Raw genomic sequence first — 115343 nt, forward strand, 5'->3', positions numbered from 1 at the left:
GTACATCAGCCCGTTCTCAATGTAGAACCTGTCAACCGAAAGCGGCTTTCCAGGGTAACATGATATGACAGGTGTGCCCAGTAGGGCCGCCTCCCTGTTCATGGTACCCCCAGCCCCGATTACAAGGTCGCACCTCTTCATGAGGCTGAATGTATCAACCGGCGGCTTGATTATGGTAACATTATCATATCCCCTGAAGATCTCTTCCTGTTCCCTGAACCGTGGGATGATGAGGATGTTGGCGTAATCCTTTAGAACCTCCACTATCGGTGTGAGTACAGATTCATGGCAGTCAGCATCCAGGTAGGAGGCCAGCGATGGTTCTGGCCTCATGAGTATGGTCTTCTCCCTTTCAAGTTTCAGGTTCAGGTCCTCGAAGATGTTCTCATTGTACTCAAAGTTCTGGAAGTGGATTATCTCAGATGACCCCCTGTACCTTGTTATCCTGTTGGGGTCAGCCCCTGTCTTCATTATATCCCAGAGGTCAATGACCTCAGGCATGATTATATGATCACAGAGTGGGAGTGTAAGCTTGTTGGCTGCAAGGGCATGTTCATTGTCCAGCACATAGACACTGGGGATTCCAAGACCAAATGTGACCCTTGGAAGCTCTATTGAATGTTTTGAAAGGCCAACATCAGGTTTCTCTTCGGCTATAAATTTTGAGAGCTTGTAGGCTCTCTTGGTACTCTCAAGGAGCTTTTCAGCGAGTGTCACACCGTGTTTACCTATCGAGGTGAATTCAAAGCCAAAGAGGTTCATGAGCCTGTGTATATCCCCGAACTTCCTTGCTGTTATGATCACATCCTCCCCCTCATCCTGGAGGTGGGTGATGATGTCCCTGAAAAACCTCACATGAGGCGAATTTGTAATATCAATCCATACCTTCAAGGGGACCACCATAAAATTTTAATCAACCATGGCATCCTCAATGGCATCAATTATCTCCTGGACGCCTTCACCGGTTTTGAGACTGGTTTTAAGAACCCTTACATCAGGGTTGATATGTTTAACATCCTCAACCATCTTATCAAGATCTGCACCAACGGCATCTGCAAGGTCGGCCTTGTTTATAACCACGAGGTCGGCCTCCCTGAATATGAGGGGGTGCTTCTCCACCGTATCATCGCCCTCTGTGGAGCTCACAACGACGACCCTCATATGTGATCCAAGGTCAAAGTCCACTGGACATATGAGGTTACCAACGTTTTCAATGAAAAGGATGTCCACATCCTCAAGTGGAAGATCCTCAAGTGCGTGTTCAACTAGATGAGCGTCAAGGTGGCATTCCTTACCGGTATTCAGCCCGACAACCGGCACACCATACCTTTCGAACCTCCCTGCGTCAAATTTACTTATAACATCCCCTGCAATGACCGCAACCTTCCTGTCCATGTTCTCAATGAGCCTCTCTATTAGTGTGGTCTTTCCTGACCCTATTGCACCCAAAAAGTCAACTGCAAAGACGTTGGACCTGTCAAGGCGCCTCTGGTTTTTCTTGGCAAGTTTTCTGTTTGCAAGGAGAATATCATTCTGAATTTCAACCTCTGCTATCTTATGCATGGAATTCCTCCTCTATTCCCTCTTCTCAATTTTTATGTTCCTGACGTTGCATTCCCTGCCAGTCTTCACCTGGAATTCATTTCCCCCGCATTCAGGGCAGCTTATGACTGGGGCGAAGTGATCAAGCTCATCAGCCTCAACCACGCCCTCATATCCACATTTGCATTCTATTTCAACCGGGACAACCTCAAGGTTAAAATCTGCCCCCTCAAGTATTGTGCCCTCGCTGAGGACCTCCAGCATGAATCTGATCTGTTCAGGGTTAAGTAGAGTGAGCTGGCCGATCTCAACTGTGACCTCCAGGACCTCCACTGCATCGTTCTTCTCTGCAGCATCGATGACTGTCCTTACAATTGCATCGGCCATGGATAGTTCATGCAACCATTTCACCTCTCTGGTCTGACAAAATTTTATAATTAGAATTAATAGAGTTATCTATATAAAAATTGTTAATCATGTATGGTGATTTTTCATGATAATAGGTTGTTCAGCATCACAGAAACTGGCTGCAATCGTTGCAGATTTGCTTGATGATAGGCTGTGCCCGGTTGAAACCCGTAAATTCCCTGATGGGGAGCGTTACATCCGTGTTAAGGGCGGGGTTGATGGTGAGGTCACCGTTGTCCAGTCGACAGGTTACCCGCAGGATGAGAACCTCATGGAACTCCTCTTCATGATGGAGAACCTTAAGGATCTTGGGGCGGATTATGTGCGGGCTGTGATACCCTATTTCGGTTACGGGAGGCAGGAGCGGCGCTTCAAGAGTGGAGAGGCTGTTTCAGCCAGGATAGTTGCCCGCCTCCTTGAGGCCGCTGGTGCAGATGAGATCATAACCGTGAACCTCCATGAGAACTGCCTCAGCGAATTCTTCACCGTACCTGTAACTGAACTCTCTGCCATGCCCCTCATAGCCAGGCACATCTCATTCCTGGATGACCCTGTGATCATCGCACCCGATAAGGGTGCCATGGGCCATGCCAGGGAGGTCAGCAGCATACTTGGATGTGAATGCGATTACATGGAGAAGGTGAGGCTTTCCCCTGAAACCGTTGAGACCAGGGTGCGGGACCTGGATGTTGAGGGGATGGACGCGGTGGTGGTGGATGACATCATAAGTACCGGGGGTACGATTGTAAACGCCGCTGGAATTTTAAGAAACTGCGGGGCCTCAAGTATAACCGTGTGCTGCGTCCACCCTGTCCTGGTGGAGGACGCCCTGCTCAGGATATTCTCTGCAGGTGTTGAGAGGGTGATTGCAACGGACACCCTGAAATCAGAGGTGAGTGAGATCTCGGTGGCCCCTCTGATTGCAGAGGCAATAAAATAAATTTTTTATTTTGACACTAACGTGGACCCTCTATAAGAGTAAAAAACAATCAGCTACTTCGAAATCCCTTCAAAATTCAAAAAATGGAAAATAAGCCCAGCCCTGAAAAATCAGTGCATGGCTGGCTTCTTCATGATTGATGGTACTATATCACTTATTTTCTGCATCCTCTCAAGGAGGCTCTCCTTGCCCTTACCAATGAGGGCGTGTTCCAGGACGTCACCGAGGGTCTCAACGGGTATTATCTCAACCTTATCCTCATACCTCTTCTCAATCATGACGTCCCCCATGTTGGAGGCAGGTATGAGTACCTTCTTTATCCCTGCCTCTGCAGCCGCCTCTATCTTCCCTGTAACTCCACCCACCGGGAGCACATCTCCACGTATGCTCAGTGAGCCTGTTAGGGCGACTGACTGGTCCACGGGTATCTCCTCGAGGGCCGATATGACGGCTGTTGCCACTGAGACGCTTGCACTGTCACCCTCCACACCATCGTATGCCTGGAGGAACTGGATGTGTATGTCATAGTTTGATATGTCTGTACCCGTGTATTTCTTGATGAGGGCGCTTACGTTCTGAACCGCTTCACGGGCAATCTCACCCAGTTTACCTGTGGCGATTATCCTCCCCTCCTCCTTGCTCTGGGCGGGGGCCGCCTCTGCAGCTATCGGGAGGATGATGCCGCTCCTGTCACCGATTATTGCAAGTCCATTGACGCGTCCAACCTCGCCACCCTCTGATTTGAATACACTGTACTTCTTCTTCTGTACAATGTATCGGTCCGCGATCTGCTGTTCGAGGGTCCTTGAAAGTTTCTTTGCCTCCATCACATCCCTGGTCTCAACCAGTTCCGCGCCACGGCTCTTGGCAATGTCCCCTGCAGCCCTCACAAGACCTCCAAGTTCACGGAGTTTGAGTGTGAGTGAATCCTTCTTACCGGCCCTCCTCTGGGCCTCCCTTATTATCTCCTCTATGGCCTCCCTGCTGAAGTGGGGGATCCTTCCATCCTTTTCAACTTCCTGTGCAACGAACTGGACAAGTTTGTCCCTGTTTTCAGGTGTATCAGGCATTGTGTCCTTCATAAAAACCTCATAACCGTATCCCCTAATCCTTGAACGGAGGGCCGGGTGCATGCCCTCAAGCACCTGAAGGTTACCTGATGCCACGAGAACAAAGTCACAGGGGACGGCCTGTGAGCGCACCATTGCACCGCTGCTTGTCTCGCTCTGACCCGTGATGGAGTACTTCTTCTCCTGCATGGCTGTGAGGAGTTCCTGCTGGGTCTTCATCTTCATTGTCCCTATCTCGTCTATGTAGAGGACCCCCTTGTTGGCCCTGTGTATCATCCCGGCCTCGACCCTCTCATGTGCCGGTGTGCCAAGGCCCCCTGACTGGTAGGGGTCGTGCCTCACATCCCCCAGAAGCGCACCTGCATGGGCACCTGTTGCATCCACGAATGGGGCAACCTGCCTTCCCTCGTTGTTGACCAGGAGCTTGGGCACCATGACGGTGGTCCTTGGCCTGAACTGCTGGAGGGCCAGGAAGACTATACCCGCTGCTATTATAGCTGCAAGGAACTGGTTAACCATGAACCCGAGGACAAGGATGAATGATATTATGAGCATCATAAAGAGGTTCTTCTTCTCATCCTGTGCCCTTGCCCTGTTCTTGTGGTTCATGACGATTTTTCTACCCTCCCCTGCCGGTACAGTGCCTATGAGGGGGTTGTTCGGGTCGTCTATGTTGGGGTAGACCAGTATATCCTGGAGTTTCTCCCGGGGCAGGAGTTCCGCCATTGCCTTTGCCAGCATTGATTTGCCGACCCCGGGTTCACCTATCAATAATACATTACGCCTCTGCTCTGCAGCCTTTTTTATGGTCTCAACTGCCTCTTCCTGACCTATGATCTGATCTATGAGTCTTTCAGGGACATCTATATCCTTTGAGGTTTCATATGAAAGGCTCCTCCCTGATTCCTTCTTATCGTCAGTACCTTCATATGAAACAGATTCTTCAGTTCTGAAGTTTTTAATGGTGGTTTTCATTTCTATTCAAATGCCTCCATTAAGTGAAGTGGTTAAAATAAAATCACAGTTTATGGTTATTCCTTCTGCCTAAAATATTTTACTTACAAATTTTTATTTTAATATATGGTGATGTCACTTATAAAGGTATCTCCATGGGTCAGCGGTTTATCTCGGAGATGAGGGCAAGTGCATTCTGAATAAATTTCTCAACGATTTTACGGTACTTCTCCTCACTTGCCCTGAGGGCCTCCTGTGTCCTCTTCATCTCAGTTATGTCCCTTGCAATGGTGGATACACCTATAATCTCACCATTAACGTCCCTGAGTGGTGAGAGTGAAATAGAAAGCCATATCTCCTCCCCATCCTTCCTGAACCTTCTGGCCTCAAAGTTTGAAACAAGTTTACCGGCTCCCACCTCAGATATAAGGCCCTTGAGCCTTTCAAATTCCTCCTCATCCATGAGGATCGAGACGTTCTGTCCCCTGATCTCGTCTGCACTGTAACCGTATATCCTCTCAGCACCCCTGTTCCAGTCAATTATGGTCCCATCAAGGTCATAGCTTACGATGGCATCCCCCGAGGACTCCACGATGGAAGCCAGCCTTTCGAGTTCACGCTGAAACTTCAACCTCTCTGTCACATCCCTGAAGATTGCCCGGCTGTATTCAACCTCACCATCCCTCATGCGGACGTTGACGTTTCCCTCCACAAAGATCTTCTCACCATCCTTTGTTATGAATGCGGTTTGAACAAGGGGAATGCTCTCCCCGCTCATTACACGCCTGAAGATCTCATGACACTCATCCAGCTTGTCAGGGTGTATCACATCAAATATTGTGAGATTTTCAATGTCGTCCTCGGTGTAACCCAGGGTCTCCATCCAGGCCCTGTTAACATATACGAATCTTCCCTCGGGGTCAACCGCCTGTATCATGTCATTGGCGTTCTCAAAGAGGTCCCTGAACTGCTCCTCCCTTCTATGGACCTCATCCTCCATTCTCCTCCTCTCTGAGATATCCCTGATTATTGAGGTCAGAAAAAGGCCCCCTGCAGTCCGTGCAGGGTTCAGGCTCATTTCAACAGGAAACTCGGTCCCATCTGATCGGAGGGATGTGGTTTCAAAAACCTTTCCTGCGAGTTCGTGCTCTCCCTCCATCCGGTATTCCCTCATCTTGGCGTTGAGGTCATCCCTGAGGGATTCCGGGACAAGTAAATCGACCCTTTTACCCTCAAGAGATGTGTATCCAAACATCCTATCTGCCGCAGGGTTTGAGAATACGATAATGCCCTCAGAGTTAACTGTGATCACCCCATCGGGGCTGTTATGTATAACTGTCTCAAATACTGATTTAAGGTCCTCATCAGACAGTAAAGGGCTTTCAGGAGAAACACCGGACATCCAACCATCTCCACATAATAAATCAAATATACTCAGATAATATTTATGCCGGCAAGGTATTTAAGATTTTAGTGATCAATAGGATCTTAGGATCAGAGCAGCCCAGAAGTGGTGAAGAAATGAGTTCAAAATGTATAATGGTACAGGGGACATCATCAAGTGCCGGTAAGAGTGTCCTTGTGGCTGCACTCTGCCGCATATTCTCAAAGAGGGGTTACCGGGTTGCCCCCTTCAAATCCCAGAACATGTCACTGAATTCCTTCACAACCCATGAGAACAGGGAGATAGCGGTGGCCCAAGTCCTCCAGGCAGAGGCTGCAGGTATCAGGCCGTCATATCATATGAACCCCATACTCCTCAAACCCAAGGAGGACTTCACATCCCAGGTCATAGTCCACGGGAGACCCGCAGGGAACATGAACTTCCAGGAGTACCAGACAGGCTTCCGTAAAACCGCCCTTAAGGCCATAAGGGAGTCCCTCAATTACCTTAAGGAGCGATATGATATCATCGTGATTGAGGGGGCCGGGTCACCTGCCGAGATAAACATGAGGGACCGGGACCTTGCCAATATGGAGATAGCCCATCTTGCAGACGCTGATGTTATACTTGTTGCTGATATAGACCGTGGAGGTGTTTTTGCCTCAATTGCAGGCACCCTGATGCTTCTCGATGAGCGTGACAGGTCCCGGATAAGGGGTGTTGTCATAAACAAGTTCCGGGGAAACCTTGACATCCTCATGCCAGGTATAGAAAGGATTGAGGAGATCACAGGTGTGCCTGTGCTTGGTGTGCTACCCTACGATGAGAGCCTGAAGTTGCCTGAGGAGGATTCAGCCTCGCTTTCAGAACGCAAGTACCGTGGAAGGGGTGATGTGAAGATCGGTGTCATGAGGCTTCCCCGAATATCCAACTTCACAGACATAGACCCCCTTGAGTACGAGGAGGACGTTGCCGTGAGGCTCATAGAGGCCGGTGACAGTCTCGAGGGCCTTGACGCCATCATAATCCCCGGGACCAGGAACACCATAAGCGACCTCATGTATCTGAGGGAAAATGGCTTCGCCGATGAGATCAGGGATCTGAGTCGTGAGATACCGGTATTCGGTATATGCGGTGGTTTCCAGATGCTTGGGAGGAGGGTCGTGGATGAGGGCCTTCAGGAGTCAAAACTGGGAAGCGTGGATGGCCTCAACCTCCTTGACTGCAAAACCACCTTTACAGGCGATGGTAAGATAATATCCCAGAGTGCCGGGGATATCACCGGTGCCGGCCTGTTCTCAGGTATTGCAGGGGAAACCGTGGAGGGCTATGAGCTCCATGAGGGAACCACAGTCCTAGGTGATGTTAAACCCTTCCTGAAGGTTAGGAGGGGCTTTGGTAACACATACACCATGGGATTCGATGGGGCCGCTGAGGGGAACGTTGCTGGTACCTACTTCCACGGCATATTCCACAACTTCAGATTCAGGAGGTACTTCACCAACATTCTGAGGGAGAGTAAGGGCCTTGAAAAGCTTGACTATGTGGACGACCACTTCGATGCCTCAAGGAGGTTCTCAATTGACCGCCTGGCCGAGATAGTCGAGGAGAAAATGGACCTATCCATCATTGAGGACATCATAGAAGGGGATTAGAAAAAAAGGACCCTAATGCATATCCTCCACAAATCCCTTTTTCTTAAAACCTATCCAAAAATTAAGGAATTATCCTTAAAAAATTAGCTTTTTTTATTGGACAGAGTCCAAATCGTTGATTCTATGCTATGAACGGCACCGCGAGTGTTGTAATCACAAGGACCGTCAGGATGATGCCCACCACTATCACTGGAATCCCTGCCCTGGGTATGTCACGGAGCTTAACGTAGCCAGAACCATAGGCCATGGCAACGGTTGGATCAGCCATTGGTAGCATGAAGGACAGCGAACATGCTATGGCAACCGGAACCGCATATATCCCCACCGGCTGATGCTGTGCACCTGCAAGGGTCACTGAAAGCGGAACCAGGATCGCTGATAACGCTATATTTGACATCACCTGAGTTATAAGCACTGCAAGGACCATGAGGACCAGCATGACAAGAATCGTTGATGGATCAGAGCCCAGCATCCTGACAAGGTCATTTATCAGCCATGCGGCGGCACCAGTCTTGAGGAGGGCGCTTCCAAGGGAGAGTGCACCCCCAAAGAACACGATGAGGCCCCAGTCAATATTCTTCTGGGCGTCCTTCCAGGTTATAACGCCGGCGAAGATGAACATCACAGCGGCTATCAGTGAAACCGAGTAACTGTTGATGCCTGTCCAGCCAGCTGTCACCCAGAGCAGAATTGCAAATAGGAGTATCCCGGCGCTGATCTTCTCCTCCCTTTTAACCTCACCAAGTTCCATCAGTTTCTTCCCTATAACTGCGTCACCGTCACATAGGGCTGTGACCTCACTGGGGAATACCCTCATGAGGACAAACCATATTACAAAGAGCATTGCAACTGCAAGGGGGAACCCGAAGATCATCCAGTTGAGGAATGGTATCTGGGTGTAGGCAGCCGCCATGAGGTTGGGGGCTGTCCCTATCTCCGTCCCGAAGCCACCTGCAAGGGAACCGAATGACGCCCCCAGTATCATTGCCTTTGCATAGTTACTCCTCCCCCTCTCAGGCTCAGAACAGCCCATTATATCCACTATCTCCTTTATGATTGGAAGGAGCATGGCAAATGCCACCACGTTCTCAATCCACGCTGAGAGGAGCCCCGTGGAGAATATGCTCACAAAGAGGCCTCTCTCGGGTGATGTTCCAAGTCTCCTTAAAAGGTAGTAGGTGAATCTCTGTGCAAGGCCACTCTTCCTTATGGCCTCAGCCATTATGAACCCACCTATCATGAGGAAGAGTATGGGGTTTGCGAATCCTATAACAGCATTTTCAAAGCTCTCAACGCCTATAAGTGGCTGTGCAAAGAGTATTATGAGGGATGTGACTGCAAGTGGAACAGACTCCGTTGCCCACATTGAAACCGCGAAAACAAGTAAGGATATTGCTGCGTGTCCTGAAGCCTTAAGGCCGGGTAACGGTATCAGATACACTGCAAGTGCAAGAAGAAAACTCAGAATAAATCCTTTCTTTGCATCCGTAATATTACCTCCTCTGGTTGGTAACTGTAAGTTTCCAGTAGCTTATAATTTTTGCCTTATATAAAGAGATTGGCTAGTAATACCAAGCCCCCCAGTTTGCTGACCAAAATCAACCATAGAAGAATCAGCTACAACCTACATCAGAAAAAGATGTGCATGAACACTTAGATATTCATTAAAAGCCATATGACAGCCAGTATTACGGGTTGATGGATAAAGTAAATGGCCAGTGAGTTTTTTCCCAGAAATTCAAGTGTATGGTTTCTCCGTTGGAGCTCCCCCTTCCATCTCCTTCTGTATCCGGGATAGAGGGTATCTCCTGTGAAGATACCTAGAAGGACAACACCAATCCATGGAAGCAGGGGAAAGTAGTCGAGTGTGTAAAATCCAGGGGGCTTCAGTCCGAGCCAGACAAAAAATAAGGTGTCCGCCCTCAAGCCTGAAACCCACACCCCTGCCGCCAGTGCCAGGAGCGCCCCGATAACCGAGGGTAACCTTCTTCCCGCAAATGGGTATGTGATGATAACAGCAGCACCTATGAAGTGGAGCATCCCGAACACTATGAATCCCTCATGGGGGTATATCCATGTGACAGCAGTTATCAGAAGGCCGTAGAGAAATATCCTGATACCCCTCTTAATGTAATGTCCAGTGCACCCAGAACCCCTTCTGGAGTGGCTCAGGCTGAGTGATACACCCACAAGGAATATGAAGAGAAATGATGTCAGCCTTCCGGTTATCCAGATCAGCGGTGAGGTCATATCCAGTTTCACGGCTCCAAGGAAGTTGAGGTCAAAGATCACGTGGTATATGATCATCATCACAACAGCGATGCCCCTCATGGCATCCACCTCATGGAACCTCTCCCTTGACGATGCTACCCCCATGAATAACCTCCATTTATAAATTGTGTGGAGCCCGGTAAAAGCAGTTCCCACTGCAGGAGGACCTCCACAGGGAGTGTTAGGGATAAAAATAGAAAATTTTATATATGATGATTTCAAACCTTTTCTATGCCTACGAATTGCGGCGTTAGTCCAGCCTGGTTAAGACACTGGCCTGCCACGCCAGCGACCCGGGTTCAAATCCCGGACGCCGCATAGCGGTTGTAGTCTAGTCTGGTTAGGACTCGGGCCTTCCAAGCCCGCGACCCGGGTTCAAATCCCGGCAACCGCATAAAAACTGTTTCTGATGCCAGTAACCTGTTAATTCTAGTGTATATGATAAATACAGTGACCCATTAATTCTCAGTTTACACCATAAACCTGTTTCTGGCTGATCTTAACTGTTTATTCCAATTGAAACTCCATAGATGTAATCTGCACCTCCCTCCCAGGGAAAGTGGCCAGCCATATATCAGCTATATATATTAGAAACCCCGATAGTAGAGCAAAGGATAAGTACTTTAATTCTAGATAATAACAGGATCCAGACTAATATTAATGGTGTGATACTCATGGCTGGAATCGTTGGATATGGAGTTTACATTCCATCATACAGAATAAAGGTTGAAGAAATAGCAAGGGTCTGGGGAGACGACCCCCAGGCCATATCAAGGGGACTGGTGGTTGAAGAGAAATCAGTTCCAGGTCCAGATGAGGACACCGCAACAATCTCAGTGGAGGCTGCCCGAAACGCCCTCAAAAGGAGCCAGATAGACCCCTCAAGGATAGGGGCCGTCTATGTTGGTTCAGAATCCCACCCCTATGCAGTCAAACCAACAGCAACAATCGTCGCAGAGGCCGTGGAGGCAACTCCTGAAATGACAGCTGCTGACCTTGAATTCGCATGTAAAGCAGGGACCGCCGGTATACAGGCATGTATGGGACTTGTTGACTCAGGAATCATTGAATACGGCCTTGCCGTTGGCGCAGATACAGCCCAGGGGGCACCGGGGGACGCCCTTGAATACACAGCATCAGCAGGTGGGGCGGCCTACGTCATAGGAAATGAGAACTGTCTTGCAGAGATAAGGGAAACCTACAGTTTCACCACTGACACCCCCGACTTCTACAGGAGGGAGGGAATGCCTTACCCCAGACACGGTGGAAGGTTCACAGGTGAACCAGCCTACTTCAAACACGTTCTTGGAGCTGCAAGGGGTATGATGGAAAAGACGGGCCTCTCTGCAGGTGACTTTGACTATGCGGTTTTCCACCAGCCAAACGGAAAGTTCTACCTGAAGGCAGCGAAAAAACTTGGATTTGAAAGCGAGCAGGTGAAACCTGGGCTTTTAACACCGGTCATAGGTAACACATACTCCGGTGCAACACCAATAGGCCTTGCAGCGACACTTGACGTTGCAGAACCCGGGGCAAGGATACTTGCAGTCTCCTATGGTTCAGGGGCCGGGAGTGACGCATTCATAATAGAGGTCACGGACGAGATAGAGAAAAAGAGGGACCTCGCCCCAGCCGTTTCTGACATCATCAGCAAGAAGAAATACGTTGACTATGCACTCTATGCCAAGTTCAAGGGCAAACTCAGGATGGCTTAAGATGGTGATAACATGAGGGATGTAGCAATTATTGGAGTCTCACAGACAAAATTCGGAGAACTCTGGGACGTCTCATTCAGGGACATGATAACCGAGGCCGGCCTTGGTGCCATAGAGGATGCTGGAGTTGAAGGTGCAGACCTCGAGGCCATGTACGTTGGTAACATGTCAGCGGGTCTCTTCATAAAACAGGAGCACATTTCTTCACTCATCGCAGATCATGCCGGTTTAACACCAATACCCTCAACAAGGGTGGAGGCCGCCTGTGCATCAGGTGGACTTGCCCTGAGGAGCGGTATAATGGCCGTGGCATCAGGATACCATGATATTGTGATAGCAGCAGGTGTTGAAAAGATGACCGACGTTGTTGACCCCACACCTGCAATTGCAACGGCCTCTGACCAGGAATGGGAGGCCCAGCAGGGTGTAACCTTCCCATCACTATACGCCATGATGGCAAGGAGGCACATGTATGAGTACGGTACAACAAGGGAGCAGCTCGCCATGGTCTCCGTGATAAACCATGAAAACGCCTCAAACAACCCAAGGGCCCAGTTCCCAATGAAGGTCACAGTTGAACAGGTCATCAACTCAACCATGGTCGCGGATCCACTCAGACTCCTTGACTGTTCACCCATCTCTGATGGTGCAGCAGCAGTCATACTCTGCCCCGCAGAGATGGCCAGGGAATACACCGATACCCCCGTCTATGTGAAGGCATCTGCACAGGCATCAGGTACCATTGCACTGCACGATAGAAGGGATATAACCAGGATTGACGCCACCGTGAATGCAGCAAGATCCGCATTCAAGATGGCAGATCTTACACCGGGAGACATAGACCTTGTTGAGGTCCATGACTGCTTCAGCATAAATGGCATACTGGCTGTTGAGGACCTTGGATTTGTCGAGAAGGGTGAAGGTGGAAGGGCCTTTGAGGAGGGCATGACCCGAATCGATGGTGACATACCCGTAAACCCCTCAGGGGGTCTCAAGGCACGTGGTCATCCACTAGGGGCCACAGGTATCGCCCAGGCGGCTGAGGTGGTCTGGCAGCTACGTGGTGAAGCCGGTAAAAGGCAGGTTGAGGGTGCTGAGATAGGTATGACCCACAACATCGGTGGAACCGGTGGGACAGCAGCTGTTCACATATTCTCAAGGTAGCCACCACCACCCCTTTTTTCTGCACTAATAAGCTAAATGACTTTTTCAATTCTGTAATAACTCTTTTTATGCTTATATCCATAAAAAACTAAACTGCAATGCCCCTTTTTCTCTCTGAAGGTTCATTAATTCCTTAAACCATAGAATAAGTTCTTACACATAGAAATGAGAAGTAAATTCCATCTTTGAGATTGTCTTAACTGAGAGAGTCCGCAGACTTCCAGCACAGGTTTGTATTTAGAAAACTTAAAAATACTCGAGGTTCAAAAACCTGAAAGTACCTCTATTCTGAATTCACAAGCACATGAAAAGCCTTGTAAAAAAAGGAGTATATTATGGGGGTGCCTACATTGGAGGCATTCCGCCCATGTCGCCCATATCCATGTCCTCATCGGATCCAGAGGATGATGCGGCTATGACGTCGTCTATGCGGAGGATCATCTCAGCTGCCTCTGCAGCGGACTGGATGGCCTGTTTTTTGACTCTGTGGGGCTCTATTACGCCAGCCTCCTTCATGTCAACGATTTTGCCATCGAAGACGTCAAGTCCCATGTAGGGTGACTCCTCGTGGGCAGCCCTGAGGTCCACCAGGACGTCGATACTGTCAAGTCCAGCGTTCTCTGCAAGGGTCTTTGGAACGATCTCAAGGGCCTCTGCAAAGGCTGAAACCGCAAGCTGTTCCCTTCCGCTTATTGAATCAGCGTAGTCCTTGAGCCTCTTTGCAACCTCTATTTCAGGTGCTCCTCCACCTGCAACAACCTTGCCGTCCTCGACTGTTGCTGCAACGACTCCTATTGCGTCTTCGATTGCCCTTTCAACTTCGCTTACAACGTGTTCTGTTGAACCCCTCACGAGTATTGTGACTGCCTTTGGCTCCTTGCATTCCTCAACGAAGATCATTTCTTCGCCTGAGATCTTCTTCTCTGAGACAACGCCTGCTTCGCCTAGGTCGTCCTCACTGAGGTCCTCAATGTTTGTGACGATGTTTGCACCGGTTGCCTTGGAGAGTTTCTCCATGTCTGATTTTTTAACCCTCCTTACTGCAAGGACGCCTGCCTTGGCAAGGTAGTGCTGTGCAAGGTCATCGATACCCTTCTGACAGAAGAGCACGTTTGCTCCTGTCTCGACTATGGAGTTGACCATGTCGCGGATCATCTGCTCTTCCTGTTCAATGAAGGCCTGCATCTGTGATGGGTCTGTTATCCTGATTTCTGCGTCGACTTCTGTCTCTTTGACTTCTATTGGGCAGTTCAGGAGTGCTATTTTGGCGTTTTCAACCTTTTTGGGCATTCCCGGGTGAACCCTTTCCTTGTCGATGATGACACCCTGGACGAGTGTTGAGTCGTCCACGGCTGCGCCTTCCTTCTTCTCTATCTTTATGTGGTCCTTCTCGACTTCGCCGTCTTCCTCAACCTGCTGGACCGCGTCAACTATGAGTTCAGCCAGTGGTTCCCTTGCCTTTTCTGTTCCCTTACCGGTCATTGCGGTCATAGCGACCTTTATGAGTGTGTCCCTGTCGCTTGCGTCAATTGCAATTTCGTTGAGTATTTCCTGGGCCTTTTCAGCGGCCTGTCTGTAACCCATTGCGATTATTGTTGGGTGAATCTCCATTTCAAGGAGTGTTTCAGCTTTTTTGAGCAGTTCACCTGCTATTATAACGGCTGTTGTTGTACCGTCACCGACCTCGTCTTCCTGGGTCTTTGCCACCTCAACAAGCATCTTTGCTGCGGGGTGCTCTATGTCCATTTCCTTGAGTATTGTGACACCGTCGTTTGTCACCACAATGTCCCCAAGGGAGTCAACCAGCATCTTGTCCATTCCCTTTGGTCCAAGGGTTGTCCTGACGGTTTCTGCCAGTATTTTACCTGCAAGGATGTTCATTCTCTGTGCGTCCCTTCCAAGGTATCTGCTTGTACCTTCAGGCAGTACAAGAATTGGCTGCTGTCCCTGTGCCATTTAATCACCTCAATTTTTATTATCATTAGTGCATTTATCAATGGGTTAGAGGTTCTATAAATATTTTGCGGTTAATGTATTTATCTGCTGGAACACTTAAATATGACTGGTTAGAACCATGTTTCAAAGATTAGCTCCAGTCTGCATCTCAGCATTCATAATATTAATTCTATTAACAGAAGGCTCTTGCGCCATCGAAGAAGTTGAGGATCCCCTGAATAGCTCTGATGTTCTCGCGGCAAGCGTCATGGTTTCCAGTTTTATGGAAAAAAATAAGAAACTCCCTGAAAACGTCAGTGTGGGTAACAGGACACTTGACACCCCCTCCTATGCCTACGCCCTCAGCAGGGTACTTACCGGTTCAAAGGCGGTCGAAAACCAAACCGTTAATGGGCCCCAACTGGATATAAGGCGCATATCAGTGAAACTAACAAAAAATCAGTACATGGAGATAGCCTCAAAATTCCGTGACTTAACTGCCAGGACACAATGCTGTCCAGCAACCATCTCCTTCAGCGGTGGTAGGATCGACTTCTACAATATAGTCTATCTCCTATCAAAGATCGGCCGCTACAGACAATTTCATGGAAAACTTCCCTTAGCCATGCAGATCAACACCCCCATACCCATAAATGCATACCGCATCGACTCCAAAACCATCGATACAAGGATAAAAAACCTGAAATCCCAGATCAGAAAAACAATTAACCTCATGAACCTTATTAATAAACGAATCAGATATTCCGGGAACAAAAAAACCATCATGAGGCTTCAGGGTAAACTGAAATACCTTGAAAAAAGATACAGTTATCTGAATGGCCAGCTCAGATACTATGAGGGCCTCAGGAGCAGCCCATGGTACGTCCCAGCATCCCTCCGACGTTACATCAGGTCCACGGCCTACTGCAACATCACTGATCCCAATATAGTTTACCTTGCCAGGGAGCTCTCAGGGAACACCACCCATTCCACTGCACTGAATCTCTTTAGCTGGGTCAGGGACAATATTGAGTACTCCTTCTACTACAGCACCCGCTACGGTGCCTCAGGCACATTCAAGTACAGAACAGGAAACTGTGTGGACCAGGCCCACCTCATGGTTGCCCTTGCAAGGACCAGCGGTATACCGGCCCGTTATGTCCGTGGATACTGCAGGTTCATAAGCGGAAACTGGTATTCCCATGTTTGGGCCCAGGTATGGATAAGGGGTCGTGGCTGGGTGACAGCAGACACCACCCACACCATGAACAACCTCGGACATGTTTATAACTGGAACACCACTGTGTCAGAGGTCAGGGAAGTGCTTCTGGAATATGATCTGCACTGAAACCTTATATCTCCACATGAGATATTATGATCCATGAAAATCATTGACCTGACCCGCAGAATTGAGGATTCCATGCCTGTCTTTCCAGGTGATCCCCCTGTCAGAATAAGGACACTTGAAGATGGAGATTATATTAACTCAGAAATAAAGATAGGATTGCACGCTGGAACACACATAGATGCGCCGGCACACATAAATTACTGTAGTGAGACCGTTGATGGGATAGGCTTTGAAAGACTGACAGGACAGGGCTTCCTTATATCACCCAAAACGGTTAAAATTCCTGATGGAGACATTGCGGTTCTGAGAACCGGGTGGGACTCAAAGTGGGGTCTGGAGGAATACTTCAGAGACTACAAAGGCATTCCCATGGATCTTGCAGAGAAACTGGTTGATCATGGAGTGAAGGGGGTGTGCACAGACGGGCCCAGCGTTGACATGCCCGGGAAAACAGCTGTACACAGACTCCTCCTTGAAAACGGGATCTGGATAGTTGAAAACATGAAGAACACTGATATGGTTCCAGAAAAATTCAGAATGTTCGTTGTTCCACTGAATGTGAGGGCGGAGGCCTCACCAGTAAGGGTATTTGTCGTTACAGACTAACCATCATTGAAGCCCCCAACCATGATACTATTTGCCGTTACAGAGCGATCATCTCTCTATTTTCTCCCAGAGCACCCTTCCATCGTCTCTCACTGACCTGAAATAGCCCTTTCTCTCAAGGTTTCTCAGTATCTGAACCATGTTCTCAAGTTTCATGTCCCTGAACCCTATCTCATTTAAAAAGCCAAGCAGTTCCTCGGCTGTGGATCTTTCATCAGGCAGCAGGCGGTAGATCTGTGACTGGAAGGAGGTCAGATCCCTTTCAGGTTTCTGGGTGAGTGCATGGAAGTACTCCCTGTACCTTTTAAGGTCAGATATGCGGGATTCCTTCTCGGCTATGATTGCATTGAGGTCCTGTATTATTTTATCCTTCTCAGCCATGAGCCCCTCAAGTTCAGCTATTTTTCTTTCCCTGAGTCTAAGGGTCTCCTCAAGTTTCTTAACCCTTCCTGAGTTCTCTGAATTCTCCCTGCACTTCCTGAGATCCATCTTGAGCTTGCTTATCTCAAGCATGCATGCCTTGACAAGAAGCTTGAGCTGTTCCTTTTCTGAATCCCTCATGAACTTCATGGTACCCCTTTCCCTTTAATTAAATATCACTTGGAACCTTAAAAACCTTCCTGAATTCATCCTGGGATACCAGATAGAGTTATATAGCGAAAAAATCTCCATGTATTCCTTAAAATGGGAACGTGGAAAATAAAACAATAAGACCGCCATGAGCATCATTCAAGCCTTTCGAAATTGCAGAGACCAAAACACTTAACCCTTTCCTCCACCTTCAAAGCCGCAATGGCACATAGAACTCCAAGGAGTGCCCCCGCAATGACATCACTGGGGTAATGTAGACCAAGGCACACCCTTGAAACACCAACAAGGGAAGCAAGCAGCATGAAAAGCCATAACCTCCCAAATTTAAAGTAGAGTGCCAGAAAACCGCTGAAAGCGGCCACTGTGTGCCCTGATGGCATGGAGTAGCCGCCTGCTGTTGTGGTGTGCTTCACCCAGCTGAGAACCTCATAGGGCCTTGGCCTTGCAATAACGGCCTTCAGGAATTCACTGAGAAAGAAGCCCATGACAAGGGCTGTGAGTGCAATGAAAGCAGCCTCCTTCTCATCCTCCCCGCCAAAAATGTAGAGTGTGAGGCACAGCAGCACCCAGAAGATCTGGGTTCCTCCAAGGGTTATGATCTGCATCAGTGCATCAAGAATGGGCGAAGTGATTGCTGAATTAAAGAAATAGAGAATGTAGGTATCAATACCCGTAAATGAAAGAAACGGATGCATCAAAAAATAGAGAATGGATACATCGACACCGGTAAATGAAAAAAATGGATGCATCATTTACAGTATCTCATTTATAAGTTCTGCATTCAGGATCGATGCCCCTGCGGCTCCCCTCACAGTGTTGTGGCCTACAAGGACATATCTAAGGCTGTTACTGAATGCCGCATCCTTCCTGAGTCTTCCAACAGTGACTGACATTCCACCATCCCTGTCCCTGTCCATCCTTGGCTGGGGTCTGTTCTCCTCATCCAGGACCACAACAGGTTTTTCAGGTGCTGAGTGAAGGCCCAGTTTCTGTGGGAGCCCCTGGAACCCGTCCATGACCTCCTTTATATCCTCAATTTCAAATTCATCGTCCAGTTCCACAAAGACCGCTTCTGTGTGACCATCAACAACAGGAACACGGTGGCATGATGCGCTCACACCGAAACTTGCAGGTTTAACCACACCATCGTCAAGTTCACCGAGTAGGTGAAGGGTCTCGGTTTCAATCTTCTCCTCCTCGCCTCCAATATACGGGACGATGTTGTCAAGTATCGCCATGGATGGCACCCCACTGTACCCTGCACCTGAAACCGCCTGCATGGTGGAGACATAGACCCTCTTTATGGTGTAGCTGTCATAGATGGGCTTAAGAGTGAGGGTAAGTGCTATGGTGGAGCAGTTGGGATTGGTTATGATGAAGCCATCCCATCCCCTCCTCCTCTGCTGAACCTCTATGAGGTCCAGGAACTCAGGGTTGACCTCAGGGATTACCAGAGGAACATCGGGTTCCATTCGCATTGCACTGGCATTTGAAGCCACGATGTACTTCTCAGCAAATTTTGGCTCAACCTTCCGTGCCACATCTGCTGGAAGTGCAGAGAACAGTATGTCCACATCCCCCACACTTGCAGGGTCCGTTTCAACAACCTCTATATCCCTTACAGACTCAGGCATCTCACTGTCAAGGTACCAGTTTGCAACCTCCCCATAGGGTTTTCCAGCGGACCTTGAAGATGCCGCGAGGGTTGTAAGTTCAAATTCAGGATGATTCTCAAGCATCTCAATAAACCGCTGTCCAACCATCCCTGTTGCTCCAAGAACACCAACATTAACCATAATACCACCCTATCATTTTATTCCAAGCACATCCCCCATATCCATTATCTTTCCGGGTTCTGCGTGTTCAATGAACCTCAATGCCCTTATAACTCCACCTATAAATGCGTCCCTGCTGTGGGCCCTGTGGACTATTTCAAGGCGTTCACCATCACCTGCAAAGAGGACTATGTGGTCCCCCACTATGTCACCGCCCCTCACAGCATGGACACCTATCTCATCACGGGTCCTCTCACCTGTGAGACCGGACCTCCCATGAACCGCCACCTCATCGGGTTTCCTGGATGTGGCCTCTGCGATAACCTCCAGTGCACGCACAGCGGTACCTGAAGGGGCGTCCTTCTTGTGTCGGTGGTGGGCCTCTATGATCTCAACGTCATAATCAGAGAGTACCGGTGCCAGATCAGAAAGTACCTTGAAGAAGACGTTGACGCCCACCGCCATGTTTGGTGAGATAACAGCCCTCACACCTGTCCTCTCAATGGATTCCCTGATGGTTTGCATCTGCTCATCTGAAAATCCTGTTGTTCCAACCACAAGGTTAACCCCTGCTTTGGTCGCTGTCTTTATGGTTTCAACAGCTGCAGGTGCCACTGTGAAGTCAACTAGAACGTCGGGTTCTGTCTCTCTGAGTGTTTTGGCAAGGTCAGATGCGTCGCTTACCTTAACACCCACTTCGCCTGTGGCTGTAAATTCACCTATATCCCTTCCCTTAAGGGGTGTTCCCGGGGCCTCGATTGCAGCCACAAGCTCCATGTCATCCTCTTCAAGCACCCTCTTTATTATTCCAGATCCCATGCGCCCGCAGGCGCCGGTAACCGCAACCTTGATCATCATAACACCTCAGGGATTCAGATGAGTGCCAGTTCCTCAAGTACCAGCCTCAGTTTCTCACGGCTGCTGTCCTGTAGGGGTGCCAGCGGCATCCTGACATGACCTGCAGGCCTTCCCATCATGTTGAGGGCCTCCTTGACAGGGACGGGGTTGCTCTCGATGAAAAGGACCTTCATGAGGCTGTACAGTTCATAGTGGGTTTTCATTGCAGACTCAAAGTCCCCTGAGAGGGCCTCGTTGACGAGGCGGCTCATACGGGCCGGGTCGACGTTCGCCACAACAGATATGACACCCTCTGCACCCATTGAGATCATCGGGAGTGTGAGGTTATCGTTACCTGAGAGTATGATAAAATCATCAGTGCCCTGGTCCATGAGCCGTGATTTCAGCATGGAGATCTTATCCAGGTCGGGGCTAGCCTCCTTTATACCGGTTATACCGTCGAGCTTTGCAAGTTCAGATACCGTGTCAACGTCGATGTCCGTACCTGTCCTTGATGGCACATTGTAGATTATTAGGGGTATCTCCGATGCCTCCTCCAGCATCCGGTAATGTTCAATGAGCCCATGGGCCTGGGGTTTGTTGTAGTAGGGTGTTATCACCAGGGCCGCGTCTGCACCTGCATCCCCTGCATACCTTACAAGGCCAAGGGCCTCCCTTGAGGAGTTGCTCCCTGCCCCTGCAATGGTCTTAACACGCCCGTTAACCTCATCCACCAGTATGTCAATCATTCTCCTCTGTTCCTCATGGGTTATGGTTGCTGATTCACCTGTTGTGCCGGCAACCAGCAAACCGTCAACCCCATTCTCAATTAGGTAGTTTATGTTTTCCCGCAGCCCGGCCTCATCCACCCGGTCATCCTCTGTGAATGGAGTCACCATGGCCACTACTGTGCCTTCAATATTCATTCAAGAACACCCCTTACAAGTTCATACGCCTTTTTACCATCATTCCAGTCAACAAATATAACCACAGATGTCTGTGAGGATGAAATTTCAACTATGTTAAGGTCATTATCCCTGAGGGGCTTGGTGATCTCGGATATTATGCCCGGAGTGTCTATGAAGTCAGGGCTGGATATGGTTATCATGGCAATATCCCTTCCCAGGGAGAGTGAACTGAGGTTATCATCCGCAATGACCACATCATGGAGGAGCCTGTGCGCCTCATCGGCGTCCTTCTTATCAACGAATATTGTAACGGAGTTCTGGCCTGTTGAAATTCCTATGATGTTGATGGAGTTCTCTGCAAGCTTTGAGGTTAACTTTGCCAGTATACCTGGCTTGTTGAGTATCTTCTCCCCCACAACCGCAACCACAGATATTGGTTCAGGGTTGAGTGTTGTTGTCTTGACCATCTTATTCTTTGACGGGCCTATGATTTCAGTGCCCGGGGCTGAGAGATCCCCATGCTCGAAACCTATGATCTTTGCATTGATATCCGGGTCCTTGTATTTCAGGGCATGTGGGTGTAGTACCTGCGCCCCATGGGTTGCAAGATCCCTCATCTCCTCAACAGAGATCTTGTCAAGCTTCTTTGCGCCCTGTAGTTTATTTGGATCCGTTGACATGACACCCCCAACATCGGTTACTATTATAACCTCATCCGCCTTCAGGCAGTGTCCCAGGAGGAAGGCTGTGATGTCACTTCCACCCCTTCCCAGGGTTGTTATGTAACCATTGGGGTCCCTACCAAGGAACCCGCACACCACAGGTATTATTCCCTGGTCAAGGAGTTTGAGGAGTTCCTTTGACTTCTTCTCGGTTGCCTCAAAGTCCACCTTAGCATTTAAAAGGTTGCTGTCGGTTATTATTGGCCATTCATCCATAAAGGGGTCTATGTATTCAGATTTAACTCCAAGTGCCTCTATTGCAGAGGAGAATATCCTTACACTGGTCATTTCACCCATGGATACTATTTCAGCCAGCTGCTTTTCTGTAACAGCATCTTCCATTGCCTCATCAACTATCTGAAGGAGTTCATCTGTTGTCTTATTGATGGCAGATACAACAACAACGACCTTCTTGCCCTTCATGTACTCCTTCACGACAGAACGGGCCGCCTTTTTAATTCGTCTACCATTTCCTATAGATGTACCGCCAAATTTAGCAACTATTAACTCCATTAACCTTCACAACCTTTTAAATGTTGAAAATGGAAAAAAATCAAAATTATTTCTGCTGGCTGATTATCCTTGTAATGTAACCTGCGATCTTGTTCCTGAGGTGTTTTGTGCTGACTGTTGAGAACTCCTCCACAAGTTTCTTGTTTTTATCAAAATCAGATGTGAATTTACCTGGGTGAGTTTCTATCAGTTCTTTCGCGATTCTTTTTACAAAGGAAGTTCTTATGTTTCCCATTTCATTGCCTCCTTAACAGTTCTTTCTGTTCAGTTTTGCTTAGATCCATCAGAATCTTCATCAGCTGTATGAGCTTATCCTCATTGATACCATAGGCCCTGGCGATTCTTCGGGTCCTCTCTATGATCTCAAGCTCCCTCTCAGGGTCGAATATTTCCATTCCCAGGGCAACTTTGGCCTCAGCTATCTCACGTGCAAGGGATGTCCGTGAGGATATGAGGTCAAGGATCTCCCTGTCTATTCTATCTATTTCCCTTCTGGACCTTTTAAGGGTTTCCAGTGCTCTGGATTCGTCCATAAAACATTCCCCGAGCTTCAAAGCTTTAAGGGTCACCGGGATCAGTCAAGCACATGTGTACCCTGGTTATCCACTGATGTTACAGTAACATTGCCCTCAAGGTTCTCCCATGAATCAATGACCTTCCCTGCAGAATCCTCATCAGCCAGCGCCACAAATGCTGGTCCTGTGCCTGAAAGACCCGCTGAGAGGGCACCTGCCTCAAGGGCATCGAGGGCTATTCCCGGATCGAATCCCAGGGATGCACAATAGAGTATCCCGTTGAGTGTCAGTGCACTGTGCACCCTGCCCTCAAGGACCTCCCTGAAGGCTATGTCAACCCAGGGGGCCAGCAGCTTCATCCTCGGGACATCTGATTGTGCAGTCAGTGATTTTCTGTCCGGCATGTATATTAATACCTTTTGATTTTCCATTTCCTTCCTGCAGATTATACGCCTTGCCATGTTATCTGTCACGGTGAGGCCCCCATAGAATGATGCGCTTGCATCATCATAGGCACCAGTCACCGTCACCCCCGCCCTGAGGGATGCGTCAACTGCCATGTTGAGCATCTCACGTCCATCCATGGGTTCCAGCTGAAATTCCTCTGATATGAGTTCAGAAACCGCCATCACGGTGGCGTTGGATGCCGCGCTGCTGCTTGAGAGACCGCTCGCAACGGGTAAATCAGAGGCTGTGACCAACCTCACACCAGTATCAACGCCGTAATGCTCAAGGACCATCTCTGTGCATAGCTCTATGAGTGCTGTGTCTGCACCCTCAAGGGAGATGCACTCTATACCTGAATCTATGAGTTTGGCCTCTGCCCTGACATTGAGGCCTATACCGAATGCTGAGCCCCTTCCTGTTGCAATGGCATTTATAACTGTGGCTGATCCAGGTGCTCTTACTGCTTTTCTCAACCTATCACTCCAAACAGTTCATATACCTAAATTATATAAAACTATTTATATAATGGGTTGTAGTCTAATTAATACAAAACCAGAAAAATTTAGGATGGGAGGTAAATCTGAAGGTCTGATATCATGGACAGAAACGGTAAGATAGTTGCTGGTTTAATTGTGGCACTCTCAATTGCAGGGCTGGTCATGTCAATTTCAGGTCTCATGGGAGGACCTGAGGGTACTGTGGCAATCATACCTGTTCACGGGGCCATAGCCTATGATTCAGCGGGGTTTTCTGATACTGTAAGCCCTGATGACATAAAGAATCTTATCGAGGAGGCCAACAGTGATCCGTCAGTTAAGGCCATAGTCCTGGATATAAACAGTCCAGGAGGGACTCCAGTTGCGAGTGAGGAACTGATGGAAGCCATAAAAAAATCTGAAAAACCTGTTGTAAGCTGGATAAGCGATTCCGGAACCTCAGGGGCATACCTTGCAGCCTCGGCATCTGACAGGATAGTTGCAAGTCCATCTGCATGGGTCGGGAGCATAGGTGTCATACTTGACCTCACAGATCTCTCTGAGATGTACAGACAGATGGGTATAAACAAGTACGCCATAAAGGCCGGGGAGTACAAGGATATGGGTGCGGATTACCGTATGATAACCGATGAGGAGAGGCAGATGCTCCAGTCAATGGTGAATGAGGAGTATGACTACTTCATAAGGACCGTTGCTACCAACAGAAACCTCAGCGTATCATATGTACGTGGCCTTGCAGAGGGAAGGATATTCACCGGAAGGCAGGCCCTGAAGAACCGGCTTGTGGATTATACAGGTGGAAAGGACTATGCTGTTGATGTGGCGGCTAAAATTGCAGGTTTAAGGAACTATGACACCGTAACCCTTGAACCTCCAGGTGGATTCGTGAAGATCCTCTCAGGGATGTTATCAAAGCTTGGATTTGGAGGTTCAGCAAATACAACAGAACACCTCAAGATCTAGATAAGAATAAAAGGATAAGATTCACGGAGTTATTCATCAAATACAACAAAAAAGCAAAAGACCTAAGAAAGAATAAAAGGATAAGTATTTATCCTAAAAGGATTGAAGAATTATATATCATTCTCACGGAGGTTAGGAAATGGTTGTTAAGATAGAGGTTTTCACATCCCCAACCTGTCCCTACTGTCCAATGGCGATTGAGGTTGTTGATGAGGCCAAGAAAGAATTCGGGGACAAAATAGACGTTGAAAAAATTGACATAATGGTTGACCGGGAGAAGGCAATCGACTATGGCCTCATGGCAGTCCCTGCAATAGCGATAAACGGTGTTGTGAGGTTCGTTGGGGCCCCTGGCAGGGAGGAACTCTTCGAAGCCATAAGCGACGAAATTGAATAGATTACTTTTTCTTCATTAAATTTTAAAGGATTTTTCTGATGAAGGATGAGAGGGTATTCGGGATCACCACGGGGACAGCTGCCACTGCAGCGGCCCTCGCATCACTTCTATGTTTAAGGGGTTGTGTGGTCAAAAGGGTCTGTGTTGAAACACCATCAGGAAAAATCGATGTGGACGTTGATTCTGTTGAAAGGATCTCCCAGGACACGGCAAGGGCCAGTGTAATAAAGAGGCCCTATGGAGACCCTGATGTCACAGTGAACCTCAGCATCATGACAGAGGTTCAGATCACGGAAAGCTCTGGAGTTGTAATCAGGGGCGGTGAGGGTGTCGGTACCGTGACAAAACCAGGTCTCCAGGTCCCCCCGGGTGAGGCTGCAATAAACCCCGTCCCCAGGAGAATGATAGAGGATAATCTCCGGAAATACTTGAAGGAGTGGGAGGGGGCGATTGTCACGGTTTCGGTTCCTGATGGGGAGAAAATCGCATCAAAAACCATGAACCCCCGCCTCGGGATTGAGGGTGGAATCTCCATCCTGGGGACAAGTGGCATTGCAAGACCCATGTCCTCCTCAGCCTACAAAAGATCCCTTGCATGTCAAATTGACATTGCAGTCGCCCGTGGATTCAGGGAACTCGTATTCGTCCCCGGTAACATAGGGGAAAGGTTTGCCAGGGAATACTTCAACCGGATTGAAGAGGAGCGGATAATACAGATGGCCAACTTCCCGGGTTACATGCTGGGTGAGGCAGCCAAAAAGGGTGTGAAGAGGATTACACTGATGGGCCATGCAGGTAAACTCATAAAGCTCTCTGCAGGGATATTTCAGACAAAGAATTCCATTGCAGATGCCCGTCGTGAGATAATGACCGCACATGCGGCCCTCAGCGGTGCAGCGCCAGAGGTTATAGAAAGGATCTTCAACCTTGCAACCGTTGAGGAAATGATCAGTGAACTGAAAAAACATAGGCTGAGCGAAAGCGTATTCAACAGTATAAGTAAGTCTATAAAAGATAGATGCTACGAAAAATTCTCTTTGGATGTCGATGTATTAATCTTCAGCATGAGTGGAAGAATACTGAACTCCGACTTTAAAATTCAGCCGAATCATAGATTTGACAGAGGTGACCTATGAAGAAAATTTTGATGGTTGGAAAGTTCCCACCCCATATTGGGGGTGTTGCATCCCATGTACATAATCTCTCTGTTGAACTCAAAAAAAGGGGAAATGAAGTATACGTGCTCACCTATCCACATGATAAAATCAGAGATATTGATAATATAAAGGTCTTCAGTGCGCCAACATTAAATATTAAAGGTCTGAGGGGCCTGATTTTTATTTTTACATCAGCCGTGAAGATTATAAAGATAATAAGGAACTATGAAATAGATATAATCCACGCCCATTATATTATACCGCCTGCTCTGTCATCTTTTATTGCATCGAGACTAACTGGTAAACCATATTATGTAACTCTCCATGGCTCGGATGTCATGATACTATCTTCAAACCCCATTTTAAGACCATTATTCCGGAAAATCCTGAATAATGCTAAGAAGGTTATTGTGGTGACCGAGGCTCTTAGAGATAGGCTTCTTAGGGTTGGAATAGATAGGGACAGGATAGATGTAATATATAATTCAGTTGATACCACCAAATTCAACCCCAATGTTAAGAGTTCTTTCAGAGAGGAAGCTGGGATAGGAAAGAATGAAAAGCTAATTCTATTTGTGGGTAACCTTGTACCCCAAAAAGGTGTCGAGTATCTAATAAAGGCGAAATTCATCATGAAAAACCCTGCAAAGCTTGTAATCACCGGTGGTGGACCCCTATATGATAAACTGAAATCGATGGCAGGCGACGGGGAAGAGGATATCATCTTCACAGGCCCCCGCACAGACGTCAGTAACCTCATGAAAGCTGCTGATGTTGTGGTCCTTCCCTCCATCTCGGAGGGTCTTCCCATGGTTATCTTGGAGGCGATGGCAATGGGAAAACCCATCGTAGCAACGAAGGTTGGAGGAATACCTGCAGTGGTGGATGAAAATGTGGGAATTCTGGTGAATCCCGGATCACCATCTGAACTCGCCAGTGCACTGGATCATCTTCTGGAAGATGATATAAAGAGGAAAAAATTAGGTGAGAATGGACTGAAAAAGGCTCTTAAGTTCTCTAAAATTCAAATACCCTACTAATATTCTTTTATAAGGTTACATGAACGAATTATCTTGTCAGTGATAAAAATGAAGAAATTTAGCCATCTAAATGGAGAATCTGTGCAAATGGTTGATGTGGGTTCTAAGGCAATTGTCAGAAGGACGGCAACCGCTGAAGGTCACATATTCCTCACTAAGGACACCCTGAAATTAATCAATGAAAAAAGAATCGAAAAGGGAAATGTGCTTTCAACGGCCCAGATAGCAGCCATAGCAGCGGTTAAACGGACCTGGGACCTCATACCCCTCTGTCACCAGCTTCCTCTAACAGGGGTTGACGTTGAATTCGATGTTATGGATGACGGGATCACCGCCAGGGTGACTGTAAGGTGCGATGGAAAAACAGGTGTTGAAATGGAGGCCCTTACAGGGGTTTCTGTGGCCCTCCTTACAATCTGGGACATGGTCAAAAGTGTAGAGAAGGACGAGCATGGACAGTACCCTGAAACCAAAATCAGTAATATCAGGGTACTTAAAAAGGAGAAGGCAGAACTGGAAGAAGTGGTTGAATGAAATTTCTGAACCCGGAGCTGCGGAAGATCATCACCGACTGCTACCCATATATAAAATCCCTGAACCCAGCCCAGATGAGTGCTGTTGAGGCCGGTTACCTGGAATCAGATGAAAATTTCATCATAGCCATACCAACGGCCAGTGGAAAGACCCTCCTGGGAGTTCTGGCTGCCATTCAAGCCATAATGGACGGTGGGCGGGTTATCTACACCGTACCACTCATATCAATACAGAACGAAAAGGTAAAGGAATTCAGGAAGCTTGAAAAGCACGGTATAAGTGTGGGTAAGGATCCCCGAACCTCAGACCTGGCGGTGATGGTCTTCGAATCATTTGACAGCCTCACAAGATTCTCATGGAACACCCTGAGGGAGATTGACCTTCTCATAGTGGACGAGTTCCATATGATCGGAGAGTACAGCAGGGGCCCTGTAATAGAATCCGCCATCACAAGGGCCAGAAAACTGAATCCCGCAATGCGCATTGTGGCCCTCTCAGCGACCCTCTCAAATATGGATGAAATAGGTGAGTGGCTTGGTGCAAGAATCGTTGAACACGACTACAGACCGGTACCCCTGCACCGGGAGGTGCTTGACACCGAGATGTTCGGGGCCCGGGACAAGAATCAGGTTGTCCTGAAGATTCTTGAGAGGTCCATCAGTGAGGATAGCCAGACCCTGGCATTCGTATCCACAAGGAGGTTCACAGAATCCCTAGCATCCTACCTTGCAGATAGGATCAAAAAGAAGATCCCGGGGGACCTGCTGGAGAGATTCAATGAAGTGGCAGAGAGGATACTTGACGTGCCAAGGGCCAGCGGCTCACCCCCAACATCCACCTGCCTGAAACTTGCAGACTGCATCAGGGCAGGGGTTGCATTCCACCATGCAGGCCTCTTCAACAGGCAGCGGGAAATAATAGAGGACGAATTCAGGAGGGGCAACATCCTCATGATCACAGCAACTCCCAGCCTCATGTACGGGGTGAACCTTCCCTCAAGGACCGTTGTAATAAGGGACTACACCAGGTGGACAGGGCAGGGCCCCCAGAGGATCCCTGTATTTGATTATGAGCAGATGTCAGGGAGGGCCGGGAGACCCCTCTATGATGACATCGGCTACTCCTACCTCATAGCAAAGAGCCATGATGAGGCAATGGAACTCGAGGAGTACTATGTGAATGGTGAGGTGGAGAGGACCAACTCGAGGCTCCTGGAGAACCGGGATGCCCTCTACAGGCAGATAATCGCACAGGTGGCTTCAGGACTCGCATCCACAACTGAAGACCTTCTTGAATTCTTCAGGGAGACCTTCTATGGCTACCAGATGAGTGAAGGGCCCTTCAGCAGTGCATTTGGCATTGACAGCATTCAGTACGAAATCGAGACCGCCACAGAGTTTTTAATTAAGAACAGGATCATATATCCTGGTCCCAGTGGCTTATCAGCAACAGAATTCGGTCTTCTAATTGCAAAATCCAGTTACGCTGTTGAAACAGCCATAAAACTCCACCAGTTTGCATCTGAAATGGATGAACTCAACATCTACCGCCTCATCTACGAGCTGACAGGGACACCCGACATTCCACTCATACCATTCAAGGGGCGGAAGAGCCACGACCCTGTACGTGAGAGGCTCATGGAACATGGAATATTTGTCATGGACGCCGGTAACACCGAGGCAACAGCAGCAGCCCTCATTGAGTGGATAAATGAGAGGACGGAGTATGAGATTGAGAACGCCTTCAATGTCTATGCGGCATCAACAAGAAGAACCGCATACGAGGCATCAAGGCTCGTTAAGTTCTTCAAGAGGATCTGTGAAATCCAGGGCGTTTATGGTTACACAGGGAAACTCGATGTTCTGGCTGCAAGACTCTACTATGGAGTCAGGGAGGACATCATTCCACTGGTGGTTGGTGTGAGGGGCCTTGGACGTGTCAGGGCCCGTAAGATTGTTGAAACCTTTGGGGAGGACCTCAGACATGTGCGGAAGGATGAATTCAAACGAATCGATGGTATCGGGGAAAAACTCGCCGAGGCCATTAGAGGATATGCTGAGAGATCCGGCCAGCCTTAAAACCATTTTAAGGGATTGTGCAGCGTCCATCAGCATATTTGACATCATGAGAATCCGTGAATTCATTGAGAGGGAATGTGCCCACGTCCCCAGAGGGTACAGGGAGGCCTATATAAAAACCTATACTGGAATTGCTGTTGAAGCTGTTCTTGCTCTTAAGGGCGGTGTGGTGAATATCACTGCAGATAGAAAAAGCCTTCTGAGGACACTGAAAAGATTACATGAGACCTCCAGCCCCCTTATTGTGGTTTTAACTGTTATTTACAGGAATTTTATCCTTTCAGAACCCCTCCACCCCGTGGGAACTCCTTTTCCCGGTGGCTACTCAGTTACAGAGGAAAATGGTACATACTACTGCCCTGTGAAGGATAAGCAGAAGGATAATCCATCAGCGCTGTGTGATATCTGCATTGCAGAGCAGACCCACATGACTCAGGGAGATGACTTCTGATCGTGAGAACCTTTGAAAACCTGAAGGAGGGCCTCAATGATCCTGGCGGATGAGATTCCAGAGAAACTGACAAAAATGGAGCTCCTTGAGATGGTTAAAAAGGAGGCTTCGTCGGTACACATAAAGGATGTGATGGACGCATCGGTTTACCTGAGGGAGGATGCCAGATACATGCCACCAAGGGAGCAGAAGGAATTCATTGAAAGGTTCACCAGGGCCTTCTTCAACAGGATAAGGGATATAAAGAATGATAAAAACATCTACCCCGGAGATGTTGACACTGAAAAGCTGTCTGAATTCATAGGTTTCCTTGATGAACAGTTAAGGCGTGCCAGGTCACAGCCTGAAAGGTGTTTCCAGAGGATCGCCCGTATAATAACCATCTACGTAACCTTTGTAAGGGAGGAACCAGTCCACCCTGTTGGAACCCGCTTCCCCGGAGGCCTGAGGGTTAGAAGGGTGGGTGATGTCTTCTACTGCCCTGTGAAGGACAGGCAGATCAGCACCCCCACCGCCCTCTGCCGTTTCTGTGTGAGCAGGCAGGACCCTGATGTTCCAGGCGGTCATTCATAGAGAAGAAGACCGATACCATCAATGACCAGTGAAAGACCAATCAGCCAGGCAAGGAAAACAGGGTTTCTTACGAATACTCCCAGAATGATGTAAAGGACTCCCAGAACCACAACTGATAGACCTGCAACCATTCCTGCTCTGTGCTCCCTGGAGAATAAACTTGCAACACCTGCGATTATGAGGATTATACCTGTGATGTATATCCAGAATGCTGCAAGGAAACTGAAGAGCGTCACGTTACCTGCAAGGGCAGCTGCAAGTATCACGCCAAGTATTCCCAGCACAACATAAATCACACCTGCCCCTCTGCTAACCTTCCATGCGTTCACGCCAAGAAGGAACAGCCAGAGCGCCAGAAAGAGAACCGCAACACCTGTGAGGACACTCAGTGTGAATATTGAAAACACCGGAAAGATTATCACAAGAATACCCAGAATCAGTGTTAAAAGACCTGGAAGTTTTGTCTCAGACACAATATCACCCCTTAACTTTTTGTATCCCATATATGAATTAAAAACTGATAAAAAAGGATTTAATGGATTTCATCCGCCACCGTCACAGACCTCTGAACCCATATCAATGTCTTCAAAGTCCTCTTTCATCCTCTTAAGCTTTTCGACGGTATCAGTTTTTCTTCCTTTCCCGGATCCCATCTTAAGCTGGGATCTGTCGATTGCCTCCAGGTAATTCGCGTTGTACCATAGATCAGAGTCCTCCAGACGTACCCAACCATCACCATCTTCAACCTTGATGGCTGAGATCTCACCCGTCGTTCCGGTACCTGTGTAACGGACAGCCATGCCAACCGTCAGCACATTCCCGTTTACGTCCTTAACCTCCATTGTATCCACCATCATTCAGGTGAAACTTCATTTGACTCCTCTTCAGGGGCCTCTTCCGCCTCATCAGCGGCTATTTTAAGTATCACATAGTCTCCAACCCTGCTCACGTTGTCCATGCCAACAATGAGTGTCCTCTGTTTAAGGGACAGCTCCCCCTTGGATATTGTAATGGAATTCACAACACCCTTTTCAGGGTCCAGTTCAAGGTCAGAGACCTTTCCTATCTCCATGGCATTCTTATCCAGCACCTTACGACCCAGGAACTCCGTTACCTTCATCTTAACACCACTAACATTTATGTGCATCATGGTATAAAAAATGATTTATTCATAGCACTCCAATATAATAGCATGGCTGCCGTGAAGATATTCCGGGTTCTTGGAATACCCGTTGAACTCGACATCTCATTCCTCATTCTGATGGTATTCATATACCTCCTCACCTACCTTGGTTTCCTATCACTCAACCTTGCTGTGCTCATAACCCTCGTCTTCGTGGTGGTGGTGATACATGAACTGGCCCACTCCTATGTCGCCCTCAGGTTCGGTGTGAAGATAAGGAGCATACTCCTCCTCCCCATAGGAGGGGTTTCAAGGATGGAGGAGATACCACGGGTGCCAAGGCAGGAGTTCCTCATATCCATCGCCGGGCCACTCACAAACATCATAATGGCAGTGTTAACAGCAGTGCCAATCCTCCTGAACCTCACAGGACCCCTCAGACCATTCCTTGGAGATTTCCTGGCCGTGAATCTGGTCCTGGCACTCTTCAATCTTATACCTGCATTCCCAATGGATGGTGGGAGGATACTGAGGGCGATACTCGCTGAACGTGTGAGTTACCTGAGGGCAACCAGGATAGCAGCGAACCTTGGTAAGGCCATTGCCGCAATGATGGCGGTCACGGGCCTCTTCTATAACCTCTTCCTGATACTGATAGGGCTCTTCATCTACATAGGTGCAGAGCAGGAGTACCAGTCAACCCTAATATCCTCGCTTCTTGAGGGGGTGACCGTGGGGGATGTGATGACCCCGGATCCTGTAACACTCAGACCTGACATGACAGTGGGGGAGGCCCTTGATGTCATGTTCAGAAAGAAGCACATGGGTTACCCTGTAACCGATGGGGATGAGCTCGCAGGAATAGTGACGTTCCATGACATATCAGAGGCTGCCAGAGATGTGATGGTGGGTGACGTGATGACCCCTGAGGTTGTGACTGCCGCAGAGGACGAGGAACTCACCTCTGTCCTTGAAAAAATGAACCGCCACCAGCTTGGAAGGCTCCCTGTGATGGGTGACGGTAAACTGAAGGGTATAATTTCAAGGACAGATATAATAAGGACGCTGAATCTTATGAGAAAGGGAATCCAATGAAAAATCATATTAATGACGCTGAATTGAATGAAAATGCCTATCTACCAGTGAACCTTTACGGTGAAGATAATGAGGGAAGCTTGTCGCCGGATAATCGATGATATAATATCAGGTCAAATAAAAACAAGGCAGGACCTTGAAAGGGCTAAACACAGGGTTTGCCGTGACTTTGGGCTTGAAAAATTCATGAGTAACTCAGAAATCCTTGAACATGCTGCTCCAGAAGAAAAGAAATTGATCGAAAATCTCCTCAGGAAAAAACCCACCAGGACAATATCGGGTGTTGCCGTTGTGGCAGTCATGTGCCACCCACATGAATGCCCCCATGGAAGGTGCCTGTACTGCCCTGAAAGTGAAAAGGCACCCCCCAGCTATACAGGAGAGGAACCAGCCGCCCTTAGGGCCAGAATGTACGATTTTCACCCCTACAGGCAGGTCTACAATCGCCTTGAGCAGCTCCACAGCATAGGCCACCCTGTTGACAAGGTGGAACTCATAGTCATGGGGGGCACCTTTCCGTCTCACAGCCTCTGCTACCAGGAATGGTTCATATCCAGTTGCCTTGAGGCCATGGTGGACTTTGGAGCCAGGCTGAGTGGTGTCAAGGTGGATATGCCCAATCACCACGGTTATGTGAAGGTGGATGACGCCCAGCGGTTCAACGAGACATCGCCGGTTCGTTGCGTTGGGATGACATTTGAGACAAGGCCAGACTACTGCCGGGAGGAGGACGTTGACAGGATGCTCAACCTTGGGGTTACCAGGGTTGAGCTTGGTGTCCAGACCATCTACAACTACATCTACCAGCGCATCCGGAGGGGCCACAGCATAGGGGACGTTATAGAGTCCAACAGGATACTCAGGGACTCGGGGATAAAGGTTGCGATGCACCTCATGCCCGGCCTCTTCTCAGACTTTGACCGGGACCTCAGGATATTCAGGAGGATATTCCAGGACCCATCCTTCAGACCTGACATGCTGAAGATATACCCCTGCCTTGTTACCAGGGGCAGCGAACTCTACAATCTCTGGGAGAGGGGACTCTATAAACCATACTCCACAGAGGAGGCCGTTGATCTAATCGTCGAGATAAAGAAGATGATGCCCCCATGGGTGAGAACCATGAGGATACAGAGGGATATACCCTCCCAGCTTATAGTTGATGGTGTCAGAAAGTCCAACCTGGGTGAACTGGTCTACAGGCGCCTGGAGGAGGAGGACATCCGCTGCAGGTGCATAAGGTGCCGTGAGGTGGGTCACATGAGCCGCAGGGGTGTGAGTGTCAATGAGGATGCAGTTACAGTGATGGTTGAGGAGTACGATGCCACAGGCGGCAGGGAGTTCTTCATCTCAGCAGAGGACCCTGAAAATGATGTCCTCATTGGATTCCTGAGGCTCAGGTTCCCATCAGAAAATGCCCACCGACCTGAAATAGATGATAAAACCGCCCTTGTAAGGGAACTCCATGTATACGGTTCAATGATACCCATAGGTGAGCGTCGGGATACCGTTGGACAGCACAGGGGCTACGGTGAGGAACTACTAAGCCGTGCAGAGACAATAGCATCTGATGGGGGAATGGAAAAAATTATGGTCACAAGCGGGATAGGGGCCCGTGAATACTACAGCAAATTTGGCTACAGAAGAGAGGGCCCCTACATGTCAAAAAAGCTTCAGGAGGATTAAAATGAAGGTTGAAACAGCAGAGGAACTTGCATCACTCATAGACCATACAAATGTAAGGGCAGATGCAACTGTTGCTGATATCGAGAAACTTTGCAGGGAGGCCATTGAGTATGGGTTCAGGTGCGCGGTTGTCACCCCAACCAACGTCAGTCTGGCATCTGAACTCCTGAGGGACAGTGATGTCATGGTCTGCTCTGTTATAGGATTTCCAGCAGGTGTTAACACGCCTGCGGTTAAGGCCTTCGAGGCATCAGAGGCCGTGGAAAACGGTGCAGAGGAGGTTGACATGGTAATGAACATAGGGGCACTGAAGTCAGGGCTGAGGGAACTTGTCTATGAGGATATAAGTGGAGTCGTTGATGCCGCAGGCGTCCCTGTGAAGGTTATACTGGAGACAGCCTACCTCACAGACGAGGAGAAGGTGGAGGCATGCCTCATAAGTAAGGATGCTGGTGCCGCATTTGTTAAAACATCTACAGCCTATGGTGGACTTTCAGGTGCCACAGTGGAGGATGTAAAACTCATGCGGGAGACTGTAGGTGATGAGATGGGTGTTAAGGCAGCCGGCGGTATAAGGGATACTGAAACAGCCCTTGCAATGATAGAGGCCGGTGCAGACAGGATTGGAACATCAACCGGGGTCCAGATCATGGAGGGGTGGAGGTAATATGAGAAGAGAGGTTCCTGATCCTCGGAAGCATTCCCAGAGGGTGATCTGACATGAGGATAAGGATAACCGTGGAGGGTAAGGGTTACGCTGAGGCCGAACTTGATGAGAGAAACCCTGAATCTGCAGAGAGGATCTATGAGAGCCTTCCACTTGAGGGCAGGGCCCTCCTGTGGATGGAGGAGGTCTACTTTGACATACCAGTCACCCTCGACTATGAGAACCCCTCTGATACCGCCAGTCCCGGGGACATATCCTACTGGCCGCCAGGGTACGCCCTCTGCATATTCTTCGGGTCAACACAGCCCTACTCCCCGGTGAATCATATAGGGAGGGTGACCAGAAACCTTGAACTTTTCTTCAGTGTTGATGAGGGTGACAGGATAATAATAGAAAGAATGGATTAAATAAAATCAGCGACCCTGAAACGCTAAACGTCCTCTATTTCCCTGTAAAGCGTATCCCTGCTTGCAGGGATCCTTCCCAGGTCCCTCACAACCCTTATTATTTCTTCAGGTTCAGTTCTAACACCATGTGAGGCGCCCGCAGACCTTGATATGTTCTCCTCACCCAGTGTACCCCCAAGGTCGTTGGCACCTGACATGAGGGCAACCTGTGCAAACTTAAAGCCCAGTTTAACCCATGAGGCCTGTATGTTCCTGATAAGGCCCCTGAACATCAGCCTTGAAACCGCGTAGACCTTGAGGTCCTCTGCACCGGTTGCACCTGCAGCCGCCTTTCCCTCACGGTATATGGGGGCCCTTGGATGCATGAATGGTAATGGAACGAATTCCGTGAATCCCCCTGTTCTCTCCTGAATCTGGCGCAGTATGTCCATGTGTTCAACCCTGTGCTCGGGTCCATCGATGTGACCGTACATCATGGTGCAGGTTGTTGGTATCCCAACCCTGTGTGCTGTCTCTATAACCTCAACCCACTCCCCGGTACTCAGCTTTGTAGGGCATATAACGGCCCTTATGTCATCATTGAGTATTTCTGCCGCCGTACCGGGCATTGAACCGAGACCCGCCCTTTTAAGTATCCTCAGGGCCTCTTCAATGGATAGTTCCGCATTACAGGCACCATAGTAGACCTCCATTGGGGAGAATGAGTGGAGGTGCACATGGGGTAGCTCTGATTTTATGGTCCTCACAAGATCCTCATAGAAGTAGGTGTCAAGGCCAGGGTAGAGGCCTCCCTGTATGCAGAGTTCACGGGCACCGTTTTCCACGGCCTTGCGGGCAATTTCAAGGATCCTTTCAGTTTCAAGGTAATATGCGTCCCCATCCAGATCATCCCTCTTAAAGGCACAGAACCCGCACTGTCCCGAGCATATATTAGTGAAGTTGATGTTCCAGTTCTCAATGTAGGTTACCCTGTCACCCGCCTCGGACTCCCTGACAGTGTCCGCGGCTATTAAAAGGGCCTGAAGGTCCCTTCCCCTCACATTCATTAAGTAGAGGGCCTCCTCATTGTTGATTGGCTCGTCCATTGCCTTTTCAAGTATTTTTTCTGTGCGGGTTTTGATATCCATGGTGCCAAACATGCGATTTAGTATCTGGTTCTCCAAGTTTAAAATTTTTGGTTTTGGTGAAATCCATATCCATTTACCCCCATGGGCCCTATGTGGTCCATTAACCCGGCAGAACCAATAAATTTAAATATTAGAGATTACCAGCTTAATTTGGAGGTGAAATTATGGCTGAATTACCAATCGCACCAGTAGGTAGAATAATAAAAAATGCCGGTGCCCAGAGAATAAGTGATGATGCAAAAGAGGCTTTAGCAAAGGCCCTCGAAGACATGGGTGAGGAAATCTCACGCAAAGCCGTTGAACTTGCAAAACACGCCGGCAGAAAAACTGTTAAAGCCACAGACATTGAAATGGCCGCTAAACAGTTATAGGTAGGCCCGATAATTCTACCTATTTATTTTTTCAGGGCCCAGGTGCCCCCTACCAGATTTAAGCTGTTATGATTCTGTGCTGATTCATGGTTTTTCTTTATAAGCTCAGAATAACATAATAATAAGATGAGGTGATTTTTGATGTCAACAATGGATAACCTGAAGGAAGCATTTGCCGGGGAGTCCCAGGCGAACAGAAAGTATCTTGCATTTGCAAGAAAGGCTGATGAGGAGGGTTACCACCAGGTTGCAAAGCTCTTCCGTGCCGCGGCCGCAGCAGAGACAGTCCATGCACTGAACCACCTTGAGGCCATGGGGGCCGTCAATAGCACAGAGGAGAACCTAAGGGAGGCAATAGCCGGAGAAACCGCGGAATTCAAGGAGATGTACCCGGGATTCATAGAGGAAGCAGAAGCAGAGGGTGAGGAACAGGCACGCTGGAGCTTTGACGTCGCAAATAAGGTTGAGAAGATCCACGCTGAACTCTACCAGAATGCCCTCGATAACCTTGGAAGGAACGTTGAGGTGGACTACTACGTCTGCAACTGGTGCGGTAACACCGTTGAGGGTGAGGCACCAGAAAGGTGCGCCATCTGCGGGGCTCCCAGGAAGGAGTTCAGGAAGATAGAATAATTCTTTTCTATCACTTTACTTCTATTTTTCATCAATAACGCCCTTCTCTGTGAAGGTTATCCTGAATGTTGTACCCCCATCTGAAATCATCTCTGCAGTCCCGTCAATCTGGTCGGTGAGGTTCCTTACAAGCTGGAGACCAAGGGATGGACTGCTCTCCCAGTCAAGATCCTGTGGGAATCCAACTCCATCATCACTAACCTCAATCAGAACGTGATTATTACTTCTTTTAACCGATACAGATACGGTGCCTTCGCCATCAGGGAAGGCATGCTTCACAGCATTTGTTAAAAGTTCATTGACGATAAGGCCAACGGGTATGGCGGTCTCCACGTCAACTTTCAGTTCATCCACATCCATATTCAGCCTTATCCTTGAATCTGCAGAGTAACTTCTGAAGACCTCAGATGCGAGTGTCCTTATGTATTCGCCCATATCAATGTTCCTGAGATCCTCTGAACGGTAAAGCCTCTCATGGATCAGGGCCATGGACCTCGCCCTGTTTTCACTCTCCCTGAAGAGGTCCAGGGTCTCTTCATCCTTGGCCTTCCTTGACTGGAGGCTGAGGAGGCTTGAAATTATCATCAGATTGTTCTTGACCCGGTGGTGTATCTCCTTGAGGAGGAGTTCCTTCTCCTCAAGGGATTTCTCAAGCATCCTCTGTGTCCTCTTGAGGTCTGAGATGTCATGAAGGACCACCAGGGCACAGTCCCTCCCCTCCGCATGTACAAGTTTATTGTATATCCTCACAGTGTACTCCCTTCCAAGGGGGTCATTAAGGACAACTTCATATGGTTTAACACTCTCCTTATCTTTTATTATAGCAATTTTTGATCTGAATTCGTCCTTCACATCATCAGCGATGAATTCGATGTCATAGATGGACGTTCCTCGAAGTTTCTCAGGCGCCATTCCAAGTCTTTCTGAAAGTGTTGAGTTGATATCCAGTATCAGAGCGCCATCCAGATCAAGTAGGATTATGTAGTCGGGTGAAAGATCAAATAGTGACCTGTATTTTTCCTCACTCTCCCTCAGTTTCCTTTCGTTCTCCAGTCTATGGGTTATGTCCCTTGAAACAGATACTACTACATTTTTACCACCAATTTCAGTAAGGCGGGAGTTCACCTCAACCGGGATCCTGCGACCGTCCTTTGATATGTAGGTTCTCTCAAACCTTGCAGCCTTCCTTTCAAGGAGTGTCCTCATATTCGCTGAGAGCTCCTCCTCTGTGGGTCCAAGGTCCATGGGGGTCATGTTGAGGAGTTCATCCCTTGAGTAGCCAAGTTTCTCCACAGCGGTTCTGTTCACCTCAATGTAGTTACCTGGCAGTCCATCATCCCTTATCTCAACGATGGTTATTATATCCTCAACGCCATTGAAAACCGCCCTGAATTTCTTTTCACTCTCCCTCAATGCCTCTTCAGCCTTTTTCCTCTCTGAAATGTCCCTTATAACTGCTGTTACAAAGTTTTCCCCCTGGTAATGCCATCCTGTGACGGAAATATCAACAGGGACTCTTTTTTCATCCTTTCTGATGGCCTCGACATCTGTAATCATCAGCGAAATGTCACTATTTATATCCTGAAAGCTGTGCATGTCCCTTTTTTGCTCTGAGATTATTTTATTGATGTGTTTTCCCATCATCTCATCTGCAGTGTATCCAAAGATCTTCTCGGCACCGTGGTTCCATGAAACCACCCTTCCCCTCTCATCAGCGGTTATTATTGCATCCCTTGCTGTCTCCACTATTGTCCTGTACTTCTCCTCGGTCTCACGGATAACCTCCTCTGATTCTTCGACGGATTCTGCCAGGAGTACTGTAATGAGGTTAACAAAGAACATCACGGAAACCCTCAGCAGGTCCTCATAGAAACCCGAAAGAGATGCCATGATGTTTGTTACAATAAGTACCGTGCCCAGTAATGCTGTTACAAGAAATGACTTCCTCTCAAACCAGATAGCTGCAAGGACTATTGGTATGTAAAAGATGTGGGTGAATACAATTTCAACTCCAAGAAACATATGGAAATAGACCGTTGCAGCAACACAGATGGCTGTGAGTGATGCTACAATAGACAGCCGGGTCCTCATATCCCTGTATGACTGTATCTTTTCTGTAAAAGTAAGAGTTCTATTAACCAATGCCCCCACCCTATCAATGAACCTTGTGTATCTGTGTAAAACCATCAATTCCCTAATGGTTTCACATTCAGTTATTATTTAAGTTATCAGATTCACTAAAAAGTTTTCCAAGAATAGTATGTATGAAGTATTAGAAATATATTTATTGTATATATTAATTGAAAACTTCATGATGAAACTCCTGAAAATCTTTATTTTTAACCATTATCATGCTTATGGGATTTAACTGGGCGTTTCAGGTTCATGGTGCCACCCCATGACTGTAAGGAGGCTTTTATTCCAGAATTCCCACCCCATGATGGAAAAGGTTATATATGACTACTTCCATAGTTTAGAAGGAACATGGGCCGGTGGTCTAGGGGTATGATACCTCCCTGACACGGAGGTGATCACGAGTTCGAATCTCGTCCGGCCCACTATGCCGTGGTAGTTCAGTTGGGAGAACGCCAGACTGAAGATCTGGATGTCGCTGGTTCAAGTCCGGCCCACGGCACTTATAACCACCTCTTTATCCAGAAATTCTAATCTATATAGTATTTTTAAGGACATTAAAACGTAAGACAAGTCTCAACTTATTTTACTTGGTTTTAAAAACCTACCGACACTCAAGCAGTTAAAAGATAAAATAAAATCTTACTGGGGCTATTAATCTTCTGATTCTGCTATAAGGTATGTTCCCGTGGCCCTCTGGATCCTCACACTCCTGAAGGATCCAACCTCGCCATCATGTGTAACCACAGGTATGTATGAGTCTGTTCTGCCTATGAAGCCACCCTTCCTTCCCCTCTCAACTATGAGTATGTTCTGGGTGGTTCCGACAAGCCTCTTATTTTCCTCCTCTGTGATCCTCCCCTTGAGTTCCTCAACGGCCTTTGATCGCCTCCGCAGTTCCCTGAAGTCTATTTCATCAAGGGAGGACGAGAGGGCGCGTGGCCTGTGCCTGTACTTTGAGAGGTGTATGAAGCCGGGTCTCACTTCCTCAAGGAGTCTGCAGGTGTCAAGGAAGTCATCCTCTCCCTCAGTGGGGTAGCCAACGATTATATCAGTTGCAATGGAGATCTCAGGAATCCTTGACCTGAACCTGTCAACTATCATCCTGAAATCATCCACAGTGTGCCCCCTCCCCATATCCCTGAGGACACGGTCACTTCCACTCTGAACAGGGATGTGGAGGAAACTGTACACCTTCTCTGACTTGAATGCCTCAACAAGACCATCAAGGTCCCTCAGGACACTTGCAGGGTGCATCATGCCAACACGCACCCTGAAATCACCAGGTATTTCAGTTATTTCTCTTATGAGGTCAGAGAGTCTCTCACCTGTATCAGAACCATATGCCGCAGTGTCCTGTGCCGTCAGCTGAATCTCCCTGCATCCAGCCTCGATGGCATCCCTGGCCTCCTGGACGATGATATCTGATGGGTAACTCTGTATTCTCCCCCTTGCAAAGCGTGTACAGCAGTAGCTGCAGCTTCCACTGCATCCCTCACATATCTGTATGATGTGTATCAGGGGGTTCGACCTCACCCTGGGTACCCCCACCTTCACATCGGATGTGAAACCGGTTATCCTTTTAACATCACCGCGGTATGCGGCACGCACAACCTCCGCCGTTCTCATGAGCTGGTGGGGTCCAAGCCATGAGGCATGCCCTGATATGGATTCAAGTTTTTCTGGGTCTATTTCAACCATGCACCCGGCAACAATGAGACCCTTATCAGGGTGCATCTCCCTGATCCTCTTTATCCTGTTTATAACCTTGTGTTCAGTGGGATGCTTAACATAGCATGTGTTAAGGATTATCACATCCGCCTCATCAATCCCTGTAAGGAGAGCCCCTGCCTCACTCAGGACACCAGCCATGATCTCTGAGTCTGCCTGGTTGAATGTGCATCCAAACGTCTCTATGTAAACCCTGATATTGTCCATTAAGAATCCCCTTTAAAAGTCATCTGTGAAATTCCCGCCTAAATACGGGTTCAGTGGAATTTCCAGCCATGTTCACCTATCAATGGAACAAATGCAACTCCCCCAAGGTTTCTGGATCTGTAATCCCCAGAGGAGAGCCTATCAACAAGAACAAGTTCCTGGTAGAATTTATCAGAACCAACAGGTATTAAAAGTTTTCCCCCCACCTCCAGCTGTTCCATGAGAGGCTCAGGTATGGAGGGTGCTGCCGCTGTCACGTAGATCCTGCTGTAGGGGGCCGCAGGAGGGTACCCTCTACTTCCATCCCCATGTATAACCGTGATGTTATCGTATCCCAGGGCCTCAAGTTTTTTCCTTGCCCTCTCATATAATGAATTTATCCTTTCAACCGTGTAGAGGTGGCCCTCATTCCCTATTATCTCTGCTATGACCGCTGCATTGTAACCGCAGCCGGTGCCAACCTCAAGGACCTTCATCCCAACCTCGAGGTCCAGTAGCTCCGCTATCATGGCGACCATGTGGGGTGCGGATATGGTCTGTCCCTCACCTATCGGGAGGGGCATGTCAAGGTAGGCCCTGTGCCTTTCATCTTCGGGGACAAACTCATCCCTTGGAACCTTCTCCATCGCCCTTCTTACGGACTCAGATTTTATGTAGCCCTTATCTATGAGGTCCTGAACCATTCTAAGTCTTTCATTCATCATTGGACCACGAAACATGTTTATGCAGCCAGATATCACACGATCATGTCTGTGAGGTCCTGTCTGAACCTGAGGTTTACAGGATAGCCATACACTCTCTTAATCTTCTGGGCCGGTACGGAGCCCCTCCTTATCATACCATCCTCTGTCTTTATGCTCCTGATCTTGAAGACGTGATCATCTATCTTCATGACATCCCCCACCCTGAATTCAAAGTCCCTGTCAACCTCAACCTTCCTTGAGTAGACCTCACCATGGAGGTCCACAGATATACCAACACGGGCGGGTGCCTCAAGTGAAACAGCCCAGAGAGTCTTAACATCGGAGGCAGTGGCTTTATCAACCCTCTTGCCACTCTTAAGTTCCAGTGAGGTTATCTCAACGAGTTTTCCTGATACAGTGATTGCATCGCCTGTTGATACCTCCTCATGGGGGTATAGATCCACCTCATCCCTGTAGGAGCTTCCATGCTCACTTATTATTATCCTGTGGCTTTCGGGCTTTTCAATCACAAGGCTATCCCTGAAGACCGTGCCGCATTCTTCACATTCAAGTACAAGGTGCTTGACCTTTCTTGATCTGGACTCATATGTTCTGCTCTTTAAAACCCTGAATGCCTTTGACCCGCAAATCGGACACTGCATCTATTACCCCTCATACACTTTCCTGTGAATTAAATGTTCTCCTATCCTGAACCTTCTTTCAGCGTCCTGATGTAGTGGTTTACAAGGCCGCCGTCCTGGAGTATCGATAACATGTAGTCGTTGAAGGGTTTCATCTCATACCTCTTTCCAGTGGTGAGGTTCTCAATGAAGCCACCCTTGAGATCAACAGAGATTTCATCGCCGTCCAATGCATCCACACGAGCCATTATAACTGGAAAACCGATGTTTATGGCGTTCCTGTAGAATATCCTGGCAAAGGATTCTGCAATGATCGCGGCGACACCTGCATGTTTAAGGGCTACCGGGGCCTGTTCCCTCGATGACCCACAACCGAAGTTGCGCCCGGCCACTATTATGTCGCCCTTCTTCACCTCAGAGGCAAACTCTGGCCTTGCACCCTCCATTACATGGGATGCGAGTTCATCAAGGCTGAAGGTCCGCAGGTAACGGCCTGGTATGATCATATCTGTATCTATGTTATCACCGAATCTCCATACTCTTCCTCTTATAACTTCTTCCATCCATATTCCCTCCTGCACTCAGGATCTAACCACAGAGGCCCCCCTGTTACGGCCGCCTGTTACAAAGGCCTGCCCAGAATCCATTATCTCCAGAACCGCATCCACCATATCATCGGCTTTCCCATCTGTGACCGCGTATACTGCGGGGCCAAATGAACTCATACCCGCCCCTGCGGCCCCTGCAGCCAACATAGCATCTATTAAACTGTCAATCAGTGGGTCCTGAAGATCCCTTTCAACCTTCTTGAATCCTATCTTCTGTATTTCATTAACAGATTCCCCAAAGGCCTCAATGTCCCCTTCAATGACCGAGGGCATCATCTTCATGAGAATTATGTGTGATAGCCTTTCAACCTCCCTTAGGGGTATGGGACAGTATTCCTGGAATATGTTAACCTCCCTTTTCCCTGAAACTGATCTCTCAATGTGGGGTATTGCAACCACGATATTCCAGTCCTCAGGAAAATCATATCTTGCAATAACCGGTGGTGGGGATGCGCGTGAGGCAGATGACGGCAGGAAGTCAGATTTTTCACGCGTACTGTGTCCTGCATCCACTATGAATCCTCCGTCCTCAAAGGAGGCGACACCTATACCTGATGTTCCACCCCTACCAACAATCGCTGCCAGTTCCCTTGCCCTTATACTGACGCCATGGTACTCTGTGATGAGCTTTGCGGCTGCAAGGGATATCTGGGTTCCCGATCCCAGACCAGAGTGGGCCGGGAACATGCTTTCAACCTCGAAGATGAATTTCTCATCACTGCCAATGTAACTGAGGATTCTCTCTGCAGCCGCTGTTATCTTTGAAACATATTCCTCCCTCAGTGCATTTTCCACTTCACCAGTGAACTCCACACTGATTTCATCTGAGGCCTCAAGACCCATAATGAGTTCAGGCTCCCTGAGGGTGATTCCCACCCCTCCATCGAGGCGTCCCCTACTCCCATTGAGGTCTATGAGGGTGAGGTGTAACCGAGACGGTGTGTTGATGATCAATTCAATTACCACTCCTTCGATTATCCTTTTAGAGGTTTTGAGAACTGCTTTTCAACCTCTGCCCTGTGTATTGAGTTCATGGTGCAGAATGGGACTATGCGTCCATCAGGCAGGGCGTAGTGTATGACGCACCTTTTAACCCTCTCAATATCAAAGTTCCATGGGTCCATGAAGTGCATGCATGATACCAGGAGGGTGTTGTAGTGGAATTCTCCAAGGGCACTGTATGATCTCTCCCTGAATACTGAGGTTAGTATGCTCTTTATATCAACAGAATCCGGCGCCTTTGATTTGTCGAGGGTTTTTGGAAGTTCTATTGTTGATTTTGCAATCAATTTGGCCTTTGCTGCTATTCCACCCTTCTCAAGTTCCTCCCGGCCCTTATCGAGTATCTCAAAGAACCTGTCAACATCGATGAACCTTGTTATTGGGATTATTTTTCCGTCCTCTATGAATATGTATGTGGCTGTACCGCAGTGCTGGTGGCATGTGAATGTAACCTGGGGTTCACCCTCAATGGCCGCAACGAAGTCAGATATTGGGCGGACAGATGATGCCGGGTAGAAGTCCTCCACAGCTATCTCTGAACCTGTCTGTTCCTCCACGAGTTTCTGGAAGTCGGGTATTGTTATGCGCTGCTCCTCAACTCTGTCTGCGGGGGTTCTTCCTGCAAAGGACACCGGCTGGAAGTTAACACCCCTTATTATATCGATGTTTTCAATGGCGAACCTTATTATGTCCCCCACCTGGCTGTCATTGAGGCCCCTGACAAGTGTGGGGACCAGCACTATCCCAAGACCTGCCTTTCTGCAGTTTTCTATTGCCTGTAATTTCAGTGGCAGCAGATTTTTACCCCTGGATACAATGTAGGGCTCCTCTGTGACCCCATCGAACTGGAGGTAAACCGTGTTGAGCCCTGCCTCCCTGAGTTCCGCTGCGAGTTCAGGTTTCCGTGCAAGTCTCACACCATTTGTGGCTATCTGGACATGGGTGAAGCCCTCATCCCTTGCGAGTTTAACGAGCTCCACTATATCCTTCCTCACAGTGGGCTCACCACCCGCGTACTGAATGGCAGGGGTGGGTACGGGTCTGTTTCTGCGGAGATTTCTGAGCATCTCCCTTATCTCTTCGTAGGTTGGCTCATAAATGTACTTTGAGACGGCAGCATTGGCAAAACAGATTGGACATTTAAGATTGCATCGATTAGTAACATCAATAAGACCAAGAACAGTGTGGCTCTCATGTTCGGGACAGAGGCCACAGTCAAGTGGGCATCCCTTGAGGGGATCCGTCTGCGGGTTAAGTAGCCCCTCACCTTCCTCATCATAATTTTCTGCCTTATGGTAGACCTCGGAATTGCTCCAGTAAACACCCTCAAAGTTTCCGTGCTCCGGGCATTCCTTCCTTATTAGAACCCTGCCCTCGTCCTCAAAGACCTCTGCATCGACGGGTCTGAGGCACTCAGGGCAGAGACTCCTTGTTCTCTTTATTACCACAACAGTCACCTGTTTAATTTGAATATTAAAATCATTGAATCAGTTCACTGGCAAATGTTATATACTTGATGTATGAAATTACAAACCCATGCATCCTCTTCTTGGAGCCTGAACTGACAGGTTCTTACGGTATCTCAAATTAAATAATTTTGCGAGGTGTACAAGTGAATACCGATATTATCAATATTATAGATGTTCTCTATGTAATATACTTTATGTTACCGGCCTACATGGCAAATATAAGTGGTCTAGTATTTGGTGGGGGCAGACCCCTTGACATGGGTATCACCCTTCGTGATGGCAGACGCCTCATGGGGGACGGGGTAACCTGGCGTGGCACCGCGGCTGGCACCCTTATTGGACTGCTTGTGGGATTAATTCAGGGTCTTCTTTCAGGTTCAGTTATAACGGGAGCAATAACTGGGCTTTTACTTGGATTTGGAGCCCTTATGGGAGATGCTGCAGGTAGTTTCATTAAACGAAGGCTTAAAATAGATAGGGGTAGGCCTGCGCCCATCCTTGATCAGCTTGACTTCGTTGCCGGGGCCCTGATACTGGTATCTCCCCTGAGGGTACTGCCAGTTGATTACATCATCCTTATAATGCTCATCACACTGGTCCTTCATCTTTCAGCAAACATCATAGCATACCTCATCGGTATGAAGGATGTCTGGTACTGATAGGGAACAGACGACCCCCCAAAAAAAGTTTAAGGGTCATGAAAGAATAACCCCACACCATTTAATTAAGATAGAACAGAACTGCTGACCCTCAAAAGTTTAAGGGTCATGAAAAATACTTCATATGCTGATGACCACTCAGGGACCTCATAGACCAGTGCCGGGTAACCCGCTGCAGCAAGTGGCCTTGAGAATAGTCTGGCAGATGAACTCCTGTATCTTGTTTTTCCTGAGACCGGATAGTAATTGAAGCCTTCCCTCCTTAGGCTCTCAGCGATCCGCACTGAGGGTTCATCCATCTGTGGCGTTGCAACATAGAACCCCTCACCATAACCGGGTGCATGGGCATGGGCGATTATCACAAGGTCATAATCGGATTTCATTACATCTGGAAGGATGTGGGTGGCTGCAAGGCCCTCACCATTGGCCCTGCCCCTGCTGTAATCCATGGGACTGTCCTCAACATTTATACTGTAAAGTGCAACCTCCACAGGGAGAAGTGCGAATGCCCTGCTGGCCCACTGGACTGGCGCAATTGAAACCTCCTCCCGTGGATGTATCCCTGTTACAACCGCTATCTTTATGTTCTGCTTCCCGTAATGTGCATAGACATCCTTTGTAACATATCCCCTGGAATCCGAACCGATGGTTGAATAGGCAGATAGGTTCATGATTACAAGGGGGGTTACAATGAGGAGGAGAATCCCGGCAATTAAAATCCTTGATTTCAACTCAACCATCCGTCTATATGTTCTGGAGGTAATCCTCCATCAGGAGTGCTGTGCCGACTGCAGGGGCCACCACACACTCATCCTCCGTCAGGAATTCGTCCATGGTTCTGCATTTAAGGTCAAGAATTTCAGCGGCCCTTTTTGCAAGAACATTCATTCCAAGGCCAGTGGCGATTACCTCATCAAGATTCTCGCGCTCTGAAACCTCTGCGATTCCCTCTGCTATCTTGAGTATCTGCTGGTGGTAGATGTACTCTGACACCTCAAGTATATCCTCTGGTTCGAGGAGTTCCAGATCTGCGCATAGGACACGGGTTATCCTGAGCATACAATCCTCAATGGATTTCCCTGAGCCATCCGGTGTGCTGCAGCTGTAGTCGGATTCCCTGATATTGCCGAGTACCCTGTGAATATCGGCCGTTATTGCAAAAAGTTCAGATGAAACCCTGAACCATTTATCATGCAGGGGGACCCTGTCGACTATCGTTGCCACATTGGTTCTCAGTGTACCCGTGTAGACAAGTTCACCGGTTGATAGTCTTTCGAGGTCATTCCTTCCCCTTGCAGCCTCGAATCCTTCTTTGACGGGTATTATGTCTGTTGTTGTGCTTCCCACGTCCACCATTATGCAGTCGCTGCTCATTGCCGAGGCTATCTGTGAGGTGGCAACCCAGTTGGCTGCAGCCACATCCATGGGGTCCCTGACCGCCTCGGAGGCATCCACCATACCAGAGAGGCTCACGTATGCCACTGGAACATCAAATGCACTCTGGACACTTTCAACTATGTCGATAACTCCCTCTGCCTTGCTTGGGTAGGCGTCCACCAGTTCCGCTGTCATGCACACGCCAACGCCATCAAGATCATCAAGATCATCCCCTGTAAGCTCAATCAGGGTCTCTGAAAGTTCATCACGTTTAAGCCACATGGGGAGGTACCTGAAGTCCACACGGACTTTCTTCATTTCCCCATCGGCTCCAAACTCTATTAATGCCATGTCAGTGTTTGCTCCTCCAATATCAAATCCCGCGATCTTCATCAAGGTCAACTCCATACTCTTAATTCCCCGGTTCAGTCCCCCTGCGGATATCCACAAGCATGCCCCTCGGACCTTTTCTGAAGTATGCTGTCCCATTGAATTTAACACGCTCTGGGAGTTCACCCATAACCGATTGAAGGACCATATGTCCCAGGTTTCCCTCTGAAATCCTTCTGAGGCCTATGTAGGGTGTCGTGATCCTGGAGTTTATTTCAACAACATAGGGTTTATCTGCAAGTATCATGTCCACACCAACATAGCCCCTCAAACCCTCAATGGATTCCACAGCCCTTCTGGCAACCCTGAAGGCATCATCCATCATCCTGTGATCCACAGGGGTGACGCCCCCATCATACTCCAGTGAATCCCCCCTTATGATGATATTCTGCCTGTTGAGGCTCAGTGGAAGTGCTCTTTTTCCATCGGAGAGCAGGCTCACGCTGACGCTTTCGCCCTCCACAAATTCCTGTATTATCATATTCTCAGGGATTTCAGGGAGGTTCCCTGGCTCAAGTATCCTTATACCCTGGCAGGCAACACCATCTGCGGGTTTTATGAGAACCTTTGATGGTAGTTCTCCAGGATCATCCCGTTCATAGGTCTTTATTAGAGGAACCGCACCCTTGAGGACCCTGTAGGTCATCCTCTTATCTGAACATATGCGGACCGCCTCACTGCCTGAGCCGAGAAGAAGTACCCCTGAGTCCTCAACCAGTTCTGTGAGTTTATAGAGTTCCATATCCTCTTCTGCTGCGATGAATATGCACGCATCAAATCTATGAAGGTTTTCTCTGAGCCATTCCCTGAGGGAACCTGTGATGATTGTTGGCCTGCAGTTGGATTGGATTTCAATATCAGAGAACTTCTCAGAGAGAAGAAACTCAATTTCAAAGTCCCTGAAATCAGCCAGAAGAGCCTCAAGCATTGAACGACCCTCAAGGAATATCTCAGGGTCCTCAATCCCTGAGGCAGTAGCATATTCAAATACAAGTAGTTTCAAGGGCGCCCCACACCCCGGAATACTATGCCATGTTCTCTGAATTCTTCAGGGTCCAGAACGGGTCTGGTGCAGATGAATATCCCACCAACTATCATCTCAGGGGTTATTTCAAGATATTCAGAATGATCCGTCATGAGAACCACACAGTCAGATTCAAGGGCCTCCTCAAGTGAGACAGGTTCAACACCCATCTCCATTATCATGTCAGGGTCAACATGTGGGTCGTTGACAATGACCTCAGCCCCCTCTGATATGAGTGCTGCCACAAGGGGCCTTGTTGGTGTCTCCCTTGCATCTGCAACGTCGCCCTTGTAGGCCACGCCAAGGATACCCACCCGTGACCCTGCAAGGTCCCGGCCAGCTGATTCAAGTGCATCCCTTATGATGTCAAGGACATGGAAGGGCATTGATTCATTGACCTCCCTGGCTGTCCTTATGAGTCTTGCTGATACACCATGTTTCTCCGCCATCTCAACTATGAAGTAGGGGTCTATTGAGAGGCAGTGGCCCCCCACACCGGGTCCTGGGGTGTGGAGGTTCACCCGGGGGTGGTGGTTTGCTGCCTCGATGGCCTTTATGGCGTCTATGCCTAGTGACTCGCATATAACTGCAAGTTCATTGGCGAGGGCTATGTTGGTATCCCTGTAGGTGTTCTCCATGAGCTTAACCATTTCTGCTGTTATGATGTCATCCACAACTATTACCTCGCCCCTTGTGACCTTACTGTAAAGTTGAGCGGCCATCTCTGCACTTTTCCCATCTATGCCCCCTATGACCCTTGCGTTGTTCTGCATTTCATGGAGTGTGTTGTTTGGAAGGGCCCTTTCAGGTGTGTATGCAAGTCCAAAGTCCCTTGATGCGCGTAAACCTGTTTTTTCAAGTATGGGGAGTACCACGTTCTCGCAGGCTCCTGGAGGTACGGTGCTCTCTATAATCACAAGGTCGCCCTTCTTAAGACCCTCTGAGATGGTCTCTGTCGCGGATATCACAGCAGAAAGGTCAGACGTATTGTCGCTGTTAACAGGTGTCGGTACCACCACAACCATTACGTTTGATTTCCCTGCAGCGCTAACACCATCAGCAGTCGCCTTCAGTTTACCTGATCCAACAACTTCAGCCACAAGTTCATCAAGGCCTGGTTCCGGGATGGGTGATTTTCCTATGTTGACCTTATCCACCGTTTCTTTGTTTATATCAACTCCGGTAACATCAAATCCCGCCCTGGCAAAAAGTGCTGCTGTTGGAAGACCTATGTGTCCAAGGCCAAATACTGCTATTCTGTAATTGTCCATGTCAATTCCTCCATCATCTGTACTCAATCAAAACATCCTTATCCTTTAGTTTCAGTGTATGTGAAGGAAAAACAGGTTCTCCTCCAGCATAAACCATCCTTATAACTGCATTATTCCTTTCAGCGAGCTCAGCTACTGTAATATTCTCATCCACATGTATAAGCATTCTTGATGGTGCTTCCATGACCTCTGTGGGTGGTTTCATTGTGAGCCTGCCCTCCCTGTGTAGCCGCAGGGTCTCATCCAGTATCCTCTCTGAGGCGTGGCCGTCACCGTAGGGGTTCTCTGCCCTCATCATTCCCTCTCTGAAATGAGGGTCCTCAAGGAGTCTCCTGGCTGTTGTGGTTATCCTGTTCTTATCAGCACCTACAAGTATGTTACCCCCGGCCTCAACAGTTTCCGGGCGTTCAGTATTGTATCGCAGGGTTAAACAGGGTACATTGAATGTTATGGCCTCCTCCTGGAGTCCGCCGGAGTCCGTGAGTACCATGAACGAGTTTGAAAGTAGAAGAAGGAAATCAAGATAACCCATTGGCTTTTTTAATGTGACGTGCTCCGCCTCGAGCAGTCTGGTGTAGAGGCCAGATTTTTCCAGGTTCTTCCTCGTCCTTGGATGAACCGGGAAGACTATCCTGAATTCATCAAGCTCAAGTATGGCCTCCACTATTGATCTGAGCCTTTCAGGGTTATCCACATTTTCTGCGCGGTGAAGAGTCAGCGCAACAAATTTTTCATCCCCCTGAAACTCTGAGAGGATATCTGATTTCTTTGATGCTATTTCAATATTCCTTAGGCAGGCGTCAACAACCGTGTTTCCGGTTACAAATACTGTCTCTGGATCGGCACCCTCCATGAGGAGGTTAATGGCAGATTCCTCGGTGGGTACATAGTAGAGTTTTGAGCAGACATCTGCCACCATCCGGTTTATTTCCTCGGGCATGGTCCTGTCAAATGATCGGAGGCCCGCCTCCACGTGTCCAACGGGTATGTGGAGCTTCACTGCCGCAAGGGCCCCTGCAAGGACAGCGTTTGTGTCCCCCTGTACCATCACGATATCGGGTTCCTCCCTCATGAGGACATCCTCTATACCCCTTAGCATCTCTGCACTCATGGCTCCATGGCTCCCTGAACCTGCACCTATATTGTAGTCCGGTGATGGGAGTTCCAGGTCAATGAAGAACTGGTCTGACATTTCATGGTCATAGTGCTGACCTGTGTGTATGAGTGTGAAGTCAAGGTTGCGCCTTTCTATCTCATCTATGACAGGGGCCATCTTTATTATCTCTGGCCGCGTTCCCAAAACAACTGCAATCTTCATGTTAACCACTTGAAAAGTCTCATTAATGATTTCTTCTTCTCTGAGCCCTGTATTCAGTTATTACCCTCAGAAGATCCTCTTCTTCTCTTTTCTTTCTCTTTTCATTTAATCTGTGTTTCCATTTTTTAATTTCTCTATTTAAATCTTGAGTTTTAACTGAGCCGAAATCATCATGTATCTGAATATCAAGGGATTCCCTGGATATTACAGGCACTTCAGCCTCCTCGAAAACCTCAAGGGCCTGGTGGGACATTCTGTCCTCTGTTATAATGGCACAGGGTTTCAGGTCCATTAATATCCTTGCAGTCTGTGATCCCCCGCCCTCGGAACTTCTGAGGAGAAGCACGTCACCCCTCTTTATCTTCCACCTGGAACAAGCACTCCTTATACCCTCCCTTGTGAAGCTATCAATTATCTTCACAGGTGAGGTGTTTTCCAATGACTCCATATCCTTTATCTGAAGCAGTGAATCAAGATCCCTCTCAAGGGCTTCCCTGCGTTCCCGCTCCTTCGTGTATTTCCTCTGAAGCTTTTCAATGACCTTGAGTTTATGTGATAACTCCCGGTTAAGTAGAAGGTCCCTTGAATATTCATACTGTAACCTTTCAAGCTTTGACTCCAGCTTTGACTTCTCCTTCTCGAGTTTGCTTATCCTTTCCTTAAGGGACCTCCCCTCCCTTTTGAGTTTTTCAATTGTCAGCCTCTGGTGCCTTATAGTTGAACGCTGAGTCCTTATGGTCCTCCTGAGTTTTTCAACGTCTCCATGGGATTTTTCATCCTCAGCTGAAAATTCGAAGGATTCTGCCTCATAACCCCCCTCCATAGGTCCAGAAGAGATTTTATCTGCCTCTTCCAGTTCTTTAAGTGATCTTATTGCTTCTGCAGCTGGTTTTCCCATTATAACCAGGCCCTTGACCTCAAGGGTTTCCCCTGCTGTGAGGCCAGCCTCCTCAACCTTCCTCTCAATTTGTCTCAGTTTCTTTTCATAATGCCTGTAGGCCCTCAAAGCCGCTGCAAGGGCGTCCCTTTCATGGGAGTTTTCCGGTGAATTCTCAGATTCCCTTAGAAATTCTGATACCAGTTCATTCTTGAATGATACTGTTAAAACCTTCTCCGGAGTATATAATTTAGCGTTGAGCATTGAAGCGATCCTTTTAACCGCTCCGGGAGGGGGGTATACGTCCGATGCGACAATTATGGGTTTCCCATGTTTTATTATCTCCTCTATTATGCTGGACCTTGAGGCCTCCTTCATGCTTCCAAGGTAGAGAAGTCTCCCTTCCAGGTCGAGGACTGCCAGACCAACCGTGAGGCCTGGATCAACACCAACTATCGTTAGGGGTTTCGCAGCACCCCTATCAGGATTTTTATTCTGCTGCAGATTATGATCCTCCAGAATTATCGCTTCCCTGGTTACCTATATTCTATAATAAATTATTTAGAGTTTTGGATAAACCAGAGAGGAACCTAGTCAGAGTCGCCTATATGTTTCAGGGAATCTCCCATGACCCTCCTTACCATTGACATGTCACGGTACTTCCTGAATTCCTCCTCAAGTAGGGATCTGAAACGTTCAATGGCATATTCATCATGCCTGAGTTTTATCTTAACCCCATATTTGAGGTCCATGAGGATGAGGTTCTCAGGGGGTGCCGGGTCTATGAAAACCCTTTCTTCTGTATCCAGAAGTTCCGAAACATCATCTGGAGATAGTTCCCCCTCTGAAACCAGGAGGAGGACCCTCACCATTTTGCGTACCATCTGCCAGAGGAAGCTTTCACCGTAGACGTCCACCAGGATGGAGTTATCATCTTCTGATACCCTTACATCATTTATCCTTCTTATAGGATTCCTGTCCCTCCTCCTGGAGAAGTTGCTGAAGTCGTGGGTGCCTCTGAAGTGTTCAGCTGCCTCGGCCATTGCATCGATGTCCATGGACTCCCCCCTGTGTAGAATATAGCGGTAGTGTCTCTCAATGGGGTAGCGCACCTTGAACGGGTACATTACAGATGCCCAGGCAAGGACCTTTATGTCAGGTGGGAGGAGGTCATTTATCTGGTTCACATGGATCTCCTCCTCTGTAAAGAAGCTCACAAAATTCCCCAGTGCATGGACACCCCTGTCAGTTCTACCGGCTATCTGGAAGCGGGACTCTCCAGGACTTCTGATTACGCCAGCCTCTTTCAGGGCATCAAGGAGTTTTCCCTCCACGGTGGGGACATCAGGCTGTCTCTGAAACCCGTGATAATTGGTACCGATATATGCAACCTTAAGTGCTATCTTCTTCATGTTAGATCCCCCTGAAAATGTTAAAGAGCAGTGGACTAATTCGTTATTGATGAATATGCCTTATGAAGCATGACTACTAAAATAACCATACGCTCCTTTCTATATAATCTGCGTCAGCGATATCTGAACCATGATATCATGCCATGTTTTATATGTGATCCTCAAGTTATATTGATTATATTTTGATGATTCACTAACTTTGGGGTACAGGTATGCGAAAGGTCTGGGGTTATCTAAGTATCATAACTGCAACGGTTTTCTTTGGTATGTCAGCAACCCTTGATAAGATAATGTTATCTGAGATGCACCCCATAACCATCGGGGCCTACACATACCTCATTGCGGGTATTTTTCTTTTCATGGTGAGGCAGTCACCCCTCAAGGAGAACATACTTGACGTGCTCAACAGAAGCGGTGAGATAGAGAGCAGAATAACCGGAAGGGATTACCTTTTACTCCTGCTCACAGCACTCCTAAGCACGGTTATTGCACCTGTACTTTTCCTTACTGGTCTTGGTGAGACAACAGCAGTTAACGCATCCCTCCTTTTAAACATTGAGGTTCTCTTCATCATCATCCTCGGCTACCTGATTTTCAGGGAGACGCTCAAATTTAAGGACTTCCTTGGAATAATGCTTCTTGTAAGTGGCGCCGCATACCTCGTCAGTGAGGGTGAGTTTCAGAGTCTCTTCAACAATGTTGTGGTGAGCGGTAACCTCCTTGTTATCCTGGCCGCCTTCTTCTGGAGCCTTGACACAGTCCTCAGCAAATTTTTAAGCAAAAAAAGAGACCTAATCCTTCTTTCAGGTATTAAAAGTTCTGTGGGGGGCTTTTTACTCCTGATTATCATGCTGATTCTTGGTTTGAGCACAGCTCTTCCGCCGGAAATGCTCCCCTATGCACTCATGGTTTCGATTTTCAGTATAGGCTGCTCATTCATCCTCATCTACATTGCAGTAAGGGAGATAGGCGCGGCGATGGTGGGATCCCTGTTCCCTTTATCATCACTATTTGGGGCCATATTTGCGTTTTTAATCCTGAATGAACCCTTTTCAGCCATGCAGGTGGTTTCTGGAATTGTGATGCTCACCGGGGTTATAATTCTCTACTGGAACGGCATGAAAAAATAGGTCAAGTTTGGAGCTCAATCTAGAAAAAGCATAAAATTGATCAGATTCTGGCCCTCACATCAAACTGGCAGAAGGAGTAGCCATTGGTCCAGCAGCGCCTCTCATATGCATCAACCCTTCCCCCAAGTATCTCAGAGAGGGCCCCCGCTATTATACCAGCCTCAAAGAAGCAGATGGGGCGTCCAATATTTGGAAGACCCGAGCACTCGATACACTCATAGACCCTTATGTCCATCGTGAGGTGCCGTCCGTCCCCCTCTTCAGATATCACGTCAAGTATCCCGAGTTTATGCTCCAGCATTAACTCCCCAAGTGATCTGATGTCATCTGCAAGGCCCTCCTCTATGAGCGCCCTTCCAAGGTTCATGCCACCAATGTATGAGACACCTGCAGCTGACCCGGCGATTATATCCGGGATATTGAAATGGCCAAGACGGAAGCTGGATACATACTTGTCGTCCTCTTTGAAAGCTGAAAAATACCTTCTACTCGGATTCAGGAGGTCTCTGAACTCTATATTCTCCTTCAAGGGGCCCCTTGGACCCATAAGAGTTCCATTTCCTGTTTCAGACTTGATTTCATTGTCTGTGATCCTTCTGTATTCCCTGATGAGGGCCCTTAAACCGCTCATTGCAAACACCTACTTATGTCTTAATATATGTGGGTGAAATTCTTAAATATTTTCAGTGGAAAGTGGGTATTAGAACAAGAGGATTCAATGGATTTTTCTGATAGTCCTCTTAACATTACATTGCATCCGTGATTAATATGACCTTCAGAAAGGATAGAATGCTCATAATTCCAGCTGTTGATATAAGAAACGGTAAATGCGTCCAGCTTGTGCAGGGAAAGCCAGGTACCGAGCAGGTTGTGATTGATGACCCTGCCGGTGTGGCAGAAAGGTGGGAATCCCTGGGTGCTGAGACCATCCATGTGGTTGACCTTGACGGTGCCCTGGATTCAGAGAGGAATACCGATATCCTTAAAGAAATCACAGAAAGGGTCTCTGTTCCACTCCAGATAGGTGGGGGAATAAGAAGTAAGGAATATGCATCTGAACTCCTGGATATGGGCTTTGAGAGGATAATACTCGGCACCATGGCCATTGAGAACCCGGAGGTTATAGGGGATCTCTCAGGGGAATACGGTTCAGACCGTATAATGGTCTCACTCGATAGCAGAAACTCAAAGGTCGTTATAAGGGGATGGACAGAGAATATAGAACATACAGCAGTGGAAATGGGCAGAAAACTCCAGGAGAAAGGGGCTGGAAGTATACTCTTTACAAATGTGGACTTTGAGGGTCTTCTCTCCGGATTTGATCCAGAACCTGTGATTGAGCTTGTGAACGCCGTTGATGTGCCCGTTATTTACTCAGGGGGTATCAGCAGCATTCAGGACATCGAGGATCTCCAGAAAACAGGTGCCGCTGGGGTTGTTATTGGCTCAGCGATTTATAAGGGCAAGATAGACTTCAGGGAGGCCTTAAAATATCAGGAACTGAAATGAACAGATCCGTTGATGAGCGAACTGAAATTAAAACCGTCATGGCAACAGGCACATTTGACATAATCCACCCGGGACATGGATTTTTCCTTGAGGAGGCAAAGAAACTTGGTGGAGAAAACGCCAGACTGGTGGTTGTACTTGCAAGGGACTCCACGGTAAGGGCACGTAAGAGGACACCCATCATAGGTGAAAGGCAGAGACTCGAAGTTGTAAGGATGCTAAAACCCGTTGATGAGGCCCACCTTGGCAGTGAAACCGATATGTTTGAGATAGTTCACAGATTGAAGCCTGATATAATCGCCATAGGCCCCGATCAGAAGTTCGATATCCATGAACTGAGGGATGAACTCAGTAGAAGGGGCCTTGAGTGTGAGGTTAGAAGGGTGGGCAAATACAGAAGATCCGAACTTGACAGTACCTGCAAGATAATAAAAAAGATACGGAAGATGGAATTTGATGAGGATGCCCTGAAAAACTGCTAAAAAATAAAAAATTGAATATTTGAGATTCTAGAATGGCAATTCAGCGTAAACACCCTTTATGAATGCGCTGGAGGTGTCCCAGTTTTTTATCGTGCCGAGCGTGTTTGAGAAGCTTGTTGCGTCTGCGTCATACCATTTTCCGTTGATATATAACTGTCCCCAGACGTGTCCATAGGTGTTTCCGCTTCTAAATACGCATTTACCATGCATGTACCTTGCGGGTATGTTTGCAGCCCTTGCAAGAGCAACCAGAAGATGTGTGTGGTCACAGCAGTTGGCTGACCTCTTCTGGAGTGTCTCAACCGCACCGTTTCTTGTATTGTAGTAGAAGCTGTAGTCTATATTATCCCTGACCCAGTTGAATATGCGGACAGCTTTCTCATAGGTTGAAGTGCACCCTTCAGTGAGGTTAGAACTTAGAGAAGAAATTTCAGGATCCGAAACCTGGCAGTTTTCTGTTTCCCTTAGGTAATCACCCATCTCAGCATATCCGATCCGCGTAACCTTTCTGTAGCGTGTCTCTGTAACCCATCTGTAGGTTTTACGGTACTTGGTCACATAGGTGTAGCTGTAGACGTACCGTACCCTGTACTTTCCATTCCTGTAGTAGTACCTCTTTATGGGTGTTTTAACCTTCAATGTGTAGGGCTTCATGTAGGAAACCTTCACCCTGACAGTATACGGGACATACTCGTGGTAGGTGTAACTCACTGTTGTTGATGGAGATACCTTTGTGTACGCAGAGGTACTGGCTGCTGTGCTGTTAACCGTTGCATTGGATGTTATATTTGAATCAGCTGCACTCACATACCCTGCAGGCAACACTGCCACCCCGAGAAGTAGCAGCACTGCAAATATCGAGTGACGCTTAATTTTACCGCCTCCATTGTGGGGGTAACTCCTCCCCCGTGGACATTCAAGAATTCTATGCCATGCCATTTATAAGTTTTTGGTCCATTCAAGCAGAATACAACCTTATTTAAATGCATTCCACCAAATTAGTAATAGTTAATTAGCAAAGGTGATTGACGTGATCAGTGCGGGTATTATTGGAGCCAGCGGATATACAGGTGGTGAACTCCTCAGATTACTCGAGAACCACAGTAGGGTGGAGGTGGTGGCTGCAACCTCAAGGCAGTACAGGGGTCTTCCTGTATCGCGGGTACATCCCCATCTACAGGACACTGACCTGAAATTCGAGGATTCCATGGAAAAGATGGACGCAGATATCGTTTTCACGGCCACACCCCATGGAGCCTCCATGAAGATCGTTCCGGATCTGATAGAGAGGGGCATGAGGGTTGTGGATCTCAGCGGGGACTACAGGTTCCGGGACACCAGGACATATGAGGAGTGGTATGGGATCAAACATGAAAAACCCATTGAAGCGGTCTATGGTCTTCCCGAGATTCACCGGGAGGCGATAGAATCTGCAGATCTTGTGGCGAATCCCGGATGTTTTCCCACAGGTGCAATACTTGCATGTCTCCCCCTGGTTTATGAGAAGCTTGCTGACACCTTCATAATTGATTCAAAGACAGGTGTGAGTGGTGCTGGGGTGAAGCCAACCCCCCTTACCCATTACCCTGAATGCAGTGACAATGTTACCGCCTACAACGTGACAAGACACAGGCATACGCCTGAAATAAGACAGGAACTTTCAAGGTTCAACCCTGTGAGGCTCAGCTTCACCCCACACCTTGTCCCGGTAACCAGGGGCATCCTCACAACCGCACACGCCTTCCTCAGTGAGGACCTCAGTCAGGATGAACTCAGGGAGATATTCCAGGGTTTCTATGATGGAGAACCCTTTGTCAGGGTTGTTGATAGGATGCCAGTGCTCAGTGCTGTGAGGGGTTCAAACTTCTGCCACATAGGATGTTTTGAGGTGGATGATAACCAGAGGGCCGTTATAGTCTCTGCCATAGACAACCTTGTGAAGGGTGCCTCAGGTCAGGCCATACAGAACATGAACATAATGTGTGGATTCAGTGAGGTGGAGGGCCTTGACTTCCCTGGAATGCACCCATGACCTCTGGATTCCAGGTAAATTATTAAGGGAACAGAAAATTATATTATAAATAAATGGATCAGATTATCTGTTAGGTGATGAAGCTGAGTGATACAATGAAGACATGTGTGATCTACTATTCACGCACAGGAAACACTGCAATGGTGGCAAAGACACTTGCAGAGGAACTGAATGCTGATCTAATTGAAATCAAGGATCTTAAGGATAGAAAAGGATTTTTAAGTAGTTTTAAGTCCTCAATAGATGCTTTGAGGGAATCAAAGACCCCGATCAGTCCAGAAAGGGTTGAACTCTCAGAATACGATCTCATATACATTGGCACCCCAACCTGGGCCGGTAAGCCCGCACCTGCAGTGATAACCTTCATTGACAGGGCCGACTTCATGGGAAAGGACGTGATACCCTTTACAACCATGAGCAGACAGGGTGGTGAGGGGGTAATTGAACGCATGTCTGAAAAGATAAGAGCCCGCGGGGGGCGTATAGTGAATTTCTTCATACAGAAAACCGGTGGAAAGGAGCTTATCCAGGTAAGGGAGGATACACTCAAGATTATGGCAGAAAAGGACCTGAAGATATACAGCTCCAGATGATGAACTGCCAAAGATGATCAGGTGATAACATTGATTGATAGGATGTTCAGATCATACAAGCCGCTCATAGCAATACCTGCAGCCATAACACTGCTTGCCCTTCTCCTTGTGGTTTTCCATGGTCTCAATGAAAGCGTGGACCTCAGGGGTGGGGCGCTCGCAGACCTAACCCTCGAGAAGAGCATCAGCGGTCCAGAACTGGAATCACTCCTCAGGGGTGAACTGGGCCTGGATGATGTGAAGGTGCTCTCGGTGACAGGGGAAAGGGCAACGGTACAGTTCGGTACCGATGTGGATGTTGTCAGGGTGAATGAGGCCCTTAAGGGAACCGCAACCATAAACAGTTACAAGTCGGTCGGACCCGTCCTGAGCAAGCAGGCGCTGAATCAGATATACTGGGCCGTTGGATTCGCATTCCTCTTCATGTCAATCACCGTCTTCATAGTATTTCGGGATCCGATACCATCCATTGCTGTTATCCTTGCAGCAGCTTCCGACATCATAATAGCGGTTGGTGGTATGTCCGCCTTTGGAATACCGCTCTCACTTGCCTCAGTCGGTGCCATACTCATGCTCATAGGTTACAGTGTGGACACGGATATTCTCCTCACAACCAGGATCCTGAAACAGAGGAAGGGGGACATAAACCAGAGGGCTCTTGGGGCCCTAAAAACAGGCCTCACCATGTCCATATCAGCCCTAGCCTCAATGACAGCCCTGTACCTGGTCACTGTCTTCCTTATGCCTGAGGCACAGGTCCTGAGTAACATAGCCGCTGTGCTCATAATAGGACTCCTTGCAGACATCATAACCACCTGGCTCATGAACCTTGGAATTCTAAGGTGGTACCTGGAGGTTAAAGCATGAACAGGAAGGTTTCAAAATTCCTCAAAGATTACAGGGTTATACTCCTCCTCGTCCTTGTTGCAGCTAGTATAGCTGCGGTGTCAACCCTGGGGATCCAGCAGGGTCTCGACCTCAAGGGGGGTTCACTCATACAGATACAGCTTGAAAAGCCGGTGGATGCTGCCACAATGAATACAGTGACAAGCGTTCTGGACAAGAGGCTAAACATATTCGGTGTCAAGGACGTGAAGGTGCGTGCCAGTGGCGATCAGAACGTTATAGTTGAGATTGCAGGTGTCCAGCCTGATCAGGTTGCGGACATAGTTGGGACACCCGGTAAATTTGAGGCCAGGATAGGAAACGAAACCGTCCTCACAGGGGCGGACATTGTGAGTGTCCAGGCACCCATAATCACAGCCAATGAATGGGAGGTGCCCTTCAAGCTTTCAACTGCAGGGGCTCAGAGGTTCGCCGAGGCTGCCAGGGGCAAAGCAGGGCAACCAGTCAACATGTACCTGGATGACCGTCTGATCACCTCCCCTGAGATTTCACCGGAGGTTGCAACAGGAAAGCCGACCACGGACGTCCGTATAACAGGGGCTGAGAACAGCAAGGAGGAGGCTGAGGCTCAGGCCAAGGAGATAGAGACACTCCTGAAATCAGGGTCTCTTCCTGTGAAGGTTAAAATTGTTGGTGTGAGCAGTGTATCCGCTGAACTCGGAAAACAGTTTGCAGAGGGTGCACTCATCGCCGGGCTCCTCGCTGTCCTTGCAATTGCCGTCATACTCATAATACGCTACAGGACCCCCATCCTTGTTGTGCCCATCTTCATGACGACACTTGCAGAACTCATAATCATACTGGGTGCGGCTGCTGTTATAAGGTGGAACATTGACCTTGCGGCAATAGCAGGTATACTGGCAGCCATAGGTACCGGTGTGGATGACCAGATCATCATAACAGACGAGGTGCTGGCAGGTGAGGGCAGGAGAACCAGACGTAAGTTCAGGATAAAGGACGCATTCTTCATAATATTCGCATCTGCAGGTACCCTGATAGCCGCAATGCTTCCACTGGCCTACGTGGGCTTTTCAAGGGGTGCCACGGGTATAGGTCTCCTTTCAGGTTTCGCATTCACCACCGTCCTTGGGGTGCTTATAGGTGTGTTCATAACAAGGCCGGTGTATGCAAAGTTCATTGAAACCTTCAATCTGGGTAAAAGGTGATCTGAAGGTGGGTATGAGATGAAGAAACCCTTTGAACTGCGGGTCAAACCAATAAAGAACGGGACGGTTATAGACCATATAACCGCCAACAGGGCCCTCAATGTACTCAACATCCTTGGATTACCTGATGGGAGGAGCAAGGTGACGGTTGCCATGAACATGGATTCATCCCAGCTTGGCTCCAAGGACATTGTTAAGATAGAGAACAGGGAACTTGAGTCATCAGAGGTGGATCAGATAGCCCTGATAGCCCCGCGGGCCACCATAAACATCATAAGGGATTACAAGATTGTTGAAAAGGCCAAGGTGAGGCTTCTGGATGAGGTCAGGGGCATCCTGAGGTGCCCCAACCCCAACTGTATCACAAACAGCGATGAGGGCGTTGAGAACAGGTTCTATGTCATATCAAAGGAACCCGTGATGCTGCGATGCTATTACTGTGAACGCCTCATTGAGACCGAGGAGATAGAATCCCAGTTTTAGGGTGATTCCATGAGAGAGATTAAGGTATCTGCACTGGTCATCATGTTCCTCTTTCTTGTATCGCCTGCAGCCGGTGCTGTTTTTGTAACCGATTCATCCCATGCCATTATAACGGCACCTGCAGCGGCACATACAAAAAGCGGACTTGTGGTGAGCAGTTACACTCCAGAGAAGTCCGTCCTCAAGTATGTTAAGGGGATGGACACAGTTGTTGTTGGTGACGTTAAGGTTAACGGGACCCGTATCCCTGCAAGGACATCCTCCCTCTCACGTTACTGGAGCAGAAGCAACGTGGTTGTCCTTGGAACCGGGTCAGACATCTCAGCAGCCTATGCTGCAATAAAAAATGATGCGCCCCTCCTTATAAGTGGAAAAACGCTGCCATCAGCCACCAGAACTGAAATAAAACGTTTGAAGCCCAAGAAGATAATCATATGCGCCCCTGCATCAGCCATACCCTCATCATCACTGAAGGGCCTTGGCATACCCTACCAGAGGGTTTGGTATGGCAGTGATTCAGCCACACTGAGCGCCCTTCAGCCAAAATCAGGACCAAGGGTTATGGCACCCAGGTCGCTTCTCCCAGTGGCGATGACGCTCTGGAGATCAGGCGTATTCTCCACATCCACATCAGTTAGAGTCAATGGAACGGTTCTCTGGTCATCAGGTTATCCAACCACATCCGTTATAATGAACCGCTACGCCTCAGGTACGCCGGAGACCATATACATGAGTTCAGACAGGCTGAATGGTGTTAATGGAAGAACACTAATGGAATCCATAAAGGCAGAGATAGCAGGGTCAGCCAGGGTTATAATAGATGAGAGGTCACCTGCCCCCGGGGAAGCCGACCGTGCCATTAAGAATGCCCCCCCAGGCTCTCTTGCCGTTTACATAGCGGCTGCATGTCCCGGGACGATGTACAGTACCATCTCAGGGATAAAATCAGGTTACCTCAGATCATACGCATCCAGGCTCGACGGCGTGGCCTATGTGAACTACGGTAGCCTCAACCTTGAGAAGACCAGTTACCTGTCAAGGGCCTGGGATGATAACTTCTCAAATGTCTACTTTGCAGGTATCAGTAAACCCTCAGAGTACCTCAGGAGTGCAGGTATTCTCCTCCTGGAACCAAAGGTTTTACCCCAGAGCCAGCAGGTCCACTTCACAGCAATGAATCTCATCGACTACGCCTACTCTGCAGATGGCGAGCACATGAGGACCGTGAATTCATCAGTTTACATCGCAAGGCATGAGATCGATCCAACCACTCTTTCAGCAGATGCCCGCCGCATAGTCAGTGGTAATACAACCGAAATGTCCCGGGAGGAGTGGGTCTACCTTGCATCCCAGTACATAGCAGGGCTTCCCATCAGAAAGAACACAACTGCAATATCAGACGCCAGTTCATCAAGCAACACCTACACTGGGACACTCACAAGGTCTGAGTACCGTGATGCTGCAAGGAGGGTCTATGAATTCGCAAAGACCAACAGGAGGCTTCCATCCTATGTTTCAGTGGGTGATAAGAAGCTTGGAAGGGACGAGTACACACTGATGTTTGCACAGATAATCCAGAACCACACAGATAAGAGCAAGATGGTGTTCCCATCATCTGTTAAGGTGGGTGAGAGCCTCATTGAAACTGTGGTCCAGTTCATAAAGGACCTCATAACATAGATGTGCCAAAAACATCTTTTTTAATTTAAAATACCCTTTTCGGCTCTTTTAATTTAATATGCTTTTTCTGCAAAATATAACGGATATGGATAATGTTCCAAAAAAGGAAGGAACAGATTATTCCCCCACAGCAGATGCCTCTATACCTATAACTTCGGCTCTGGGGAGTTCCACAATAAAATTACCTCTGTTAAGAGGCCATTGAACACCCAAATTATCTTCCCTAGGTATGGTGACCTCATTCAGATGATGCTGTTGTACTTAAGGAAGGCTATCATCTGGGTGTAGGATTTTGTAACACTACCCGATGCAACTGAACCATGGGGTGACCTGACCTCCCCTGTAACTGCAGGGATACCTGCAAGGTTGCAGACATCCTCAAGGGCTCCTGGATAATCCTTACCTGCCACCTGTGATGGTATGAGGGCTGATCCACTGTAGCGGCTCATATATGATGCCATCCTGTAGCTCTCATAGGTTGGTATCCTTGTGCAGAGAATCGATGTTTTCCCTGGCACTCCACCGGGCCTTGTTGAGTGGAAGTCCCCCACGGCACTCACACCCCTTGAAGCAGCCAGCTGAACTATCCTGTTGGATGGTGTGCCCCTAACATTTGCAATGCTGTTGGGGTTCTTACCATTCCAGTACCTGGAACTCCGGGCAGTGGACGATGGTATGAGGAACGGTACAACGTAGACCGTCCCGTTTATCCTTTTACCTGCAAGATAATTTATGAGTTTAACAGCGGCAATTGAAGCTGGAAGTTCATTTCCATGGACACCTGCAACTATTATAACCTTCCTGCTACCATTTCCAAATGTGAACATTGGAGTGCCCTTTTTTGCAGCCTGAAAAACCTCTGATGTTACAGGTGTGCGGGGAGAGTAGTTCCTGATGTAATAGTTCTTTGATACATCTCCCCCTGTACCTGTATAGATGATCTCGGTTTTGAGTGCTGAAACCACGGGCACAGATGAAAGGAGGAATGCGACTGTAACAAGAATGGTTAGAAATTTCAACGGTGCTTTTCTCATAAATCCTCACCTTCCCTACCATATATTCAGCATCATATATTGGTTTTTGGTTCCGAAAAAACTTAATAAATTTGTCTTCCTTAACGTCCAGAAAATAAAAATTGTGAACTGGTTAAAAAAGCTAAAAGTTATAAATAAGATGCCAGGTGCCTTGCAAGGCGCCTTGCAAGTGCCATGAGGGTGAGGATCGGCGGTGCCCCTGGTGCCTCAGGCAGAACACTGGCATCGGCCACAAAGAGGCCCTGAATTGATGTTTCAAGGTTCTCGTCCACAACATCCCCTATGGCCGCTGTACCCCCAGGGTGGGCTCCCCGGGGGCGTGTGGATCGTAGGGTATCTGCCCTTACACCCGCCTCAGATAGAACCGCCCCTGCAAGGGCAGCGCCCTCAGCGAGATACCTCACATCCCTCTGGGTGTGGTGCTTCACAACCCTATCAGCCTCCACACGGCCGCAGGCCTCATCCCTTATCTTGACCATGAGCCCCAGGACGTCAACCCTATCCCTCTCAGGAAAGAGGAGGGTTGAGAAGTGGGGTGAGAGTATGAAGCCGTCCATTTCAATGAGTGCATTCATCTGGACCTCATCACAGAACCCGATCCCATCAAATATGCCCCCCACCGTAACGAAGGTGTCCATGAAGAACTTTCTCCCTGCATCAATACCTGCCCTCATGAGGATCCTGGGGGTTTCAACTGCCCCTGCTGCCAGGACAACGGTTTCATCATGGAAACTGCCTGCTGAGGTTTCAATACCCCTGACCTTCCCCCCCTCCAGAATCAGATCCCTTGCCTCTGTCTCCTCAACCAGTACAGCGCCATGTTCAATTGCCTCATCCATGAATTCCCTTGCAGACCACTTGGCACTTTTGGGGCAGCCAAAGGAGCATTTACCGCATGGTCTGCATTTTTCGGCCCTTATGAACTTTGGCATCCTCCTTATTTCAAGCCCGAGGGACTCTGCCGCATCCATGAGGAGTGCGGTCCCCCTCCCGATGTGTGTATCAGGGAGTTCCCGCACATCAAGTTCCCTTTCAATGGCATCAAGATCATCTGTTATATCAACACCATAATCCTTCAGCGTGTCCTCAAGGACCCTTACGGCGTTACCTGCTGCCACCAGCGTCGATCCGCCAACGCAGCTTGTTTTGAGGATGTCAGGGTCATCTGAACTCTCATCGTAGCACAGAAATGCATCCCCATCCTGAACGTAGGGGCCCCTTTCTATTACGGTAACATCAAATCCTCCCACTGCAAGTTCCCTTGCAAGGGTTGCCCCTGAGGCCCCTGAACCGACTATGAGAACCATCAATTCACCTTTTCTTCAGGATCTGAAAACCGGATCTGGTTTCATTCAAATAGCATTATGGCCCTTGTAGGGCATGAGTTCACACAGAAGCTGCATCCTATGCACTTCTGGTCGTCAATCCTGATCTCCCAGTCGTCCTCGATGCATATGGCGCTTACAGGACAGAGTGAGACGCAGGCCCCGCAGTCCACGCACTTCTCCCTGTCCTTTTTTACCACCCTCATTGCGGGGTGAACCTCAATTCCAGCGTCCTCTATGAACTCTATTCCCTTCCTCTCCTCCGGACCGCTTATCTCAACGAGCATCTTACCCCCACGGGGGGTGATGTTGGCACGGAGTATGTTGAAGTCAATGTCGTACCGCTTTATTGCCTCTGAGATTATGGATTTGTTAACGATGTTAGGTGAGAATTTAAGCCAGGCCTTCATATTGACTCTCCCCTATTCTCCAGTTTTCCTATCAGCCTTGAAATATCCTCTGCTGTGATTATACCCTTCACCCGGTTTTCCTCATCCACTATCGGTAAACCAGATATGTTATATTTATCTATACGTCTTGCAACAACGTCAACTGGTTCATTTTCCCGTGCTACGATTACCCTACGGGTCATTACATCCTTAAGGCTTTTCTTGCCCCTTGCAACTGCATCTGCGATGTCCCATGATGTCACAATACCCCTGAGGATACCCTGGCTGTCAACAACAGGTATATGGTTTATGCTGTTATCAACCATCTTCCTTGCCACCTCCCTGAGGTCGTCATCCTCATGGGTCATTATGACGGGTTTGCTCTCGAGTTCCCTCACCATTATTGAGGGTCTCCTTATTTCCAGTGGCCTTGTGGAATGCCCCCTTGATGGTAGGGGTTTCACCGGCTCTGTGAGGAGGAAATCTCCCATTTCAATCCATGATTTCAGTTCCTCTGCAATCTCCCTCGCCTTTTTAAGTGATGAAAGTGGAGATGTCGGGACCTCAACACCATTTATTTCAATTTTACCTGATCTCAGCTCCTTATAGTTTGTTTCCATGACAACTGGCCTTGATCTTCTTGGAACACCGTAGTCTATCACCCTGCAGACTATTTCCTCATCTGATATTCCTGTTGCCGCCGCTATATCCTCATTGAGCACTGGGATGGGTATCCCCGCCCCAACATAGAGTGTAGGGCCGTACCTTGGCATGGTCGCCCCCCTCACGTATTCAGGGTCCATCTCCTTCATATCACCCCTTACCATGAGGGTCCCTGCAGCTGAAACAGGAACACCATTATTTCTATCCACATCCGTTGAGTGCTGTGTACCCTCCCCGATTATATGGCCCTCTGCACCGCAGAGGAATATCTTTGTGCCCACCCCTATCGTCTGGAAGTAGGGGTCGTTGAGGAGGGGGCTCAGTTCCCCTGCACTTGAATATGTCACATTACCGTAATTTGGGAGGAGTGTTCCCATGTAGGTGTAGAGGGTCTCCTGGGTTGAATTGACGGCAACTGCATAGTTCTGGTAGCAGTTTCTGGGGTTCACCATTACCGCCTGGTTTATTGTATCAAGGCTTATGAGGGTCTCCACACTTTTTAATGGGTAGCAGTCGGTACCGTAGGCCTCTGCAACCAGTTCTATCTCCTTTCCCCTTATGAGGTCCTCTATGACATGTGAACCTCCATAACTGAGGCCTATCTCAGGGTCCCTGTTTGGCTGTGTTGCCCCTATGTAGGCGTCCACAGCTGCAAGTCCAGAATATGCCTCCACACCATTCAGGTACGTCTTCGACATCTTTATTGGTGGATCAGAGTGACCGAAGTTGATGAAAGCGCCTGATGAACACATAGCACCAAATGTACCGGTTGTAACAACATCAACTTCCCTTGCAGCATCTTCTGGTCCGGTTTCAGCCACGATTGCTGTCATCTCAGCTGCGGTTACGACGACAGCATCCCCATCCCTGATCTTCTGGTTTATTTCCTCAATTGTTTTCAATATATCACATCCGGTGCTATCTGTAAAATGAACTGATTAGTTGGTATATGGGTGTTCATTTAAATATTTATCTAATCCACTGAATAATCCCGATCTAAAGAATTACCCCTCCCTAAAACCCAATCCATCAAGGCCACACACAGCAATAACTTCCTCATGCAAGTATATGCAAACCATAAGGCCCCGCTGACCACATCCTCATAGACTGCAAAGGCAAGAACCGCCAACATGCAAAAGAATCATAAGGCTCCACCAACAGATAAACCTAAAGAAACTTCTTGAAGGCTGATGGGAAATGGATATCGATATGGATCATCTGGAGAGGGTAATCAGCGGTATAGCTGAAAAGGTAGAATACGCGGACATAAGGGCAGGGACCTCATCTTCAAGTTCAATTATACTCAAGGACGGCAATGTACAGGAGGTCAAGTCAGGAGAGGCTGCAGGGTTCAGGATAAGGGTGCTTAAAAATGGTTCATGGGGATTTGCCTTCACCGACGAACCAGAGGAACTGGAGGGAATGGCACTCCATGCTGTTAAGATGACTGAATCCCTCAGGGGTGATGTTGAGGTCGGTTCACTGCAGCCCCAAAACGATAAGACAACCATTAAATCATCAAGGATGCCCTCAGATGTTCCAGCAGATGAGAAACGGGAGCTTGTATTTGAGGCCCACCATGCGGCATCGGTTGATGGGGTTGTGAGCACCACCGTGAGCTACGTTGATATGGAGAGTTCAACCGTTTTCCTCAACTCTGAGGGATCCTGCATAGAGATGAACGATTCAAAGGTTGCTCTGTTCCTCAATGCCGTTGCATCCGACGGTACCAGCATCCAGTTTGGCCATGGTAGCTGCGGCGGTACAGGAGGATTTGAGATACTTGAAAGAGAGGACATCGAAGAATTCGGGCGCAGAACAGGTGAGAAAGCGGTGAGACTCCTATCAGCAGATTCACCACCCTCAGGGCGCTTCCATGTAATAACAGACCCTGAACTTACAGGTGTCTTCATACATGAGGCCCTGGGGCATGCAGCAGAGGCTGACCTCATACTTCAGGGTGACTCAATCCTTGAGGGCAGGCTCGGTGAGAGGATCGCCTCAGAGTCAGTGACAATAGTTGACGATCCCACCATTGATGGTTTTGGTAGCTACAGCTACGATGCAGAGGGTGTGGAGGCATCAAGGACAGTTCTTGTGGAGGACGGCACCCTCAGATCACTCCTGAATTCCAGGGAAACAGCCTTCAAGCTTGGACTTGAACCATCAGGAAATGCACGTTCAGCCATAGGGGACCAGCCCATTGTCAGGATGAGCAACACATTCCTTGAACCAGGAGACCTATCATTTGATGAACTCCTTGAGGATGTGCGTGACGGCATTTACCTGCGGGGTTCAAGGGGAGGTCAGGTTGATACAGGCAAGGGAATATTCCAGTTCAATGCGGCTGAATCATTCAGGATAAGGGATGGTGAGATATGTGAGCCCCTCAGGGACGTTTCACTCTCAGGAAACGTTCTTGAGACCCTCATGAACGTTGATGGTGTTGGGTCAGACTTCAAGCTTGGGATTGGCTTCTGCGGCAAATCCGGACAGAGCGTCCCTGTGGGTGATGGGGGGCCCCATGTGAGGACACTGAATGCAATGGTTGGTGGAACATGAAATCCATATCAAGAGAGGAGGGAAAGCTGCTTATTGAAATTGCAAGGAGTGTTATTGAGGAGCACCTGCGCGGCTCCGAAACCTTCAGATTACCAGGAGATCTTCCTGATAAATTCAGGGAGAAAAGGGGAGTATTCGTTACACTGGAGAAGAATGGTGAGCTCAGGGGATGCATAGGTTACCCTGAACCTGTAATGACCCTCATAGATGCCCTCATCGACGCCGCCATATCCGCGGCCACACGTGACCCCCGGTTCCCGCCTGTTGAGCCTGAGGAACTTGATGAGATAGAGGTTGAGGTCAGCGTCCTCACACCACCCACCCCCATCAGGGTTGAGAATCCTTCTGAGTATCCCCAGAGAATAAGGGTTGGTGTTGATGGCCTCATCGTTGAGAGGGGATGGGCTAGGGGCCTTCTCCTGCCACAGGTTGCAACAGAGTGGGGATGGGACGCTGAGGAGTTCCTCTGCAACACCTGCATGAAGGCCGGACTCCCACCTGACTGCTTCTATGACCCCCAGACAAGGGTTTACAGGTTTCAGGCCCAGATATTCAGTGAAAAGGACTACAGATAAATCCAGAATCATACCCCTGAGGTTCACCACACATAGATACATATCCAGAGTTATTAATAGAGAAGAGTGATTTTCATGATAATACCAACAGTTCCAACAGCAGATGAACTCCTTGATAAGGGATTCAGGAGGGCTAGAAAGGCCGCATCCCTCAAGAGGAGTTCAAAGATCCCTGGACAGAAAAAGGCCAAGATCATTGAATCCACACGCATCCAGACAGCATGCCAGGTTATAAGGGACCGTCTGAAGATGATCATCCAGCGCATACCCGATATAGAGTCACTGCCGGAATTCTATCAGGACTACATCGATGTAACAGTGGGTGTGGACGACCTCAAAAAGTCCCTTGGAGCACTTAATTGGGCTGTCGGAATACTCAATCAGCTTGAATCAGATTACATGAAAAAAATCAAACGTTCAAAGCCATCGGATGCATCAAATCTGAGAAGAGAGGCCTTTGGTAGGATATCATCAGTTGTAAGAAGAATTGAAGGGGACCTTGACTTCCTTGACTTTGCAAAGAACAGACTCAGAAACATGCCCACTGTGGACTTCGATGCATTCACGGTTGTTATAGCGGGCTTCCCAAATGTGGGGAAATCCACACTCCTCAGGACACTGACAGGTGCAGAACCAGAGGTTGCTGATTACCCCTTCACCACCAAGGGTATACAGATAGGCCACCTTGAACGTAAATGGCGGAAAATTCAGGTAATAGATACACCGGGGCTTCTTGACCGGCCGGTTGAGGATATGAACAACATTGAACTCCAGGCCATGGTTGCCCTTGAGAACATAGCCGATGTCATACTCTTCATATTTGACGCTTCAGAAACCTGCGGATACACGCTCGAAAACCAGTACAGCCTCTACCTTGGCATAAAGGGTATCTTTGAAACACCCATCATCACGGTTTTCAACAAGATGGACCTTGCAGAAAATGTTAAGTATCTGGAAGAATATATTAATATGGTTGAGGAACCACTGATGGTGTCTGCATTCCAGGGCAGAGGGGTCTCCGAGATAGTAAAAAAACTGGAGGGTTTATATGAAAAAGAAACTGGAAAAACCCATGACAATGTTTGAGAAAAGAAGATTGATGGCTGAGAAGATGATGGAGGATATGATAAAGAACATGAGGGAGATGCAGAAGGAGTTCGAGAAGAAGATATCAGAGTACACCGAGAACATACCTGAAAAGCTGAACATGGACGTCATAGAGACAGATGATCAGATAATCATAAAGACGGACCTTCCCGGTGTTAAGAAGGAAGATATAAACATAGAACTCACAGAAAACACTATATCCATCTCTGCAGTCTTTGAAGAGGAAGTTGAGGTCCAGGAGGCCAATTTCGTCAAAAAGGAAAGGAAGTATGGTGAGGCAAGAAGGGAGATGAGGCTCCCTGAAAAGATAAAGGTTGAAGAGGCCAAGGCCAAATTTGAAAATGGTGTCCTTACAGTTGAACTCCCAAAGGTGGAGGTCAAAAAGAAACAGGTCCTCAAGGTGGAATGAACCACCTACTATTTTTTTGTTGCCACTGAAACTTAGGACTGATTTTGCTGGCCAACTAAAGAAAAACCAGTTCACATTACTTTAACAGTTCACATTACTTTAAAGAAAGGAATAATTCATTAGTATCTGACCTTGCCGATATGCCTCGTGCTTCCAGGATCCTCACCATTGAAGTGGGCAAGGTAGTATACAAACCACTCAAGGGGAACTGCAAGCACAAATGGTGAAAGCAGTGAATTGAGGTCAGAGTAATCAGACATCCTGAATACTATATTCAGTGCTCCAAGACTTTCACAGAACCTCAAAGCCCTCTCTGTAAGCTTATCACCCGGGAAGCCTGACTCAAGGAATATCACCGGCACCCCCTTCTCCACCCTCTCAATGAGTCCATGCCTGAATTCGCCTGAATACAGGGGACAGGCATGCTTCAGGGCGCCCTCCATGAGCATGGTCATGGCAAGCTTGTATGCCAGTCCATAGTTTGGGCCGCTCCCCATACAGTAGAATATATCCTCCCCTGCATGCTCCTCTGCAAGACCCCTGCAGTCATCCTCGGTGTCCCTGAGGAGCCTCCCGATCTCATCAGGTAGCTCCTCAAGTTCTGAGAGTAGCTCCTCAGATAACTCATCGGTGTGCATCTCAAATAATATCCTGTAGAGGGCCAGAAGCTGTGTCATGTAGGTCTTGGTGCCAAGTATGGCCTCCTCTCTGCCGCAGCGGGTTATTATGGTATTCTGGGACTCAGAGGCCATGGTACTTTCAGGTTCATTTGTGATAGTCACCGTTTTAAGTCCAAGTTCAGTGGCCCTTCTAAGTGCCGCGAGGGTATCTGCTGTCTCCCCGGACTGGGATGTGAATATAACCACAGAGTCCCTTTCCTCAATCTTTCTGTGGTAGTAGAATTCATAGCCGGTCATGACATCAATGTTAAGATCATAGTTCATTGCAACTGCATCCCTTGCACTGTAGCATGTTGATAGTGAACTTCCACAACCAACAAGGTATATGCGTCTGCAATCAGCAATATCATCCGATATCCGGGACATCCTGCCCCCCTCAGCCTTAAGGGTCCTTTTAAGTGATCCTGGCTGTTCCATGAGTTCTGTGTACATCCGGTACTTCATTTCATCTCCCCAAAAGTTTTTCATAATCCTCTGCTATTCCAAGGGCCGCCTCTGCAACTTCAACTGCATCCTCCCCTGTGAGGACAACCATTGGCTCCTTGCCCCATGTTCCCCTGTGGTATATGACATCAGGGGGTGATTCTGAATTCCTTATGGCCTCCTCAACACCCCAGGGTATGGTGCCACCCTCGACCTCCCGCACCTCTGGGGGCTCCCGGCTACGGTCATATGCTGAGACCACCATTCCATGGTCCTCACAGATATCAATTATACTTTCATCAAATTTAATATTAAGTGCGCTTCTCTTCCAGGAAAAGTGCCTGTTGAGGGCTATTATGAAACGGGCCATGTGAGAAGATGCCCCGAATTCAGGTTCCCTGCATGCGAAGGCCCTCCCACGGAACTCGGTGATTCTGCCAGGTACCGCCACAACATCCTCGATGCCGCGGGGATTTTCCCTAGCCATTACAAGGTTAGACCTCACCTCAGGTACGAGAATCCCGAAGCATTCAGAGGATGATAGCATCTCAAGGGCCAACTTAACGTTCTCTATTTCCATGATATCACTCAAAGAGAATATTCCAGTAAAATAGTTATAGGGAGACCATTAATTTATAACTATAAGTTTCGAGGTGTCAGTATGGAGAAGATGAAGGAATTCAGGGGTATAAAGGAACATCTCGGTGTATTCCGGGAGGCTGTTAATGATGCTGATAGGATAGGCTTTGCAGGTGTACCCGGGGTCTGCACACCATTTGCCAAGCTATTTGCATACGCCTCAAGGGACAAGAACAACATATTCATACCCAACACGGACTTTGAAAGGGCAAGGACACTGGAATTAACAGATTACGGTGTTGAGCTTGGTGAAATGGAATCCGAAAAGGTTGATGTCCTCGTGCTGCTGGGGGGACTCTCAATGCCAGGTATAGGTTCAGATATTGAGGACGTTAAAAGGCTCGCTGATGAGGCCCTTGTTGAGGGCGGGATGCTCATGGGAATATGCTACATGGACATGTTTGCAAGGGCTGGATGGTACGACCTCCTGGATTTTGACTGTGTCATAAACGCAGATATAGAGGGTTTTGTCCTCAGAAGGTGATATGTATCGATTTGAAGAGAAAACATCAAGATAATGGGACATCTGAGGGCGCAGGGTACACACCGGAATCCAGTCTGATGGCCCTTGATATGGTCCCCGGCCAGCTATATGAGACCCTGGTTGTAACATGGGATGAATTAATGAGGGGGAATGCCGCCCCCATCGGAGTCCTCTGCACCGGTGAGCGAAGTGTGACCCTCTACCTGTATCCCGGAACCCACACACTTGAGAATATGCTCAGAAACAGAAAATTCACGGTAAACGTGACGCTGGATCCCCTCATCTTCACCGAGGCCGCCCTGGGTGATCCTGGCGATGAGATGTTCTCATCCCACAGGGGATACCTTCACCTCCAGGGTGCCGATGCATTCTTCACCGCGGAGGTTGACTCCGTTAAGAAGGTGGTAAGGACTGACCGGTACGGTGAAACAGAGATCCAAATCGTGAATGCCAAGGTCCATGAGATTTTCAGGGGTGAAGATTTCAGAATCGTCCTCAACAGGGGAATATATGCTGTTATAGAGTCACTAATAAATTACACCCGGTCCGGCTTCATGGACCCCCATGACCTCATGGGCCGGATCCGTGAAATGAACAGGGTTGCAAGAAAGGTTGGGGGACCCCGTGAACGGGAGGCCATGAAAAGGATAATAAGGGAACTTGAATCGAAGGGGTTTAAGTGACCAGTCACTGATACCTTCAGAACAGAAAACCAGGGCCCCAACAATCACCCAACAATAACATCTACGAACCGGAATTCATCCACACTGAAGAGACCCCTATCACTTATTTTCAGTTCAGGGATAACAAGAAGCGAGAGGAACGACATTGTCATGAACGGCGCGCTCAGAGTGCAGCCAAGTTCATGAACAAAATCATTGAGGTCCTCCATCAGGGATGCAACCTCCACTGCATCTCCATCTGACATTAAACCTGCAACTGGTAGTTCAAGGATCCTTTGATCATCATCTGAAACAGCCACGAGCCCCCCACCTGTTTTTCTGAGCATATCTACCGCCCTCTTCATGAGTTCTGAACCCGTGCCCACTGTGATGACGTTGTGTGAGTCATGGGCCACAGTTGATGCAATGGCCCCCTCCTTAAGTCCAAAGCCATGAACGAATCCATTGGAGATGTTACCCTTACCATAACGATCCATAACCGATACCTTAAGTACATCCATGGAGGGGTCAGGGGCTACGAAACCATCATTTACCCCAAGTCTCTTCTGTAACTCCCCTGTCACTATCTGGCCATCGAATACATCAATTACCCTGACAGTGACCTCATCATCATCTGATTTCACCTCAAGATCCTCTGCAGTGAAGTCAACGATGTCAAGGCGGTTCATCTTCCTGTGACTGGTTTTAGGGGCTCCCCGGTATCTTCCATTCTCTGCAACGACCCTTCCATCAATGTAGACCCTCTTAACATTGAAGTCCCTTAGGTTATCAACCACCACCATGTCAGCTGCCCTTCCAGGTGCTATAGCCCCTGTGTTGAGGTTGTAGTGATCTGCAGGGTTCAGGGTAGCCATCTGCACGGCTTTAACAGGGTCAACACCGTATTCAACAGCCCTTCGGAGTATCCTGTCCATGTGACCCCCCAGGAGGTCTGCTGGGTGGATATCATCTGATACGAGGAAGTCACAGTCGACGGCTGCAAGATCCCTGAGGTTCCTTGCACTGGAGCCCTCCCGCGCCATTATCTTCATTCCAAGTCCCCTCTTCTCAAGGGCCTCTGCGGGACTCACACATTCATGTTCTGTGGATATACCGGCCCCTATGTATGCACACAGTTCATCACCTGATAGGAGGGGTGCGTGGCCATCCACCGGCTTATTGAGTTTCTTTGCAGCATCTATCTTCTCCAGTACCTCCACATCGCCTGCTATAACACCAGGAAAGTTCATCATTTCGCCCAGTGCCACCACAGAGTCCCTTGAAAGGAGATCCTCTATCTCCCTGGCTGAGAGCTCTGCGCCTGATGTCTCAAAGGGTGTTGCAGGTACGCAGGATGGTGCAGTGAAGTAAAATTTTAGGGGTGTTTGCGAAGCATCCTCCAGCATGAATTCAACACCCTCAACACCCATAACATTGGCTATCTCGTGTGGATCAGAAACAACAGCAGTGGTGCCATGGGGGATTGCAGCGACTGCAAAGGATGATGGGGTGAGCATTGAGCTTTCGATGTGGACATGGGCATCCACAAAACCCGGGAGGATTATATCGGTGAAGTTCCCCTCCACCCTCCGGACACATTTTATCACACCACCTGAAAATTCAACCTCAGCAGGGTATATATCCCCTGTGAAGACGTTGAGGATGTTTCCCCTTATCATTTAAGCCTCCAGGATGTTCATCTTAGCGTTGAGGAAGTTCTCCATCATCTAATCCAGGTTGTTCATCTTTTTTAGTTCATGAAGGAGTATGGGGATGAACGCACCCACATCTGTAACCACGCTCACAGCCTGTGAACTGCCCCTGTCAGAGAGCTTCGTGACGGTTGCCGGGTTTATATCAACGCATATTGTCTTTACACGTGATGGGAGTATGTTGCCAGTGGCTATTGAGTGGAGCATGGTGGCTATCATAATGACCATGTCGAGGTCCTGCACGTACTTCCTCATCTCATTCTGGGCCTCCATGACATCGGTTATGACGTCAGGAAGCGGCCCGTCATCCCTTATTGAACCTGCAAGGACAAATGGCACATCATTCTTTATGCACTCATACATTATCCCTGAAGTGAGGACTCCCTTTTCCACCGCATCCCTTATTGAACCTGCACGGTTTATCTCGTTTATTGCGTTGATGTGGTGCCTGTGACCCCTGCTCACGGCCTCACCCCTCTCAAGGTTAACCCCGAGTGAAGTGCCGTAGAGGGCTGACTCTATATCATGTGTGGCAAGGGCATTGCCTGCAAAGAGCACATCTATAAAGCCCTTGCGTATCATCTCTGCAATCACAGGTGCAGAACCCGTGTGCACGATTGCTGGACCCCCAACCAGACCTATCTTACCCCCTCTCCTTTTAATATCGGTTATCTCAGAGGCTATCTTCTTTATGGTGGTAACAAGGGGTTTTTCACTTGAAACATCGCTGCCCATGAATTCAAATACCCCCTGCTTTCCCCTGGGCCTCTCGGGTGGTACCACCTTTATTCCTTCCCTTCCAACAACAACCAGGTCCCCCTCCCTTATGTCCCTGATGGGTTTGCACCGGGCAGTTTTTGACTTGGGGTCAACGACTATCATGCAGTCCATCTCTATCCCCTCAACCTCCAGCCATTGGCCTCCATGGTAAATGAAGGTCTGATGGTTGGTTGTAGAGTAGAAGTCATCAGGGAGAACCCTGTCCATCGGGGCCCTTTTCAGCTCAACCTCCCTTATCTCTGCTATGGAGGCCCCTATCTCGCTGAGTTCATCCAGGATCTGGTTGAGGAGTGACGGTGTCTTCGCCTCAACCAGTATCCTTGCATGGCTTGGATCAGATTTTCTCTTTCCTATTTCGATTTCAAGTATCTGGAAATCCCCGCCCATATCCATTATTATATCAAGGGCCCTGGGGAGTATGAGACTGTCAATTATGTGACCCCTGAGTTCCACCTCTCGAGTATTCATGATTAACACCACCGGCATTGATAATTAAATGGTTGGCCAACAAAGTATATAAAATCTGCTGGGATCAGAAAGGGAATCCTGTCTTTTAGATGCTTTAAAGAATTATAAAATTGTCAGAAGGTCATAGATTATCTTGGCCGCATTCACAGATGTCTGATCCCCAAAACCAGTTGAGGCAACCTCCACCACATCAAAACCAACCACTTCCTTCCTGGAGAGAACTTCAGCAATATCCTCGAGAACCCATGGCGTGAGACCGCAGGGTGTGGGGTTACCAACGGCTGGTGCATATGCAGGATCAAGTACATCCATGTCAACTGAGATATATACAGGGTCTCTGATACCCTTGAGGGCTTCAGATACAGCCTCAGGGTTTCGCATTACCTCATGGGCCATTATGCATATTATACCGTTCTCCCTTACAAATGCAGCCTCATGAGCTGATGCCGACCGGACTCCGATCTGTATGACCTCTGCCCCGATTTCATGAACGCGCCTCATGACTGTTGCATGTGAGTACCTCTCGCCTGCATAGCGATCTGCCATATCCATATGTGCATCGAGGTGGATAACCACTGGGGCTCCATCCCGGGATGTGAGTTCCTCGACCACAGGGAGTGTAACTGTGTGCTCACCGCCGAGGGTGATGGGTTTGAGGCCCAGATCCAGCACCCCACCTATGGAGTCACCTATGAACTCTGCGGTTCTCTGGAAATTACCCGGCACCACATCCACGTCACCGAAGTCGAAGCATTTAACGCCTGGCTCTCCTGAAAACCTGAGGTTATATGATTCAAAGCTGTAGGATGCCTCCCTCACCGCCAGGGGGCCGAAGCGTGTCCCTGGAACATAGGTGGTTGTGGAATCAAAGGGGACCCCCAGTATTCCAAATGAAAGTTCAGGTATCCTCTCAGGGTCCGTTGTTGAAAAAGCAAATTTTAGGGGGTCTTCTGTATGTAAAAGCATTCAGATCAAAAACCTGATTTTATCAGATTGTAAAAAAGGAGTTTGTGGGATTATCCCTTGGTCCTCATGAGTTTCCTCTGACCGAGGGCCTCTATGTATTCCACCTCAATACCCTCAACCAGCTGGTCGCTCAGTTCATCAGGTATGGGTGTTTCAAAGGTCTCATAGGTTTCAAGGTCCATCAGCTGGACATCTCCCCCCATTATGGCAAGGACCTGAGCTGTCCTCTTGTCGATTATTGGTATGTCAACCTTTGAGTCAACAGGCTTAACAAAGCTCCTCTTCTGGTTGTCAAAGATCCCAACAGCCTCAACACGGGCCTTTGCTGATCCATGCTTGCCCGGAGATGATGTTGAGATGTTTGTAATCTTTGATGCCTCACCATCAATGATCACGTACTTTCCAACCTTAAGTGTCTTAACTTCAACCACTTTCTTTGACATTAATCTTACCTCCTGTTAGAATGAGTGATATGAGACAGATGTATATCTATTAATCTGGTGCACATATATAAAAGCTTTATAGGAATCAGTACCTTTGAATTGTGTGATTGAATTGAATCTGATAAGAAGTGATTGAGATGAAGGTTGCTATAACATCAGGTAGCTCTGAAGGGCCCACCAGGCTCAATGCCTTTGACAATGCACTCCTTGAAGCTGGAATAGGTGACGTGAACCTCATAAAGGTTTCAAGCATACTCCCCCATGCCACGAAAATAGTTGAACTTCCACCCCTTGAACCAGGGTCCATGGTGAACTGTGTGCTCTCATATAAAATATCAGATACTCCCGGTGACCTCATATCCGCCGCCATAGCAGCTGCAACTTCAGATGAGTTCGGATGTGTCGTTGAGAACTCTGCGGTTAACAGAAAACCTGAGGATGTGAGGGAAGAGGCCATCTCAATGGTCAGATACATGATGTCTGTGAGGGGACTTGAAATAAATGAATTAATAGTAGAAGAAACAAACCATGTTGTTGAAGAGTGTGGGGCTGCTGTATCAGCGCTCATCTACCTTGATTGAACTCAAGAAGGGGGTTGAATGGAAGAATCAGACATCTACTACTGGAAGAGCATCGCAGTTAAAATGGCCGAGCAGGTTGAAAAGGCTGTTGCTCCCCTTGTAGGAACTCCAGATGCCGGGGAGATAATCAAGATGGGGGCCGATGGAACACCCACAAAACTCATAGACCTGGTGGCGGAGGATGAGGCCATAGGTGTGCTTGAGAACACCGATCGGCCAGTCACCATAATAAGTGAGGAGATCGGTATTCTCCACATAAACCAGGAGCCCCCTGATGAACCCAGAATAATCTTCGTTGTGGACCCCCTTGATGGTACAAGCAATGCCATAAGAAACATACCCTTCTACGGGATCTCTGTGGCTGTTGCGGAATATATCCCTGGAGGCGACCTCCCCTCCCTCAACAATGTCGTTATGGGTTTCGTGAAGAACTTTGCAACTGGAGACCTTTACTGGGCAATAAGGGGTCACGGAGCCTTTTTGAATGATAAAAAAATCTGCGCATCAAGCCAGAGCTCCCTGAATCGGACTTCACTGGGGGCATTCATCTACGGCACGAGATTCCGGAGGGTTGATAGCATCTGCAGGGTGATCCGCCGGATGCGCATTCTGGGCTCCGTGGCCCTAGAACTCGCATATGTTGCAAGCGGATCATATGATGCCTTCATGGACCTGAGGGAGAATCTGCGAATAGTCGACATAGCCGCATCCAAGCTCATCGTGGAGGAGGCAGGTGGTGTGGTGACAAATGAGAGGGGTGAATCAATAGACGGTCTCCTAAATGTCAAGGCAAGGACCTCACTTATCGCTGCAGGGAACATGGAACTCCACAAAAAGATAATGCAGACCCTGGAGGTCATATGATGCGTATAGGTATAATAGCCCGCTTTGATGTGCCTGAAGCCGTTGAACTTGCAGGTAAGGTGGCCTCATTCCTTCTGAACAGGGGTGTTGAGCTTAGCGTTGACCTCAAGATCACAGAGGAACTTCCTGAGCTCCGTGAATACGGAAAGGACATCAGGGACATGGAGGTCGACATGATACTGACCATTGGGGGGGACGGGACAATACTCCGCACCCAGAGCCTCATAGAGGGTAAGGAGATACCGATACTTGGAATAAACATGGGCACGGTCGGTTTCCTCACGGAGGTCGACCCTGAAAATGTCTTCTCGGCCCTGGAGGATGTTCTTATTGGCAACTATGCTGTTGAGAGGAGAACCCTCCTCAGCGTGTACCATAACGGTGAACTTCCATCAGCCCTCAATGAGGTTGTTATGATGACAAGGAAGCCCGCCAAGATGCTCCATATAGAGATATCTGTTGACGATGAGGTGGTCGAGGAGCTCAGGGCGGATGGTATAATCATAGCAACACCCAGCGGTTCAACAGCCTATTCCATGTCCGCTGGGGGTCCGATAGTGGATCCCCGTGTGGAGGCCTTTCTTATAGTCCCTATCTGCCCCTTCAAGCTCAGCGCCAGGCCACTGGTTGTCTCCAATAAAAGCGTCATCAGGGTCAAGCTCCTGAGGAAGGGCAAAAAGGCCATCGCGGTGATTGATGGGCAGTACGAGGAGGAGATCAACCACATGGAGGAGGTTGTATTCAAAAAGTCAGATCACTGCGCCCACTTTGTAAGGCTCAGTAAGGACTTCTACAGGAAGGTGCGTGAGAAGCTAATAGAGGGGGGTATAGACTCAATAAAGAGTTAAAGCTGATTCTAAAGGCCTTTGTGGTCCCAATAGTTAACCAAAGCCATTTAACTGGACTAATGTTATACAGATGACCAGAGATCTGAAAAACATCTCAAAACCAAAAGGTTATACAGATGACCAGAGATCTGAAAAACATCTCAAAACCCCTTGTTGTTGACCTCACACATGGTGGAGTTACCATTGCCCGTGAACTGAAAAAAATATCGGGCCATGTCCTGGCATGGGACATATACGGGACACTGAAGAGCTCTGACCATGAAATGCTCCTTGAAATGGGCATCGATGAGGTCGATGGTCCCGTTACTGGATCCACTGTAATAGCGCCTGTCCACTGCCCGGTTAAAGCGGATATAACCCATCATGAGATAACAGGCTTTCTGCTGGGCCCCTGGAAGGAAGCACGTGGGATACCCGTGGTTGAGGTTACGGGGGTTAAGGGTAAGACCAACACGGTATGGATACTCAGAAAGATCATGGAGAACCTGAACCCTCTCATCCTGAGCAGCCTGGGGTCCTATGCGGGTTCTGAACTCCTGAAGAGGGATATAAGTATAACCCCTGCCAGTATGATTGAGACCGTGAAAGTCGCCGGTCCCCGTGATTATGGTTCAGCCATCTTTGAGGTTTCCCTTGGTGGCACGGGGCTTGCAGATGTGGGTGTGCTGACAAATATAGCCGAGGACTACAACATAAGAAGGGGCACATCAAGGGCCAGTTCCGCCAAGAGGCAGATATTCAAAAGCAGAATGGTCTGCTGCGACCTTCAGGCATTCAACAGGTACTACCGGAATTTTGGGGATAAAACAAACACATTCTCGGTTGACGCCGGTGCCAGTGTCCATGCCACCGATATAAGGTACGGCCTTGATTCCACGGTGGCCAGTGTCAGTGTGGAGGGCCTTAAAACCATTGATGGTGACCGGATCAACACAGAGTTTGGAATTGAAACATTTGCACCTGCAGAGCATCACCTATCAAACGTCCTTGCCGCAGTCAGCGCCGCACTTACACTTAACCTTGATGTGAATGACATCCAGCAGGGGGTTAAGGACTTCCAGGGGATACCTGGCCGCACATCAATCAGAAAAGTGGATGGCACCTGCATAATAGAGGAGGTGAACCCTGGTCTGAATGTGAAGGCCGTCGAGTACACACTGAAAATGGCAGAGAACCTCCCTGACCCTGCAGTGATAATAGGTGGAAGATACGGGGTTACCTGTGAGGATATAGATGAGGACAGACTCTCTGGAGTTCTCAGAGAATTCAGTGACCTCAACATCATGTTCACTGATGAAGTGGGGTACAGTATAATGAGAAAAACCCATAAAAACAGCCCCTACTTTAAGTCCCCGGATGATGCCCTGAAGGCTGCCCTTGAACATGAAAACGTGATCCTGATTTACAGGTCAGAGTACCGTGACCTCTCAAGAAGATGATAAGTAACGCAGTGTATGTAGTCAGAAATTGGATTTTTTTAATAACCGTGACTTTTTAAAAACTTATAAATAGGATGCCATAAATTTTTCAAGTGATTAACGTTTACTGGAGATGATTCATTGATAGCTGGAACAAGGGGGAGTCGCCTTGCACTGGTACAGACGGACCATGTCATTGATATGCTCAGCGAAATCTGCGATGAAAAAATCGAAAGAAGGATCATAAAGACAAAGGGTGACAGGATAAAGGATTCCCAGCTTTACAGTATAGACTCAAGGGGCCTCTTCACAAGGGAACTTGACATAGCAGTCCTTGAGGAGGAGGTTGACCTTGCTGTCCACAGCCTCAAGGACGTCCCCAGTGACCTTGACCCTGAACTCGTGATTGCAGCTGTTCCCCCAAGGGAATCCCCCAATGAGGTTCTTGTATCCCGTTTTGACTGGGATGAGCTTCCCCCCGGTGCTAAACTTGGAACAAGCAGTCTCCGGAGGGAGGCATTCTGCAATCATCACCAAAAAAATTTTAAGATGGAGCCCCTAAGAGGAAATATAGATACGAGGATAAGAAAGGTGATGGAAGGGGAGGTCCATGCGACCATAATGGCCGAGGCGGGTTTAAAGCGTCTCGGACTAGAAAATTACATTAAAAAAAGATTCACGCTGGAATACTTCACGCCCGCCGCTGGGCAGGGGGCCCTGGCGGTTATAACAAGAAGAGACAGTGAATTGAGGAAATCAATTGAGAGGATAACCCATTACCCATCCCAGCAGGAGGTCACAGCCGAAAAGGCTCTCCTCCTGGAACTGGGTGCCGGGTGCCAGTGCCCACTTGGGGTTATAGCAAGGGCCTCCAGTGGAGAGATCAATCTCTACGCTGTTCTTCTAACAAGAGATGGTGAGATACTCAAAAGAGTCAATATTAAAGGATCTCTTGACAAAGCAGAGGATATCGGTAAAAAAGCTGCCAAAGAAATGGAGGATTATATTTGAGAAAGATAAATGTGGGTGTAATCGGCGTTGGAGCCATGGGTTACAACCATGCCAGGGTTTACTACCGACTTAAAAATGCGAATCTTATGGCCGTATCCGACATAATGAAGGGAACACTCCAGAAGGTTGCCAACAAGTACGATGCTGTCGGGTATGTGGATTACGAGAACCTCCTTGAGATACCGGAGATAGAGGTAGTCAGTGTCTGCGTGCCAACCACCCACCATTACCGTGTGGTCATGGACGCCCTCGAACACGATAAACACGTTCTTGTGGAAAAGCCCATTGCATTCACACTTGAAGAGGCCAAGGAGATGGTGAAAACAGCCCGCAGGAAGGGTTTGAAGCTGGGGACAGGTCATGTTGAAAGGTTCAACCCTGCTGTCCAGAAGGCGAAGGAGTTAATTGAGAATGATGTGATAGGGGACGTGGTTTCCGCATCTGCAAAGAGGGTAGGGCCATTCCCCCCAAGGATAAAGGACGTTGGTGTCACCATTGACCTGGCGATACATGACCTTGATGTCATGCACTACCTCTTCAGTGAACCCGTGGCAGAGGTGTACGCGGTCATGGGGAGCATACTCGAGAAGTGTGAGTATGAGGACCATGCAGAGATAATGACAAAGTTCAGAAGTGGGATCACAGGGATGCTTGAGGTTAACTGGCTAACCCCCTACAAGAGGAGGAAGCTCGCCATCACAGGAACAGATGGTATAATAAACGTTGACTATATCGATCAGAAACTGGATGTGTACGGAAAGTTCGCCCAGGACATCCAGATCAAACATGAGGAACCCCTCAGGAATGAAATCAAATCTTTCCTCTCATCGGTTATCAACGATGAGGAGCCTGAGATAAGCGGTGAGGACGGCATATACGCCCTCAGAACTGTACTTGCAGCCATGAAATCTGCGAGGGAACACAGGCCCGTGAAACTTAACGGTGATATTTGAGGTGCTTGTAATGGAAAATGAACTTATAAAGAAGGCCAGGGAACTGAGGAAAAGGGGTTTTACGACAGGGGAAATTGCAGATGAACTGAACGTATCAAAGGATACTGCCAGGTGGCTGACGCTTCAGACCGCCAGTTCAGTTTCCCCGAAAGAGGTCCCTGTGGATTTTGCCATTAACTGGGAGAGCCTCGGCGGCAGTTCATCCCGTATGAGGTATGTTTCGGCTGCAATGGCAGACATGGCACTAAAGTACGGTGTTGCAGATGTTGTGCTTGGTATAGCTATAAGCGGCATACCATTCGCCACCCTCATGGCAGATGTTATGGGGGCTGAGACAGGTCTTGAAACATCCCTTGCCGTTTTCCACCCTGTGAAACACCGGAAGGATGAGGGGGCAGAGGGCGCCATAAGCAGCAACTTTGCAAAGGTGAAGGGCAAGAGGGTTGTGGTTGTCGATGATGTGATAACCAGCGGGAGGACCATAGGTGAGGTTGTAAGGGTCCTCAGGGAGCAGGGAGCCAAACCCCTGGCGGTCACAGTCCTCATAGATAAGAAGGGGATCTCTGAGGTTGATGGTGTGCCGGTCGAGTCACTCATAAGGGTCAGCAGGCTTGGCTGATAACCACTCCAATCTCATTTATCCCAAACCTGACCTAATCATCCTGACTTTTCTTATTCTCTGAAAGTCTGAGATTTTATCCTGAAAACCTTTTCTTGGTTTTTCTGCCCGTTTAACCTTTTAAATGGTTTTAAACCTCAGAATATCATCCCATCCAGTCAAATGTGTCCTTCAGGCACCTGTATACTCAACTCCATTTTTTAGATGAATTCAGCGATCTCCCTGGCGCTGGCTGGCGGATCAGATGATTGATTAAAAGATTACCACAATATCATCCAATTTTGAATTACCTTTTCAGATAAAATTGGTAGATATCGATAAGATTTCATTTAAACATAGTTAATACTATGTCAGGTCATTTATATGAAACCGGTTTTTTGAAAAATGTCAAAATTTTAAGGGAAATTTTTTCTGCCCTGAAAAACCTTTTCGTCCATGGTGGAATTCTTCCGGCGCTCTGGGGGCCATCACTTCTTCTGGCATCCTGCGCCCTTCTTGAAGGACATTGCAGACCCATAACCGCATTGATATCTTTTACGCTTCCCCTAACAGTGTACGCCTACGACTACCTTGCAGACTCCAGAGTGGATTCCCTCACAGACCCCCGGAGATCCCGTTTCAGCGAGCGGTGGGGTAAATCGATTATTGCATCATGTGTAGTCACACTTATCGTGCTGCTTGGCATATGCAGGGACCCTCTCATGACAGGTCTCACCGTGGTTCTTCTGATAGCGGGGATCCTCTATACAGGATTCTTCAAGAACCTCACAAGAAGAATCACAGGCTTTAAAAACATCTACCTGGGCCTCATATGGAGTTCATGGGCCATTATACCCGTAGCTCCCCATGCCCTCACAGCATCGCACCTCGTGGTGTTCACATTCATTTTTCTGAAGGTATACGTGAACACCGCCTTCAGTGACTATAAGGACGTTGAATCAGACAGGCTGCAGGGACTCAGAACACTCCCTGCAGTTTACGGTGAAAATGGAAGTTCAGTTATCCTGCAGGTTATAAACGCCTCTGGAGCGGTTGTTCTGTGTGCAGGTATCATCCTTGGACCTGTGCCTGGTACTGGTGTTGCTGCGGTGATCCTTGCCATCTACACTGGACTTTACCTGCACCTGAAGGGGGAGATGGATATAAAAAGAGCCACACTCATTGCGGACCTGGAGGGTCCCCTTCACCTGATACTTATCCTGGGATCCTTAAGGTTCCATTAACCCTCTGAATGCTCAGGGACGGTATCTCAGTATTGCCCCTATACCCCCAAAGGCCCTCAGGAGCTGCATACCCTCCTCTGTCTCTGTTGATATGATCTCAACCTCGGTTCCAACCTCCTCGGCCATCTCAACCAGGTCATCGATCATATCCCTCCTGTCTGAGAGCCTCATCTGATCGTTGCAGGATGGACAGGTTTCGGTGTCCGGTAGATCCTTACCTGTCTTCTCCATGCTGTGACCGCATGATGCGCACTCATAGGTTCCCCTCTGGTATTTAAGGTCCTCTGAGAGAAGGAGAACCTCAACTGCACCCATCTGGAGGTGCTGGCGAACCTCCCTCTCACCATAGGATGCAAGTCCCTCCTCATTTATGAGTTCCCTCAGGAAGCGCTGAACCAGTTTCTTCTCCCTCATCACATCAATTTCACTCAGGACGTCCATGGACTTGTCGATGACCTCCCTGATACCGAATTCCCCTGTGTATGAGGTGTCCACGGTGGTTATAACCTTCTTTTTGAGTTCATGGTGAAGGTAGTCCCCGTTGAGGAACTCCTCCTTGGTGTGGCCAGGGCCCCCGAGGATGATGCCCTTGAGGTCCTCTATCTGGAGGAAGGCCTCGTTCATGTGCTCACCTATCCTCTTGAGGAACTCGTGGGCTGCCAGGTCTATGAGGCGGTCGAACCTCCTCTGGGACTGACCACCTGCCTTGTGCTTACCTGGGACCCCACTTGTGAGGGTCTTGAGGATGTCTATCCTCTTACCCCTGAGGGTTGCGATGGTCGCCTCCTTCCTGTCAAGTACAGCCAGACCATAGGTTTCCTTCTCCTCAAGCATCTCCCTGAGGGGTTCAAGGTAGAACTCTGAGTTGCAGTGGTATATGTAGGTCTTTATGGGTTCAGGTGGCTCGAAGACGTAGGTTTCCATCTTCTCTGTACCGGGGCCTCCCCTGGGAACCATTCCCACGAACATCACGAGGCCCTTCTCAGGTGGTCTCGGGAAAAGCTTCAGCCTCTGCATTATAACCTCAATTGCTGACTGCACATTCTTCTTGGTCTGCTTGCTCTTGATGTTGGCGCTCTGGCTCAGCTCCTCCCGCATATGCTTTGCAACGTCACTGATCTGCCTGTCAGGGGGTATGTACACTGATACAAGTTCCGTCCCCCTTCCCCTCTTATCTGAGAGTTCCTGGAGGGTTCTCTTGAATTCGAAAAGCTCCTTTGATGATGGTTCACTCACTATGAATCACTCCTCATGAAAATGATAAAATAAACTGTAACTGTATATGGGGCGGGGTAATTATAAAGTTTACTGGATATCGGGAGAAAAGATATAAGTGGATTCAGCCATAACTGGAAAGGAAGAGTCAACTAATTTTCACGGTGGATCGTTATGAGAATTGTTATTACCATTGGAGGATCAATCCTTATAAGTGAATTCACAGATGAAATGTTCAGGGCATACGCCGATATTCTGAATTCACTGAGGAATGAACATGAACTTTTCGTGGTTGTGGGTGGTGGAAGGCCTGCCCGTGATTACATAGGGGTTGCAAGGAAACTGGGGGCGGGTGAGGCCCAGTGCGATGATATAGGAATCGATGTCACAAGGTTGAATGCAAGGATCCTGATAACAGCCCTGGGTGAAAGTGCGTACCCATCTGTACCTGAAAACTTCAGGGAGGCCGTCAGGTTTGCAGCGTCGGGCAGAATAGTTGTGATGGGTGGTACAGAGCCTGCCCACAGCACCGACGCAGTTGGGGCGATACTGGCTGAAACAGTTGGGGCCGACCTCATGATAAACCTCACATCGGTTGACGGTTTCTATGACAGGGACCCCCGGAGGTACCCAGATGCAAGGTTCTACCCCGAGATCAGCGCCAGTGATATGCTGGAGCACCTCAGTGAATCCGGTGTTAAGGCCGGTACCTACGAGTTTTTTGACCATACAGCCCTGAAGATGATAAAGAGGTCAGGGATAAAGACCATCATAGCCAATGGCAGTGACCCTGAGAACCTTCTGAGGGCAATCGATGGTAGGGTAGGAACCACTGTTATCCCTGAATGAATGTTGAAGATTAAATTCAAAAAATGGAGGTAAAGAGAATGGTTGAACCGCACAAGCACTGTCCTGTATGCAGCACCCCCATACCCATGGATGAGGTAACCTGTTCAGAGAGGTGCCAGGAGATCCTATCAAAGAATCAGCAGAGGGTGAGAAGAACAAGGACAATCTTCTACCTTGTATTCGCACTTTTCATTGTGGTGTGGGTTGTGCTCTCCATAAAAAGGTAGCTGATTTTATTCGGGTGGCTCACGGTGACCTCAGCACCGCCACCCCATAAACAACAAGTATAAGACCAACTGCGACACCCACGAAGGCAGGGTTGAATGAGAGCGCCCCCATAAGGATGTATATGACCCCCAGGATGGCGCTGATTATACCAGCATTTCTTTTCAGGTAACTCTGGGAGCCCGCTGCAAGTATCAGTATCGCCGCAACAAGCAGGAGGATGCCTGTAACGTAAAGCCAGACCCCGGCAAGCTGATTTATGAGGAAGACCCTGAATACAAGCATGAGGCCGACTGCAAGGGTTATAACTGCAAATATCATCCAGAGTATCCCCACCTCCATGTACCTCCTGGCCATGATGGCATTTGCAAGCATCCACACACCAAGGCCCGAGAGCACAAGACCCGTAAGTATGCTTATGGCTGTTACACCTGAGATCGGAGATACAAGAAATACAATACCGAGAATAACCGAGAGGAGACCCATCCATTTTTTCAGCATCATCTCACCGGTCTGTTATTATGTTCATCTGATTTTATATATTTTATGAAATTTTGCCGGATTTTTACATAAACCTCAGGATCATCCTGAATTCCGTAGCAAGTAGAAAGCCATGTAAACCTAAAGGATCATCCTGAAGCCCGTGATAAGAAGCAGGACTATAAAAAGGTACCTTATGTACCTCACGTCAATCCTGTGGGCCGCCATAACACCAAGACGTGAGGCCGGGACACTCATGAATGCAATGGCCGTGAACTGGACCAGGTTAACATATCCCACAGAAAACTGGCCCCCCGGTCCGCTCAGGAGATAGGAGAGTGTACCCGATGCTGCGGTCATCGCAATCACAACCGAGGATGTCCCGACAGCTTCAAGAACATCGAAACCTCCAACCAGCACGAGGAGTGGTACGAGAACAACCCCTCCACCGATGCCAAGGAGACCTGAGAGGAAACCGGCGATGAAGCCCAGTGAAATGGCGGCATTCCTCTTCCCATGGGAGGGTGAAATCCTGGACGAGAGGAGGAGCTGCAGTGAAACAAGGATCAGGAGCAAACCGAATACCGCCCTTAGAACCCCCGCAGGTGATGAGGTGGCAGTCAGAACCCCCAGGATGCTCCCGCATACACCGAGAGCCCCCATGGGTATGGCCATGCCTGCATCAACACAGCCCCTCCTGTAATGTGAGTAAGCCCCTGTGAGGGCAGCTGGGAGAATAACTGCAAGGCTGGTTGCAAAGGCCGTTCTTATTGCTATATCCTCTGGTGTGCCTGAGGACTCCATTAAAAAGAAGAGCACCGGCGCTATTATGAAGCCTCCCCCGACACCCAGAAGGCCCGTTGCAAGTCCTGCCACGATACCTGTGAGAAGAAGTGCCGCAATATAGACTGGATCCATCTTATAACCTGAGGTGTTCAATCATCAATCATTACCACGATTAATTTATAAGTGACAAGATCCATATCTCTCCCTGCTAATTAAATTAATTTCTTCTGGTGAGTAACTTTGAGATCAGACAGGTTCATGGCAGCCGGCATAATCTTCATTGCACTGGCAATCACACTCTTCACCACAGACATCCTCGACCCCATAATAACACCATTCACACACGTATTCCTCATGGGCTCCTCAGAGGGCAAGGATGTGATATTCTTCACCATAATGGGTACCATGTTCCTCCTTGCACCCCTCTTCAGGGAGGGTGGAATTTTTGGCCCTGAATGCCTCGATAAGAACACCTACCTCTACATCTCGGCGATCTTTGCATTTGCAACATACCTAACGGGCCTTGCAGTCGAATTGGCACTCCGCCTTCAAATGGGGGTATCACCATTCACGACCTTCATATCAATGAGTCCGGCTGCCTCAACGAGCCTGACCCATTCCCATGTATTCAAGGCAAGCCTCAGTCCCCTCACCGGGCTTGTGGTGCCTGCCTCATCAGGCATCCATACGGGTTCATCACTGGCAGGTCACATCCCATTCCTTCTGCCGGTTACAATCATCTCAATCACACTGATATACATCCTTGGGCTTCTCTCAACTGGGGACAGAAGGGATTTCCATGTGGCGATAGTCATATTCGCCACAGCATCAACAATAATAGGTATAATAGACGGGGGACTCCTCTCAACCCCCGCACTTGTCGGGCTATCCGGGATTATAGGTATGAGCGCCCTCAGGGTTCCCTTCAGCCCAGGGAACCTTAAAATCCCGGCCCTCATAATAGCCTCACTGGTGGTTCTGAGGGTGCTCCTTGGAATCATGGGGTCAGTGACCGGGTACTATGAGGTCACCATCCTTGAGCCATCAGGTACCCCCAGCTTTGAGGGGCTTCATGTTCTCTCAGAGGAGAGAAAGGGTGATAGGCTGGTACTGAAACTTTCACCGGATCAGAACGAGATGGTGCTCCTTGATAGGTTAACCCGCCGCCTTGATGGCAGATGCAGCGGGTTCTTCATGACATGGAACTTCTTTTCATTCTTCTGAAGGAGGATAAGGATGAAGCTCAGTATAATCATACCGACATACAATGAGGAGGAATATCTGCCGGCTCTGCTTGAGAGCATAAGTGAACAGGACTTCACAGACTACGAGGTTATAGTTGCAGATGCAGACTCTGAGGATAACACGAGAAAAATTGCAGAGAAGTACGGCTGCAGGGTGGTTGAGGGGGGTATGCCCGCGGTCGGTAGAAACCGGGGGGCTGAGGTCGCCAGGGGAGAACTCCTCCTCTTTCTGGACGCCGACCTTGTCCTCACCGACGGGTACCTCAGGGATGCTGTGGAGGAATTCGAATCAGAGGACCTGGGAATCGCCATAACCCAGATGATACCCCTCTCAACCAGAAGGCGTGACAAGATACTCCACGAATTCGCAAACAGATTCATGATACTTGTTGAATCCATTAAACCCCATGGGGCGGGCTGCTATGGAATAATCACCCGTAAGGAACTTCATGAAAAGGTTGGTGGTTTCGACGAATCCCTTGACTTTGGGGAGGATACCGACTACATTGAGCGCATAGGTAAGATAAGCAGGTTCAGGGTTCTGAGGAAGCCAAGGGTTCTGGTATCCATAAGGAGGCTTGAAAAGGAGGGCCTCAGGAACCTGGCATTCAAGTACACAAAGAGCACGATATATGACTTCATGGGAAAGAAGGTGAGTGCAGGTGACCTCAAATACGAATTCGGGCACTCCAAGAGGAAGAGGGTTCTCTACTCTGTCTGCGGTGAGGGGATGGGACACGCCATAAGGAGTGGAGTGATCCTGGATAAGCTCACAGAGGACCATGATGTCCTCATATTTGCAAGCGACCGTGCCTACAGTTACCTGAGCAGCAAATTCGATAACGTCCATGAAATATACGGCTTCAACACTGTATATGAGGATAACAGTGTAAATGACATCAAAACATTCGTAAAGGCCATGAAAACATTCCCCAGGGACCTCAAGGAGAACCTCAAACTCCTCTACAGGATAGCGAAAGATTTCAGGCCGGATGTTGTTGTGTCTGACTTCGAGTTCTATGCCAGTGTGATAAGCAACATGCTCAGGATACCCCTAATAAGCATAGACAACATGCACGTCATAACCCAGTGCAGGATAGAGTACCCTGAGAAATTCAGGCGGGACAAGATCAAGGCCGCGGCTGTTGTGAGATCATTCATTGTGAGGCCCAGGCGATATCTAATAACCAGTTACTTCTTCCCTGAGGTTAAAAATCCCGAGAAGGTATCCATGTATCCCCCTGTCCTGAGGGAGGATATAATGAACCTTGATCCTTACTATGGGGACCATGTGCTGGTCTACCAGACGAGCAGATCAAACAGGAGGCTCATTGAAATCCTGAAGAGCCTGGACAGGAAATTCATCGTATACGGCTTTGACAGGGATGAAGTGGATGGAAACCTCACCTTCAGGAAATTCAATGAGGACCAGTTTTTCAGGGACTTTGAGTCTGCAGCTGCGGTTATAACAAACGGGGGCTTCACTCTGATAAGTGAGGCCCTCTACCTGCGAAAGCCAGTCTACAGTGTTCCTGTTAAGGGACAGTTCGAACAGATACTCAACGCGGTGTACCTTGAGAAGCTGGGCTACGGCGAATTCCATGAGGAGACAGAAAGGGAGACTCTTGAGGGGTTCCTTGGGCGACTTGACATCTACAGACGGAACCTTGAGGACTATGATGGGGGTAAAAACGAGATAATAGATGCACTTAAGAGGGCAATAGATGAATGTTCAAGGGGATGTTAAACTGCAGAACCGTTCCTGAAGGTTCTTTAGCCGTTTTTCTTATTTTTAAGTTCTGAACCGATAAATTTGAAAAAAATAGAATTTTAATGTCTATGAAAATCCATGATTTCAGAACTGGTATGCGGAATATAAAGAAAATCTATTCTGAATTTCACAAAAAACAACAATAAGAAATATCCTGATAAAACCCATTAAAAATTGTTCCTGGTGTAACTAGAGTGTCACACCAAGATCAAGCTGCTCTGTGAGCTCCTTGTACCTGTTCCTTATTGTCACCTCGGTTACACCTGCAACCTCTGCAACGTCCCTCTGGGTCTTGCGCTCCCCTAGGAGGACCGATGCGATGTATAGGGCTGCTGCTGCAACACCGGTGGGGCCCCTGCCTGATGTGAGACCGTTCTCCATTGCCATCTCTATGATCTCAATGGCCTTGGACTGTACCTCCCCTGAGAGTCCCAGTTCACTTGCGAACCTTGGCACGTAGTCAACAGGGGATGTTGGCGGCAGCTTTATGTTGAGTTCCCTTGTTAAGAACCTGTAGGTCCTTCCAACCTCCTTCTTGCTGACCCTTGAGACCTCTGCAATCTCATCAAGTGTTCTGGGGACATTGCAGCTTCTGCATGCCGCGTATAGTGACGCTGCAACCACCCCTTCAATGCTTCTTCCCCTGATGAGTTTGTTCTCAACGGCTCTCCTGTAGACCATTGATGCGGCTTCCCTGACGCTTCTTGGTAGCCCCAGCCTTGAGGAGTCACGGTCGAGTTCGCTCAGGGCAAATGCGAGGTTTCTCTCTGTGGCCCCTGAGATCCTTATCTTCCTCTGCCATTTCCTGAGGCGGTACCACTGGGCCCTGTTCCTTGCTGGGATGTCCCTTCCGTATATGTCCTTGTTTCTCCAGTCTATCATGGTTGATAGACCCTTGTCGTGTATGGTGTAGGTTATGGGTGCCCCCACCCTTGTCCTCTTGTCACGCTGTTCATGGTCAAAGGCCCTCCATTCTGGACCCATGTCAACCAGGTTATCGTCTATGACAAGACCGCACTTTCCACATACTATTTCAGCCCTTTCGTAGTCGCCCCTGAGATCCTCGGAGCCGCACTCAGGGCATTTTGTTTCCTTCTCTATTTCAGAAACATCAGACCTCATTTTCTCCTTCGTTTCCTTCGCCCCCATTTTTTCACATTCTTTATACCCACGTATAAAGTCTCTCCAGCTCGGTTCTCAAACTTTTCAGGTTTTATTGCACGAACTGGTTTTACTGATATGTATGGGTTTCGTGTTGGACCGAAGATGTCGTGCACTTTCCCTATCATTCTCCCTTCAGAAGTAAAAACGGGTGCTCCAAGCTGCGGTGTTCTGGTGGAACGTACTATGATTCTTCCCTTGCTGGAGACATGTGAAATATTCCCTAAACTCTTCATAATTCACCGAAAATTTTATATAGTGTACTCTTTACCTACTACTATATAAATGTTTCGATAATTTTATATTAAAATAGTGCTTGATGTACAGGGATGTGCATGGTTTTCTGGAGTCAATCCCCAGGGGCTATTATGTATTTCCCGTAGTACAGCGCCGCAAGAAAACCTATAATGGTGGGTGCAAAGTAACTTGCGATTCTATCAACCACACTGGCAGCCATGACATAATCAGCCCCTATCCCTGCAACAGCAAATAGGCCCACAAGTATGCCCTCCCTTAGTCCAAGGGATCCAGGTAGGAGTGGTAAAAGTGATATCAGGATCCCCACTGTGTAGATTATTATAAGGGGCACTGCAGGTGGTGAAACCCCAACCGCCAGGAAGCAAACATAGAGGCGGCAAACGTCAAGGGCCCACATTCCAAGCGAAACAAAAAAACCGGCTATAAAGACCCTCTTATCAGTTATCGCTGTTGAAAAGCCCTCACTGAACCTGTTTATATAGAATATGACCCTCTCATGTATTCTGGAGAATCTGATATCACCCTTCCTGAACCTGGAAACCCACTCCACAGCTCTTCTCACAACAGATAGCGCAAGCCTCTGGGCAATATCGCGGTTCATTCCAGCATAGATTGCAGCTGAGAAAAATGCAATTGTGAAAAAGATCAGAATACTAACAACAACCCTTGTCCAGATGGATATGCTCCAGGTCATTATGAGGACCGCTGAGAGAATGGATATAACCGCAAAGGGTATGAACTCAAAGACCCTGTCTGCCGTTGAAGACGCAAAGCCTATCTCAAATGGGATCCCCTCAACCTCCCGCAGGAGGTATGCCCTCAGTGGCTCGCCACCTGCGGCCCCTGGGGTTATGTTGTTACCGAAGATGCTTGCAAAAAGAAGCATCATGAGCCTGGAAAATGAGGGGGCATCATCAACCAGGTTCAGTATAAGCCGCCATCTCACCGTCCACAGCACAAGTATAAGTGCTTGCAGGAGAAAGTTCAGTGCAAGAAAATATGGGCTGGTCCTCTCAAGGGCCCTCAGAATATCCCCAAAGCCTGCAAATAATCCTATAATAAATATCAGGACAGCAACAGCAATGAAGGAGAGAATTATGGTACGCTTATTCTCCCCTATGTAAGCAAAAACATCCCTCTCTCCCATGGAAACCCACTACTTCAATCCAAGAATCTCAGAAAGGGTGAAGCCCTCGGCAAGTTTCTCCTTGATGGATGATTCCTTCTTTTTGATCTCCATTGCTGCACGAACAACTTCAGGTACAATTTCAGCGGGAACAGCGACCACTCCAGATTCATCTCCAAATATGAGGTCTCCACTCTCAACTCTGACACCATCGCACTCGAGGGTCACTTTGAGCCCTCCCTCTGCGAGGGGTTCGCCGGCGCATGGGACATAATTCCTGGAGAATACCGGGAAATCAAGTTCAAGAAGTGCATCCCTATCCCTGCAGGACCCGTAGATCACAGCACCCGCTATACCCTTAGCCATGGCGGTTTTTGATGTGAGCTCTCCCCAGACAGCCATATCATCGCCATCAGTCCCTATGAAAACAACATCACCTTTACCTGCAGCGTCTATGGCCATTACAGAGGTCCCCCAGTCACTGCTTGATGTGCTTGCGGTCACAGCCCATCCGCAGAGCCTGAGGTTGTTAATGGGCTTTATGGAAGGTATAACCCCATTTATACCGGCCGCCGCCTTAAGTGCATCTGAAACCTGGGGGGCCGATATGTCAGAAAGAAGCCTCAGGGGATCCCCTGGGCTGCGGAAACTTCTCAGGCGTTCAATGGGCTTTATGCCTTTCATGGCCATATAATCAATCCTGGGGAGTTGTAACTTCTTCTACCATGGTTTTTCCAGCTACAACTTCGTCAACGCTGTGAATGGAGCCCCCATAACTCTCAATGGCCCTTGTTATCTCATCAAAATCCAGGTCGTTTCCCTGAATCGTGACCTTGATGTTCTCTGTCTCCTTATCGATTTCCATGAGGGTTATGTTAACACCCTCAACGCCCCTGAGTTCACTCAGGTACTTGGCATATTCAGGTATTATGGGTTCGTGTGGTTTTAGTATATCCAGAACAATTCTTATAAGGCCCTTAGCCACCATCTTTCCTCCATGATTCTTTAAAATGATATGGGTATTATGATAGAAAGGATATTTAAATATAGTCCCATTCCAGAGCGGGGCATCTGTGATTATTTTATATATCAGTATCTCCATATAAAATATAGATATTATCAAGCTACTGAAAGGGCTTAATATGTCTCTTATAAAGCTTCAGCAGATAACCCATGAAATAGATGAACTTAAATACCAGGGAGAACTTGGAGTACCCATTCTCATCGAGGGCCGGAAGGACGAGGAGGCCCTGCGGGAACTGGGTGTCGAGGGACCCTTCATAAAGGTTTCAGGTTCCATGATGGGACTTTCTGAAATCGCCCTCCGGGCAGCAAGTGCCTCGAGGGTCATCATACTTACAGATTTTGACAGGAAGGGCAGTGAACTTGCAAAAAGATTGTACACCGATATACAGAGCCTTGGAGCGAATCCAGACCTCAGAATACGGCGAAGACTTATGGGAATGACCAGAAAATACATCAAGGACATACAGAGCCTTCCATCATACATCGAAAGGCTGAAGCTGGAGGTATGCCCGTACCCCCTTGATAATATCTGAAACTGTTATCATCATATTTTTCAATTTGATAACCAGTTCATTCCTCAAAGGAGGGTTTACATGGGAAAAGAAGAAATAAGTACAACCAAATACCTCATTCACGCTCAAATTAATGCTAACGGAATCGTTGAGAAACCTGATGTTGTTGGGGCAATATTTGGACAGACTGAAGGTCTTCTCAGCAATGACCTGGATCTCAGGGAACTCCAGAAAACAGGTAGAATCGGGAGGATCAAGGTCAACATCACATCAAGGGGTGGTAAATCAAAGGGGGAGATAATCATCCCCTCAAGCCTTGACCGCGTTGAAACCGCCATCCTTGCAGCTTCCCTTGAAACAATAAACCGTGTCGGGCCATGTGAAGCCTACATTCAGGTCACAAAGGTTGAGGATGTCCGTGCGGTTAAACGTAAAAGGGTGGTTGAGAGGGCCAAGGAGATATACGCCAGTATGATGGAGGAGGTTACCCCTGAAAGCCTCAGAATGATTGAAGAGGTCAAGGAGGCCATGAGGGTCCATGAAATCACAGAGTACGGCGAGGAAAAGCTTCCAGCAGGGCCCAACGTTGAGACCTCAGACGCCATACTTGTTGTGGAGGGAAGATCCGACGTCCTCAACCTCCTCAAGTACGGTATAAAGAACGCCATTGCAGTTGAGGGAGTAAGTGTACCCCGAACCGTTGCCGAGCTCACAAAGAAGAAAACTGTAACGGCCTTTGTCGATGGTGACCGGGGGGGTGAACTCATCCTCAAGGAGCTCCTCCAGGTGGGGGACATAGACTACGTCACAAGGGCCCCCAAGGGCAAGGAGGTGGAGGACCTTGAGAAGGATGAGATCATGATGGCCCTCCGAAACAAGGTGCCGGTTGAGCAGTTCTACCATGACCTGGGGATGCAGAAGGAGAAGAAGAAATCAGAGGACAAGATGGTGCTCCTCCGGAACATCCTAAAGGAACTTGAGGGGACCGGAAATGCTGAGATACTGGATGACGCCCTCAACATACTGAAGGAGGTCAAGGTTGAGAACCTCTACGATGAACTCAGCCGCGTCAACAACCACCCCTACGCAGTGGTCTTTGATGGCGTGATAACACAGCGCCTTGTTGACCTCTCATTTGAGAAGGGACTCAGATACCTTGTGGCTGTGAGGAGCGGGGACATTGTCAAGAAGCCCCACAACCTCAAACTCATAACAGGCCACACCTGAACCCATAGAAGGCATCAAAATGTATGTCGACATGAACCGTGAGTACCTGAAGGATATAAACACAACAGAAGACGTTAAGATACCTGAAGACCCCCTTGAGAGGGTCATAGGTCATGAGGACGTCATGCCCATGATAAAGATAGCTGCAAAGCAGAGGCGGCACCTGCTTCTCGTGGGGCCACCAGGTATAGGGAAGTCCCTGCTTGCACAGGCAATATCATTTCACCTCCCTGAACCATCAGAGGAGATAACAGTTGTTCACAACCCTGAAAGGCCTGAAAGGCCATTCGTTGAGGTTAAAAGCCGTAAGGAAATAGAGGATGAAATTCTTGAGATTGAAAGAGCTGAGGGTGAACTCATAGATCCCCACAGTGTCCCTGAGGCTGTTGCGGAACGCCTGGGATTCAAGTGCATACACTGCGGCGAGTACAGCAGCGCCTACAACAGCATCTGCCCAAAGTGTGGCGGTGATAAGTTCTCCCACATTAAGGCGAGGAGGAAACACATAGGAGACCTCCTAGGGATGTTCGAGATGAGTTCAGGAAGCCTCAACGTGCCCCAGAAGAGGGTCACAACCACCAGGATCATGGATGGTGTTGAGGAGGTTGTGATATACGAGAGGGTTGGCGGAGACAGCATCAAGGTCCTTGATCAGAGGGCCCTTGAAAAGAGGAGGCAGATGGTTGAAGAGAAACCCCGGAACGTCATAGTCCCCCTTGAGAGGAAAACCTTCATTCAGGCCACGGGGGCGAGTGAAACCGAACTCCTGGGTGATGTCCGCCACGACCCCTACGGGGGACACCCTGACCTGGGTTCCCATCCCTATGAACGTGTTGTTCCTGGTGCAATCCATGAGGCCCACGAGGGCGTGCTCTTCATAGACGAGATAGTCCACATAGCAGGCCTTCAGAGGTTCATATTCACTGCCATGCAGGATAAGACATTCCCAATAGTCGGAAGGAACCCCCAGAGCGCCGGGAGTTCAGTTAAGGTTGATGAGGTCCCCTGTGACTTCATATTCGTGGGAGCCTGTAACATCGCTGATCTCCAGTACATACTCCCCCCTCTTCGCTCAAGGGTTCAGGGGGAGGGCTATGAGCTTCTCCTGAATACCACCATGCCTGATACCGATGAAAACAGGGCAAAGATCGCGCAGTTTGTTGCACAGGAGATAGAACTTGATGGGAAGATACCCCATGCACGGGCTGCTGCAGTGGAGCTCCTTATTGAGGAGGCAAGGAGAAGGGCAAGGGTAATTGATGACATGGATGATGCCCTCACACTCCGCCTCAGGGACCTCGGTGGTGTTGTGAGGATGGCAGGGGACCTTGCGGTGATGGATGGCAGCGAATACATCGAGACCAAGCACATGGAGGTTGCAATAAGGAAGGCTGTTTCCATTGAGGACCAGATCCTCAGGAGGTACAAGAGCTATGAGAAGGCCCTTGAAAAGGACCTCTCAAGTTCACAGAGGATGTCACATCAAAGTTATAACAGTGAGAACATAGACCGGAGCTACATGTGATACCCCACTGATCCGCAAGATTTAAGTGGACATTTAGGGTAGATACCATGAACATGAAGAGAGAGTCAGAGGAAAAACAGGGTCTTCTTGAACGCTACAATTTCCCGGAACTCATTGAGGACTACCTTGTGGAACTTGAAATCAGGAACTACTCCCCCAACACCATCAAAACCTACAGGTCAATTGTTAAAAATTTCTATGAATTTCTGATGGAGGAGGATAACCTCTACGATGATAGAAGGGTTCTGAGGTCCTTCAAGAGGTACATACAGTACCTTAAGAGGGAGAAGAACGTCACCCAGAACTATATTTATCTCGTTACCGTTGTTATCAAGAAGTTCTTTGAGTTCAGTGAAATAGATTGCCTCCAGGAGGTCAAGGCTCCCAAGAGGACGAAGTCCCTGCCCAAGTCCCTCAATGAGGATGAGGTTATGAGGCTCATAAATGCCGTTGAACTCTCAGATGATGGTTCGGCCATTAAGAGGTTCATAAAGACCAGGGACAGACTGATACTCTCGCTTCTTTATTCTTCAGGTCTCAGGGTCTCTGAGCTTGTTTCACTCAGGGTCAATGATATTGACATAGGTGAGCGGACAATAAGGATAAGGGGTAAGGGTGATAAGGACCGTATAGTCCTGTTTGATGAGAGCACAAGGGACCTCCTTGTGGAGTACCTCCTGGGGAGGATTCATGAAAGTGAGTACCTCTTCCTAAACCGCTTCGGGGATCCCCTCACACCGAGGTACGTCCAGATGATGATAAAGAAATACGCCCAGAAGGCAGGTATAAACAAGAAGGTGACCCCCCACATCCTCAGGCACTCCTTTGCAACCCACCTCCTCAAGAATGGTGTGGACATAAGGGCCATACAGCAGCTTCTGGGACATTCAAATCTTTCAACCACCCAGATCTACACCAGTGTGGACATGCAGACGCTTAAAAATGTTTATGATCGTGCAAAGCTTCTTTAGATTCAATCTTATTTTTACAGTGGGTTATCCTCCGTGAGTGCTATTTGTACCGAAAGTTATATAAGTTGCAACATCAATGTATCCATAGATTTGAATATATTGATCTGGAGGTTAAAGGTTGTTACAGGAATTTGCCGATTATGTAACCTACAATCTCATTGGGCTTGAACCTGCATCACACCTGGGAAGTGCCGTTAACTTCTTCATATACGACACCATAAAAATATTCATCCTCCTTGCAACACTCATATTCGTCATATCATTCATAAGGACATACATACCACCCAACAGGGTCAGGGAGATCCTTGAAAAAAGGCACAAGTATACAGGGAACTTCATTGCAGCCCTTGTAGGTATAATAACACCATTCTGCTCATGTTCTGCGGTCCCACTATTCATAGGGTTCGTTGAGGCTGGCGTGCCCCTGGGAGCCACATTCTCATTCCTCATATCATCACCCATGATAAACGAAATAGCAATAGTGCTCCTACTGGGACTCTTCGGATGGCAGATAACCACATTCTACATCATATCAGGGTACATAATAGCGGTAATCGGCGGTGTGCTCATAGGAAAACTCAAAATGGAAAGCCAGCTTGAGGACTACGTCTATGAGACACTTGAGAAGATGAAGGCGCTGGGCACAGCAGATGTTGAGCTCCCTAAACCAACCCTCAGGGAAAGGTACATCATAGCCAAAAACGAAATGAAGGATATACTCCGCAGGGTCTCACCCTACATAATAGTCGCGATAGCCATAGGGGGATGGATACACGGCTATCTACCATCCGATTTCCTGCTGCAATATGCCGGTTCAGAAAACATCCTCGCAGTCCCCATGGCCGTACTCATAGGTGTCCCCCTCTATTCAAATGCAGCAGGGACCATACCCCTCATATCAGCACTCATAGAGAAGGGAATGGCCGCAGGAACCGCCCTGGCACTTATGATGTCAATAACAGCCCTATCCCTTCCTGAAATGATAATCCTCAGGAAGGTTATGAAGCCCAGGCTCCTCGGAACATTCATAGCAATACTCGCAGTCTCCATAACACTTACAGGTTACCTATTCAACCTGATAATATGATTGAGGTGATAAGATGAAGATACAGATATACGGTACAGGATGTGCAAACTGCCAGATGCTTGAGAAAAATGCAAGGGAAGCCGTTAAGGAACTGGGAATAGATGCAGAGTTCGAGAAGGTAAAGGACATGGACGAGATACTTGAAGCGGGACTCACAGCCCTCCCTGGACTTGCAGTTGACGGTGAACTCAAAATCATGGGAAGGGTCGCCTCAAAGGAAGAGATAATGAAGATCCTCTCCTGATCCACTTTTTATGGTGAATTCAATGGTCAAGGAAGAAAAGGGTTTTGAGGGTAAAATAAAGGCCATGATCTCCTCAAGGGCCTGTGCATGCCAGACAGGTATCCTTGAAAAGAAAAAATCAGGACTCAGATATGTTAACTGTAAGGGATGCGGCAAACTATTCAAAACCGACAGGGACACAGATTACTGTATGGACTGTGAAAGAAAAATGAAATGAAAAATCATCAAGGGAACTGGCTTTTTTAATGTCCTTCTGGATTTCAGAGACTAATAAAATTATATATGTGACACCAGATGAGGTTCTTACGACCCTTGAAACCAGGGAGCAGCCCATGAACATCCCCTTTCAGCACCAAGATCCCGTAATAACCATCATAGCAAACTCAAACACTTTAATGATAAATTAAAGGCCTATCCCGAAAAAATCTGGAGGTAAAAGATGTATAAAAGGATACTGCTTGCAACAGATGGATCCGAATGCTCAATGAAGGCTGCGGAATACGCCATTGAAACCGCCAGGCAGAACCAGGCAGAACTCATAGCACTCTCAGTTACTGAAACAAAGGCGCTCCAGAATCTCCCGGTTGAAGAACTAACAAGGAAGGTTACAGAACTCTTCAGAAGGGAATCCGAGGAAGCTCTGGAGAAGGTCGAGGAACTCGCAAGCTCCATGGAGGGTCCTGTTAAGGTTCGGAAGATGGTTCTTGAGGGCCAGGCAGCAGACACCATCCTCAGGGTAGCTGATGATGAAGATGTCGATCTCATAGTCGTTGGTGCATCAGGAAAGCACGCCCTTGAAAGGTTCATTCTGGGGAGTGTCTCAGAGAAGGTTGTAAGGCACGCTGCCGTCCCTGTACTGGTTGTTCACAGCAAAAAAGATTGAAGACAGGTAATCGTTATGATGACATGTTCAGCAGATAAACCAAGCCCTGAACAGCTTGAGAGACTTAAGGAAAGGCTTGAAAGGTTGCCTGATGATGACAAAATAGAAAGGGATGTAAATGCCATTAAGGCCCTCGCAGACCCAACGAGGCTCAAGATAATCCATCTTTTATCTGATGGTGAGCTCTGTGTCTGTGAAATTATGGCAGCCCTTGAAAAGCCCCAGCCAACGGTCTCACATCACCTCAACATACTTAAAAGGGCTGGTTTCCTTAAATCAAAGAAGATAGGGGTGTGGGTCCACTACATGCTATCAGATGATAGCCTCCCATCAAAGGTTGAATACCTCCTGAATGACCTGGAATACTGAGATGATCTTTAAGAATCAGGGATTTCTTTTATATCAGGACATCCTGTCACTGTAGACCTGTTCAGTGAATTCAAATGTAAATTTAACTCCCCTTTCAGGTTTTTCCATCCTTATATTGCCCCCAAGCTGAATGGAAAGGTTTTGAATCATCCTGAACCCAAAGGACCCCCCTTCAGGGAATTTTATTCCCTCAGGGAGCCCCCTTCCATCATCAGTGTATACCAGCAGGTAGGAGCCATTCATTTTTTCGATGGAAATCTTTATCCTCCCATCACCCTCAAATGCATGTTTCAGTGAATTTGATATCAGCTCCGATATTATGAGTGCCAGGGGGACCGCAGTGTCCATATTCAGGCGTACATAATCGGTCCTTATATCTATAAGGACATATGATGATGCGCCATATGATTCTAGAAGCTGGGAGGAGATGCTTCTGAGGTAATCGCCAAAATCAATAATGTAGCTGCCACCTGATGGGTACGCCCTCTCATGTATAACCGCAATTGACCTCAGCTGGTTAACGTAATCCCTGAAGAAGTGCTCCATTGCAGGATCCTCGGCATACCTTATCTGAAGCGAAAGGAGGCTTATGATAAGCTGAAGGTTATTCTTGACCCTGTGGTGAAGTTCCCGTAGAAGCGCCTCCTTCTCAGCTATTGACCTCTTAAGGTATTCATTCAGGGTTCTTTCACGAATGAGTTTAAGTCTGTTCCTCTTTGCCTCATGCTTGTGGATTGCCATCTCAAGGTTCACCCTGAGGTCCCTCTCATGGAATGGCTTCAGCAGGTATGCGTAGGGCTCTGTTTCACCGGCCCTCTTGAGGATATCGTTGCTGCTGTAGGCTGTAAGGTATATTATGGGTACGTCCATCTTCTCTGTTATGATCCTCGCAGCCTCTATCCCATCCATTTCACCAGCAAGCATGATGTCCATTATTATGGAGTCTGGCTGGAGGTCCTCAATTCCCTCAAGGAGATCCTCAGCCGAATGGAATATCGCAGGCACCTCATAGCCGGCATCCTCCAGGATAGCCCTGATATCCTGGGCCACCAGCTCCTCGTCCTCTACAATGACAACCCTTCTCCTCATCATCAATCACCAAGATGAAATGTGATCCTGAATACCGCGCCATTTTGATTCTCTGCCGAAATTGAGCCCCTGATTCTGCTTAACATGAAATTAACCAGCCTGAGACCGAAACCTGGAGGATCTGAAAGATCAAGATCCTCGGGTAATCCAGGGCCATCATCGGCAACCATCAGGACCCCTGAGCCTTTGAATGAGTCAATTTCAACTTTTATCTCCCCTGAATCCCCGGCACCGTGCTTTATGGCATTTGTTACAAGTTCATTGACTATCAGACCAAGGGAAACCGCAGTGTTGATCCCTGCCTCAATTTCAGCCAGGTTCACCCTGAACACCACATCCCTGCCACGGCACATACCCTTAAGTTCACCCAGGAGTTCTTCAATGTAGTCAGATAGGTTCACGGCCATCCCGTTTCTGGAGCCATAGAGCCTCTCATGTACGAGGGCTATCGACCGCACCCTGTTCTGGCACTCGGTGAATATTTCAAGGGATTTCTCATCATCTATGTACCTGGACTGAAGCCTCAGGAGGCTTATGATAAGCTGAAGGTTATTCTTGACCCTGTGGTGTATCTCAGACATCAAGAATTCCTTCTCCCTCAGGGAAGCCTCCAGGGATTTTCTGATATTTTTGTCCTCTGTTATATCCTGCTTTATTCCTATCATGGATGTGGGGTTTCCCTGGGAGTCAGAGAGTACCTTTGCCCTGAAGAGTACATATGCCACTGAATCATCCCTCACTACCCTGTACTCCCCCTCAAACGGCTCCTTTTTTGTGACTGAATCAATGAATGACTCCCTGTCTTCAGGTTGGATCCTTGATACCATCTCATCAAGGGTGCCCCCAAAATCATCCTTTCTGATTCCAAGTATCCTCAGGGCCTCATCGGAACATGAAAGTGTTTCTGACTCAAAATTCCACTGCCAGCTCCCTATCTTACCTATCCTCTGCGCCTCCTTCAGCTGCCAGTGACTTTCTGCAAGGTACCTTCTTGTCCTCTCAAGTTCCCTTTCCTTTTCAACCTCTCTGAGGGCTCTTCTTATTGCCACAGGAACCTTTGAGAAGTTGCTCTTAAGAACATAATCCGTGGCCCCACTCTTAAGTGCCTTCACAGCGAATTCCTCACCTATCTTTCCACTCACGAATATGAAAGGCACATCTGGACACAGCTTGCGTGCTATTGCCAGGGCAGAGAGGCCATCGAAGGATGGTAGTGAATGGTCAGCCAGTATAACATCCGGCCTGAATTCATGAAGTGCCCTTACAAAGTCCTCCTCACTTTCAACAGTTTCTGATGTGAAATCAATTCCTGAGCGCCTTATCTCCCTCTCCATAAGTTCAACGTCAAGGGGGACATCCTCAAGTATGAGAATCCTGCATGTCATCCTATCCTCTTTATGGGCTATGATTCATAAATGAATGTGCTGGGCAACTCTTATTTATCTCTCACCACAGCATGATCTATAACACCTAAATCTGCCGGGCAAGTCTTATTTATCTCTCACCACAGCATGATCTATAACACCTAAATCTGCCGGGCAAGTCTTATTTATCTCTCACCACAGCATGATCTATAACACCTAAATCTGCCGGGCAAGTCTTATTTATCTCTCGCCCTATAATATACTTATGAGAAAATTCAGAAGACCCCTCGTTGTACTCAGCCGCTGCATCGAACATGATCACTGCCGATATGACGGCTCAATGATATCCAGCCCCTTTGTGAGGCAGTTCTCTGATTACGCGGATTTCATCACAGTCTGCCCCGAGGTTGAGATGGGTCTGGGTGTTCCAAGACCTCCAATACATATAACCATGGATAACGGCGAATTCAGACTTTTTCAACCCGAAACCGGCAGAGATCTGACAGAGGAGATGAATTCATTCATAAACTCCTTCCTGGATTCCCTGGACAGAGTCGATGGGTTCATATTAAAGAACAAGTCCCCCTCATGCGGTATAAGGAACGTTAAGGTCTACATGGGCGGTGGTAGAAGACCCGGCAGCCATGGGGTGGGGTTCTTTGGAAGGGCTGTGATGGAAAGGTTCCCCCACCTTCCCCTTGAGGATGAGGGGCGCCTCAGGAACCTGCAGATAAGGGAGGATTTCCTCATAAAGCTCTACCTGGTGAGGGACTTCCGTGCAGTGAGAGACCTGGGTGACCTCATAGAGTTCCACACATCAAACAAGCTGCTCCTAATGTCCTACAGTCCAGAGGGGCAGAGAACACTCGGGAGGATAATAGCAGATCAGAAGGATCATGATGACACCCTCAGGAGATACTCTGAAACCCTCTGCAGCGTTATAAAAGATCCTCTGAAACCTGAAAGAATCATAAACAGCCTCCTGCATGCCTTCGGCCACTTCTCATCAGAGTTAAATGGGAGGGAGAAGAGTTATTTCCTCGAATCAGTTGGGGGGTACCGTAAGGGAATTATGCCGCTTCTTGTGCCCCTCAGCATACTGAGGTCATGGGTCGTGAGGTTCGGGGATGAGTACCTCGAGGGCCAGACCATCTTTGAACCATACCCCCGTGAACTTGTGCCTGTAACCCTCATCGTTTGAGGTGGTGGTGATGATACATGCCGAAAGAATAAGGAGCCTCAACACTGAAAAACCAGCTAGGGATGGTAAGTATGTCATCTACTGGATGCAGGCCTCGGTGAGGGCACACTGGAATCATGCCCTTGAGTATGCAATTGAAACTGCCAACAGCCTCCATAAACAGCTGATTGTCATATTTGGACTCACAGATGAATTCCCCAATGCCAACTCCCGCCACTACAGATTCCTCATAGAGGGCTTAAGGGATGTTGGGGATGCTCTCCTTAAGAGGGGTGTGAGGCTCGTGGTTGAAAATGAAAGACCCCCCTCAGCTGTTATTAAGTACGCTGATGAGGCATCTGCAGTGGTGGTGGACAGGGGATACCTTGACATTCAGAGGGAATGGGTGGATGAAGTCGCTGAATCACTCCACATCCCCCTGATGCAGGTTGAAAGCAACGTTATAGTACCTGTTGAAACAGCCTCCCCCAAGGAGGAATATTCTGCAGGCACCTTCAGGCCAAAGATAACAGGGGAGCTTGAAAGGTTCATGGTCCCCCTCCAGGAGCGAAGACTGGCTTTGGATTCCCTTGACCTTGACCCTGGCCCTGATCTTAATGGTGTCACCGCAAAATTCAGTGCCCCTGCGAAACTGGAGCCCTCCATCTTCAGGGGCGGGACCTCTGAGGCGATAAGGCTATTTGATGAGTTTATTTCAGAGAAACTTTCATGCTTTGAGAAGTACAGGAATGACCCTGTGAAGAACTGCCTATCAAATATGAGCCCGTACCTTCACTTCGGACATATATCACCGCTTTACCTTGCCCTGAAAGCCTCAAAGGTAGGTGAATGCCCTGAATTCCTTGAGGAACTCATTGTGAGAAGGGAACTCAGCATGAACTTCGTGCACTACAGTGAAAATTACAGCAGCATAAGTTGCCTTCCCGGGTGGGCCCTTAACACCCTCATGGAGCATGCAGGAGACCCCAGGGAATACGAGTACACCCTCAGGGAATTTGAGGAGGCCAGAACCCATGACCCCTACTGGAACGCCGCCCAGAAGGAGATGGTTATCACCGGGAAGATGCACGGTTACATGAGGATGTACTGGGGTAAAAAAATCCTGGAATGGACCGATCACCCTGAAAGGGCCTACGACATAGCACTTTACCTCAATGATAAGTATGAGATAGATGGCAGGGACCCCAATGGCTTCACAGGGGTTGCCTGGTGTTTCGGTAAACATGACCGGGCCTGGGCCGAAAGGGAGATATTCGGAAAGGTCAGGTACATGAATGACCGTGGACTTGAACGGAAATTCCGGATAGGTGAATATGTGAGGAGAGTTCAGGAGCTGGAAGAGTAGTATACCAGACCATCTTCCATCAACACATCACACCAGGACCCCAGGGAAACCTCCACAACAAAACTTTTTTATCATCCTACACCCAACTATCTAAGGGATTCCAATTATTCTCACTCCATGGAGGTTATGATATGAACATTGACCTTGAAGGATACTACAGGATGCGTTACAGTCTGTTCAGATGGAGACACAATCAGACATGGATCAGCAAGACAGTTATGGCATTTTTCATGGCCTGTGTAACAGGTATAATGGCCCAGGTTGTGATTCCGCTACCATGGACCCCGGTACCCATCACAGCCCAGACACTGGCAGTCCTCATGTCAGGTGTTGTCCTTGGAAGGTACTGGGGTGGGCTGAGCCAGGTCATATACGTCCTCATTGGTGCCGCAGGGGTGCCCTGGTTTGCAGGTATGACCGGTGGGGCCTCTGTGCTGATGGGTGCAACAGGAGGATATCTCATTGGATTCGTCCTTGCAGCGCTGCTGCTGGGCCACTTCGTTGACAGACACATTAGATCAAGGAAGTTCACTCCAATGATGGCCCTGATGCTTGTTGCAAACTTTGGCCTTATCTACATCCCCGGACTTCTTGTTCTGGGCCTCTGGACCCTGCAGACAACAGGGCAAATGCCATCAGCATGGGAACTTCTTGTCATGGGGCTTTTACCGTTCATACCCGGCGATCTGCTTAAGATAACAGGGGCTGCGGCACTTACAAGGGCCATAACACCAAAGGAGCCCTACGGTGAAGAGGTTGACGTCCATAAATTCCCTGGATGGAGGCTGCCCTGAGCTGATAATCAGGGCACATCACCTCCTCTGTATGAGGGGGTTTCAGGGATATGGCTACAGCATGGAATTCGTTGATAATATGAAGAGGATCCTCAAGTGGATCCATGATAATCCCAAGAAGCCCATGACGATTGTTGATTTTCCAGATGATATCTGTGCCGCATGTCCATTCCTTGATGAATCCGCCTGCCTGAGGGCCGGAGACACCTTGAGGCTCATGGATCAGATGCTCATGGATTTACTGGGTATAAAGAGCGGGGATGAACTGACATCCACAGAAATCGATGCCCTAATCTCCCCACTCATAGATTCCCCTGAATTAACTGAGATATGCGGTGAATGTTCCTGGATTGACGTCTGCCTGGTACACAGAAATCCCTGAGGTGAAAATGATGATCCGGCGAAAACTCGGTTCAACGGGCATATCTGCTTCGATACTGGGGATTGGGGTCATGCGGTTCCCTGAGGTGAACGGGAAACTTGAGAGAGGATCTGCAGCGAAAATTATGGAGTTTGCCCTTGAGAGCGGCATAAACTACATTGACACCGGTTACACCTACCATGGCGGTGAAAGCGAGGTCTTCGTTGGGGAATTTCTCTCAGAAAATGATGACTACAGGGACGATGCGATAGTGGCAACCAAGCTTCCCACCTGGCTCGTTAACAGAAGAGAGGACATGTATATGTATTTTGAGGAGCAGATGAAGCGCCTCAGAGGCAAAATTGATATATACCTCCTTCACAACCTCAAAAAGGATTCCTGGCTGGTCCTCAAGGATATGGGGGTCCTTGATTTTCTTGACTCACTCAGGGATGATGGAATCTATGTTGGATTCTCATTCCATGATACAGCCGATGTATTCTTTGAGATAGCCGACTCATACACCTGGGATGTCATTCAGGTCCAGCACAATATAGTGGATGACCACCAGGCAAACTCCGCCACCCTTGCATATGCCCGTGGGCTTGGTGCCGGTAATGTGATAATGGAGCCGCTGAGGGGAGGCTCACTTGTACGTAACATCCCACAGGAGGTTCAGGAGATATATGAAATGGCCAGGACTCCCCGAAAGCCTGTGGAGTGGTGTCTTAAGTATCTATGGGATATGGATGATGTTGACGTGGTTCTAAGCGGTATGGGCAGTGTATCCGAGATCAGGGAAAATGTTGAAATTGCATTGAACTCACAGGAGCTCACAGAAGACGACTACGAAATTTTGAGGGAAGTTAAAAGGGCCTACCGCATGAGGAAGAGTATCCCCTGTTCAGAATGCGGATACTGCATGCCCTGCCCTGAGGGTGTTGACATACCCCGCAACTTCAGGCTTCTGAATGACGTATACCGGTTCATGAGCACTGGGGGAGTGGAAACTGAGTACAGGAAAATCATGGATGCCATGGAGCGGGCATCAAACTGTTCAGAATGCGGCTCCTGCATGCCCTGCCCCCAGATGATCGATATACCCTCTGAACTCAGGAGGGTCCATGAAAAACTTGGGTAGGTGAACCCCTTGATTGAAAGGATCAGATACTCAATCAGGATTGCGGTGATACTGGCGGTGCTTGGCTCAGCCGTCCTCTTTATATGGGGGATGATCGGGAGGATGGCTGTGGACTGGGACGTTCTGAGGTCAGCCCTTGAAGGTTTTGTTGCATTTGGAATATTTGGATTCATACTGGGATTTCTGATATATGACCTTGAACCCTAGATTTAAATGGAGTTGCAGAAGGGCAAAATGGGGGGCTAAAATCTCTGATACATGACCCCTTAATCATAGCTACATGGATAATGACTTATATATCCCCCAACATAGTATGATAGGGGGTGTGATTTCTTGAAGGTTCCTGAAAGTTTCAACCTCATCGTGACCCTCAGCGGTCAGAAGGGTGGCCCTGCAGGTGAGGAGATAGTTGGCATTGAAGAGATCGAGATGGCGCTTTCAAGGTACGAAGGCGAACTCAGGGTCAGGGATTCTGATTTTCCAAATGTCCTGAAATTTGATCTTGATATGGACCCATTTGAGGCTGTTAATATAATCAGAAATTCTCCAACCACTGTAATATCCAAGGTCGTCCCTGTTGAGGCTGTTGTGAGAACAAGGCTGGACAGTATAATCGAAAGGGTTGCTAGCCTCGTATCTGAGAAGGTTAAGGCAGGGGAGAGTTTCAGGGTCATCTGTGACCTCAGGGGGAGGAGGTACATAAAGTCTCCAGAGGAGGTCGTTGAAGCAGTTTCAGATTTTTTAATGGAGAGATTTCCAATCAAGGAGTCCGAGGATCCCAACTGGATTATACAGATAGAGGTTGTGGGTGAGGCAACCGGTGTTAGCGTACTCAAGCCCCATGATGTTCTGAAGAAGGGGTGAAATTCTCATTAGATACTAGAATATAGAAGGAGGTTTTTTCATGAAAATGAATGCTGGCGTCGTCATGGTTCTTTTTGCTGTGGCTGTCCTGGCTGGAACGGGTTGTGCTGCAGCTGCTAATGCACCCTTAAAAGTTGCTGTGGCTGGAAATACAACTATAGATGATGGTGTTTACTACACCATCAACGGTGCCATGCCCACTGTAAAAAGTACAAGGTACACAGCCCCAATTGTCCTCAACAGGACAATGAACATAAAGTACATGATAATCAAAAACGGCACCGTGAAATACGGCATAATAAACCACGCCCTAACAGGAAACATCACCAACAGGACATACCCCAAACTGATATTCAACCAGACACCCATCATAGAACTCGAAAACGGCACATACTACAGGATCAAAAACGGCAACATGACACTCTACAGCGGACCAATCGCCCTGACAGGAAACACGATCCTGAAATACTTCAAAAACAGCACAAACACGACAATGATGGGCATAATCAAAAACACACCTGCAATAGCTGTCAAAAAGGCCAAATGGATCAAGGTCAAGGTTAAGAAATGTACAGAAGAGGCGGTAAGTGGAGATACTACTGGACCTACAGATGGGTAAAGAGGATTTACAGGGAACTCCAGCCAATCTAGCTTTCAAACTTTAACCGCCCACTTTCCTTTTTTTATATGTAAAAAAAATCTTAAACTGGATGATTTGGAGCTTATATGCTTCATATTGTGGTTTTAAAATAAATATCGATCTCTTTTAGCATTCTATAACTGAATGATGTTTTGATTTATGAAAGCTTAGATGAGGTCTTCTGATTTTCACCAGCTCAGTGAAGTTTGCAGAGGCACAGGTTATTGCCAAAATGTGTTAGGTTTAAATATAGATTAATTCAAATTAATTTTATAATATTTAAACTTGATTTTATTTTAGTATTTAATAGTTTCTAATTATGATTAAATAAAAAATTTTATATATAATTTATGATTAATGTATCCGAATGTACTACATACTAAAAGGGAGGTTTGGTATGAAAAGAACAGCTGGTTTAATTATGGCTGTCTTTGTCGCAATGGTTATTGCTGGAATGGGACAGGCAGCTGCAACCGATGATATAAGTGTTGGAGAACTGCCAAGAGGGGGTTCCGGGGATTTTGTCGTAACCTCAGCACCCGCCGAAGGTGTTTACTACACCATTGATGGTTCCATCCCGACAGTTAATAGTACACGGTACACAGCCCCAATTGTCCTCAACAGGACACTCAACATAAAGTACATGATAATCAAAAACGGCACCGTGAAATACGGCATAATAAACCACGCCCTAACAGGAAACATCACCAACAGAACATACCCTAAACTGATATTCAACCAGACACCAATCATAGAACTCGAAAACGGCACATACTACCAGATAGGCAACGGCAACATCACACTCTACAACGGAACAATCGCCCTAACAGGAAACACGATCCTGAAATACTTCAAAAACAGCACAAACACGACAATGATGGGCATAATCAAAAACACGCCCGCAAAACTGGTCAACAAGGTCAGGATATCAAATGTTAAGGTCAAGAAATGGTACAAAAAATGGTACAAGAGAGGCGGTAAGTGGAGATACACTTGGAAATACAAATGGACCTACAGGCAGGTGAAACAGACCTACCAGGAACTTCAGGCCACAGCCTGAGTTCCGCACAAATCTCTTTTTTAGTTAATACTGGATTCTGAAAATTTATATTCAGGATCCAAGATAATATACATTCACAGATGATAAAGGAGGTTTAATTATTAAAAAACTAAGAACACTACCCCTTATTCTCCTCATATCATTCATAATGACAGGCTGCAGCTGCGGTGCAGATTACACCGTGGATAACACAACCTACCTGCAGATATTCACAGCCACCGGCGTCTCAGAGAACTTCACCCTCAACGGCACAGATTACACCCTCCAGGATGGAGATACCATCATATTTCTTGAGGGAATATATGAAAACGTTAACATCCTCATTAACAGGGCCATTAACCTGGTGGCATCTGGCATTGTGCAGCTCAACGGGTTCATTGACGTAAGTTCCTCAGCAAACATAACCGGTTTCAGTGTTAATGGATCCATTGAGTTAAACGGTAACAAAAGCTTCCTTAACAGGACAAACATCACAGGCACACTGGTTGTAAACGGCAACTCGTGTGCAGTCAATGGTTCAGGGATATTCAGCTCCCCCACATCACTTACCGTGAGGGGTGATAATGTAACCATAAGCAACAGTCTCATAAACGCTTCAGCATCACATGGTATCCTTGTGACCGGGAAAAACGCAACAATCACAGGTAACACCATAACGAACAGCAACGGAAGCGGAATTTTAATAAGGGGGAATGACTGTGTGGCCAGCGGTAACACCATCTACCTCTCAAAGGGGGATGGGATAAGCTCAAATGCATCCGATGTTTCAATAGCAGGCAACAGCATATCCTTCAACTCAGGGCAC

General features: G+C 48.2%; 124 protein-coding genes and 4 tRNA genes (2 of these 128 running past the window's edge). 71 read left to right on the forward strand and 57 right to left on the reverse strand.

Annotated features, from left to right (window positions below; genetic code table 11):
- The 3 genes in view from QFX39_RS00980 to hypA are tightly spaced (at most 12 nt apart) and all read right to left on the reverse strand, a layout consistent with a single transcriptional unit that may run on beyond the window.
- Positions 1-900, reverse strand: the 5' portion of a protein-coding gene (locus QFX39_RS00980; protein WP_300476530.1) for a DUF354 domain-containing protein. It extends 147 nt beyond the left edge of the window; only the first 900 of its 1047 coding nucleotides appear in the window; it begins with the start codon at positions 898-900; its stop codon lies beyond the left edge, outside the window.
- A gap of 9 nt (positions 901-909) precedes the next feature.
- The gene (hypB, locus tag QFX39_RS00985; RefSeq protein WP_300476532.1) at positions 910-1563 is read right to left on the reverse strand and encodes a hydrogenase nickel incorporation protein HypB; all 654 of its coding nucleotides are present in this window, start codon (positions 1561-1563) and stop codon (positions 910-912) included.
- Positions 1564-1575: 12 nt separating this feature from the next.
- Positions 1576-1944 (reverse strand): hydrogenase maturation nickel metallochaperone HypA, encoded by a 369-nt coding sequence (gene hypA / locus QFX39_RS00990; protein ID WP_300476534.1) that lies wholly within the window; start codon positions 1942-1944, stop codon positions 1576-1578.
- Between the two features lie 91 nt (positions 1945-2035).
- Between hypA and QFX39_RS00995 the strand changes: the two genes are divergently transcribed.
- The gene (locus QFX39_RS00995) at positions 2036-2890 is read left to right on the forward strand and encodes a ribose-phosphate diphosphokinase (protein WP_300476537.1); all 855 of its coding nucleotides are present in this window, start codon (positions 2036-2038) and stop codon (positions 2888-2890) included.
- Positions 2891-3000: 110 nt separating this feature from the next.
- Here QFX39_RS00995 and lonB read toward each other — a convergent pair whose 3' ends face one another.
- Together lonB and QFX39_RS01005 are read right to left on the reverse strand one after the other, a co-directional pair.
- Entirely contained in the window at positions 3001-4935 is a 1935-nt protein-coding gene (gene lonB, locus QFX39_RS01000; protein WP_300476540.1) for an ATP-dependent protease LonB, read from the reverse strand.
- A gap of 139 nt (positions 4936-5074) precedes the next feature.
- A complete protein-coding gene (locus QFX39_RS01005) occupies positions 5075-6316 on the reverse strand; it encodes a PAS domain S-box protein (protein WP_300476544.1) in 1242 nt (413 codons plus the stop codon).
- Between the two features lie 119 nt (positions 6317-6435).
- Here QFX39_RS01005 and cobQ point away from each other — a divergent pair, with 119 nt between their 5' ends.
- Positions 6436-7953, forward strand: a complete 1518-nt coding sequence (cobQ, locus tag QFX39_RS01010; RefSeq protein ID WP_300476545.1) for a cobyric acid synthase CobQ — start codon at positions 6436-6438, stop codon at positions 7951-7953.
- Positions 7954-8074: 121 nt separating this feature from the next.
- Here the strand turns inward: cobQ and QFX39_RS01015 are convergent, their stop codons facing one another.
- Together QFX39_RS01015 and QFX39_RS01020 are read right to left on the reverse strand one after the other, a co-directional pair.
- Positions 8075-9445, reverse strand: coding sequence for a DASS family sodium-coupled anion symporter (locus QFX39_RS01015; protein ID WP_367185379.1), 1371 nt, complete (start codon positions 9443-9445; stop codon positions 8075-8077).
- A 161-nt stretch (positions 9446-9606) separates the two neighbouring features.
- The gene (locus tag QFX39_RS01020; RefSeq protein WP_300476547.1) at positions 9607-10329 is read right to left on the reverse strand and encodes a heparan-alpha-glucosaminide N-acetyltransferase; all 723 of its coding nucleotides are present in this window, start codon (positions 10327-10329) and stop codon (positions 9607-9609) included.
- A gap of 139 nt (positions 10330-10468) precedes the next feature.
- Between QFX39_RS01020 and QFX39_RS01025 the strand changes: the two genes are divergently transcribed.
- From QFX39_RS01025 to QFX39_RS01040, 4 genes are all read left to right on the forward strand, one after another.
- Positions 10469-10542, forward strand: a tRNA-Gly gene (locus QFX39_RS01025).
- A gap of 2 nt (positions 10543-10544) precedes the next feature.
- Positions 10545-10618, forward strand: a tRNA-Gly gene (locus tag QFX39_RS01030).
- Between the two features lie 280 nt (positions 10619-10898).
- Positions 10899-11939: a hydroxymethylglutaryl-CoA synthase gene (locus QFX39_RS01035; protein ID WP_300476550.1), complete on the forward strand. Its 1041-nt coding sequence runs from the start codon at positions 10899-10901 to the stop codon at positions 11937-11939.
- A 12-nt stretch (positions 11940-11951) separates the two neighbouring features.
- A complete protein-coding gene (locus tag QFX39_RS01040) occupies positions 11952-13103 on the forward strand; it encodes a thiolase domain-containing protein (RefSeq protein WP_300476552.1) in 1152 nt (383 codons plus the stop codon).
- A gap of 345 nt (positions 13104-13448) precedes the next feature.
- Here QFX39_RS01040 and thsA read toward each other — a convergent pair whose 3' ends face one another.
- A complete protein-coding gene (thsA, locus tag QFX39_RS01045) occupies positions 13449-15059 on the reverse strand; it encodes a thermosome subunit alpha (RefSeq protein WP_300476554.1) in 1611 nt (536 codons plus the stop codon).
- Positions 15060-15321: 262 nt separating this feature from the next.
- Here thsA and QFX39_RS01050 point away from each other — a divergent pair, with 262 nt between their 5' ends.
- Both QFX39_RS01050 and QFX39_RS01055 read left to right on the forward strand, forming a co-directional pair.
- Positions 15322-16386 (forward strand): transglutaminase family protein, encoded by a 1065-nt coding sequence (locus tag QFX39_RS01050; protein ID WP_300476557.1) that lies wholly within the window; start codon positions 15322-15324, stop codon positions 16384-16386.
- A 33-nt stretch (positions 16387-16419) separates the two neighbouring features.
- A complete protein-coding gene (locus QFX39_RS01055; RefSeq protein WP_300476559.1) occupies positions 16420-16992 on the forward strand; it encodes a cyclase family protein in 573 nt (190 codons plus the stop codon).
- A 48-nt stretch (positions 16993-17040) separates the two neighbouring features.
- Here QFX39_RS01055 and QFX39_RS01060 read toward each other — a convergent pair whose 3' ends face one another.
- The 9 genes from QFX39_RS01060 to QFX39_RS01100 form a co-directional block, all read right to left on the reverse strand.
- Positions 17041-17562: a hypothetical protein gene (locus QFX39_RS01060; RefSeq protein WP_300476562.1), complete on the reverse strand. Its 522-nt coding sequence runs from the start codon at positions 17560-17562 to the stop codon at positions 17041-17043.
- A gap of 155 nt (positions 17563-17717) precedes the next feature.
- Positions 17718-18188 (reverse strand): phosphatase PAP2 family protein, encoded by a 471-nt coding sequence (locus QFX39_RS01065; protein ID WP_300476564.1) that lies wholly within the window; start codon positions 18186-18188, stop codon positions 17718-17720.
- 147 nt (positions 18189-18335) lie between these two features.
- On the reverse strand, positions 18336-19379 hold the full coding sequence (gene asd / locus QFX39_RS01070; RefSeq protein WP_300476566.1) for an aspartate-semialdehyde dehydrogenase: 1044 nt from the start codon (positions 19377-19379) through the stop codon (positions 18336-18338).
- A gap of 12 nt (positions 19380-19391) precedes the next feature.
- Positions 19392-20213 carry a 4-hydroxy-tetrahydrodipicolinate reductase gene (gene dapB / locus QFX39_RS01075; RefSeq protein ID WP_300476569.1) on the reverse strand — a complete coding sequence of 274 codons (822 nt, stop codon included), beginning with the start codon at positions 20211-20213 and terminating at the stop codon, positions 19392-19394.
- A gap of 17 nt (positions 20214-20230) precedes the next feature.
- Positions 20231-21121: a 4-hydroxy-tetrahydrodipicolinate synthase gene (dapA, locus tag QFX39_RS01080; protein WP_300476571.1), complete on the reverse strand. Its 891-nt coding sequence runs from the start codon at positions 21119-21121 to the stop codon at positions 20231-20233.
- The gene (locus QFX39_RS01085) at positions 21118-22338 is read right to left on the reverse strand and encodes an aspartate kinase (protein ID WP_013296010.1); all 1221 of its coding nucleotides are present in this window, start codon (positions 22336-22338) and stop codon (positions 21118-21120) included. Before QFX39_RS01085 ends, dapA begins: the two co-directional genes overlap by 4 nt.
- A gap of 46 nt (positions 22339-22384) precedes the next feature.
- Complete coding sequence (locus QFX39_RS01090; RefSeq protein WP_013296011.1) at positions 22385-22573, reverse strand: 30S ribosomal protein S17e; 189 nt, start codon at positions 22571-22573, stop codon at positions 22385-22387.
- A 1-nt stretch (position 22574) separates the two neighbouring features.
- The gene (locus tag QFX39_RS01095; protein ID WP_013296012.1) at positions 22575-22871 is read right to left on the reverse strand and encodes a chorismate mutase; all 297 of its coding nucleotides are present in this window, start codon (positions 22869-22871) and stop codon (positions 22575-22577) included.
- 41 nt (positions 22872-22912) lie between these two features.
- On the reverse strand, positions 22913-23773 hold the full coding sequence (locus QFX39_RS01100) for a shikimate kinase (protein WP_300476575.1): 861 nt from the start codon (positions 23771-23773) through the stop codon (positions 22913-22915).
- A gap of 123 nt (positions 23774-23896) precedes the next feature.
- Between QFX39_RS01100 and sppA the strand changes: the two genes are divergently transcribed.
- From sppA to QFX39_RS01140, 8 genes are all read left to right on the forward strand, one after another.
- Positions 23897-24760, forward strand: coding sequence for a signal peptide peptidase SppA (sppA, locus tag QFX39_RS01105; RefSeq protein ID WP_300476578.1), 864 nt, complete (start codon positions 23897-23899; stop codon positions 24758-24760).
- Between the two features lie 139 nt (positions 24761-24899).
- A complete protein-coding gene (locus tag QFX39_RS01110; protein ID WP_013296015.1) occupies positions 24900-25157 on the forward strand; it encodes an MJ0307 family thioredoxin in 258 nt (85 codons plus the stop codon).
- 38 nt (positions 25158-25195) lie between these two features.
- Positions 25196-26293, forward strand: coding sequence for a cobalt-precorrin-5B (C(1))-methyltransferase CbiD (gene cbiD, locus QFX39_RS01115; protein WP_300476580.1), 1098 nt, complete (start codon positions 25196-25198; stop codon positions 26291-26293).
- Complete coding sequence (locus tag QFX39_RS01120) at positions 26290-27354, forward strand: glycosyltransferase family 4 protein (protein WP_300476582.1); 1065 nt, start codon at positions 26290-26292, stop codon at positions 27352-27354. Before cbiD ends, QFX39_RS01120 begins: the two co-directional genes overlap by 4 nt.
- Positions 27355-27402: 48 nt before the next feature.
- The gene (moaC, locus tag QFX39_RS01125) at positions 27403-27888 is read left to right on the forward strand and encodes a cyclic pyranopterin monophosphate synthase MoaC (RefSeq protein ID WP_300476584.1); all 486 of its coding nucleotides are present in this window, start codon (positions 27403-27405) and stop codon (positions 27886-27888) included.
- Positions 27885-29966, forward strand: a complete 2082-nt coding sequence (locus QFX39_RS01130; RefSeq protein WP_300476587.1) for a DEAD/DEAH box helicase — start codon at positions 27885-27887, stop codon at positions 29964-29966. Before moaC ends, QFX39_RS01130 begins: the two co-directional genes overlap by 4 nt.
- The gene (locus tag QFX39_RS01135) at positions 29941-30417 is read left to right on the forward strand and encodes a DUF2115 domain-containing protein (protein WP_300476589.1); all 477 of its coding nucleotides are present in this window, start codon (positions 29941-29943) and stop codon (positions 30415-30417) included. Before QFX39_RS01130 ends, QFX39_RS01135 begins: the two co-directional genes overlap by 26 nt.
- A 36-nt stretch (positions 30418-30453) precedes the next feature.
- On the forward strand, positions 30454-30990 hold the full coding sequence (locus tag QFX39_RS01140) for a DUF2115 domain-containing protein (RefSeq protein WP_300476591.1): 537 nt from the start codon (positions 30454-30456) through the stop codon (positions 30988-30990).
- On the opposite strand, the gene QFX39_RS01145 is transcribed toward QFX39_RS01140, so the two are convergent.
- The 3 genes from QFX39_RS01145 to QFX39_RS01155 all read right to left on the reverse strand — a co-directional run bounded on the left by QFX39_RS01145 (position 30981) and on the right by QFX39_RS01155 (position 32110).
- On the reverse strand, positions 30981-31463 hold the full coding sequence (locus QFX39_RS01145; protein WP_300476592.1) for a DUF308 domain-containing protein: 483 nt from the start codon (positions 31461-31463) through the stop codon (positions 30981-30983). The genes QFX39_RS01140 and QFX39_RS01145 overlap by 10 nt on opposite strands.
- Before the next feature lie 69 nt (positions 31464-31532).
- Positions 31533-31832: a DUF2098 domain-containing protein gene (locus QFX39_RS01150; protein WP_300476593.1), complete on the reverse strand. Its 300-nt coding sequence runs from the start codon at positions 31830-31832 to the stop codon at positions 31533-31535.
- Between the two features lie 11 nt (positions 31833-31843).
- Entirely contained in the window at positions 31844-32110 is a 267-nt protein-coding gene (locus QFX39_RS01155) for a PRC-barrel domain-containing protein (protein ID WP_300476596.1), read from the reverse strand.
- 72 nt (positions 32111-32182) lie between these two features.
- Between QFX39_RS01155 and QFX39_RS01160 the strand changes: the two genes are divergently transcribed.
- The 4 genes from QFX39_RS01160 (at position 32183) to QFX39_RS01175 (ending at position 35968) form a co-directional block, all read left to right on the forward strand.
- Complete coding sequence (locus QFX39_RS01160; RefSeq protein ID WP_300476598.1) at positions 32183-33208, forward strand: CBS domain-containing protein; 1026 nt, start codon at positions 32183-32185, stop codon at positions 33206-33208.
- A 69-nt stretch (positions 33209-33277) separates the two neighbouring features.
- Positions 33278-34894, forward strand: coding sequence for a tRNA uridine(34) 5-carboxymethylaminomethyl modification radical SAM/GNAT enzyme Elp3 (locus QFX39_RS01165; RefSeq protein ID WP_300476601.1), 1617 nt, complete (start codon positions 33278-33280; stop codon positions 34892-34894).
- Between the two features lies 1 nt (position 34895).
- Positions 34896-35561, forward strand: a complete 666-nt coding sequence (gene deoC / locus QFX39_RS01170; protein ID WP_300476603.1) for a deoxyribose-phosphate aldolase — start codon at positions 34896-34898, stop codon at positions 35559-35561.
- 53 nt (positions 35562-35614) lie between these two features.
- Positions 35615-35968: a cyclophilin-like fold protein gene (locus QFX39_RS01175; RefSeq protein WP_300476606.1), complete on the forward strand. Its 354-nt coding sequence runs from the start codon at positions 35615-35617 to the stop codon at positions 35966-35968.
- 23 nt (positions 35969-35991) lie between these two features.
- On the opposite strand, the gene cofH is transcribed toward QFX39_RS01175, so the two are convergent.
- Positions 35992-37107 carry a 5-amino-6-(D-ribitylamino)uracil--L-tyrosine 4-hydroxyphenyl transferase CofH gene (gene cofH / locus QFX39_RS01180; RefSeq protein WP_300476608.1) on the reverse strand — a complete coding sequence of 372 codons (1116 nt, stop codon included), beginning with the start codon at positions 37105-37107 and terminating at the stop codon, positions 35992-35994.
- A gap of 152 nt (positions 37108-37259) precedes the next feature.
- Here cofH and hmtA1 point away from each other — a divergent pair, with 152 nt between their 5' ends.
- Both hmtA1 and QFX39_RS01190 read left to right on the forward strand, forming a co-directional pair.
- Positions 37260-37466: a histone HmtA1 gene (gene hmtA1, locus QFX39_RS01185; protein WP_013296030.1), complete on the forward strand. Its 207-nt coding sequence runs from the start codon at positions 37260-37262 to the stop codon at positions 37464-37466.
- A 141-nt stretch (positions 37467-37607) separates the two neighbouring features.
- Positions 37608-38099 carry a rubrerythrin family protein gene (locus QFX39_RS01190; protein WP_300476611.1) on the forward strand — a complete coding sequence of 164 codons (492 nt, stop codon included), beginning with the start codon at positions 37608-37610 and terminating at the stop codon, positions 38097-38099.
- Between the two features lie 21 nt (positions 38100-38120).
- Here the strand turns inward: QFX39_RS01190 and QFX39_RS01195 are convergent, their stop codons facing one another.
- Positions 38121-40241 (reverse strand): PAS domain S-box protein, encoded by a 2121-nt coding sequence (locus QFX39_RS01195; protein WP_300476613.1) that lies wholly within the window; start codon positions 40239-40241, stop codon positions 38121-38123.
- A 344-nt stretch (positions 40242-40585) separates the two neighbouring features.
- On the opposite strand from QFX39_RS01195, the gene QFX39_RS01200 reads away from it, so the two are divergent.
- A tRNA-Val gene (locus tag QFX39_RS01200) sits at positions 40586-40657 on the forward strand.
- A gap of 4 nt (positions 40658-40661) precedes the next feature.
- Positions 40662-40734: transfer RNA gene (locus tag QFX39_RS01205), tRNA-Phe, on the forward strand.
- 152 nt (positions 40735-40886) lie between these two features.
- Here the strand turns inward: QFX39_RS01205 and QFX39_RS01210 are convergent.
- From QFX39_RS01210 to tes, 6 genes are read right to left on the reverse strand one after another with little or no spacing between them, the layout of a single operon-like run.
- Entirely contained in the window at positions 40887-42170 is a 1284-nt protein-coding gene (locus QFX39_RS01210) for a tRNA (N(6)-L-threonylcarbamoyladenosine(37)-C(2))-methylthiotransferase (protein ID WP_300476616.1), read from the reverse strand.
- 50 nt (positions 42171-42220) lie between these two features.
- Positions 42221-42874, reverse strand: coding sequence for a protein-L-isoaspartate O-methyltransferase (locus tag QFX39_RS01215; RefSeq protein WP_300476618.1), 654 nt, complete (start codon positions 42872-42874; stop codon positions 42221-42223).
- Positions 42875-42906: 32 nt separating this feature from the next.
- Positions 42907-43515: an HVO_0476 family zinc finger protein gene (locus QFX39_RS01220; RefSeq protein WP_300476621.1), complete on the reverse strand. Its 609-nt coding sequence runs from the start codon at positions 43513-43515 to the stop codon at positions 42907-42909.
- 41 nt (positions 43516-43556) lie between these two features.
- A complete protein-coding gene (gene hacB / locus QFX39_RS01225) occupies positions 43557-44057 on the reverse strand; it encodes a homoaconitase small subunit (protein WP_300476623.1) in 501 nt (166 codons plus the stop codon).
- 18 nt (positions 44058-44075) lie between these two features.
- Positions 44076-45056 (reverse strand): beta-ribofuranosylaminobenzene 5'-phosphate synthase, encoded by a 981-nt coding sequence (locus QFX39_RS01230; RefSeq protein WP_300476625.1) that lies wholly within the window; start codon positions 45054-45056, stop codon positions 44076-44078.
- A gap of 20 nt (positions 45057-45076) precedes the next feature.
- On the reverse strand, positions 45077-46552 hold the full coding sequence (gene tes / locus QFX39_RS01235; protein WP_300476628.1) for a tetraether lipid synthase Tes: 1476 nt from the start codon (positions 46550-46552) through the stop codon (positions 45077-45079).
- Positions 46553-46716: 164 nt separating this feature from the next.
- Here tes and QFX39_RS01240 point away from each other — a divergent pair, with 164 nt between their 5' ends.
- Complete coding sequence (locus QFX39_RS01240) at positions 46717-47232, forward strand: CDP-2,3-bis-(O-geranylgeranyl)-sn-glycerol synthase (protein WP_300476630.1); 516 nt, start codon at positions 46717-46719, stop codon at positions 47230-47232.
- Positions 47233-47297: 65 nt separating this feature from the next.
- Here the strand turns inward: QFX39_RS01240 and QFX39_RS01245 are convergent, their stop codons facing one another.
- The 7 genes from QFX39_RS01245 to truA form a co-directional block, all read right to left on the reverse strand.
- Positions 47298-47972 (reverse strand): hypothetical protein, encoded by a 675-nt coding sequence (locus tag QFX39_RS01245; protein ID WP_300476632.1) that lies wholly within the window; start codon positions 47970-47972, stop codon positions 47298-47300.
- A gap of 4 nt (positions 47973-47976) precedes the next feature.
- On the reverse strand, positions 47977-49002 hold the full coding sequence (locus QFX39_RS01250; protein ID WP_300476634.1) for a hydantoinase/oxoprolinase family protein: 1026 nt from the start codon (positions 49000-49002) through the stop codon (positions 47977-47979).
- 19 nt (positions 49003-49021) lie between these two features.
- On the reverse strand, positions 49022-50002 hold the full coding sequence (locus QFX39_RS01255; RefSeq protein ID WP_300476636.1) for an ATP-grasp domain-containing protein: 981 nt from the start codon (positions 50000-50002) through the stop codon (positions 49022-49024).
- On the reverse strand, positions 49999-51294 hold the full coding sequence (locus tag QFX39_RS01260) for a nucleotide sugar dehydrogenase (protein WP_300477137.1): 1296 nt from the start codon (positions 51292-51294) through the stop codon (positions 49999-50001). The genes QFX39_RS01255 and QFX39_RS01260 overlap by 4 nt, the downstream gene beginning before the upstream one ends.
- Positions 51295-51307: 13 nt before the next feature.
- Positions 51308-52612 (reverse strand): non-hydrolyzing UDP-N-acetylglucosamine 2-epimerase, encoded by a 1305-nt coding sequence (gene wecB / locus QFX39_RS01265; protein ID WP_300476638.1) that lies wholly within the window; start codon positions 52610-52612, stop codon positions 51308-51310.
- Between the two features lie 22 nt (positions 52613-52634).
- Complete coding sequence (locus QFX39_RS01270) at positions 52635-54014, reverse strand: DUF460 domain-containing protein (RefSeq protein WP_367185380.1); 1380 nt, start codon at positions 54012-54014, stop codon at positions 52635-52637.
- A 65-nt stretch (positions 54015-54079) separates the two neighbouring features.
- Positions 54080-54901 (reverse strand): tRNA pseudouridine(38-40) synthase TruA, encoded by an 822-nt coding sequence (truA, locus tag QFX39_RS01275; RefSeq protein WP_300476640.1) that lies wholly within the window; start codon positions 54899-54901, stop codon positions 54080-54082.
- 212 nt (positions 54902-55113) lie between these two features.
- Between truA and QFX39_RS01280 the strand changes: the two genes are divergently transcribed.
- Positions 55114-56031: a DMT family transporter gene (locus QFX39_RS01280; RefSeq protein ID WP_300476642.1), complete on the forward strand. Its 918-nt coding sequence runs from the start codon at positions 55114-55116 to the stop codon at positions 56029-56031.
- Positions 56032-56071: 40 nt separating this feature from the next.
- Here the strand turns inward: QFX39_RS01280 and QFX39_RS01285 are convergent, their stop codons facing one another.
- Positions 56072-56662: a V4R domain-containing protein gene (locus QFX39_RS01285; protein WP_300476644.1), complete on the reverse strand. Its 591-nt coding sequence runs from the start codon at positions 56660-56662 to the stop codon at positions 56072-56074.
- A gap of 137 nt (positions 56663-56799) precedes the next feature.
- Here QFX39_RS01285 and hisA point away from each other — a divergent pair, with 137 nt between their 5' ends.
- Together hisA and QFX39_RS01295 are read left to right on the forward strand one after the other, a co-directional pair.
- The gene (gene hisA / locus QFX39_RS01290; RefSeq protein ID WP_300476647.1) at positions 56800-57540 is read left to right on the forward strand and encodes a 1-(5-phosphoribosyl)-5-[(5-phosphoribosylamino)methylideneamino]imidazole-4-carboxamide isomerase; all 741 of its coding nucleotides are present in this window, start codon (positions 56800-56802) and stop codon (positions 57538-57540) included.
- Positions 57541-57566: 26 nt separating this feature from the next.
- The gene (locus QFX39_RS01295) at positions 57567-58022 is read left to right on the forward strand and encodes an FAD synthase (RefSeq protein WP_300477141.1); all 456 of its coding nucleotides are present in this window, start codon (positions 57567-57569) and stop codon (positions 58020-58022) included.
- A gap of 27 nt (positions 58023-58049) precedes the next feature.
- Here the strand turns inward: QFX39_RS01295 and QFX39_RS01300 are convergent, their stop codons facing one another.
- Positions 58050-58961, reverse strand: coding sequence for a transglutaminase family protein (locus tag QFX39_RS01300; RefSeq protein WP_300476650.1), 912 nt, complete (start codon positions 58959-58961; stop codon positions 58050-58052).
- Between the two features lie 91 nt (positions 58962-59052).
- On the opposite strand from QFX39_RS01300, the gene argC reads away from it, so the two are divergent.
- The 6 genes from argC (at position 59053) to QFX39_RS01330 (ending at position 64882) form a co-directional block, all read left to right on the forward strand.
- Entirely contained in the window at positions 59053-60054 is a 1002-nt protein-coding gene (gene argC / locus QFX39_RS01305) for an N-acetyl-gamma-glutamyl-phosphate reductase (RefSeq protein ID WP_300476652.1), read from the forward strand.
- Between the two features lie 95 nt (positions 60055-60149).
- On the forward strand, positions 60150-60647 hold the full coding sequence (locus QFX39_RS01310; RefSeq protein ID WP_300477144.1) for a flavodoxin: 498 nt from the start codon (positions 60150-60152) through the stop codon (positions 60645-60647).
- A 24-nt stretch (positions 60648-60671) separates the two neighbouring features.
- Positions 60672-61514, forward strand: coding sequence for a protein translocase subunit SecF (locus QFX39_RS01315; RefSeq protein WP_300477146.1), 843 nt, complete (start codon positions 60672-60674; stop codon positions 61512-61514).
- Entirely contained in the window at positions 61511-62719 is a 1209-nt protein-coding gene (locus QFX39_RS01320; protein WP_300476654.1) for a preprotein translocase subunit SecD, read from the forward strand. The genes QFX39_RS01315 and QFX39_RS01320 overlap by 4 nt, the downstream gene beginning before the upstream one ends.
- Before the next feature lie 18 nt (positions 62720-62737).
- Entirely contained in the window at positions 62738-63202 is a 465-nt protein-coding gene (pyrI, locus tag QFX39_RS01325; protein ID WP_013296057.1) for an aspartate carbamoyltransferase regulatory subunit, read from the forward strand.
- 9 nt (positions 63203-63211) lie between these two features.
- The gene (locus QFX39_RS01330; protein ID WP_300476658.1) at positions 63212-64882 is read left to right on the forward strand and encodes a pseudomurein-binding repeat-containing protein; all 1671 of its coding nucleotides are present in this window, start codon (positions 63212-63214) and stop codon (positions 64880-64882) included.
- A gap of 242 nt (positions 64883-65124) precedes the next feature.
- On the opposite strand, the gene QFX39_RS01335 is transcribed toward QFX39_RS01330, so the two are convergent.
- From QFX39_RS01335 to QFX39_RS01350, 4 genes are all read right to left on the reverse strand, one after another.
- Entirely contained in the window at positions 65125-65916 is a 792-nt protein-coding gene (locus QFX39_RS01335) for a succinylglutamate desuccinylase/aspartoacylase family protein (protein WP_300476661.1), read from the reverse strand.
- 128 nt (positions 65917-66044) lie between these two features.
- Entirely contained in the window at positions 66045-67223 is a 1179-nt protein-coding gene (locus QFX39_RS01340) for a GMC family oxidoreductase (protein ID WP_300476664.1), read from the reverse strand.
- Between the two features lie 41 nt (positions 67224-67264).
- Complete coding sequence (locus tag QFX39_RS01345) at positions 67265-67651, reverse strand: 4Fe-4S binding protein (protein WP_300476667.1); 387 nt, start codon at positions 67649-67651, stop codon at positions 67265-67267.
- On the reverse strand, positions 67648-69195 hold the full coding sequence (locus tag QFX39_RS01350; protein ID WP_300476670.1) for a homocysteine biosynthesis protein: 1548 nt from the start codon (positions 69193-69195) through the stop codon (positions 67648-67650). Before QFX39_RS01350 ends, QFX39_RS01345 begins: the two co-directional genes overlap by 4 nt.
- 295 nt (positions 69196-69490) lie before the next feature.
- On the opposite strand from QFX39_RS01350, the gene QFX39_RS01355 reads away from it, so the two are divergent.
- The 4 genes from QFX39_RS01355 (at position 69491) to QFX39_RS01370 (ending at position 72946) form a co-directional block, all read left to right on the forward strand.
- A complete protein-coding gene (locus tag QFX39_RS01355; protein WP_300476672.1) occupies positions 69491-70855 on the forward strand; it encodes a TldD/PmbA family protein in 1365 nt (454 codons plus the stop codon).
- Complete coding sequence (locus tag QFX39_RS01360; protein WP_300476674.1) at positions 70852-71430, forward strand: TIGR00296 family protein; 579 nt, start codon at positions 70852-70854, stop codon at positions 71428-71430. The genes QFX39_RS01355 and QFX39_RS01360 overlap by 4 nt, the downstream gene beginning before the upstream one ends.
- Before the next feature lie 75 nt (positions 71431-71505).
- Positions 71506-72516, forward strand: coding sequence for an NOG1 family protein (locus QFX39_RS01365; protein ID WP_300476676.1), 1011 nt, complete (start codon positions 71506-71508; stop codon positions 72514-72516).
- A complete protein-coding gene (locus QFX39_RS01370; protein WP_300476678.1) occupies positions 72503-72946 on the forward strand; it encodes an Hsp20/alpha crystallin family protein in 444 nt (147 codons plus the stop codon). The genes QFX39_RS01365 and QFX39_RS01370 overlap by 14 nt, the downstream gene beginning before the upstream one ends.
- A 119-nt stretch (positions 72947-73065) precedes the next feature.
- On the opposite strand, the gene QFX39_RS01375 is transcribed toward QFX39_RS01370, so the two are convergent.
- Together QFX39_RS01375 and QFX39_RS01380 are read right to left on the reverse strand one after the other, a co-directional pair.
- Positions 73066-74070 (reverse strand): SIS domain-containing protein, encoded by a 1005-nt coding sequence (locus QFX39_RS01375; RefSeq protein ID WP_300476681.1) that lies wholly within the window; start codon positions 74068-74070, stop codon positions 73066-73068.
- Between the two features lies 1 nt (position 74071).
- Positions 74072-74629 (reverse strand): thiamine-phosphate synthase family protein, encoded by a 558-nt coding sequence (locus QFX39_RS01380; protein ID WP_300476684.1) that lies wholly within the window; start codon positions 74627-74629, stop codon positions 74072-74074.
- A gap of 81 nt (positions 74630-74710) precedes the next feature.
- On the opposite strand from QFX39_RS01380, the gene QFX39_RS01385 reads away from it, so the two are divergent.
- On the forward strand, positions 74711-75172 hold the full coding sequence (locus QFX39_RS01385; RefSeq protein WP_300476687.1) for a DUF2124 family protein: 462 nt from the start codon (positions 74711-74713) through the stop codon (positions 75170-75172).
- 11 nt (positions 75173-75183) lie between these two features.
- Entirely contained in the window at positions 75184-75855 is a 672-nt protein-coding gene (locus tag QFX39_RS01390) for a DUF447 domain-containing protein (protein WP_300476690.1), read from the forward strand.
- A gap of 44 nt (positions 75856-75899) precedes the next feature.
- Here QFX39_RS01390 and ade read toward each other — a convergent pair whose 3' ends face one another.
- The 4 genes from ade to eif5A all read right to left on the reverse strand — a co-directional run bounded on the left by ade (position 75900) and on the right by eif5A (position 80203).
- Positions 75900-77513: an adenine deaminase gene (gene ade / locus QFX39_RS01395; protein ID WP_300476693.1), complete on the reverse strand. Its 1614-nt coding sequence runs from the start codon at positions 77511-77513 to the stop codon at positions 75900-75902.
- 48 nt (positions 77514-77561) lie between these two features.
- Positions 77562-78794 (reverse strand): TIGR00300 family protein, encoded by a 1233-nt coding sequence (locus tag QFX39_RS01400; RefSeq protein WP_300476695.1) that lies wholly within the window; start codon positions 78792-78794, stop codon positions 77562-77564.
- 102 nt (positions 78795-78896) lie between these two features.
- The gene (gene speB / locus QFX39_RS01405) at positions 78897-79760 is read right to left on the reverse strand and encodes an agmatinase (RefSeq protein WP_300476697.1); all 864 of its coding nucleotides are present in this window, start codon (positions 79758-79760) and stop codon (positions 78897-78899) included.
- 50 nt (positions 79761-79810) lie between these two features.
- A complete protein-coding gene (eif5A, locus tag QFX39_RS01410) occupies positions 79811-80203 on the reverse strand; it encodes a translation initiation factor IF-5A (protein ID WP_300476699.1) in 393 nt (130 codons plus the stop codon).
- Between the two features lie 137 nt (positions 80204-80340).
- Between eif5A and QFX39_RS01415 the strand changes: the two genes are divergently transcribed.
- From QFX39_RS01415 to QFX39_RS01450, 8 genes are all read left to right on the forward strand, one after another.
- Positions 80341-80784 (forward strand): pyruvoyl-dependent arginine decarboxylase, encoded by a 444-nt coding sequence (locus QFX39_RS01415; protein ID WP_160322678.1) that lies wholly within the window; start codon positions 80341-80343, stop codon positions 80782-80784.
- 18 nt (positions 80785-80802) lie between these two features.
- Positions 80803-81648 (forward strand): bifunctional fructose-bisphosphatase/inositol-phosphate phosphatase, encoded by an 846-nt coding sequence (locus QFX39_RS01420; protein WP_300476705.1) that lies wholly within the window; start codon positions 80803-80805, stop codon positions 81646-81648.
- Positions 81645-82496 (forward strand): NAD(+) kinase, encoded by an 852-nt coding sequence (locus QFX39_RS01425; protein WP_300476708.1) that lies wholly within the window; start codon positions 81645-81647, stop codon positions 82494-82496. The genes QFX39_RS01420 and QFX39_RS01425 overlap by 4 nt, the downstream gene beginning before the upstream one ends.
- Positions 82497-82612: 116 nt before the next feature.
- Positions 82613-83935, forward strand: coding sequence for a coenzyme F430 synthase (cfbE, locus tag QFX39_RS01430; protein WP_300476710.1), 1323 nt, complete (start codon positions 82613-82615; stop codon positions 83933-83935).
- A gap of 120 nt (positions 83936-84055) precedes the next feature.
- Complete coding sequence (hemC, locus tag QFX39_RS01435; protein WP_300476712.1) at positions 84056-84925, forward strand: hydroxymethylbilane synthase; 870 nt, start codon at positions 84056-84058, stop codon at positions 84923-84925.
- Positions 84922-85878: a Gfo/Idh/MocA family oxidoreductase gene (locus QFX39_RS01440; protein ID WP_300476715.1), complete on the forward strand. Its 957-nt coding sequence runs from the start codon at positions 84922-84924 to the stop codon at positions 85876-85878. The genes hemC and QFX39_RS01440 overlap by 4 nt, the downstream gene beginning before the upstream one ends.
- Positions 85879-85888: 10 nt before the next feature.
- Positions 85889-86497, forward strand: coding sequence for an orotate phosphoribosyltransferase-like protein (locus tag QFX39_RS01445; protein ID WP_013296081.1), 609 nt, complete (start codon positions 85889-85891; stop codon positions 86495-86497).
- A 377-nt stretch (positions 86498-86874) separates the two neighbouring features.
- Entirely contained in the window at positions 86875-87720 is an 846-nt protein-coding gene (locus QFX39_RS01450; RefSeq protein ID WP_300476718.1) for a UbiA family prenyltransferase, read from the forward strand.
- 12 nt (positions 87721-87732) lie between these two features.
- Here QFX39_RS01450 and prf1 read toward each other — a convergent pair whose 3' ends face one another.
- On the reverse strand, positions 87733-88956 hold the full coding sequence (prf1, locus tag QFX39_RS01455) for a peptide chain release factor aRF-1 (protein WP_300476721.1): 1224 nt from the start codon (positions 88954-88956) through the stop codon (positions 87733-87735).
- 153 nt (positions 88957-89109) lie between these two features.
- On the opposite strand from prf1, the gene pyrH reads away from it, so the two are divergent.
- On the forward strand, positions 89110-89784 hold the full coding sequence (gene pyrH, locus QFX39_RS01460) for a UMP kinase (protein ID WP_300476724.1): 675 nt from the start codon (positions 89110-89112) through the stop codon (positions 89782-89784).
- Between the two features lie 38 nt (positions 89785-89822).
- Positions 89823-90011 carry a DUF2116 family Zn-ribbon domain-containing protein gene (locus QFX39_RS01465; protein ID WP_013296085.1) on the forward strand — a complete coding sequence of 63 codons (189 nt, stop codon included), beginning with the start codon at positions 89823-89825 and terminating at the stop codon, positions 90009-90011.
- Between the two features lie 19 nt (positions 90012-90030).
- On the opposite strand, the gene QFX39_RS01470 is transcribed toward QFX39_RS01465, so the two are convergent.
- Positions 90031-90510, reverse strand: a complete 480-nt coding sequence (locus QFX39_RS01470) for a DUF308 domain-containing protein (protein WP_300476729.1) — start codon at positions 90508-90510, stop codon at positions 90031-90033.
- 120 nt (positions 90511-90630) lie between these two features.
- Positions 90631-91407 (reverse strand): sulfite exporter TauE/SafE family protein, encoded by a 777-nt coding sequence (locus QFX39_RS01475; RefSeq protein WP_300476732.1) that lies wholly within the window; start codon positions 91405-91407, stop codon positions 90631-90633.
- A 108-nt stretch (positions 91408-91515) separates the two neighbouring features.
- Here QFX39_RS01475 and QFX39_RS01480 point away from each other — a divergent pair, with 108 nt between their 5' ends.
- Positions 91516-92499 carry a hypothetical protein gene (locus tag QFX39_RS01480; RefSeq protein ID WP_300476734.1) on the forward strand — a complete coding sequence of 328 codons (984 nt, stop codon included), beginning with the start codon at positions 91516-91518 and terminating at the stop codon, positions 92497-92499.
- A gap of 12 nt (positions 92500-92511) precedes the next feature.
- A complete protein-coding gene (locus QFX39_RS01485) occupies positions 92512-94266 on the forward strand; it encodes an MJ1255/VC2487 family glycosyltransferase (RefSeq protein ID WP_300476737.1) in 1755 nt (584 codons plus the stop codon).
- A 213-nt stretch (positions 94267-94479) separates the two neighbouring features.
- Here QFX39_RS01485 and QFX39_RS01490 read toward each other — a convergent pair whose 3' ends face one another.
- The 5 genes from QFX39_RS01490 to QFX39_RS01510 form a co-directional block, all read right to left on the reverse strand.
- The gene (locus QFX39_RS01490) at positions 94480-95412 is read right to left on the reverse strand and encodes a transcription initiation factor IIB (RefSeq protein WP_147672016.1); all 933 of its coding nucleotides are present in this window, start codon (positions 95410-95412) and stop codon (positions 94480-94482) included.
- Positions 95409-95687, reverse strand: a complete 279-nt coding sequence (locus QFX39_RS01495; protein WP_300476740.1) for a Gar1/Naf1 family protein — start codon at positions 95685-95687, stop codon at positions 95409-95411. Before QFX39_RS01495 ends, QFX39_RS01490 begins: the two co-directional genes overlap by 4 nt.
- A 113-nt stretch (positions 95688-95800) precedes the next feature.
- Entirely contained in the window at positions 95801-96856 is a 1056-nt protein-coding gene (locus QFX39_RS01500; RefSeq protein WP_300476743.1) for a UPF0104 family protein, read from the reverse strand.
- A gap of 9 nt (positions 96857-96865) precedes the next feature.
- Entirely contained in the window at positions 96866-97519 is a 654-nt protein-coding gene (locus QFX39_RS01505) for an RraA family protein (RefSeq protein WP_300476746.1), read from the reverse strand.
- Between the two features lie 10 nt (positions 97520-97529).
- Entirely contained in the window at positions 97530-97823 is a 294-nt protein-coding gene (locus tag QFX39_RS01510) for a DUF211 domain-containing protein (RefSeq protein WP_013296094.1), read from the reverse strand.
- 154 nt (positions 97824-97977) lie between these two features.
- On the opposite strand from QFX39_RS01510, the gene QFX39_RS01515 reads away from it, so the two are divergent.
- The 9 genes from QFX39_RS01515 (at position 97978) to QFX39_RS01555 (ending at position 104679) form a co-directional block, all read left to right on the forward strand.
- A complete protein-coding gene (locus QFX39_RS01515) occupies positions 97978-98394 on the forward strand; it encodes a toprim domain-containing protein (RefSeq protein ID WP_300476752.1) in 417 nt (138 codons plus the stop codon).
- A 60-nt stretch (positions 98395-98454) separates the two neighbouring features.
- Positions 98455-99600 carry a DNA primase DnaG gene (gene dnaG / locus QFX39_RS01520; protein ID WP_147671676.1) on the forward strand — a complete coding sequence of 382 codons (1146 nt, stop codon included), beginning with the start codon at positions 98455-98457 and terminating at the stop codon, positions 99598-99600.
- Between the two features lie 19 nt (positions 99601-99619).
- Entirely contained in the window at positions 99620-101125 is a 1506-nt protein-coding gene (locus QFX39_RS01525) for an ATP-binding protein (protein ID WP_300476758.1), read from the forward strand.
- Between the two features lie 47 nt (positions 101126-101172).
- Positions 101173-102096, forward strand: coding sequence for a site-specific tyrosine recombinase/integron integrase (xerA, locus tag QFX39_RS01530; RefSeq protein WP_300476761.1), 924 nt, complete (start codon positions 101173-101175; stop codon positions 102094-102096).
- A gap of 118 nt (positions 102097-102214) precedes the next feature.
- Positions 102215-103183: a permease gene (locus QFX39_RS01535; RefSeq protein WP_300476763.1), complete on the forward strand. Its 969-nt coding sequence runs from the start codon at positions 102215-102217 to the stop codon at positions 103181-103183.
- A 13-nt stretch (positions 103184-103196) separates the two neighbouring features.
- On the forward strand, positions 103197-103427 hold the full coding sequence (locus QFX39_RS01540; RefSeq protein ID WP_013296100.1) for an MTH895/ArsE family thioredoxin-like protein: 231 nt from the start codon (positions 103197-103199) through the stop codon (positions 103425-103427).
- Positions 103428-103449: 22 nt separating this feature from the next.
- Entirely contained in the window at positions 103450-103644 is a 195-nt protein-coding gene (locus QFX39_RS01545; RefSeq protein WP_147671672.1) for a hypothetical protein, read from the forward strand.
- Between the two features lie 222 nt (positions 103645-103866).
- Entirely contained in the window at positions 103867-104310 is a 444-nt protein-coding gene (locus tag QFX39_RS01550) for a universal stress protein (RefSeq protein ID WP_300476768.1), read from the forward strand.
- Between the two features lie 15 nt (positions 104311-104325).
- Entirely contained in the window at positions 104326-104679 is a 354-nt protein-coding gene (locus tag QFX39_RS01555; protein WP_300476770.1) for a metalloregulator ArsR/SmtB family transcription factor, read from the forward strand.
- 33 nt (positions 104680-104712) lie between these two features.
- Here QFX39_RS01555 and QFX39_RS01560 read toward each other — a convergent pair whose 3' ends face one another.
- Together QFX39_RS01560 and QFX39_RS01565 are read right to left on the reverse strand one after the other, a co-directional pair.
- Positions 104713-105768, reverse strand: coding sequence for a histidine kinase dimerization/phosphoacceptor domain -containing protein (locus tag QFX39_RS01560; RefSeq protein ID WP_300476772.1), 1056 nt, complete (start codon positions 105766-105768; stop codon positions 104713-104715).
- 2 nt (positions 105769-105770) lie between these two features.
- Positions 105771-107153 (reverse strand): histidine kinase dimerization/phosphoacceptor domain -containing protein, encoded by a 1383-nt coding sequence (locus QFX39_RS01565; RefSeq protein ID WP_300476775.1) that lies wholly within the window; start codon positions 107151-107153, stop codon positions 105771-105773.
- Positions 107154-107397: 244 nt separating this feature from the next.
- On the opposite strand from QFX39_RS01565, the gene QFX39_RS01570 reads away from it, so the two are divergent.
- The 10 genes from QFX39_RS01570 to QFX39_RS01615 form a co-directional block, all read left to right on the forward strand.
- Complete coding sequence (locus tag QFX39_RS01570) at positions 107398-108333, forward strand: DUF523 and DUF1722 domain-containing protein (RefSeq protein ID WP_300476778.1); 936 nt, start codon at positions 107398-107400, stop codon at positions 108331-108333.
- Between the two features lie 10 nt (positions 108334-108343).
- Positions 108344-109678 carry a deoxyribodipyrimidine photo-lyase gene (phrB, locus tag QFX39_RS01575; protein WP_300476781.1) on the forward strand — a complete coding sequence of 445 codons (1335 nt, stop codon included), beginning with the start codon at positions 108344-108346 and terminating at the stop codon, positions 109676-109678.
- 131 nt (positions 109679-109809) lie between these two features.
- Positions 109810-110472 (forward strand): biotin transporter BioY, encoded by a 663-nt coding sequence (locus QFX39_RS01580; protein ID WP_300476784.1) that lies wholly within the window; start codon positions 109810-109812, stop codon positions 110470-110472.
- Complete coding sequence (locus QFX39_RS01585; protein ID WP_300476787.1) at positions 110426-110854, forward strand: DUF1284 domain-containing protein; 429 nt, start codon at positions 110426-110428, stop codon at positions 110852-110854. Before QFX39_RS01580 ends, QFX39_RS01585 begins: the two co-directional genes overlap by 47 nt.
- Before the next feature lie 10 nt (positions 110855-110864).
- Positions 110865-111974, forward strand: a complete 1110-nt coding sequence (locus QFX39_RS01590) for an aldo/keto reductase (RefSeq protein ID WP_300476790.1) — start codon at positions 110865-110867, stop codon at positions 111972-111974.
- Positions 111975-112181, forward strand: coding sequence for a hypothetical protein (locus tag QFX39_RS01595; protein ID WP_300476792.1), 207 nt, complete (start codon positions 111975-111977; stop codon positions 112179-112181).
- Positions 112182-112307: 126 nt separating this feature from the next.
- Complete coding sequence (locus QFX39_RS01600; RefSeq protein ID WP_300476794.1) at positions 112308-112838, forward strand: THUMP domain-containing protein; 531 nt, start codon at positions 112308-112310, stop codon at positions 112836-112838.
- A gap of 40 nt (positions 112839-112878) precedes the next feature.
- A complete protein-coding gene (locus QFX39_RS01605) occupies positions 112879-113457 on the forward strand; it encodes a chitobiase/beta-hexosaminidase C-terminal domain-containing protein (RefSeq protein ID WP_300476796.1) in 579 nt (192 codons plus the stop codon).
- A 418-nt stretch (positions 113458-113875) separates the two neighbouring features.
- Positions 113876-114538, forward strand: a complete 663-nt coding sequence (locus QFX39_RS01610) for a chitobiase/beta-hexosaminidase C-terminal domain-containing protein (RefSeq protein ID WP_300476798.1) — start codon at positions 113876-113878, stop codon at positions 114536-114538.
- A 148-nt stretch (positions 114539-114686) separates the two neighbouring features.
- A protein-coding gene (locus tag QFX39_RS01615; protein ID WP_300476800.1) for a right-handed parallel beta-helix repeat-containing protein crosses the window boundary here: on the forward strand, positions 114687-115343 show its 5' end (the start). Its footprint extends 1401 nt past the window's final position; the window shows 657 of its 2058 coding nt (coding positions 1-657); its start codon is at positions 114687-114689; the stop codon falls past the right edge of the window.

The sequence above is a fragment of the Methanothermobacter sp. genome, assembly GCF_030055425.1.
Taxonomy (GTDB): Archaea; Methanobacteriota; Methanobacteria; order Methanobacteriales; family Methanothermobacteraceae; genus Methanothermobacter.

Excerpts from the sequence above, each read along its gene's own strand:
- hypB (WP_300476532.1), bottom strand. The coding sequence starts at position 1,563 with ATGCATAAGATAGCAGAGGTTGAAATTCAGAATGATATTCTCCTTGCA.
- QFX39_RS00995 (WP_300476537.1), top strand. The coding sequence starts at position 2,036 with ATGATAATAGGTTGTTCAGCATCACAGAAACTGGCTGCAATCGTTGCA.
- lonB (WP_300476540.1), bottom strand. The coding sequence starts at position 4,935 with ATGAAAACCACCATTAAAAACTTCAGAACTGAAGAATCTGTTTCATAT.
- QFX39_RS01005 (WP_300476544.1), bottom strand. The coding sequence starts at position 6,316 with ATGTCCGGTGTTTCTCCTGAAAGCCCTTTACTGTCTGATGAGGACCTT.
- cobQ (WP_300476545.1), top strand. The coding sequence starts at position 6,436 with ATGAGTTCAAAATGTATAATGGTACAGGGGACATCATCAAGTGCCGGT.
- QFX39_RS01020 (WP_300476547.1), bottom strand. The coding sequence starts at position 10,329 with ATGGGGGTAGCATCGTCAAGGGAGAGGTTCCATGAGGTGGATGCCATG.
- QFX39_RS01035 (WP_300476550.1), top strand. The coding sequence starts at position 10,899 with ATGGCTGGAATCGTTGGATATGGAGTTTACATTCCATCATACAGAATA.
- QFX39_RS01040 (WP_300476552.1), top strand. The coding sequence starts at position 11,952 with ATGAGGGATGTAGCAATTATTGGAGTCTCACAGACAAAATTCGGAGAA.
- thsA (WP_300476554.1), bottom strand. The coding sequence starts at position 15,059 with ATGGCACAGGGACAGCAGCCAATTCTTGTACTGCCTGAAGGTACAAGC.
- QFX39_RS01050 (WP_300476557.1), top strand. The coding sequence starts at position 15,322 with ATGGAAAAAAATAAGAAACTCCCTGAAAACGTCAGTGTGGGTAACAGG.
- QFX39_RS01055 (WP_300476559.1), top strand. The coding sequence starts at position 16,420 with ATGAAAATCATTGACCTGACCCGCAGAATTGAGGATTCCATGCCTGTC.
- QFX39_RS01060 (WP_300476562.1), bottom strand. The coding sequence starts at position 17,562 with ATGAAGTTCATGAGGGATTCAGAAAAGGAACAGCTCAAGCTTCTTGTC.
- QFX39_RS01065 (WP_300476564.1), bottom strand. The coding sequence starts at position 18,188 with ATGCAGATCATAACCCTTGGAGGAACCCAGATCTTCTGGGTGCTGCTG.
- asd (WP_300476566.1), bottom strand. The coding sequence starts at position 19,379 with ATGGTTAATGTTGGTGTTCTTGGAGCAACAGGGATGGTTGGACAGCGG.
- dapB (WP_300476569.1), bottom strand. The coding sequence starts at position 20,213 with ATGATCAAGGTTGCGGTTACCGGCGCCTGCGGGCGCATGGGATCTGGA.
- dapA (WP_300476571.1), bottom strand. The coding sequence starts at position 21,121 with ATGAATATTGAAGGCACAGTAGTGGCCATGGTGACTCCATTCACAGAG.
- QFX39_RS01085 (WP_013296010.1), bottom strand. The coding sequence starts at position 22,338 with ATGGAGTTAATAGTTGCTAAATTTGGCGGTACATCTATAGGAAATGGT.
- QFX39_RS01090 (WP_013296011.1), bottom strand. The coding sequence starts at position 22,573 with ATGGGAAACATAAGAACTTCCTTTGTAAAAAGAATCGCGAAAGAACTG.
- QFX39_RS01095 (WP_013296012.1), bottom strand. The coding sequence starts at position 22,871 with ATGGACGAATCCAGAGCACTGGAAACCCTTAAAAGGTCCAGAAGGGAA.
- sppA (WP_300476578.1), top strand. The coding sequence starts at position 23,897 with ATGGACAGAAACGGTAAGATAGTTGCTGGTTTAATTGTGGCACTCTCA.
- QFX39_RS01110 (WP_013296015.1), top strand. The coding sequence starts at position 24,900 with ATGGTTGTTAAGATAGAGGTTTTCACATCCCCAACCTGTCCCTACTGT.
- cbiD (WP_300476580.1), top strand. The coding sequence starts at position 25,196 with ATGAAGGATGAGAGGGTATTCGGGATCACCACGGGGACAGCTGCCACT.
- QFX39_RS01120 (WP_300476582.1), top strand. The coding sequence starts at position 26,290 with ATGAAGAAAATTTTGATGGTTGGAAAGTTCCCACCCCATATTGGGGGT.
- moaC (WP_300476584.1), top strand. The coding sequence starts at position 27,403 with ATGAAGAAATTTAGCCATCTAAATGGAGAATCTGTGCAAATGGTTGAT.
- QFX39_RS01130 (WP_300476587.1), top strand. The coding sequence starts at position 27,885 with ATGAAATTTCTGAACCCGGAGCTGCGGAAGATCATCACCGACTGCTAC.
- QFX39_RS01135 (WP_300476589.1), top strand. The coding sequence starts at position 29,941 with ATGCTGAGAGATCCGGCCAGCCTTAAAACCATTTTAAGGGATTGTGCA.
- QFX39_RS01140 (WP_300476591.1), top strand. The coding sequence starts at position 30,454 with ATGATCCTGGCGGATGAGATTCCAGAGAAACTGACAAAAATGGAGCTC.
- QFX39_RS01150 (WP_300476593.1), bottom strand. The coding sequence starts at position 31,832 with ATGGAGGTTAAGGACGTAAACGGGAATGTGCTGACGGTTGGCATGGCT.
- QFX39_RS01155 (WP_300476596.1), bottom strand. The coding sequence starts at position 32,110 with ATGAAGGTAACGGAGTTCCTGGGTCGTAAGGTGCTGGATAAGAATGCC.
- QFX39_RS01160 (WP_300476598.1), top strand. The coding sequence starts at position 32,183 with ATGGCTGCCGTGAAGATATTCCGGGTTCTTGGAATACCCGTTGAACTC.
- QFX39_RS01165 (WP_300476601.1), top strand. The coding sequence starts at position 33,278 with ATGAGGGAAGCTTGTCGCCGGATAATCGATGATATAATATCAGGTCAA.
- deoC (WP_300476603.1), top strand. The coding sequence starts at position 34,896 with ATGAAGGTTGAAACAGCAGAGGAACTTGCATCACTCATAGACCATACA.
- QFX39_RS01175 (WP_300476606.1), top strand. The coding sequence starts at position 35,615 with ATGAGGATAAGGATAACCGTGGAGGGTAAGGGTTACGCTGAGGCCGAA.
- cofH (WP_300476608.1), bottom strand. The coding sequence starts at position 37,107 with ATGTTTGGCACCATGGATATCAAAACCCGCACAGAAAAAATACTTGAA.
- hmtA1 (WP_013296030.1), top strand. The coding sequence starts at position 37,260 with ATGGCTGAATTACCAATCGCACCAGTAGGTAGAATAATAAAAAATGCC.
- QFX39_RS01190 (WP_300476611.1), top strand. The coding sequence starts at position 37,608 with ATGTCAACAATGGATAACCTGAAGGAAGCATTTGCCGGGGAGTCCCAG.
- QFX39_RS01210 (WP_300476616.1), bottom strand. The coding sequence starts at position 42,170 with ATGGACAATATCAGGGTTTACATAGAGACGTTTGGATGCACATTCAAC.
- QFX39_RS01215 (WP_300476618.1), bottom strand. The coding sequence starts at position 42,874 with ATGATGAATGAAAGACTTAGAATGGTTCAGGACCTCATAGATAAGGGC.
- QFX39_RS01220 (WP_300476621.1), bottom strand. The coding sequence starts at position 43,515 with ATGCAGTGTCCGATTTGCGGGTCAAAGGCATTCAGGGTTTTAAAGAGC.
- hacB (WP_300476623.1), bottom strand. The coding sequence starts at position 44,057 with ATGGAAGAAGTTATAAGAGGAAGAGTATGGAGATTCGGTGATAACATA.
- QFX39_RS01245 (WP_300476632.1), bottom strand. The coding sequence starts at position 47,972 with ATGGTTGAGTTGAAATCAAGGATTTTAATTGCCGGGATTCTCCTCCTC.
- QFX39_RS01250 (WP_300476634.1), bottom strand. The coding sequence starts at position 49,002 with ATGAAGATCGCGGGATTTGATATTGGAGGAGCAAACACTGACATGGCA.
- QFX39_RS01260 (WP_300477137.1), bottom strand. The coding sequence starts at position 51,294 with ATGGACAATTACAGAATAGCAGTATTTGGCCTTGGACACATAGGTCTT.
- wecB (WP_300476638.1), bottom strand. The coding sequence starts at position 52,612 with ATGAAGATTGCAGTTGTTTTGGGAACGCGGCCAGAGATAATAAAGATG.
- truA (WP_300476640.1), bottom strand. The coding sequence starts at position 54,901 with ATGAAGAAGATAGCACTTAAGGTTGCATATATCGGTACCAATTATCAC.
- QFX39_RS01280 (WP_300476642.1), top strand. The coding sequence starts at position 55,114 with ATGCGAAAGGTCTGGGGTTATCTAAGTATCATAACTGCAACGGTTTTC.
- QFX39_RS01285 (WP_300476644.1), bottom strand. The coding sequence starts at position 56,662 with ATGAGCGGTTTAAGGGCCCTCATCAGGGAATACAGAAGGATCACAGAC.
- hisA (WP_300476647.1), top strand. The coding sequence starts at position 56,800 with ATGACCTTCAGAAAGGATAGAATGCTCATAATTCCAGCTGTTGATATA.
- QFX39_RS01300 (WP_300476650.1), bottom strand. The coding sequence starts at position 58,961 with ATGGCATGGCATAGAATTCTTGAATGTCCACGGGGGAGGAGTTACCCC.
- QFX39_RS01310 (WP_300477144.1), top strand. The coding sequence starts at position 60,150 with ATGAAGACATGTGTGATCTACTATTCACGCACAGGAAACACTGCAATG.
- QFX39_RS01320 (WP_300476654.1), top strand. The coding sequence starts at position 61,511 with ATGAACAGGAAGGTTTCAAAATTCCTCAAAGATTACAGGGTTATACTC.
- pyrI (WP_013296057.1), top strand. The coding sequence starts at position 62,738 with ATGAAGAAACCCTTTGAACTGCGGGTCAAACCAATAAAGAACGGGACG.
- QFX39_RS01330 (WP_300476658.1), top strand. The coding sequence starts at position 63,212 with ATGAGAGAGATTAAGGTATCTGCACTGGTCATCATGTTCCTCTTTCTT.
- QFX39_RS01335 (WP_300476661.1), bottom strand. The coding sequence starts at position 65,916 with ATGAGAAAAGCACCGTTGAAATTTCTAACCATTCTTGTTACAGTCGCA.
- QFX39_RS01340 (WP_300476664.1), bottom strand. The coding sequence starts at position 67,223 with ATGGTTCTCATAGTCGGTTCAGGGGCCTCAGGGGCAACCCTTGCAAGG.
- QFX39_RS01345 (WP_300476667.1), bottom strand. The coding sequence starts at position 67,651 with ATGAAGGCCTGGCTTAAATTCTCACCTAACATCGTTAACAAATCCATA.
- QFX39_RS01355 (WP_300476672.1), top strand. The coding sequence starts at position 69,491 with ATGGATATCGATATGGATCATCTGGAGAGGGTAATCAGCGGTATAGCT.
- QFX39_RS01360 (WP_300476674.1), top strand. The coding sequence starts at position 70,852 with ATGAAATCCATATCAAGAGAGGAGGGAAAGCTGCTTATTGAAATTGCA.
- QFX39_RS01365 (WP_300476676.1), top strand. The coding sequence starts at position 71,506 with ATGATAATACCAACAGTTCCAACAGCAGATGAACTCCTTGATAAGGGA.
- QFX39_RS01370 (WP_300476678.1), top strand. The coding sequence starts at position 72,503 with ATGACAATGTTTGAGAAAAGAAGATTGATGGCTGAGAAGATGATGGAG.
- QFX39_RS01375 (WP_300476681.1), bottom strand. The coding sequence starts at position 74,070 with ATGAAGTACCGGATGTACACAGAACTCATGGAACAGCCAGGATCACTT.
- QFX39_RS01380 (WP_300476684.1), bottom strand. The coding sequence starts at position 74,629 with ATGGAAATAGAGAACGTTAAGTTGGCCCTTGAGATGCTATCATCCTCT.
- QFX39_RS01385 (WP_300476687.1), top strand. The coding sequence starts at position 74,711 with ATGGAGAAGATGAAGGAATTCAGGGGTATAAAGGAACATCTCGGTGTA.
- ade (WP_300476693.1), bottom strand. The coding sequence starts at position 77,513 with ATGATAAGGGGAAACATCCTCAACGTCTTCACAGGGGATATATACCCT.
- QFX39_RS01400 (WP_300476695.1), bottom strand. The coding sequence starts at position 78,794 with ATGAATACTCGAGAGGTGGAACTCAGGGGTCACATAATTGACAGTCTC.
- speB (WP_300476697.1), bottom strand. The coding sequence starts at position 79,760 with ATGCTTTTACATACAGAAGACCCCCTAAAATTTGCTTTTTCAACAACG.
- eif5A (WP_300476699.1), bottom strand. The coding sequence starts at position 80,203 with ATGTCAAAGAAAGTGGTTGAAGTTAAGACACTTAAGGTTGGAAAGTAC.
- QFX39_RS01415 (WP_160322678.1), top strand. The coding sequence starts at position 80,341 with ATGAAGGTTGCTATAACATCAGGTAGCTCTGAAGGGCCCACCAGGCTC.
- QFX39_RS01420 (WP_300476705.1), top strand. The coding sequence starts at position 80,803 with ATGGAAGAATCAGACATCTACTACTGGAAGAGCATCGCAGTTAAAATG.
- QFX39_RS01425 (WP_300476708.1), top strand. The coding sequence starts at position 81,645 with ATGATGCGTATAGGTATAATAGCCCGCTTTGATGTGCCTGAAGCCGTT.
- cfbE (WP_300476710.1), top strand. The coding sequence starts at position 82,613 with ATGACCAGAGATCTGAAAAACATCTCAAAACCCCTTGTTGTTGACCTC.
- QFX39_RS01445 (WP_013296081.1), top strand. The coding sequence starts at position 85,889 with ATGGAAAATGAACTTATAAAGAAGGCCAGGGAACTGAGGAAAAGGGGT.
- pyrH (WP_300476724.1), top strand. The coding sequence starts at position 89,110 with ATGAGAATTGTTATTACCATTGGAGGATCAATCCTTATAAGTGAATTC.
- QFX39_RS01465 (WP_013296085.1), top strand. The coding sequence starts at position 89,823 with ATGGTTGAACCGCACAAGCACTGTCCTGTATGCAGCACCCCCATACCC.
- QFX39_RS01470 (WP_300476729.1), bottom strand. The coding sequence starts at position 90,510 with ATGCTGAAAAAATGGATGGGTCTCCTCTCGGTTATTCTCGGTATTGTA.
- QFX39_RS01475 (WP_300476732.1), bottom strand. The coding sequence starts at position 91,407 with ATGGATCCAGTCTATATTGCGGCACTTCTTCTCACAGGTATCGTGGCA.
- QFX39_RS01485 (WP_300476737.1), top strand. The coding sequence starts at position 92,512 with ATGAAGCTCAGTATAATCATACCGACATACAATGAGGAGGAATATCTG.
- QFX39_RS01490 (WP_147672016.1), bottom strand. The coding sequence starts at position 95,412 with ATGAGGTCTGATGTTTCTGAAATAGAGAAGGAAACAAAATGCCCTGAG.
- QFX39_RS01495 (WP_300476740.1), bottom strand. The coding sequence starts at position 95,687 with ATGAAGAGTTTAGGGAATATTTCACATGTCTCCAGCAAGGGAAGAATC.
- QFX39_RS01500 (WP_300476743.1), bottom strand. The coding sequence starts at position 96,856 with ATGGGAGAGAGGGATGTTTTTGCTTACATAGGGGAGAATAAGCGTACC.
- QFX39_RS01505 (WP_300476746.1), bottom strand. The coding sequence starts at position 97,519 with ATGAAAGGCATAAAGCCCATTGAACGCCTGAGAAGTTTCCGCAGCCCA.
- QFX39_RS01510 (WP_013296094.1), bottom strand. The coding sequence starts at position 97,823 with ATGGTGGCTAAGGGCCTTATAAGAATTGTTCTGGATATACTAAAACCA.
- QFX39_RS01515 (WP_300476752.1), top strand. The coding sequence starts at position 97,978 with ATGTCTCTTATAAAGCTTCAGCAGATAACCCATGAAATAGATGAACTT.
- dnaG (WP_147671676.1), top strand. The coding sequence starts at position 98,455 with ATGGGAAAAGAAGAAATAAGTACAACCAAATACCTCATTCACGCTCAA.
- QFX39_RS01525 (WP_300476758.1), top strand. The coding sequence starts at position 99,620 with ATGTATGTCGACATGAACCGTGAGTACCTGAAGGATATAAACACAACA.
- xerA (WP_300476761.1), top strand. The coding sequence starts at position 101,173 with ATGAACATGAAGAGAGAGTCAGAGGAAAAACAGGGTCTTCTTGAACGC.
- QFX39_RS01540 (WP_013296100.1), top strand. The coding sequence starts at position 103,197 with ATGAAGATACAGATATACGGTACAGGATGTGCAAACTGCCAGATGCTT.
- QFX39_RS01545 (WP_147671672.1), top strand. The coding sequence starts at position 103,450 with ATGGTCAAGGAAGAAAAGGGTTTTGAGGGTAAAATAAAGGCCATGATC.
- QFX39_RS01550 (WP_300476768.1), top strand. The coding sequence starts at position 103,867 with ATGTATAAAAGGATACTGCTTGCAACAGATGGATCCGAATGCTCAATG.
- QFX39_RS01555 (WP_300476770.1), top strand. The coding sequence starts at position 104,326 with ATGATGACATGTTCAGCAGATAAACCAAGCCCTGAACAGCTTGAGAGA.
- QFX39_RS01560 (WP_300476772.1), bottom strand. The coding sequence starts at position 105,768 with ATGAGGAGAAGGGTTGTCATTGTAGAGGACGAGGAGCTGGTGGCCCAG.
- QFX39_RS01565 (WP_300476775.1), bottom strand. The coding sequence starts at position 107,153 with ATGACATGCAGGATTCTCATACTTGAGGATGTCCCCCTTGACGTTGAA.
- QFX39_RS01570 (WP_300476778.1), top strand. The coding sequence starts at position 107,398 with ATGAGAAAATTCAGAAGACCCCTCGTTGTACTCAGCCGCTGCATCGAA.
- phrB (WP_300476781.1), top strand. The coding sequence starts at position 108,344 with ATGATACATGCCGAAAGAATAAGGAGCCTCAACACTGAAAAACCAGCT.
- QFX39_RS01580 (WP_300476784.1), top strand. The coding sequence starts at position 109,810 with ATGAACATTGACCTTGAAGGATACTACAGGATGCGTTACAGTCTGTTC.
- QFX39_RS01590 (WP_300476790.1), top strand. The coding sequence starts at position 110,865 with ATGATCCGGCGAAAACTCGGTTCAACGGGCATATCTGCTTCGATACTG.
- QFX39_RS01605 (WP_300476796.1), top strand. The coding sequence starts at position 112,879 with ATGAAAATGAATGCTGGCGTCGTCATGGTTCTTTTTGCTGTGGCTGTC.
- QFX39_RS01610 (WP_300476798.1), top strand. The coding sequence starts at position 113,876 with ATGAAAAGAACAGCTGGTTTAATTATGGCTGTCTTTGTCGCAATGGTT.